The sequence below is a fragment of the Hyphococcus aureus genome (genome assembly GCF_042643165.1).
Classification (GTDB): Bacteria; Pseudomonadota; Alphaproteobacteria; order Caulobacterales; family Parvularculaceae; genus Hyphococcus; species Hyphococcus aureus.
In genome coordinates this window covers 2,202,222-2,317,564 of record NZ_JBHRSH010000001.1, presented here as the reverse complement: position 1 = coordinate 2,317,564, position 115,343 = coordinate 2,202,222, and the positions used below count along the sequence as shown (strand labels likewise).

Below are 115,343 nucleotides of genomic sequence, written 5' to 3'. Positions count from 1 at the left end.
CGAAGCCCACGCAAAGCGCGAATGTGATCGCGAAAAAAAGACTCAAACTGAGGCCAAATCCGAATATTGAGATTCGATGTCTTGTCCGATCGTTCGCCATGAGGGTCTCCCTTCTTTTTCATCGCCGGCCTTATTGGCCACCCTGTCAAACGCCGACTCGCTGTCATTGCTCACAAAACACAAAGCGGTTTCATCGATCGGCTTTCAATTTCAGATCGCGTCCGCCTCTATTTCTGTCCCGTCGGCGATGCGTAAAACCGCATCTATGGGGCTAACGGCGATGACGCCGTCATCCTCAACGCCGGCGGCGCCTGTTTCAAGGATGGCGTCGACAATCTCTTCAATACGCGATTCCGGCGCATAGATCTAAATGCGCGCATGGGTCGACATCATGTCCCGCTGAAAAAAATTCTTATAGGCGCCATAGCCTTTGGTTTCGGAAACACTTAATCCGGGTACGGCGATTTCCGCGAGCCGTTGCTCGACTTTATCGAGCACCAGAATGTTGAGCGTCGCCGTTATAAGTTTAAAGCCCATGGGGCAACCTCGCCTGTCGCGATATAGGGGCAATTCCGTCAGTCATCTTCTGGCGATTATACGGCTCAACGGCCGCTATCCCTCGCATGGGTTTTTTGACCTGCCCGCGGTTCAGCCGTCTTCCCTTGTTCCCTTTTGACCGCACACGGCGCGAGGTTTGGGCCACACGCGCAGCACGATGACCGCGCACAGTGTCGCGAGGGCCGAAGCGATCAGAACCGCCAGGCGCGCGACGTCAAGCAGTGCGCCCGCTTCAAAGGCGAGGGCTGCGAAGAACAGGCTCATCGTAAAGCCGGCGCCGGCGATGACGGCCGCCAGATAAACGCCGCGCCAGTCCAGCGGTGCCGGCAATTTGGCGAGGCGCAGCTTCACTGCGAGCCAGATCGCCCCCAAAACACCTAGCTGCTTGCCGAGAAGAAGGCCGAGAATGATCCCGAGCGCCAGCGGCATGCTTTCGCGTGAAACGCCATTCGCCGTCAGCGCGAGTCCGGCGTTGAAAAACGCAAATAGCGGCACGACGAAAAAAAGAACGAACGGCGTGATGTCATGATCAAGGCGCGCCAGGGGCGAGGCGCGCGCGTCGTCACCGCCGGACGGGATCAAAAACCCCGCGGCAACGCCAGCAAGCGTCGCATGAAGACCGGCGGCAAGCAGCACAGCCCAAAGCACCAACGTTAAAAATATATAAGGGCTAAGCCGCTTGAGGCCGCCGCGGCTTAGGCTGAACATCAGAGCGACGATCAAAATGGCCGCGATTAACATTTCAAGATTGACGCTGCCGCTGTGAAAAAAAACGATGATGAGAATGGCGCCGAGATCGTCGAAGACCGCAACGCCAGCGAGCAGCGCTTTGGCGCCCGCCGGCGCTGCGCTTCCCATGAGCGCCAGGATTCCCATGGCGAGCACAATGTCCGTGGAGATCGGAATCGCCCAACCGCTTCGCATCGCCGCAAACTCATAAGTTGCGATGAGGAATATCGCCGCCGGCGCAACCATGCCGCCGATAGCGCCGATCGCCGGCAACAGCCGCGCCCGGCGATCCGACAACAGCCCGTGCAACAATTCTACCTTGGTCTCGGCTGCGACTTTCAGAAAAAAGAGCGCTAGAAGCCCCTCATTGACCCAGAGATAAAAGGGCCGGTCGTAACTGATTTCACCGATATGAAACCCGACCCGCGTGTGATGAAGCAGATAATAAATCCCGTTCGCCGGCGAATTCGCCATCGCAAGCGCCAACAAAATCGCAACAACCATCAGGATCGCGCTGATCTTGTGGCCGCGCGCATTATCATTTTGCGTCAGGAGCTGCATTGCGCCCCGCGCCGGTTGATCGGCGCAACAAAGATCATCTCACCCGATCCTCAGTCGCGCAGCGTCAAGGAACGCATAGTCCGGCACTTCGAGATTGAGAGGCGCCGGCCCGCGACGGATGCGACCGGACGTATCATAGTGCGATCCGTGGCAGGGGCAGAACCAGCCGTTCCAGCCGCCGCGGTCGCTTTGCGGCGCCTGGCCCAATGGCACGCAGCCGAGATGCGTGCAAATGCCGATGACGACCAGCCATTCAGGATCGACGACGCGCTCGGCGTCCGCTTGCGGGTCTTTCAGGTTCGCGCGATCATCGGCGCGGGCGATCTCGATTTCCTGCGCCGTCCGGCGCGATATGAACACCGGCTTGCCGCGCCATTTGACGGTAATGCGCTGGCCCGGCTCAATCGGCGCCAGGTCCACCTCGACGCTCGACATGGCGCGGACGTCCGCTGACGGATTAAAACTGTCGACCAGCGGCCATAGTGAGGCGCCGGCGCCGACCGCGGCGACGGAGGCGCCCATAATATGGATAAAATCGCGACGTGGAACGGCGGTCTCGTCGCCCTCATGCGCCGGCGCCGGACCATCGGACGCGCGATCGCCATTGCCGCGGTCCTCGCTCACGCCGCCTTTCTCTCAATATTGAGCTTTGGGAAAAAGCGCGGCGTTCGCTCAGCATATCGACGGTATTCTTCCCCGAACGAGGCTTCGGCCTCCCGTTCCTCGCGCAGCGACAAACGCCAATACATGAACAAGAGGACGGGGAACATGGCGAGGGTCAAAAGCGTCGGCCACTGAAAGAGAAAGCCGACCATGATGAGAATAAACGCCACATATTGCGGATGGCGCATGCGCGCATAAGGGCCGGCCGTCGCGAGCGTTCCGGCGCGCTGCGCGCGGTAGAGCACCGGCCAGGACGCAGACAGCAGCCAGAACCCGCCGATGATCAGCACCATGCTGATGAGATGAAACGGCCCGAAATGCGGATTGGCGCGCCAGCCGAAAATCATTTCGAGCAAATGGCCGGAATCATGGGCCAACCAGTCGACTTCCGGGAAATTCGTTTCGAGCCAGCCGGAAAGAAAGAAAATCGTCAGCGGAAAGCCGTACATTTCGGTGAAGAGCGCGACAATGAACGCGCTGTAAGCGCCGAAGGACCGCCAGTCGCGGGCATTCAAGGGTTTTGCGAAACTGAAGGCGAACAGAATAAAGATCGCCGAGTTGAAAATCACCAGCAGCCAGAGGCCGTAGCTGGCGTGATGCGCTTCGTCTCCGGTCATTTCTCGTCCCCCTTGCCGCCGCCGTGACCGCCATGTCCTCCGCCCCCATGGCCCCCATGCATGAACAGATGCACAGCAATGCAACCGCCGAGCAGAACGAAGAGCAACGCATTTCCATTCAAAAGGTGCGCCCGATGTTCGTAAGCCAGCAAGATCGCGATAGCAGCGATGAAAACGCCAAATGTTATCCAGACCCTTGACGGCTTAGCTTTATGATCGTGGTGATAATCTTCGGACATCGCCCGCGTCTCCTCTTCTTTTTTCCTGATCTTTTGCCGCGATCCGCGCCAGAACGAACCGGACGGGGACGCCGGCTTCGCCGAGCAGCACTGCGACGCGTGCAAATTTCTTCATATCCAATTTATCCTGCGTGATCTTCATAGAGCGATCCCTCAGCGACGTCTTTGCGTTCCTTGAGGCGCAACAACTGGGCGTTGATCGCGCAGATAATCGTGCTCGACGACATGAAGACGGCGCCGATGGCGGGGCTGAGGATGATGCCAAGCGGAAAAAACGCGCCTGCGGCGGCGGGTATCGCGATAGTGTTGTACCCCGTCGCCCAGAAGAGGTTTTGAATCATCTTGCCGTAGGTTGCGCGGGCGAGACCGAGAATGGCAGCGACGTCAAGCGGATTGCTCTTGACCAGGATGATGTCCGCCGTTTCGATCGCGACGTCGGTGCCGGCGCCGATGGCGATGCCGACATTCGCCTGCGCCAGGGCCGGCGCGTCATTAACGCCGTCGCCGGTCATCGCGACGACGAGGCCGCGGGCCTGCACCTCTTTTACTTTTGCAGCTTTTTCATCCGGCAGGACTTCGGCGATCACTTCATCGAGACCGATTTCCTCGCCCACCCATTTGGCGACTTCCTTATTGTCGCCGGTGAGCATGATGCATTGAACGCCCATGCGGCGAAGCTGTGCGATCGCCTGTTTCGATTCCGGCCGGATAATGTCTGCAAGCGCAATCGCGCCGGCAAGCACGTTATCGATCAGGACGAAGATGACCGTTTTGCCCTGACGGCTCAGCTCCTCGATGCGCGGATCGTCCGCGGAAAATCCGTTGCTGCGGATATAACCGGGACTGACCGCTTTTACGTCCTTTCCCTTCACGACGCCTTCCGCGCCCTTGCCGGGGATCGCCCGGAAATTCTCAACGTCCCATTTTTCCTTCGCGTCCTTGACGATGCCCTTTGCGATGGGATGTTCCGAATGAGCCTCGATCGAGGCCGCATAGGCTACGACTTCATGCGGGGTATAGCTGTCGGAAAAGACCAGCGTGTCGGTAATGCCGAACGCGCCTTGCGTCAACGTGCCCGTCTTGTCGAAGATGATGGCGTCGATATTGCGCGCTTCTTCGAAGGCGGTGCGGTCTCTAATGAGAAGCCCGTTGGTGGCAGCGATCGCCGTCGAGCGCGCGACAACGAGCGGCACGGCGAGGCCAAGCGCATGCGGACAGGCGATGACCATCACCGTTACGGCGCGCTCCATGGCGAAGGCGAAGCCCTGCCCGGTCAGCGCCGTCCAGCCGAAGGCGGTGAAAAAACCGCCGAAGAGCGCGATATAAGTCAGCCATTTTGCCGCAGTGTTCGCAAGGTCTTGGGTTTTCGACTTGCTGGCCTGCGCCTCTTCGACAAGCCGGATGACGCTTGACAGAAAGGTTTCATCGCCGGTCTTTGCCACCGCGACGGTAATCGAGCCCTCGCCGTTGATCGATCCGCCGATCACTTGCGCGCCCTCAATTTTTGCAACCGGTTTCGACTCGCCTGTCAGCATCGATTCGTTAACGGAGGTTTCTCCTTTCACGATCACTCCGTCCGCCGGTACTTTTTCGCCCGGCTTGATCAGCAAATTATCGCCATTTTTGAGCTGTGAAACGGGAACATCGGTGACAGAACCGTCTTCATTCACGAGATGGGCCGTATCCGGCATCAGGCGCGCCAACTTTTCGAGCGCCTTTCCCGCGCCCATGACCGATTTCATCTCGATCCAGTGACCGAACAGCATGATCGCAATTAGGGTCGCGAGCTCCCAGAAGAATGTTTCCTGAGCGCCGGTGACGGTCACGGCCATCGAGTAGATATACGCCGCCGAGATTGCGACCCCAATGAGGGTCATCATGCCGATATTGCGCGCCGAGACTTCCGTCCACAGACCTTTCAGGAACGGCCAGCCGCCATAGAAATAGACAATGCTTGACAGGAGCGCGAGCACGTAACTGTCGCCCGGGAACGCCAATATTTCTTCAAGGCCCAAAAAGCCCTGGATCATCGGCGCGAGCGCCAAGATCGGAATCGTCAGGACAAGCGTCACCCAAAACCGCTTGCGATAATCGGCGACCATGGCCTCGTGATCATGGCCGCCGGCGCTCGCGCCATGACCGCCCTGATGGCCGTGATGCTCATGGCCGGAGTGTTTTTTGTGAGCGTGATGAGCGTGTGTCGTATGGTCCATAAAAGAGACCCCCTTGGTCTTTATTGTGAAAAATAAACTATGGCTGGCCGGCCTTGCTCCGAGCGCGCGACCGGCGCGTTTTATGTGCAATAATGGTCGGCTTACTGGCGAACTTTGCAGGCTGACGAATAAATTTTTGGCGGCATTCAATCGAACAGAAGAAATACGCCCAGCCCTCATGCTCCTCCTGGGCCGCAGCGTCGGCGACGTCGAAGGTTGTCCTGCAGACAGGGTCCTCCACGCTCGTTTTCATGTCGCTTGCACTCATCAATGGAACACCATCCCTTCGATGTGATAACCAGCGTCCACATGCATGGTTTCGCCGGTAATGCCGCTCGCATAGTCGCTCGCCAGAAAGAGCGCCGCGCGGCCGACTTCGTCGGCGTCGATCGTGCGGCGCAACGGCGCCTTGGCGCTCGTCTCGTCCAACAGCTCGTCGAAATGCTCGATCCCGGACGCCGCGCGCGTCGCAACGGCGCCCGCCGATAGTGCATTGACGCGGATCGATTTGGGCCCGAGCTCATGGGCGAGATAGCGTACAGAGCTTTCAAGCGCGGCTTTCACCGGGCCCATCACGTTATAATGATCCACGACCCGTTCCGCGCCGAAAAAACTCAATGTCGTCAGGCTGCCCCCGTCCCGCATCAAGGGCTCGGCGAGATGGGCCATCCGGATAAAGGAATGGCAGGAGACAAGCATCGATTCCGCGAAACCTTCCGCCGAGCAGTCCGTCAGCCGTCCGTGGAGGTCTTCCTTCCGCGCCCAGGCGATCGAGTGAAAACAGAAATCAAGGCGGTCCCATTGCCTAGCGATTTTTTCAAACACCGCTTCGAGGGAGCCCTCTTCATTAACATTACAGGGTTCAAAAATCTCCGCGCCAAGATCCCGAGCCAGCGGCTCGACGAACGGCCTCGCCTTGTCGTTGAGATAGGTCATTGCGAGATCGGCGCCCGCATTGCGCAGACGTTTCGCCGCCGCCCAGGCGAGACTGCTCTGATTGGCGACGCCGACCACAAGACCTGTCTTGCCGGTGAGATTCATGTTTTCCGAGCACAATTGCTTTGATCCTTCCAGTTAGTACGAACGCCCCCGCTCTTCCCCTCAAAGCTGCAAATCGGGCAGTCGATCGCGCTTTTCGGTCATGCGGCACCACGGGCAGTCGCAATCCACATGGCGGCAGCCGGGATGATTAAGCCGGTCGCCAAATCCGGCCGCCGCGATGGGGAAAAGCGCGCGATGAACGAGCGAGCCGCGATAAAGCCGCCGTAAACCGCGCCGTCCGACGCGCTCGGACAATCGGGCAAGCGCCCAGGCGCGCCCCTTATCCCCGACGACTTGAAAGACCAGGCGGTTGACCACGCCGGCGCCATGAATGGATCCGAGGCGGCGGCGCAATAGTTTCTCGTAGGATGCGCCGCCTAAAAAGCTCTGCGCCGCAAGCGCGCCGGATGTGATAGCGTAACGAAGCCCGAAACCGGCGAGACCGTCCTGCAACCCGGCGCGTTCGCCAACCAGCCGGCGCCCCTTTCGCTCGACCCGCGTGATGCGTGAGAGCATGCCGTAGCCGCCGAACGGCTTCGGATCGCACATCACCAGGCCCGAATGTTGTTGGAAAAACGCTTTCGCCGCTTCAAGACATTCGCGATGCCGTTTGAAATCGCGAAACATGCAGACCGCCAGCGTGCCGCGGCCATCCGCAATAAGAAGATAGGCGTAGCCCCACGGCGCCAGCCTGTCGTCGAAACAGACATGCTGGGCGTCATCCATCTTTGTACGGAACGTATAGCCGGAAGCGATAACGTCGGCCCGCCGGGGACCGGTCGCGATCACCGCGTTTTTTGGCGCGCGCTTGACTTCGTCGCCAAACCTGATTTCGGCGCCTGCCGCGCGCGCTTCTTTAAGCAGCGCTTCGTCTAGCGTGCCGCCGCCCGGCCCGCGGCGCAGAAGATAATAAAGCGGCTTGTCGTCCGAAACCGGGAAGCGCCGGCCCATAAAATCATAAGCCTCGCCGCGATAGACCGGATGCAGCGGCGCCTCTACAGGTACGCCGAGATCTCTGAATTCATCGAGGACATCGCGTTCCGCGCTCCAGTTTTCCAGACCCTGAAAGTCGCCATGGAAACGCGCGCCGACATTGCGGCGGCGCTCGCGCACAATGACGCGGCGGCCGCCACGCGCCAGAACTATGGCGCTTGCGAGCCCCGAAGGCCCGGCGCCGATCACCGTTATGGGCGCATCGATTCCCGCCGCCATCGCCTAGCGCTCCAACACATAAGCGCCGGGCGTCGGCGCGATCGACGGCGCTGTTTTCGGCGCCGCTACTGGCGCCGAGGAACATTCCTCAAGCCACTCAAGCCAGCACGGCCACCAGGAGCCTTCGTGGTGCGCCGCGGCGGCGCGCCATGCGTCGGGATCGACATACGCCTGAAGATCGTCGTGAGTCGCGATCTGGTGGCGCCTTTTTTTCGGGCCCGGCGGATTGACGACACCGGCGTTATGCCCGCCGCTCGTCAAAACAAAGGTGACGTCCGCGCTCGCCTGCGCGTGAATTTTGTAAACCGACCGCCAGGGCGCCACGTGATCGCGTTCCGTGCCGACAGCGAAGATCGGCGCGCGCACGTCCCGTAAGGCGACAGGCCTGCCCTCGACAAAATACTTCTCTTGTGCAAACTCATTATTCAGGAAAAGCTTTCGAAGATATTCCGCATGCATCTTATATGGCATGCGGGTCGCATCCGCGTTCCAGGCCATGAGATCGAACATCGCGGGCGGCTCGCCGAGCCAATAGCTGCGCACCATTTTCGACCAGATGAGATCGCTTGAGCGCAGCAACTGAAAGGCGCCGGCCATCTGCCAGGCGTCCAGATAGCCTTGCTCGGCCATGACGTTTTCCAAAAACGTCACTTGCGCTTCATCGACAAAAAGCGTCAACTCCCCGGCTTCGGTGAAATCTGTTTGCGCAGCGAGCAAGGTCAGCGATTGAAGCCGGTCGTCCCTGTCCCGCGCCATGGCGGCTGCAGCGATCGCGGCGAGCGTGCCGCCAAGACAATAGCCGACGAGATGAAGCTTGCCGGGCGCAATCGACGCAACTTGGCTGACCGCGGCGTCGACGCCGAGCCGCCGATAGTCTTCAAGGGACAGATCGCGGTCGGCGGCCGTCGGATTCTTCCAGGAAATCATGAAGACGGTGAAGCCGTTCTCCACAAGATAGCGGACCAGAGAGTTCTCCGGCGACAGATCGAGGATGTAGTATTTCATGATCCAGGCCGGCGTGATCAGGATCGGCTCGGGATGGGTTTTCTCCGTCTGCGGTGCATATTGAATGAGTTCGATCAACTCGTTTCGAAAGACGACCTCGCCCGGCGTCGTCGCGAGATCGCGGCCGAGAACATAGTCGCTGATGTCAGCACTCGGCGCGCCGTCGAGCGCGCGGGTCCAGTCGTTGAGCCATAGCCAAAACCCGCGCTGAAGATTGCGCCCGCCCTCTTTAAGGGTCTGGGCGATGATCGCCGGGTTGGTCGCCGGAAAATTCGCAGGCGAGGCCACGTCAAGAAGCTGCCGGGCGACGAAGGTGACAACGTCTTGGTGATGTTTGTCGACGCCTGGCGGCGCCGTCATCGCGCGGGCCCACCAGTCCTGGGCCAGCAAAAAGCCTTGCGCATAAGCGCGGAAAGGCTGCGTTTGCCAGAGATTATCTGCAAACCGCTTGTCGCGCGCTTCTGGCTCAATGCAGGTTTCACAATCGGGATCGGCGCAGGCGCGCAGGCAATAATCGACAAAGCGCCAATAAGCGCTTGCAGCGGAGGTAATGAGATCGGCTTGCGTGTCGATAGATTTCGAGACATGCAGCGCACAGTCCAGATAAGCGAGCGCCAGCGCCGTCGGCGACACTCCACCCGTGACCTTCCCGATTGCGGCGTCCATGGCGCGGTCGAAGGACGGCGGCTCCGATAGAGACGGCGAAGCGACGTTTATGATCTCCGTCCGTTGTTCCATCATGCGCCGGTCTTCGGAAAACACGCATCTTCCGGCATCGGCGCGCAACAATCGTCCGGCTCGTCGTCGAAATCGTCAGGCGCAGGGCGCAACACGGATTGAGGTTTTGGCGGCGCCAGCATTCGGGCGAGCGCCAGCGCCGCCAGACGCGCCGGCGGGGGATCGGCGCGCGAAGATAAGACAACCGGGGCCTTCAAACCGACGACCAGTCCCGCCAATGTGGCGCCAGCGAGATATTCGAGATTCTTGGCGAGGATATTGCCGGAAACGAGATCAGGGGTGAGGACAATGTCGGCGACGCCCGCGACCGGCGAGACAAGGCCTTTGACTTCGGCGGCTTTGATGGAGACCGCGTTGTCAAAAGCGAGCGGCCCGTCAACATCGGCGCCTTTGATCTGGCCGCGCCGCGCCATCACCGCCAGCGCCGCCGCGTCGGTCGTCGACTCGATCAGCACATTGACGGTTTCGATGGCGGACAGGACAGCGGCCTTCGGGCGGTCAACGCCAATCCCGTGCATGACATCAATAGCGTTTTGCAAGATCTGCATCTTGCCCGTGAGATCCGGGGCGATATTCACCGCAGCGTCCGTGACGGCGAGGAGACGCGGATAGGCGGGGATATCGGCGATAAAGACATGACTGACGCGGCGGCCGGGAAGGCGCAAATTGGCGCTCGTGCTCAAGAGCGCTTTCATGAAAACATCCGTGTGGATATAGCCCTTCATCAGCGCGTCAACGCCGCCGCCGCCGAGCAAACCCGAGCCGGTTGCGGCCGCTTGCTCTTCCGACCAGGCCGCCGCGACAGTGTCCGGGTCAACCGCAAAACCGATACGATCCGCCTTTTCCGCAATCTTATCCGGATCGCCGATCAGGAGCGGCTTGATCAACCTGCGCGCCTTGGCGTCGCGCACAGTTTCGAGCACCGCCTCCTGCTCGGCGCAAACAATGCCGACGCGCAGGGGCGGCAAATTCTCTGTCATTGCGAAGAGATCGTCCAGCGTTTCCAGTGTCATTGATGAATTCGCGCGAGGGCGCCCTCTCCGCGCGCGAACGCCGCCGTATGGCGCGCGATCACAAGTTCTTCATCCGTATTAAGAGCATTAAGCTTGATGAGCGAGCCATCGCTTGAGATCAGCGGATCATTGTCGGCGTTGCGGGCATTGTCGAGCCGCAGCGGCAGCAGCGCTTCGAGGGGCCTTAAGATTTGCGCCCGAATCTCCGGCGCGTGCGCGCCGATCCCGCCGGTGAAGACGATGCGGCTGATGCGCCCCATGGCGGCGGCAAGCGCCCCGATGTGCTTTCGTGCCTGAAAACAGAAAAAATCGATCGCCTCGCGCGCATCGGCGTCCACCGGCGTCGCCATCAGGGCCTGCATGTCGCCGCTGCGTCCGGAAAGCCCCAAAATCCCTGATTGTTCATAGAGCAGCGTTTGAAGATCGCTCGCCGACCAGCCCTTCTCCTGCAAGAGATACAATATAAGTCCGGGATCAATGTCGCCGCATCTTGTCGCCATGGGAAGACCGGAGAGCGTTGAGAATCCCATGGTCGTATCGACGCTTTGTCCGTTTGAGATCGCCGCCATCGAGGCGCCGGCGCCAAGATGCGCCACGATCAACGGCGCGTTGGCGGCGTCTTCGCCCTCGTTCCGACGAAGATGGTCTACGATAAATTCATAGGATAATCCGTGATACCCATATCGACGGATTTCATTTTGTTCGACAGCGCGCGGCAAGCCCGTTCGGCGCGCAAGCATCGATGAGGACTGATGAAACGCCGTATCGAAACAGGCAAGGTGGCGCGCCCTGGGCAGTCGCAATCTGGCTGCAACGATCCCTTCAAGATTCGCCGGCAGATGCAGCGGCGCCAGGGGGATCAGCCGGCGCAGACGCGCTTCAAGCTGTGCGGTCACCGGTTTCGGACAATCGCAATCGGGACCGCCATGGACGACCCGATGACCGACATAAAGAATATCGCTGACATTGACGACCGCTTCGAGCCGCGTCATCGCCCAGTCGAGCGCCGCCGGATGATTAACGCATGGCGCCGCCTCATCAATGATCGCATCGCCCGTCTCATTGACGACGCGCAAGGCGCTGTCATCGGCGCCGATCCGGACGACAGCGCCATGGAGCAACCGGCGCGGCTCGGCGATGAGCGAAAAAACAGCAAATTTAAGGCTCGACGATCCACAATTGAGCGTCAGGATCATTTCATCATTCATCGCCAGAACAGGCGCGCCGTTTCCCATCGGTGCGGGATCCGCCGCAGCAACATGATCTTGGGCCGCCGACACCGTCATCGCCGCCATTCTCCTCACGTTTTATCCGAACGGGTTTGCGCCGCGGGCAGAAACGGTTGCAGCATGGTCGGGGCCGCCCAGTTATAAAGCCCGTCAAACGCCTGTTCGCCGGCCGCATCCCGCGCCATGCGCCAGCGTTTGATGCTCGCCTCGATGTCATCGGCGCCGCGGCGTTCCGCCTGCCGGTAAGGATTATTCGCATCAAGCCGCCAACGGGACTTTTCCGCCAGTTCCGCCGCAGTCGCGACGACCGATATGAAAGGATTGAGCTTTTCCGAATAGAGATAGCGCGACACCCGCATCGGATGCGCCCATTTAAGCGCCTCGGCGGTCATCGGGCTCGCCCAGGCGCGTATGAACGGGCTCATAAACTTGGCGTAGAAACCCTCCATCGTTTCTGATACGGCGTGGACCTTTTCAAACGCTTCATTCGGCGTCTCAAAATGCAGGTCCTCGACCCGGCGCGGCTCAAAGCGCACCGTATACTGATCGCGCTCGCAATCGGGGTCGCCGGTCGGATTGTCGATCCGCATTTCGTAAAGGCCGGGTTCAAGATTTTCGACATCGTTCATATTTTCAAGGATCGCCCGGTGTTCAAAGCGCGCGACCTTGGCGGAAACGAAAATCCCGAGATGGCCCACATGGCGATTGATCAAATAGACAATGCGCTGCCCGGCCGTTTTCAGGTCTTCCGTTGTCGGATAAACGGTTGGAATCCAGCCGAGCGCCTGATGCGGCGGCGTAATGTTGTCGCCATAGGAGGCGAACACGACAAGCGGGCTTGATATGTTCTTAAGATCGACCGCGCATCCTTCGCAAAGCTCGACTTCGCCTTTTTCGAGGCGGTTGCCAATGAAAAGATTTTCAACGATGGCCAGCATCTCTTCGCGGCTGAGGCGATAAAATCCGCTCCACCAGCGTTCGAAGTCGAGAAACCGGTCCCGCTCGGTGTCGATATTGAGATAAAGATCGGCGTATTTGCGCCAGATTGCGCCTTCGGGTTTCAAATTTTCAAAATTCTGGACAAGCCAGGCGCCGTCAAAAACGCCGGCGCCGAGATCGCCGATAAAATGCGTCAGCCACGATCCGCCAAGAAACCCGGCAGCGAGACGCATGGGATTGGCGCCGGCCTCGCCGGCCCAGTAAGAGAGCGGCGAGCCATTCATCACCACCGGCCCCGCCTCATTGCCGCAATCCGCTGCAAGGAGCGCCGCCGCCCAACCGCCCTGGCAATTGCCATAGAGGATCGGCGCGCGATCGCCATGCAGCGCTTTCAGCATTTCCACGAACCGCCGCAGCGTATGCAATACGTCGGCGAGCGTCTGGCCCGGCTTGGGATCAGGGTCGAAGACAACAAAATAGACCGGGTAGCCTTCGTGCAGCGCGATCCCGACTTCGGAGTCGCGCTTGAACCCGCCAATGCCGGGCCCGTGGCCGGCGCGCGGCTCGATGATCATGACCGGCGGCTTTTCCGGATCGAGACAATCATCGAGGCAAATGTCATCGACCTCGATGATCTTCAGGAGTTTGTAGTTCGAGGGCGGCTTGAACTCCGCGCCGTCGGCGACCTCTTCATATTTGAACTTCAACAGCGGCGGCAGGCCTTCGTGCTCATGCTCGAGCATATTGTTGGCGCGCCGGCGCAACGCGTCCCAGAAAAGAATATTGCGCTGCGCGGCGTCGACCACGTAATCGGCGAACGCCGTCATTTGCGCGGGCGCGACGCCGCTCTCGGCGCCCGCATCCGATTCCGGCGCCGGCGTTGTCTCCGCCTTGTCGCCAACGCTCGCCTTGCGCGCGCTGTTTCCTAAAGCGCCCTTGTCCGGTTCGCCTTTGCTTATGACGCCTTTGGCGGGGCTTGGCGCACTAACGGTGTCTGTCGCTACATCCGGCATTTGTTTTTGTTCCTTCGATACGGGTATCGCCGCATTTTCAGCTGCGGCCATTGACGCTGCGTCAGTCGGCGGGCTTCGCGGCTGTTTTCTCCGCTATGCGCGCGCCGGCTTCGGTAATGTGATCGACCGCATCGCAGCAGCAGCTTGCGACCGTTTCGGCGACATCCGAGACATGCTGGGCCGACGCTTCCATCAATTCGCGATAGCTGTCGCTCTGATGGGCAAGACGCGCGACGATGTTCGGTTCGCTTGCGCCGGCGGCGGCTTTCTGGATGGTCTCCATGGTTGACTTGACAAAGGCGGTCTGACGCGAAGCCAGGTCCTGGGCCGTACTCGCCAGCATGGACGAGACTTCGCCCATCACTTTGGCGCCATCCATCTGGGCGCCGACCACTGCTGCGAAGTTAGGGGCCGCAAAGTCGGGCGTTGCAAATTCCGGCGGCAACCCGGATGTTGTTTCGCCTGATTTCGTCGAAGCGGCGGATTTCGCCGCGCCGCCGCGCGGGGGTGTTTTCTGAGCGGTTTTTACAGTCATTGATATCTCCTGAGCGGCCGGTCCTCTTAAGACGCGGCGCGGTTGAACACATAAAAACTAAGGCCAGTGATAAATACGGAACGCAGCGCCTCGGCGGCCCGCGGATTAATAGACGCTAACGGGGCCGCTGCATTACAGTCGAAGACTGGCGTATGCAGCCAAAAGGGTTCAGGCATTGTCGCCTCCCGAAGCCTCGCGCGCCGCGGCGACGCGGTTGCGCAACGCTTGCGACGTCGAGCAACCGCATTTGAAAAACCCATGCATCGGGCAGGTCTCGCAGGTTTGTTCAAGCCGCTTTCTCAATGCTTGACGCGCCCGGTGAAGTTTCACGCGGAAGGCGTTTTCATTGAGTCCAAGATCGGCGGCGATCGTCTCGCGCGCCTCGCCGACGAGATCGGTGCGCCATAGGATCGCGGCGTATTCGTCCTTCAAGGTCGGCAGAAGTTTGTAAAGACAGGCGCAGATAACAAGATCGATTTCCTCGTCATCGAAAGCCGGAAACAAAGCTGCGTCCGCCCGATAGGCCTCCGCCAATCGCGCCCGGCGCCCGCGGGCGCGATAATGATCTGCAATAACGCTTCGCAACACGCTGGCCATCCAACCGCGTAATTTGTCGGCGTCGCGCAAATCGGAAAATCGCGTCAGGATTTTGACGTAGAATTCCTGCAAGACATCGGCGGCCTCGTGTTCGTCGCCGAGACGGCGGACGAGAAATCGAAACATATCGCGATGGACTTCTGTCAGAACTGCTTCAACCGCAGCCTTCCCGTCGCTGGAAGCAACCGTTTTATCGACTTCGTTTGACGTCATGCCAAGCCTCGCAATGGGCCGATCTCGTCCACAATAACGGATACGGATAGTGTGATGCGCTGCGTTCTAGAAAAAAGGGACGCAGTTTCTCATACGCGGCGGCGACCGCTTCCCCTCGCACCATCGCCCGGATTTCTGCACCGGATCGCCGGAAATCAAAATCACTGGCAAAACCGTAATGCGCGAGGGGCGCGCGCGTCATAAACGTAAAAGCCGTTGAGTCCGTTCCGACCTCTTTGCGCCGGGATTCCCCCGGCGCGCGTCACGAACGGAGAATGGCTTATGACTTTTTGGCAAGCACAGTTGCACCGGCGGCTCCGCGAGACCGTTCGCAAAGGCGGCATCGACGTCGCTTATCCCGACGGCTCGACAGAGCGCTATGGCGAGGCCTTCGCGGCGCCGCTCGGCGTTCGCGTCAAAAGCCGCGCCTGGCTGCGACGGCTCGCGCTCGATCCCGAACTGGCGCTGGGCGAAGCCTATATGGACGGCGGTCTTCAAATCGTGCACGGCGATCTTTACACGCTGCTCGATCTCGTCTGGCGCAACATTTTGTCGAACGGCGGCGCTCCGGGACCGGCGATCCCTGCTTTCGGGCGGCGTCTATTGCGTCGGCTGGCGCAATTCAATCCGGCGCGGCGCGCACAAAAGAACGCCGCCCATCATTATGATCTCGGCAATGACTTTTATCGCCTCTTTCTAGACGACGATATGCAGTATTCCTGCGCTTATTTCGAGCAGCCTGATCTGACGCTTGAAGAGGCGCAACAGTCAAAGAAAAATCTGATCGCCAAAAAACTTTTAATCGAACCGGATCATTCGGTGCTCGAAATCGGATGCGGCTGGGGCGGTCTCGGAATTTTTCTCGCCAAGGAAACCGGCGCGACTGTCAACGGCGTGACGCTTGCAAAAGAACAATTACGCGTCGCAACCGATCGCGCGGGCGCAAACAGTTTATCCAAACACGCATTATTTCGCCTGAAGGATTATCGCGCGGTTGACGGCCGATTTGACCGTATTGTTTCCGTCGGCATGTTCGAACATGTCGGCCTGCCCCATTTTCAGGAATATTTCGATCAGGTCGCAAAACTGCTGAACGATAACGGCGTTGCGCTTATCCACACGATCGGCAGGCCTGACGGGCCCGGCGTCACCAATCCCTGGATTGCGCGGCATATCTTTCCTGGCGGCTACATCCCCTCTCTGTCGGAAATCGTGCCGGCGATCGAGCGCGCCGGCCTCTTCATCACCGATCTCGAAGTCTGGCGCCTTCACTACGCCGAAACGCTGAAAGAATGGCGGCGGCGTTTCCTTGACAATGCCGACGAGGTGAAACGCATGTATGATGTGCGGTTTGTTCGCATGTGGGAATTCTATCTCGTCTCCAGCGAGCTTTCCTTCCGCCACGGCGCTCATGTTGTCTTTCAATTACAGCTAGCCAAACGTCAGGACGCCGTTCCACTCACGCGCCGCTACTTGCTCAAAGAACCGGCGGCAAGGCCGTTCCAGGCGGAAAAACCGCGCGTCGTCGCATAACTCGTAAAAAGGACGTTGAATGACAAAAAACAAAAACAAAAAGGAGCCGCCGACCGGACACGACGCCTACAAGCAGGCCTTGCGCGATTTGCAGGTAGAACTCGTGAAAGTGCAGCGTCATCTCATCGCCCATGATCACCGCGTGCTCATCATCTTCGAAGGCCGCGACGCCTCCGGCAAGGACGGCGTCATCAAGCGCATCGTCGAACATTTGAGCCCGCGCGAAACGCGCGTCGTCGCGCTTGGCAAACCCTCCGATCATGATCGCCGGTCCTGGTACTTTCAACGCTTCACGCCGCATTTGCCGGCGAACCAGGAACTCGCGCTTTTTAACCGCTCCTGGTACAACCGCGCCGGCGTTGAGCGCGTCATGGGTTTTTGCACCGAAGGAGAACTGAACGCGTTCATAACGGACGTCGTCCCGTTCGAAGAAATGCTCATCAATTCCGGAGCGCAGATTCTCAAATACTATCTCGATATAGACCGGAAAGAACAGGCCCGTCGGCTTGAGGACCGTCGGGTCAATCCGCTGAAACAATGGAAGATCAGCCCCATCGACGACGTCGCCGTTGAAAAATGGGACGCTTACACCGAGGCGCGCAACGATATGCTCGTCCGCACGAGCTTTGACGAGGCGCCCTGGCATGTGGTGCGGACCAACAACAAAAAAGCGGCGCGCCTCAATGTTATTCGCCATATTCTTTCAAAACTCGATTGTCCGGATAAGGATGTTCATATGGCGCGTCCGGATGAAGATGTCATCTTCGCCTTTTCGAAGGACCGCCTGATCGATCTCGCCGCATAACGCCTGCATGTGCGGCTCTATTGTCGCCAGAGCCAGATCAACCTTCCAATGTCAACGCCTTTAAGGAAATCTGTATATGAAAAAAGCGATGCAACCGGACGAGGCCGCAGCGCTCATCCCCGACGGCGCCGTCCTTTTAATCGGCGGTTTTATGGGGGTCGGCTCGCCGCACCGCCTGATCGACGCCTTGGTCGAACGCGGCGCGAAAGATCTAACGATCGTCAATAACGATACGGCGACGCCTGAGAAAGGCGTCGGCAAGCTGGTGGTCGCCGGCGCCGCGCGAAAGGTCGTCACCTCGCATATCGGCCTTAATCCGGTCACCCAAAAGAAGATGTTCGACGGCGCGCTTGAGGTGGAGCTCGTTCCGCAAGGAACGCTTGTCGAACGCATCCGCGCCGGCGGCGTCGGGCTTGGCGGCGTGCTGACCAAAACCGGGCTCGGCACGCTTGCAGCCGACGGCAAACCCACGGTCGACATCGACGGCGAAACCTGGCTGCTCGAAAAGCCGATCCGCGGCGATTTCGCGCTGCTCGCCGCGCATCAGGCGGACTATGTCGGCAATCTCGAATACTCTCTGACCGCGCATAATTTCAATCCGGTGATGGCGATGGCCGCCGGCGTCGTCATCGCGGAACCTGAAAATATCGTGCCCGTCGGGGTGATCTCTCCTGATTGCGTCAAGACGCCTGGCGTTCTCGTCGATCATCTCCTCGCAAGGGCCGCCTGATGGACGCAAAAGAAATCATCGCCCGCCGCGTCGCCGCGGAAATCGAACCGGGGACCCTCGTCAATCTCGGCATCGGTCTGCCGAGCATGGTCGCCAATTATCTGCCCGAGAACGCCCATGTATTTTTCCAGGCCGAAAACGGCGTCGTCGGGCTTGGCGCCCGGCCGCCAGAGGGCATGGAGGATCCTAACCTGACCGACGCCGGCGGCGGGTTCGTGACCGCCGTTCCAGGCGCAGCATCGATCGACAGCGCCATGAGCTTCGGGCTCATCCGCGGCGGTCATCTCGACATGACGGTGCTCGGCGGCCTTCAGGTCGACGCAAAAGGCCGGCTCGCCAACTGGATCATTCCCGGCAAGATGGCGCCCGGCATGGGCGGTGCAATGGATCTCGTTACCGGGGCGCGGCGCGTCATCGTCGCGATGCTCCATACGCAGAAAGGAAGCCCGAAAATTGTCCCCGACTGCACATTGCCTGTGACGGCCCTGCGCCGGGTCGATCTTGTCGTCACGGAACTGGCGGTCATTGAACCGACCGACGCCGGGCTCGTGCTGCGCGAGCGCGGACCGGGCGTTACCGTCGAAGACATCAAAAACGCCACGGCGGCGCCCCTGATCGCCGAGCACGTCCCCCCGGAAATGCGCCATCTAATATAGGGTCGGGCGCCAAACGGAGCGTACTAGTTAGTCTTGCCGATTCTAACAGACGGCGACGGCGCAAAAGCCGGCATCAGTGACGACATTATTGGGTGAAGAATATGAAACATAAACGCTTAATCGCCGGGGCGGGCCTTTTGGGTCTCGTCATCCTGATCGCCGGATGGACCCTCTACGGAAGGAATGGCCATTTCAACACAGAAATCCTTCTACTCGGCAACATCGATGTGCGCCAAGTGGATCTTGCGTTCAAGGCGCCCGGCCGGCTCGCCGCCGTGAACTTTGAGGAAGGCGACGCCGTAAAGGCCGGCGACATCGTCGCGTCGCTCGAAAAGCCCGACTTCGAAGACGAACGCGCGCTCGCGGCGGCGAATGTCGCTGCGCAATCGAACCTCGTTAAAAAACTGGAAAGCGGCGCGCGACCGGAAGAGATCGAACAGGCGCGCGCCGCCGTGGCATCACGCCAGGCCGCCCTTACCCTTGCGCAATCGACGCTCACGCGCATGGAACGGCTCGCCGAGACTGACGCCGCGTCTCATCAGCTGCATGAAGAAGCGCAGGCCAAACGGGACGAAGCCGCCGCCGCGCTCAGAACCGCAGAGGAAGGCCTCACTATCGCCGAGACCGGCGGTCGCGTCGAAGACATCGAGGCGGCGCGCGCGGCGCTGAGCGCAAGCGAAGCGACCCATCGACTCGCCGAACGCCGCCTTGCCGACGCCGACCTCAAGGCGCCGAGCGACGGCATCATCCTGACCCGCGTGCGCGAGCCCGGCGCGATCGTCAATGCCGGCGAGACCATCTACACCCTGTCGCTCAATTCGCCGATATGGGTTCGAACTTATGTGTCGGAACCCGACCTCGGCCGAATCAGGCCCGGCATGACGGCGGAGGTCCGGACCGATTCCGGCGGCGTCTATAAAGGACAGGTCGGGTTTATTTCTCCCGTCGCCGAATTCACGCCGAAAACCGTCGAAACCCGCGAATTGCGCACGGCGCTCGTCTACCGCCTTCGGATTATTGTCGACAATCCCGATGGCGGGCTGCGACAAGGGATGCCCGTCACGGTGACGCTCGAAGCGGCGCATTCCTCATGAGCGAAGAGCTTGTCCGCATCGACGCCGTTTCGAAACGCTTCGGAAAGAACGGGCCGATTGCGCTTACACGACTGTCGGCAAGCTTTTTTGGCGGTCATGTCACCGGTCTCGCGGGGCCCGACGGCGCCGGCAAAACAACGCTGTTGCGGCTCATCGCCGGACTCCTCAAAGCCGATGAAGGCGCGCTTGACGTCTGCGGTCATGATACGCTGCGCGCACAGGGCGACATCAAGCGCGACGTCGCCTATATGCCGCAGCGCTTCGGTCTTTATGAAGACCTCACCGTCATCGAAAATCTTCATCTTTATGCAGATTTAAGGTCTGTGACCGGCGGCGCGCGAACCGACACGATCGAGCGCCTGCTTCGATTCACTGCGCTTGAACCCTTCACGGCGCGTCTTGCGGGCGCGCTTTCGGGCGGCATGAAACAAAAACTCGGGCTGGCCTGCGCGCTCATCAAAAAGCCGCGCCTTTTGCTGCTCGACGAGCCAAGCGTCGGCGTCGATCCGATTTCGCGCCGTGAACTCTGGCGCATGGTTTACGAACTCGTCGATCAGGGGATCGGCGTTATCTGGAGCACCGCCTATCTCGACGAGGCGGAACGCTGTAAAACAGTTTTGCTTTTGAGTGAAGGCAAGCTCATCTATCAAGGCGCGCCCGAAACCCTTACGCAAAGCGTCGCCGAACGCACCTTTCTGGTCGCAGACATTACGGGCGACAAACGCGCGGTTCTGACGCGCGCCCTCGACGCGCCGCAAGTGCTCGACGGCGTTATTCAGGGCGACGCCGTGCGTCTTGTCCTCAAGGAAGGCGAAAAAGCGCCGAATGCAGACGTCCTGCAAGCGGGGCCAGCCGCTAACGTTATCTCGACGCCGCCGAGATTTGAAGATGCGTTCATGGCGCGGGTCGGCGGCGGGGCCAAAGGCGCCTCCCCATTCGCCGGCGCGCCAAAGCACGGTGCGGATAATGACGAGATCGTCGTTGAAGCCGACGCCCTGACGAAACGCTTTGGCGACTTCACCGCGGCGGATCGGATCAGCTTCGCCGTTCGGCGCGGCGAGATCTTCGGCCTTATCGGTCCCAACGGCGCTGGCAAGTCAACGACATTCAAGATGCTTTGCGGGCTCTTGAAGCCTTCCGCCGGCGCCGCGCGAGTCGCCGGGCTCGACCTTGCCAAGGCGCCCGGCAAGGCGCGCGCGCGGCTCGGCTATATGGCGCAAAAATTTTCGCTCTATGGCGACCTTAGCGTCCGGCAAAACCTCAACTTCTTCGCCGGCGTCTATGGGCTTTCGAATGCGGCGCGCAAAGGCGCCATCGCCCGCATGATCGAGACCTTCGATCTCGAAAGCTATCTCAACACAAACGCCGGCAGCTTGCCCCTCGGTTACAAGCAGCGTCTCGCGCTCGCCTGCGCCGTCATGCACGACCCGGATGTCTTGTTTCTCGATGAGCCCACATCCGGCGTCGATCCGCGCACCCGCCGTGAGTTCTGGGGACATATCAACGCCATGGTGTCGCGCGGCGTCACCATCATGGTGACGACGCATTTTCTCGACGAGGCCGAATATTGCGACCGCATGGCGTTGATCTATCGCGGCCGGGCCATTACGTCCGGCGCGCCGGACGCCCTCAAACGACGCGCGGCAAGCTCCAAAAACCAGAACCCGACCCTTGAGGACGCGTTCATCGCCCTCGTTGAAGACTTCGACAGGAAAGAGGCGGCGTGAACGAAAGAAAAAATATCCCTCGCGACGGCTGGCGGCGCATTCGCGGCTTGACGCGGAAAGAAACACTGCAGGTTCTGCGCGACCCGAGCAATCTCGTCGTCGCTGTCGTGCTGCCACTGATTCTTCTGTTCCTGTTCGGCTACGGCGTCACCTTCGACCCCCGCCGCTTCGACATCGGCCTCGTCGTCGAACAGCCAACGCCGGAATCGGGAAGCTTCTCCGCAGCCCTCGCCAACTCGCCCTTCTTCGGCATCGAGACCGCGCGCGACCGGCGCGCCTTCGAAGCCGACCTCATCGCCGGCGATATCAAGGGTATCGTCGTCCTGCCGGCGGATTTTGCAGACCGCGCCTATCGCGGCAACACGGCGCCGATCCAGGTGATCGTCGACGGCGGCGATCCGAACACGGCGGAACTCATTCGCACTTACGTCCAGCTGCTCTGGGCGAACTGGCTGCAGCAGGAATCGATCAGCCGCAGCCTGCCGCTTCTTCCCGCGCTCGTGAATGTCGAACCGCGGATTTGGTTCAATCCAGAAGTCTCAAGCCGCAATTATCTGGTGCCCGGATCCGTCGCGATCATCCTGATGCTGATCGGCGCGCTTCTAACGGCGCTTGTCGTCGCCCGCGAATGGGAGCGCGGCACCATGGAAGCATTGCTTGCAACGCCGATCGGCATCGTTGAATTATTGATCGGCAAGCTCGCGCCCTATTTCGCGCTTGGCATGATCTCGATGCTGATTTCGGTGGCGACCGCCGTCTTTCTGTTCGGCGTGCCGTTTCGCGGCTCTGTCATCCTGCTCGGCCTCGTCTCGGCGCTTTTTATGCTCGCGGCGCTAGGGCAAGGCCTTTTCATCTCGACATTGGCGCGAAACCAGCTCGTCGCGGCGCAGGTCTCGATCATGTCGGCGTTCCTGCCGGCTTTTTACTTTTCAAATTTCGTTTTTGAAATCGACAGCATGCCCTTCGCTTTGCAGCTCGTCAGCTACGCCGTACCGGCTCGCTACTATGTCTCCTCGCTGCAAACGCTGTTCCTCGCCGGCGACGTGCCGAGCGTCATTCTCACTGACATCGCCGGTCTCATCGCCATTGCCGGCGGATTTATTCTCTTAACCGCGCTCGCGACGCGCACCAGACTGGATTAAGCCATGTGGGGACGCCTTAAAGCCCTAATCGTCAAGGAGCTGCTCGCGAGCGCGCGCGACCCGCAGACCCGATGGGTGGTTCTGTTTTCGCCGCCTTTTCTGCTTCTTATTTACGCCTTCGCCATCACCCAGGAAGTCAAAAACGTCTCGATCGCCGTCTACAATCAAGATGTCGGCATCGAGGCGCGCGAACTGATCTCTCGTTTTGAAGGCTCGCCGACATTTGAAAACATCGTCTATCTCGACAGCACGCAGGCGATTAGCCGCGCCATCGATTCAAAGCAGGCGATCATGGCGATACAAATCGGCGCCGACTTCTCACGGCTTCTCGCCGCCGGAAAGCCTGCGGACGTTCAGCTCGTCCTCGACGGGCGCAGGTCCAACGCCGCGCAGATCGTGCAAGGTTACGCGGTGCAAATCGTCGCCAACTTTAATGCGGAGCTTGCGCGCGAAAAATTGCCGCCGCCGACGGCGGTGATCGCGCGCGCCTGGTTCAATCCGAATTTCGAACCTTTGTGGTTCGCGGTTCCCGCTCTCTTCGCGGTTCTCACCGCCGTCGTGGGTTTTATGGTGTCGGCGCTGACCGTCGCGCGCGAGCGCGAACTTGGGACCTTTGAACAGCTCCTGGTTTCGCCGCTGCAGCCAGTCGAAATCATGGTCGGCAAAACCGTTCCGGCGCTGATCATTGCGCTTGCCAGCGCGACGGCGATGTTGGCGCTTGGATGGCTCGTCCTCGGCGTACCATTCCGCGGCTCTCTTATTCTTCTTTATGGTTCAATGACCGTCTTTCTCACTTCGATCATCGGAATCGGGCTTTTTATTTCATCCCTCGCCTCAAACCAGCAGCAAGCCGTCATCGGACTGTTCATCTACATGATGCCGGCGGTCTTATTGTCAGGTTATGCGACGCCGATTGAAAACATGCCGGACTGGCTGCAATGGCTGACGGAAACCAATCCGATCACGCATTTCATATTCATCTGCAAGGGGGTCTTCATGAAGGACATCCCCGCGTCGGTCATCTTCGCGCACACCTGGCCGATGGCCCTGATCGCCGCTTTCACCCTTTCTGCCGGCGCATGGCTGTTTCGCAGGCGACTGGCCTAGACGAAACAGCCGCACATTGATGAAGGCGGCAGCTATTCAGCAATTCGCTCTAGCGCCAGCGCGACGCCTTGGCCGCCGCCGATGCAGAGCGTTACAAGACCTTTGCCGACATCATCGCGCTCCATCGCGTGCAACAACCGCGTCGTTAAGACGGCACCGGTCGCGCCGATCGGATGGCCATGGGCGATGGCGCCTCCTTCGACATTGACAATGTCTTCGTTCAGCCCCAACGCGCCGACAAGCGCAACCGCGATTGCCGCGAACGCCTCGTTGATTTCAACGCGGCCCAAATCGGCGGCCGTCCAGCCGGCGCGCTCCAACGCCTCGCGCACCGCCGGCACGGGACCGAGGCCGAACATCTCCGGTTCGACGGCGCCGACGCCGTAAGAGACAAGGCGCGCGACCGGCTTTAACCCATTTTCGGCGGCCCATGACGCTTCGGCGACAATCATCGCCGCCGCGCCGCTATTGAGACCCGGCGCGTTGCCGGCGGTAATCGTTCCATCCTCGCGAAACGCCGGGCGAAGTTTCGCCAGGGTTTCGATCGTGGTGTCAGGCCGGTTTTGTTCATCCCGGTCGAAAGTTACAGCGCCTTTGCGGGTTTTCATCTCCACCGGGACGATTTCACTCTCAAACTTTCCGGCCGCCTGAGCTTCGGAGAAGCGCTGGTGCGAGCGCGCGGCCCAGCGGTCCTGCTCTTCTCGCGAGATATCGAATTTTTTGACCAGATCTTCCGTGTGCCAGCCCGAATGCTCACCGGAAAAGGCGTCGTTAAGGCCGTCATGGAGCATGGCGTCATGAAGAACGCCGTCGCCCATGCGATGACCCCAGCGGCCGCGCGGCAGAAGATAGGGCACCTGGTCCATGTTCTCCATGCCGCCAGCGACGGCGCAATTGATATGACCGAGCATCACCTCCTGCGCCGCTGTTGCAATCGCCTGCGCGCCGGAACCGCAAACTCTATTGACGGTAAGCGCGGGAACCTTGACAGGGAGCCCGGCGCCGATTGCGGCCTGCCGCGCCGGGTTCATTTTCGCGCCGGCCTGAATGACCTGTCCCATCACCACCGTTTCGGCGCGCTCGGGATCGAGACCCGCCCGCGCCAGACATTCGCTGATCGCTACGCGGCCGAGATCCGGCGCCGACATATCCTTTAGTGATCCGCCATAGGCGCCGATGGGCGTGCGAACCGGAGAACACAGTACGACTTCCTTATCTGTCATGAGATCATCATCCTTTCTCATTCATATGCATTCGCTGCGTCTTTGCTGAGTAACATGCCTGTTCTGGCCATATTCAGTATTCGCATAGGCTTATGCCGGGGTAGCGGTGCGGCGCTATGGACTTTACGAGCGATCTCCACCGATCACTGGTCGGGGCCCTTAAATTTTCGATGGCGTTGAGAACCCACCGCGTAATGCTCGTACAAAAGACGGATGTGCGCTTCATGCATTACGCATCGCGCGGGGTCGCCAGTCTCTTTTTGGCGTAACATTCAAATCATCGGCGCCCTCAGCAATAGTTCTCTTCTCTCCCGCGCGCCAGCCCAACCCTGGCGGCAGGCGGCCCATCGCGATCGTTTTTGCCGCAAGCGCACCTCACAAGACATCAGCTATGTGTTGACGCGTCATGGCGTTGCCGCAGGCGCGCTTTAGTCGCTCTGCCTCATTGCCGGTCATGTCGGAAGCCGCGCCGCATAACGCCCTGAACTGCGACCGAGTTCGCTTGACACCGGACCATTGGATGTTCATTCGCGGCATCGGTTCATTGCTCTCCGCGCAATGCGCCGCAACAACAGCGAATACTTCAATGGCTCTTGCATAAGTTAGGTCTGCTAACGCCACGCGCTCGGGTAACAGCGGCATGGGAAACCTGCAAACAGCGACGATCGGTCCGTCGTCAACGCGCGGCGTCATCTCATGCGCCGTGACGCCGAATGTTTCGGCCATTTCCCAGATCGCAAAACTCTCCGGATGCGACCCCGGATATTCAGGCGGGCCCGGATGAATATTATAAGGGGTGAAGTTGAGCCGCGTCAGCAGCCGCGTTGGAACAATCACATCTGTCACAAACGCGATCAGCCGCGCTGCGCCGCCAGTTCTGTCGATTGCCGACGCTAAATCTTCCCTGTCGTGGACAGCAAAAATCTTCAGACGCGGATTTCGAGCCAAAAGAAACTCCTTAAAGAAAGGCGCCTCGCGGCGGCCTGACAATGTAATGATCGACCGTTCCATGCCCCTCAGCGAAATTCGCGCTCCTGGTGGCGCGCAAGCGTTTCCTTCGCCGGAAACGAGCAACGCCCGGCGTCGACGCGCCGATGGCGCATCTGCAAATGGTTTTCCGGCTATACGCACCAGTCGGCGCAATCCCGCGAATTTTTTGCGGTCTTCTGGAGCGGGACTTAAACGATAAATTCGCTTAGGCTTGCGAAAACAAGGTATGCCGCCAGAACGGCGCTTCACAAAGGGTCCGTTTCGAACGAGAGGAGGCGGAACCTCAGGAACGACTGACAATGACCGAAGCTGACAACCCGGAATCGACGCTGAGAACAAGACGTCGCCGCGCGGCGTTCCACCTTGGCGTCATTGCGATCGTTTTCGCGATCATCGCGCTGGCGCTCAGTGCTCTGCTCAATCGGAACGCACCGCGTCACGACGCGACCCTGACCGTCGCGGCGCCAACCGACACGTACGACCCGGCCGGCCTTCCGAGAACGATCGAGCGCCGATGCGTCGTATGCCACGGATGTTACGACGCGCCCTGTCAGTTCCGGATGACCTCGGATGAAGGCGTTGCGCGGGGCGCAACGAAACTGCCTGTTTATGATTCATCGCGTCTATCCGAAGCGCCGCTGACGAGACTCGGAATCGACGCGTCTTCTATCGATGAATGGCGCAAGCTTGATTTTTTTGATGTCGCGGCCTCTGCGACTGACGCCGACCGGACACAGTCTATATTGTACAGAATGCTGGCGCTGGGACGAGCGCATCCGGTATCCGCAAACGCGCCGCTGCCGGACTCCATTGATCTCGGCATCACAAGAGACCTTACATGCCCCGCACCAACGGAAATAGATCGTTATGAGCGTGACAACCCATTCGGCGGCATGCCTTATGGCGTGGCGCCCCTCGCCGACGAGGAATGGTCGGCGCTAGCCGCCTGGGTCGGCGCCGGCGCGCCTGCCCTGCTACGCCAGCAGGCGACGCCAAATATCGCCCAAGCTGAAATCAGCGAATGGGAGAAATTTCTAAACGGACAATCACCGAAAGAACGTCTCATCGCCCGATATTTTTATGAGCATCTGTTTCTCGCCCATCTCTACTTTCCACAACGCGAAGACGCCGGATACTTCAACCTGGTGCGTTCGAGAACGCCGCCGAACGAGCCCGTCGATATTATTGCAACGCGCCGTCCCTATGACGATCCCGGTACAGATGACTTTTACTACCGGCTGGCGCCGATTGAAGAGACGATCCTGCACAAGACCCACATCACCTATGCGCTAGGGCCCGACCGCCTTGCCCGCTATCGCGTACTGTTTTTCAATGAAGAATGGAACATCGACGCTACGCCCTCTTATGAGCCTTCTGTCGCCTCGAACCCTTTCGCCGCCTTCGCCGCGATACCTGCCCGGGCGCGTTATGAATTCCTGCTTGACGACGCGGAATATTTTATCCGCACTTTCATTCGCGGCCCGGTCTGCCGCGGTCAGGTGGCTGTCAACGTCATCGAGGACCGCTTCTGGGTCATGTTTCTCGATCCGGACGCGGATCCCGCCGTGACGGACGCCGATTATCTGGCGGCGGCGACACCCTTTCTTGGACTTCCCGCAGCGCTTGCCGACGCCCCGCTACCAGAGCGTTTGTTTCCAAGCTACCTTGAGCATCACAAGACATATGAGGAGCTACGCGACAGCCGATATCGCGAAGCAGATCCCGAGAACAAAGGTCCTGCCGTCGACGACATATGGCTCGGCGAAACCGGCAGGGGGCCGGCGCTCCTTACCATCTTTCGTCATTTCGACAACGCCACCGTCGTCGGCGGTTTTGTCGGCGCTGCGCCGGAAACCGCATGGGTTATCGATTTCCCGACGCTTGAACGGATTTACTACAATCTCGTCGCCGGTTTCGACGTATTCGGCGCCGTCGAACACCAGATTGCGACGCGTGTTTATATGGATCTCCTGCGCATGGAAAGCGAAAGCCTGTTTCTGTCTTTCCTGCCTCCTGACATCAGGCGGCCGCTTCATGATTCCTGGTACCGGGGCGGGCATGCGAAAATCCGGACGCTTTATCACAAGCCGCCCATCGACATCGGTCGCGCGACGCAAGTTCCATATGCGACCGACGATCCGAAAAACGAATTCCTCATGAGCGCCCTGACGCGCGACCGAAGCGGCGTTGTAAAATCGGACGAAATCAATCGACACCGGAACGAAGGCTCAGGCGGCGCGCAGCACCGCGCACCTCTCGCGGCGCTATCATCGACGCAAGGTCCATGGGTTCGCTTTCTGCCGGACCTGGCTTACGTGCGGATCGTCCGCGCGGATGCCACAGACCGCATGGTTTCGCTCATCCATGACAAGGAACACACAAATGTCGCGTTTCTTTTTGGCGAAAACCTGCGGCGCGAACCGGAAAAGGATGCGGTCACAGTCGTCGACGGGCATATCGGCAGCTACCCGAATCTGTTTTTCGTGATCAGCGAATATGAAGAGGACGAATTCATTCAAAATCTGAAAGCCGTTCGTAACGAGAAAGCGTGGCTCGATTTTGTCGACGCCTATGGCGTCAGACGGTCAAGCCCAGTGTTTTGGGCGACTGCCGATTTTTTTCAGGATGTCGTTATGCGCGGGCCGGCGTCGTCCGGCGGTCTTTTAGACCTCAATCGTTACGCTGATCCGTAATGTTCAGCGCGCATCGTAAATTCATCGTTGAGACAAGCGATTATTCGGTCGCGCCCTCAACACGCGAGCCGTCCTCTTTAAACGATGCCAAGTAGGCGATCAGCGCCGCGCGTTCTTCCGCCTTCGGAATGCCTGCAAATCCCATAGTCGTGCCCGGCACGACCTCGCGCGGCGCTTTCAGGTACGCATCGAGATTTTCCACAGTCCAAACAAGGCCTTCAGCAGCCACCGTGTTCATGCCTGGGGAATATCGAAACTCTTCATTCTTCCCCGCGGCGCGCCCGACAACGCCATTCAGAGGCGGACCGGCGCGACGCTGAAAATTTTCGCCGACCATATGGCAAGCCTGGCATTTGACGAACGACCGTTTGCCGGCGGGAATGATGCTCATATCAGTGAGGGCCTTGGCGACTTCCTGTTCCGAAACCGCTTCTGGCGCAGCCGCCTCTTGCGCGGCTGCCGCTGTAAAAACCAACGCGGCGGCGCCAGCTGCGATCATTTTCAGCGTCAGGGTTCTTTGTTCCGTCATCAGCGTCTCCCAAATTATTGCATGCGCGAAATCGGCTGACGCCGGAGACATCAGCAGCGAACCGCTCATACGCGCCAAGCGCAACATTCCCTCACCATCATCTTGAGGAATTCTCAGCGCGCCATGAGACCGCCGCGCCGAAACGCGCGACCGGCCCGAAACTCTCCCGTCACAATGTCGCATTTCAAATCTGAGGGAGCAGCGGCGCTCATCCGTAAAGGAAGTCGTTCAGGCGCGGACCCAATGAAACCGCATCGAACGTCACGAGAAGGGGGCGACAATGCGCCATAATCAAAACTCCAATCATAGATCTCAGCTTCTTTTCGGCTCTTCGGCAATTATGTTTGTAATGATGACGACAACAGCGGCGGCGCAATCAAGCCACGTTTGTTCGGCCTGGAATGTCGACCGCAGCATCGAAGTGATCGCGCCTGCGTCGGGAATACCGGTCTGCGAAGTTCATTATCGCAAGCCCGATGAAAATGTTCCCGATCAAATGCTCTGGCGGTCGAGCAATTCCATGGCGTTCTGCGCCGACAAAGCGCAATCACTCATCGACAAATTGACAAATGCAGGATTTGATTGCCGCGAGGGCGCTTTGGCTGCGACAACCGCAACCCTGCAGCCGGTGACGGCGATCGACACGCCAACCCAAGTCGCCATGGCCAATCAGGACGCCGGACAAGCGCCAGCGGCGCAAAATCAATCCGCTCCGGATGACCGTCAACCGATGCCCATGGGCGGCGTTCCCTATCAACGGATCCCCGGTTGGGCGGACACCAGCTGGCACCTCGCCGGTTATGCCGACGCGACGTTTATCGTCTCCGACTTTGACGGCGAAACGACCGCCGACTTCTCTGCTGCGCGTTTCAACCCGGCGTTCCATTTCCAGTACAAGGATCTGATCCTGATTGAGGCCGAAGCCGAAATATCTGTCGACGGCGACGGCGAGACGGAATTCGAGTTGGAATACGCCCAAGCCGATATCTTTCTTCACGACAGCGCGACGCTGGTGCTTGGTCAGTTCTTAAGCCCTGTCGGTCAGTTTCAGGAAAGACTGCACCCGACCTGGATCAATCGCCTCGCCGACCCGCCTCCGGGCTTCGGCCATGACGGCGTTCAGCCGGCGAGCGACACCGGCGCGATGCTGCGCGGCGGCTTCTTGATTGGCGACGAAATGATCGCGACTTACTCTGTCGCGATCGGCAACGGCCCGCGTCTCAGCCATGAAGGCGGCGTCGAATTCGAAGCCAAAGGCGCCGACGATAACTCCAACAAGGCCGTCAGTGGACGGATTGGTTTTTTGCCGCTTCCTTATCTTGAATTTGGAGGTTCGTTTTTAGTTGGCGACGTCTCAGGATCGGCGGAATCCGAAGGGGGCGACGATCACGACGATGAAGCGCCGGTGGACGATCATGATGATGACGCCCCACTGCTGGACGATTTGGATGACCTCATGCCCACTAGTGCGAATGTCACTTTATGGGGCGCAGACGCCGCTTATACCCGCGGTCCCTGGGATATTCGCGGCGAATATCTCAACGCCAAGCGCGACCCGATGAACACGGCGTTTGAAGGGTCAACGGGCGTCACTGCCCTGCCCGAACTTGAGCTTGAGGCCTGGTATGCACAAATCGCCTATAGCCTGTCAGGCCTCACCGATCACAAAGTGCTGCAGCGCTTTGAACCGGTCGTTCGCTATGGTGAGTTCCGCATCACGGGTCTTGACGAACTCGCCGAAGAAGCGGCGGAAGAACGGCTCGATATCGGCCTCAACTACTGGATCGCGCCGTCGATCGTCGCCCGGGGCGTCGCGCAGCTGCGCGATTTCACGGCCCGGCACGATGATGAGCCGGATTCCGAAACCCGGTTTTTACTGCAGCTCGCCTACGGTTTTTAGCGCCCTTAAGGAAAGGCTTAAGTCATGAAGAAACCACTATTGATCCTCGGCGCCGCCCTTCCAATCATTGGCGGACTGCTCATAGTACAGACGACCGCACAGACAACGTCGCCTGCGCAGGAACAACCACAGATCGACGTCGGCGATTCGGCGGCGATCGCCCGCGGCGCGCAGGCCTGGGCCAATCACTGCTCCAGATGCCACAATCTTCGTTCGCCGAGCGAGCTCAACGCCGAATTATGGAGTGTTTCCGTGCAGCATATGCGTGTTCGCGCCAATCTCCCCGGCTCCGTCGCCGACGACATCAAGGCGTTCCTGATTTCGAGCGCCAGCGACGGCAGCGCCTACTCCGCAGCGCCTATACCGGGCGCATCGCTTTCCTCTTATGCGCATCTTAATCCGGGCGATCCGGTGCGCGGACTTGAAGTCTATTCGCAAACCTGCATCGCCTGCCACGGCGCTGACGGCAAGGGAGCGATCGAAGGCGTACCGGACCTGACATTGGCGGACGGCCGCCTCACCATTTCCAACGACGTCGTTCTCACAAACATCATCAACGGCTATCAAAGCGAGGGCTCGCTGATGGCGATGCCGGCCATGGGCGGCAATCCCGAACTTTCAGAACAGGACATGGCCGACGTACTGGCCTATATGCGAAAAGAATATAAAATTGAGGTGAATGACGAGAACTAAAGGCCGTTGCTACCGATGAAATGGACTGGCGGACTGGCGCTCGGCGACGGCTGGGCTTTTTACCGCGGGCTCGCCGGCGATAACGCCTTACACGCGCATTACGCCGTTCAACTAGTCGTCGGCGGCGCAACCCTTGCGTCCGCCCTCATCGACGGCGACTGTGTCATTGATGAGATAATCTTTATACCGTCAAATACGCGCCACCAGCTGGCGCCGCGGCCAGAACCGCTCGACATTTTATATGTGGAACCCGCCCTATTGGAAATCGGCGCCGGGGGTGAAATCCCGATAGACAGCGACTGCGCGGTCTTACTCTATCGAAAACTTGAGCAGGAATTGCATAGCGGCGCCAATGATATCAAACCTGCGCTTTTCGGCGCATACAAAGAAGCAAGAATTGTCGCTGCAATCGACATGATTGAGCAACGCCTTGACGCTTCGATCCGTCTTGAAGAGATTGCGTCCGCCTGCAACTTGTCGAAGAGCCGCTTTGCGGAACTCTTTCGGATGACAACAAGCCTTTCCTTGTGGCAGTTTGTTTTATGGCGCCGCCTGCGTCGCGCGATGCTCGCAATCGGCGGCGGTGACAGCGCCACCCGCGCGGCGCATTCGGCCGGCTTTTCCGACGCCGCGCATTTTTCGCGGACATTACGCACCATGTTCGGCGTAACCCCGCGCGACGTCATGTCGACTGTTGCCATCGATGATCCCGTTATTTCGTGAAAGCGCTCTAGGGCTGACGCAGAAAAGGCTGTATGAGCTGACGCAAATAGCCGGTCGGGTAATCCGGCTGCGCGCCAATGCCGAGCTCATCGGATGAAAATCTCTTGTCACGATCGTAATAGGCCGTGCCCAGCATTCTATCCCAAATGGTGGTAAACAATCCAAAATTAACATCGCCATCGCCTGCTTCTTTTAGATGATGAAAGCGATGTACGGGCGCGAGCGCCAGGAAATATTTAAAGGTGCCGATGCGCATATCGACATTGGAGTGCTGCAGCAGCAGCTGGATCGCAATTGCAAAGCCGAGCAGGAACGCGACGTCCAGCGGCATGCCCGCGAGCACAAGCGGCGTTACGCCGGCGACCAATTCAAACGCCTGGTGAAAGGGGTGTTTCATCAAGCCGTTAAAGCCATACATGCGCTTGACGCTGTGATGGACCGCGTGAAAGCGCCAGAGCAAGCGGTATTTGTGACTGTAGTAGTGCGCAAGGGTGACGCCAAAGTCCGCGACAATGACGGCGAGCAACACTTGGCCCCATAGCGGCCAGTGATGGGGCCATATGCCGGACCATGGAATGATCGCCGCGATAACCGGCAGGGATAAGACTGACGTCACATTGGCGCTTTCATTGACGACAAAATGGGCGACGTCGCGCGCCTTGTCGTTATGAGGTCGGTTCCAGTCGATCACGTAAGGCGCCCATCGCTCCAGTGTAAACGAAGACCATAAGGCGGCAACGAATAGAGGCGCCAGCGTCCAATGCGGCGCGCCGTTCGATATCAACCAGATCGCCGCCCCATTGAAGCCCAACAGCATGAAAGGTGCGTATAAGATTTTGACGATCCACATGGGCGTTCGGTCCTTTTGAAGCCTTTTCGAAAAACTAGGACAGGCCGACGGCGGCGGCTTGAATAAATGACCGGAAAGCGGCGGCGCCATGAAATTCCCGCCCCGCTGGCGCGCCTGAGGGATTGCTGAGTTTGATGCGTATTGAGCAATTGTCCTGCCTCCACGGTCGGGGCCAATAACGCCGATTCAATGGGGGTCGAAGGAACGTGCAGCACGCAATGAGCCATGGACCCGCGCACAGCGCGGAGAATGATCGCGCGCTCAAGATTTCCGGCTGGCTCACCGGCGTCTATTTCCTTATCGAACTCGCCATCGGACTCGCGACCGGATCCATCGCCGTTATCTCCGACGCGTTTCATACCTTCTCGGCGGTTGGCGGCGTCATTCTCGCCTGGGTCGCGGCGCGCATCGCGCGGCGTCCCGCGACGCTTGAACACACTTTCGGCTACGCCCGCGCAGAAATTATCGGCGCGATGCTGAACGGGTTTTTCCTCTTGGCGATGGCGCTCCTCGTCATCGTCATGGGATTGATGCGGCTGCGTGCGCCGATCGACCTGCCGACAACGCCGATGCTGCTTGCCGCCGCCGGCGGCATTACAACGGAAGTCATTTCGCTCGCCGTCCTTTTTCGCGGGCAGAAAGAAAATCTCAATATGAAGGGCGCGTTCTGGCATGTCATTCAGACGTTCATTGGCAGTATACTGATTGTTATCACCGCGCTGTTCATTCAGTTCACCGGATTTATGGCGATCGATCCGATTCTCGGGACTGCCTTCGGCGTTGTTTTGTTGCTCGCATCCGTCGGGATCATTCGCGAGTCGTTTGCGATCCTGATGGAGACCTCGCCCAGGGGTGTTGATATCGGCGCTGTGGTCGAAACCCTGCGCACCGTCTGGGACGTCGAGGACGTCCACCACGTTCATGCCTGGGTGCTAACCTCGAACCGGAATGTTTTTTCAGCCCATCTTCGCGTCAGTGACAATGACGCTGCCCCTGGCGTGCTCAAAAAAGCGCACAAGATCCTGCGCGAAAAGCACGGGTTTTACTTCTCCACCCTTCAGATCGAGACGGCCTGTCTCGACGAGAAAGGCGCCGAGGCCATTGATCCGCAAACCCCGCAATAAGGAGATCTTTGATCATGCGAAACTCTATCACAACGACTCTTTTCCCAGCCCTGGCGGCGGTCGCGCTTGCGATCTCGCCCGCCGCCGCGCAACACCAGCACGGCGAGGGCGAACACCAGCATAAAGGATCTGAAAAATCTGACGCCTCCATGGACATGCCTGGCCACCATATGAAAGACGGCATGCCGCATTTCATGAATGAAGGCGAGCACGCAACAGCGGTTGAGGCCGCGCTCACCTCTTATGCGGCGGCCGCCGCCGAAAACAGCGTCGAGGGCATGGCGGCGCACGTTCTGCAAACCGACGATTTTACGATCATTGAAGGATCCCATCCAAATTGGGGCTGGGTCGATTATCGCGACAACCACCTCGTTCCCGAATTTGAATCCGAAGACATCACGATCAATGCCTACGCCTATGATGACTTCCGAATTTCGGCGACGCCGATGATCGCTTATGCTACATTCAAGATTGCCCTTGAAGCGACCGTGCGGGGCGAGGATGTTGAGCGCAAGCGAATGGGTACGGCGATTTTAATCCGTACGCCCGAGGGCTGGAAAATCCGTCATCTCCATACCTCCTAACAGGCGAGACTGCGACGATGCGCACAAGCGAAACAAACATTGATGAATCCTGATACGACGCGCGTCGTCGCGGTCATGGCGCTGTGGGCGTCATGCTACCCTCTAATCACTCTCGGGCTCGATGATGCGCCGCATTTGACCTTCGCCGCCATGCGCGCCGTCCTTGCGAGCGGCGTGCTGCTCAGTGTCGCATTCTATCTGCGTCTGCCCATTCCACGCGAACCGCGGCTTTGGATGTGGCTCGCTATCGCCGGATTTGGCACGACAACGCTCGGTTACCTTGGCATGTTCCATGCCGCAGAATATGTCGCGCCGGGTTTTGCGACCATCATCACCAACACCCAGCCTTTGCTCGCCGCCATCCTCGCCTATTTCGTTCTGCAGGAACATTTGGGGACGAGAGCCCGTATCGGACTTCTTATCGGGTTTCTCGGCGTCGTCGTCGCGGCGGCCCCGCAGCTTACCGGCGGCGATGCTGGCGCGACGGTCAAAGGCATCGCCTTTATCTTGCTCGCAGCGATCGGAGTCAGTATCGGCAATGTTGCGATCAAGCGCATTGCGAGCGCGATCGCGCCGACATCCGCGATGGGATGGCAACTCCTGATCGGCGCTGCTCCCCTCGTGGTATTCGCCGCCGCGACCGAAGACCCCGGCGCCATAAGCTGGACGCCGGACTTTCTCTTCAGTCTTATCGGCCTCAGCCTTTTCGGCACAGCACTCGCGTTCTGGCTCTGGCAAACGGCGCTTACAAAAATGGATTTGTCACGCGCCAATGCGTTCAGCTTCCTTGTGCCATTCCTCGGGATATCGTTCGGCGCGATGTTCTTTGGCGAGCCCGTCACACTGAACGCCCTCGGCGGCGCCGCACTCGCCGTCATTGGCGTTCGCCTGGTCCTGGCGCGCTCTTCAAAAATTGGCCCTCAACATGAACCATAAACAACCACGCCGAGGAAAGCCCAACTACAAGCCGCCTTTGTCATACAAAGTTCTGACGCCGCTTTACGATCTTGTGATCGCTGCGCTGACGCGTGAGCGCGTGTGGCGCAAGGCGTTCATCCATGAGATTTCGCCGCAAACCAGTGATCATATTCTTGATATAGGGTCAGGGACGGGCAGCCTCGCGCTTGCGCTTCACAAGGCCGCACCGGGGATCCGCTATGTCGGCGTTGACCCGGATGAAGACGCAGTGCGCCGGGCGCGAAAGAAAACGGCGAAATTGAAATCGTCAATCCGCTTTGAAGTCGCATTTTTTTCCGCATCCCAAGCATATTTCGATGAACCGCCGCGCAAAATCGTCACAAGCCTGGTCCTGCACCAGGTTCCGGTGACGGAAAAGCAAAGAATTATCCAAGAGGTTTTCCAATTGCTGCCTGTTGGCGGCGCCATTTACATCGCTGATTATGGCCGGCAATCATCATGGCTTATGCGCTTGTTGTTTCGTTTGACAGTTCAATTGCTTGACGGCGTTGAAGATACCCAGCCAAACGCCGACGGGATCATTCCCGTCCTTTTGGAACAATCAGGCTTTCGTCATGTTGGCGAACCCGACAGGATCGCGTCGGCGACCGGCGTGATATCAATCTATGCCGGCGAGAAACTCGAACAAGCAGAAGAGGGATCATGAAGGACAATTACCAGAAAAACAGCCTCACTCTCGCGGGCGCCGTCGCCATGGGCACCGGCGTGATGATCGGCGCCGGCATCTTCGCGCTCACCGGTCAGGTCGCGCAATTTTCAGGACCCGCCTTTCCGCTGGCCTTCCTGATTGCGGCCTTCATCAGCGGATTTAGCGCCTACACCTATATCAAGATGTCGAACAAATACCCTTCAGCGGGCGGCATCGCTATGATCCTGCAAAAGGCGTATGGGCCAACCACGATTGCGGCGGCCAGCGCACTGTTGATGACCATGTCGATGGTCATCAATGAGAGCTTGGTTGCACGCACCTTCGGCGCTTACACGCTTCAACTGTTCGATGTCGAAAAGAACAGCGTGCTCGTCCCTATCCTCGCTGTGGGGCTGATCGCCTTTGCATTTGTTATCAATATTTCCGGCAACAAGATTATTGGCGGCGTGTCGAAAGTCGCCGCCGTTTTGAAAGTTGGCGGCATCCTGATCTTTGCTGGCGCAGCGCTGTGGGCCTCGGGTCTCTCCTTTGAAGCGGCAAGCAGCGCGCCCAGCAATGAGACGACGCCGGCCGGGTTTCTGGCAGGCGTTGCTCTGGCGATTCTCGCCTTCAAGGGATTTACGACCATCACCAACAGCGGTGACGAGGTGCAGAGCCCGAATAAGAATGTCGGGCGCGCGATTATGTGGTCGCTCGGAGTTTGTCTCATTGTCTATATGGCCGTCGCCCTGGCTGTCGGGTCGTCCCTCACCCTCGAGGAAATCATCGCCGCCAAGGACTTCTCGCTGGCCGAAGCGTCACGACCGGCCTTTGGCGATCTCGGCGTCGCGTTCACAGTCATCATTGCAATCATCGCGACAGCCTCCGGATTGTTGGCCAGCGTGTTCGCGGTCTCGCGAATGTTGGCAATGCTGACGGAAATGAACCTTATACCGCACAAGCATTTCGGCATGCCAGGCGGCATCCAGAAACACACTCTTGTCTATACAGTCTTCCTGGCGGCGTTTCTGGCGGCATTTTTCGATCTAGGCCGAATCGCCTCCCTGGGCGCCATCTATTATCTCGTGATGGATGTAATCATCCATTATGGCGTGCTGCGTTATTTGCGCGAAGATGTCGGCGCCCGCGCTTGGATCCTCATCTCTGCAATACTGTTCGATCTCTTGGCGCTCGGCGCATTTCTCTTTATCAAGGCCAGCGCTGATCCGGTGATCGTGGTGATCGCGATAGGCTCCATGGCTGCGATTTTTGCCTTCGAAGCCCTCTATCTTGGAAAAATTCGTGACAAGGAGGCGCCGGATCATGCGCACTCCCATTCCTGACAATAAGCGCACACGGGGTTCGTTATGATCTTCGCTATTGTGATCGTCGCTTTGACATTCGTTCTATCCGGCGCCTTGCATTACACAATTGTCTCCGGCGCCATTCGGCATCTTAGCGCAGTGAGCTATCATCGCGGACGAAAACTCGTTCTGGCGCTTTGCGTGTCAGGGATTGCCCATATCGCAGCTGTTGTGCTCTATGCCGCAGCGTATGGCATAGGCCGGGCTTTGAACATTGGCGAGCTGAGCGGCGGCGCATCCGGCTCGGCAATGGATGTGTTCTACTTTTCACTCGTCACATACACCTCACTCGGCCTTGGCGACATCGTACCAATGGGGCATCTACGCCTTATTGCAGGCATCGAGGCGCTGAATGGGTTTTTATTGATCAGCTGTTCGGCCGCCATGCTCTTCCTGTTCATGAGCGGTCAGTACAAGGCGGAAGAACAATGACCTAGCTGACGTATTTCTCGCGGCGCGCCGCACAGAAACGATGCGCGACGCTTCCCATTCATGATGAAATAATCATCGCATTGTCCATCGTCTGGAAGAAGACGATTTGATGACAGACTATTTGAAGCCCTATGGGCTGATCGGCAACGGCAGCGTCTTCCTAGCAGGGGCGATCGCGGGTTGAGCGCGACTGAAAAGCCGCCGCTCAACTCAAAACAAGACCGCTTTCATCCTCAGAAATGAAGCCAACGCCGAAAACCGTGAGAAAGCGAGCGACCTGATCGACCGCGAGATGTCGGTTAGCTGTGAGACGGCAGCAAATGGCGAGAGGGACAAACGCCTCAGGCCCGTAAGCATAGGTTTGAGAGGTTCCGCGCCCGCCGCAACGGACCGCGAACCGTCGCGCGTCGGAGACTTATGATATGCCGTTCTTGAAATTCGTTTTTTCGTCGGCCGGCGCTCTCATCCTCGCGGCCTGCGCAACGGTCGGGCCCGACTATGCCGCGCCGGATCCGGCCGGCCTTGCGACGTCCGACTTACAGGTCGATGGAGCGGCCAACAGCATTGATCGCGAGCCGGCGCAACGCTGGTGGGCAGCGCTTGAAGACGAAACCCTCAACAGGCTGATTGAAACCGCCTTCAATGAAAATCGGGACTTGCGTCGGGCGGCCGCGAATGTCGAAGCGGCGCGGTCGCTCCTAAATCTCGAACGCGTCAATTTGCGGCCGACCGGCGAAGCGCGCGCCGCCTATCAACGCCGAAGGCTCACTGGCGCCGCCTTCGGCCTTGACGAACTTGACTTCGACGACGCCGAGTTTTTCGACATCGGCGTTAACGCGGCGTGGGAGCTCGATTTTTTCGGGCGCGTACGGCGCGCGACCGAGGCTGCTCTCGCGGGCGCGCAGGCCGCAGAATATCTCCGCCGGGACGCGCAGGTGCTGATCGCCGCGGAGACCGCCCGCGCCTATATTGAGTATCGCGGCGCCGCGCTTCAACTCGACGTCGCCAAACGAAACTTGAGCGTTCAGCGCAATTCAGCGCGGCTGACGCAACGGCGTCTCGACGAAGGCCTCGGCTCGCGTCTCGACGTCGCTCGGGCCGAAGCCCAGGCGAAAACAACCGAGGCCTCCATTCCGCCCCTGGAAGCGGTGCAAATCGCCGCCGCCAACAGGCTTGCGACGCTCACCGGCGCAAATGTCAACGATGTGTTATCGGCATTAGCCAAGGGCGAACAAGCGCTGCCGACGCCGCCTGACGCGCTGCCCATCGGGGATATCGAGGCCCTCCTTCAGCGCCGCGCAGACATCCGCGCCGCCGAGCGCACCCTTGCCGCGGCGACAGCCCGCATCGGCATCGCGAAGGCTGAATTCTTCCCGCGCGTCACGCTCGCCGGCGGCGTTAGCCTCGCAGCCCAGGATCTCGCAGGTGTCGGCGGCGACGGATCGATCGGCTATGGCGTCGGCCCGACGATCACATGGTCCGGCTTCGATGTTCCGCGCGTCAGAGCACAAGTTAAAGCGGCTGGCGCCAATGCTGAAGCGGCGCTCGCCGCCTACGAACAATCCGCATTGGTTGCGCTTGAGGAAACCCAAACGTCGCTCGCAGCATATGGCCGCGAACGCGTACGGTATGACGCGCTTGCGTCCGCAGCTGCGAAAGCGCGCGAGGCGGCGGCGCTCGCCCGGCAACGCTACGATGTGGGTGCGGATGATTTTCTGACGGTGCTCGACGCCGAAGGGCGATTGCTTGCGGCAGATGCGGCGCTGGCCGCCAGTCAGACGACAGTGACGGCGAATTTCGTCCGTGTCTACCAAGCGCTCGGCACCGGGTGGAGCGCCGAATGACAGCGTTCATCACCGTATTTTTGACAGTATTTCTTGCTGAACTGGGCGACAAAACGCAACTTGCAACGCTTATCTACGCGACCGACGCCGATCGTCCCCGCTGGCTTGTTTTTACTGCAGCCAGCCTCGCGCTCGTCGTCTCCTCGGCCCTTGCCGTCGCCCTTGGCGGCGCAGCGGAACGATGGATGACCTTTTTGCCGCTGAAACTGATCGCTGGCGTCGGATTTCTCCTCATCGGCGGATGGATGATTTTTGACCACGTTCTGGCTGCCCGCTAGCCGTAAGCCAAACGTTTGCGACGACAGGCTTCATTCGTGTTTCAAGCGCGTGGCGCCGGGTGGCGAACCATCAATTCGTCGTAATCATTTTCCTCAGCCTCGGGAAAAGCGCTGGCTGTTAGGTCTTTGCGCGCGCCCGTGGATGGCGCGCCACCGAAGGGTCGTTTTACAGCCGGTTGCCTTCTTATTGCGCAGCATCGGCGTTAGCCGCGGTTCAGGATATTTTTTAGCAATCAGCGATTGCTGACTATTTTTTGCTGTCAAAGAAAAGGTATTTCACAAACGCCGCGATCCCTAGGATCAGGAACGCCAGCACCAACAGTGAGACGACACCGCCGAAGGGTCCCATCATCATCCACCCATCTGTCATTATGTGGTTGCGATCCATGTCGCGCCTCCTTTGTAGATATTCCCGCATTACTCGCACAGCGGTTTTTCGAAGAGCCTGCGCGGTAGGGCAAGGCTTCCGACCTTTGGGCCTGACTCTAATCCCTACAGTCGCTAGAGGGTCAAATGGCTATCCTCGAGCGCGGTCAAACTCATGATCGGCAAGCGACGCCAGGATCGTGCAGGACGCGACCTTCTCGCCGTCGCAGGCGGCGATCATTTGCTTCAGCTCGGATTCCAAAGCCCTCAGCCGTTTCAGACGTTGACGCACTTCGCCGAGTTGGCGTCGCGCAATGACGTCGACCGCGGCGCAATCGTCGCCGGGCGCAACCTGAAGAGCAACAAGTTCTCGAATGGCGTTGACGGGAAAGCCAAGCTCTCTGGCGTGGCGAATGAAGATCAAGCGCTCAACACCTGAGTGATCATAGACCCTTTGACCGCTCTCCGTGCGGTCCGGCGGCGCCATCAGACCGATCGATTCATAATAACGAATTGTCGTAACCTTGACGCCAGCGGCCTTGGACAAACCGCCTATGGTCATCGCCTTCACGGGCATATCCGGATCCTCTTGCCTCTATAGTCGCTGTAGACTGTAGGATGTCGGTCAGACATTGCAAACCGATGAAGGAACCTCCAATGGCCGATGACTGCGGCTGCACCGCCGACGAAACCCTCGTGGTGAAGTCGCCGGGATATCGCCGGGCGTTGTGGACCGTTGTCGCCCTCAATATCGGCTATGGGGTGGTCGAACTGGCCGGCGGGTTTCTGTCAAACTCGCAAGCGCTCAAAGCCGACGCCCTCGACTTCATTGGCGACGGATCGATCACCTTCATCGCGATACTGGCGATAGGCTGGGCGCTCGTCTGGCGCGCCCGCGCCGCGCTGTTACAAGGCTTGTTCCTGCTTGGCATGGCCGTCTGGATTGTCATTGAGACGGTGATCCGCATCTTCAATCAGGCGACGGTCGAGCCAGGCATGATGGGCGCCTTCGCGCTCGGCGCCTTGATCGTCAATGTCGTAGCGGTCCTGCCGCTTCTGCAATATCGCAAGGGCGACGCAAACATGCGCGCCGTCTGGTTGTTCTCGCGCAATGACGCGATCGGCAATGTTGCGGTCCTGATCGCGGCGGGACTGGTCGCGGTGACCGCAACGCCGTGGCCCGATCTAATCGTCGCGCTCATGATCGCCGGCATTTTCTTGCATTCCGCCTGGGGGATCATGACGCAGGCGCGCTCGGACCTGCGTCAGGCTGCGCGGCAGGGCTTCGCAGTGAAAGAAGGTCCGGAGACGGAGAAACCCTGATGATCTCTCCTGGTTTGAAAGAACCGTCCGTTATCAGACGCGTTGGACTGTCCTGCGCGGCATTGGTTTTGGTCGTTGATATCGTCACAAAACGCATGGCGGAGGGGCTTTCGCCGGATGCATTGCCCATTGCAATCACCCCGTTTCTCAACGTCGTTCTGGTGGGTAATCGCGGCGTCAGTTTCGGCTTACTGACCTCCGACAACAAGTTTGCCCCTTTTGTGCTTGCTGGTTTAGCGATCTTGATCATCGCCTTTGTTCTTCGCCAGCTTTGGAAGGTTCAAAGCCGCACAGAGGCGTCGGCGCTTGGATTAATCATTGGCGGCGCCATCGCGAACGCGATCGACAGGATAGGTGACGGCACGGTTACGGATTTCATCGATTTATATGTTGGCGGATATCACTGGCCGTCATTCAATTTTGCGGATGCCGCCATTACTGGCGGCGTTTTGATCTGGGTTTTGTTTAGCCGAGCAACCGGACTGGTTCGCCAAACCAAGGCCTCAAACTGATCGAATGAAACACCCAGACCGTCCCCGCTTCCGCCTACAGATCAGCGCTTTGGCATAAAAGGCGGGCGCGCCGCTGGCTCAATGATCGATATGGCGAGAGCCGAAGCCCGGCTAAGAACGAAACCGCTGACGGAGGCGGATGCGTTCGCCCGCAAGCCGGCAGCCATCGACTATCTATGATCGTTATGGTCCGGCTCAACAGCGGTCTGTTGATCATCCGCGTCACTACGAATTGCGGCGTCTGTCGATTCCATACTATCCATGGAGCATTGGTCGATATCGGCGGCGGCGAGTTTCATGGCTTCAACATGTAATTTCGCCATGCATGCCTTGTGGGTGTCTTCATCTTTTTCCAGCGAGCACATCCACGCAATTTTGTCGCTCTTTCCTCTTTCGATCTTCAGCAAAAAATGAACACGCTCGCCAAAGGAAAATTCTTCGAGATTAACGGAAGCCAATACATCAAATGTCATGACCATCTCGTCAAAGCCGACTGAATGGGCTGGCCTATGCATAATGTCGACTGTTGAATGTTTGATATTGACCGCCCTGACGACGCCTTCGCCGATTGGAATATCGCAATGGATAGACGTGTCCAATTGCGGATCCGCATGCGGATCAGGGGTCGATTGCACCAAGCCTGCCCGGGCCGGAGAAACCGCTGCGACGACGGCGATAATCACGGCGATAACGAAGCGCTGTTGTTTCATTTCACCTCCCAAAAACCAGCGAAGAAAATCGCACCTGCGGAAAAAGAGGGCCTTCCCTTCCTACAGACGCGATGCAACGATATCCAAACTCCTTACGTCATCAGAACCAAAGTCTCAGCCCGGCGACGAACGACACCGCTGACGGATCCTCTCCGTCCGCGCGGACGAAATCCGCCGTCTCGCCGACAGCACGCTCCCAGGAGACGCCAATATAGGGGGCGAACTCGCGTTTGATTTCGTAGCGCAACCGCATGCCGGCTTCCGCCGTTGAAAGTCCCGAACCGACGCCGTTCTCAGGGACGTCCTGTATGGCGAAGTTAAGCTCCGTTCGCGGCTGGAGAATAAGCCGCTGGGTGAGCAAGAGTTCATATTCTAGTTCGATCCGCGCAGAGACGTCGCCCTCGCCGCTGACAAACGCCGCCGCGTCGACCTCAAACAAATAAGGCGCGAGCCCCTGCACGCCGAAGACGCCGAAGGTCCGGTCATCGCCCGGCGCAAAGTCATGCCGTACGCCCGCTTGCACATCGAAATAACGGGAGATGCCGCGGGACCATAACGCCTGCACTTCCGCGTCTTCGAATTCGTCGGCGTCGAACGAATATTCACCCTCGGATTTGATCCAGAGCTTGTTCTTGTCGCCGCCATACCAGCCTTGGGCGTCCCACAAAAACTGGGGCTCGCCTTCATTCGTTCTGTATTCGAAGCGGTCCGCCTGAACAAAGTATGTGGTGTACGCGCCGTGTTCTTCCTGAACCGCCGCGCGCGACGCCGCCATTTCTTCGCGGCCCCAATATTCGTCCGCCTGCGACCAGCCGCGCTCAGACGTCTGCCCTTCTTCTTTTTGCGTTTCCTGCGCGAAGCCCTGCGGCGCGGCGGCGAGAAGCGCCGCGAGCCCAAGACCCGTACGGATCATGTTCTTTGAGAAAGCCATTAGTGCTTGCCTCCATGACCCATCTTGGAGTGGTCCATGTCTTCATGGCCCCCTTTATCATGATCCATGGCGTCATGGTCCATTGAACCATGGTCCATTTTCTCATGATCCATAGCGTCATTCATCGCCATCCGTGGGCGGATGGAAACGACCTGCATCATCCCGGCATGCATGTGCATCAAAAGATGGCAGTGGAACGCCCAATCCCCAACATGGTTTGCCGTGACATCGTAAGAAAGCTTTTCGCCCGGCTTGACGATGACCGTGTGCTTTCGAGGTCGGTGATCGCCGCCGCCATTCGCAAGGTCGAAAAACATGCCGTGCAAGTGAATCGGATGCGACATCATGGTGTCGTTGACGAGGGTCATGCGCACGCGCTCACCTTCGTGAAAAACGATAGGATCGACGACTTCGGAAAACTTCACGCCGTCGAAGGACCACATATAGCGCTCCATATTGCCGGTGAGGTGCAATTCGACCTCGCGGCCCGGCGGACGCGTATCCGGGTTAGGCTCAAGACTGCGAAGATCGGCGTAGGTCAGCGCCCTGTGCGGCACGTTTTCGAGGCCCAGGCCCGGCTCATTGAGGCGATAGACCGGCGCCATCGCGACCATATCGACGCCGACGCCGCGTTTATGATCGTGACGCTGCTCCGTTGAGGTGGTCCCTTGACCGCCCATATCGTGGCCGGCGTGTTCGTCTTCCTGCTTCGGCTCGTGTCCCATTGCGCCATGATCCATAGATCCGTGATCCATTTCACCGTGGTCCATCTCGCCATGATCCATCCCCGACGACACTTGTTGATCATCGGCCATGGAGCCATGATTTCCATGATACGCCATGCCCATATCACGCATGGTCAACGTCGGACGTTCGCGCAGGGGCGGCGCCTCGGCGCGCATGCCTGGACGCGGGCCCAAGGTCGCGACGCCCATGCCGGACCGGTCGATCGACTCCGCGACGAGCGCGAAGGCGCGTTCCTCCTTCGGCTCGACAATGACGTCATAGGTCTCGGCAACGCCGATCTGGAATTCGTCAGTTTCAACCGGTTGCACATTGAGACCGTCCGAGGCGACCACGGTCATCGGAAGATCCGGGATGCGGAAATTGAATATCGTCATCGCCGAAGCGTTGATGATGCGCAGGCGAACCTTTTCGCCCGTATTGAATACGGCGTTCCAATTGTCCGCTGTCGAATGGCCGTTGATGAGGTAAGTGTAGGTAGCGCCAGTGACGTCCGCGATATCGGTCGGCGACATGCGCATCGCGCCCCACATGGCGCGGTCCTCAAAGGCGGCGCCAAGCCCGCGCTTGTCGGCTGCTTCCAGAAACTCCGGCACGGTGCGTTCCTGAAAGTTATAAACTTCGCTGTTCTTTTTAAGCTTCGCAAAGACCCGGTGCGGGCTTTCAAAACTCCAGTCCGACAGCACGAGCACATATTCCCGGTCATAGGCGACCGGATCGGCGCCTTTCGGATCGATGATCAGCGGACCGTAATGGCCAAGCTGTTCCTGCAGGCCCGAATGGGAATGATACCAATAGGTTCCATTATGGGGCAGCGTGAATTTGTAGGTGAAGGTCTCTCCCGGCTTGATGCCGGGGAACGCGACACCCGGCACGCCGTCCATGTAAAACGGCACCAAGAGCCCATGCCAGTGGATCGACGTATCTTCGTGCAATGTGTTGGTCACATTGATCGTGATGTCGTCGCCTTCGCGAAACCGGACGAGCGGCGCGGGCAACGTGCCGTTCGTCCCGACCGCCTCGCCGGCGCGGCCGTCGATGCGCACCGGGAATTTGCCGATCGTAAGGTCGAAGCGCGTGCCGGTGAGAGCGGGAAGTCCGAGATTGCCGGCGCTTGCCGGTTTGGCCCAGGCAGGCAAAAGCCCGGCGCCGCCTAACGCAAGGCCGCCTAAACCAGCGGTTTGAATGAGTTTTCGTCTGCTAAACATGCTTACTGTTTCCGAATTCAGGGTCATTTAAGTGGAACGGTCTGGTGTGACGACGCGCGCAACAGGACGGAGGGAGTCCGTTCGCGCGTCGCCCGGGTCACTGGTCGTCAATGCGTATACGCGCATAACGACAAGAACCCTCTCGCGCCTATTGCCGGCGCAGGGCTGCGACAGCTATCAGGTCAGAAGACGTATTTTGAGCGTGACCGGCGTTTCGCCCGGCGGGCCGCGTCGTCGAAAGGCGACCGGCTTGGCGTTTGGAACACCGATTGCCGGCGCAAACTGGTTCGCCACTGCGGCAATCGCTTTGGCGCCCGGCTTGGGGGCCGGCGATGCGATAAACTGGACTTTCGCTGACCCCTTGAAAGCCGCCGACGCGGCGCAGTGTTCACAGCCACTGTGGGCGTCGTCATGTGGTTGCGGATTTTGGTCCGGCACGTGACGTTCGCCTAAAGCGCCATGGCCCGCATGCGCCATCTCAGCATGTGAAAGGTGGGGTTGTTGACCATCTCCGTGGCCGGCCGCCGCGATTTGTGAAAGGCAAGCGCAAGCAACATGACCCGCGCTTAGCACAAGCGCGAAGAATGCGATAAAAACCGTCCTTACAGCCGCATATGTCATGCGTTCAGTGTCACAAGCTTGACCAATCTTTCATATGCTCTCATCTATACTCTATACAGGTATAAATCAATGAATGGTCAAGCAGCGACAATCAGACGTTTGAAACGCATCGAGGGCCAGGTGCGCGGGATCATGCGCATGCTCGAAGATGAGCGCGATCTAGTCGATACCCTTCATCAAATGCAGGCGATCAAATCAGCGCTCGCCCGCGCGGAAAGTGAAATCCTCAACGTTCACGCCGCTAACAGCGTGGAAGCGGCAATCGCTGCACGGAGCTCCAAGGCTCAAAAGGAAACCGTCTCGGATCTTGTCGATTTGTTCGATAAGTTGAAGCGTTAAGCTTGCTCCGCCCGAGCGGCGCGCTCGTCACAATCTTGTTATCTCTTTTTCCAGACCCGGCGTTCGCTTTGGTCAGCCGAGCCGCAGCGGCGGCGGCGCAAAGCCCGTGCGGGGCGTCCTGAATGCCTGTCGCACAGCGATTAGGACCGGCGCCGAGATCAGCGAGATCCACGGCCGCCAAGGGATTTTACAATCTCATGCGTATTTGCGTCATATGCCTCGCCCGAATCCGGATTGAGGCGGCGAAAGCCTCGGAGGATTTTTGAACCATGGCCGATGCAGACTGGCGCGCCGGATTTGGCGTTATCGCTCACTCCGATGAAACGCTGGCGCGGCTCGACGCGCTTTTGGAACGGGCCGCGATGGGCGATCTTGCTGTCAGTGAAAATGAAGCGTGCGAAATTTTCGCGGCTACAGACAGACTCACGAATGCCGCGATGCGAATCGTCGCGCATATGACATACGCTCATCGCGTGGATCAATCGGGCGCGCCTCTGCGGCCCGAGGACTTCAAGCGCGAGCCACAGGGCCACACCGGCGGATCGCTCAATATGGCGATCGGTTTTGCCGGATACCTCGCCGCCAACGCGCTCTCCGGACACACGCGCGCCTGGACGCTGGGCCAAGGCCACTGCGTTGCGGCGATTGAAGCGATCAACACGCTTACCGGCGATCTCTCCAAGTCGCAGCTTGGGCGATACGACCGAAGCGAGGCTGGTCAAAGCACACTCGCCAATGATTTTTATAGTTACGCTATTACGCCGGATGGACAGCCGGCCATCCCGCTTGGCAGCCATGTTAATCCGCATACGGCGGGCGGGCTATCCGAGGGCGGCTATCTTGGTTTTACAAGCCTGCAATATGTCCACATGCCCCTACGAGGCGAACGCCTGGTCGCGTTCCTGAGCGACGGCGCCTTCGAAGAACAGCGCGGAGCCGACTGGGCGCCGCGTTGGTGGCGCGCGGAAGACTGCGGATTCGCGACGCCCGTCATGGTGCTGAATGGCAGACGCATCGAACAGCGCACGCAGATTGGACAGGAAGGCGGCCTTGACTGGCTCGTGCAGCATCTTGAGCTATCGGGATTTAACCCAATCATCGTCGATGGTCATGATCCGCTCTCCTATGCCTGGGGATTGCTGGAAGCCGACGCACGGCTCGCGGCGATCGCTGATAGCGCTCCATCCTACCCCGCACGCCTGCCCTATGTGATCGCGCCGTGCGAAAAAGGATTTGGTTTCCCCGGAGCAGGCGCCAACCGAGCGCACAATCTGCCCCTCGACGGAAATCCGGCCAACAATGAAAAAGCGCGCAACGAGTTCAACGAAGCCGTTCGTGCGTTGTTCGTCGAACCCCACGCTCTGCAACAATCTGCCAACACGCTCGCCACCCATGCCAGCCAATCGCGCCCGCTGGAAAGCCGCAACGCGCTGGCGACACGCCGGGTCACTTCGCCAACACTCCCGCCCTTGCAAGAAATTGAAACGCGCCTCGCGACGGCTCGGTGCGCCATGGACGCTATCGACCAGGAATTTGTGGCGATCGTCAAAAGTAATCCAAAGCTGCGCGCCCGCGTCGCGAACCCGGACGAGTTACGCAGCAACCATATGCCGATCACGCTCGAAACGCTCCGCCATCGGGTAAATGCGCCCGAAGACGGCGCGCCGGAGGCGGTAGACGGCGCCATCATCACCGCCCTTAATGAAGAAGCGGTCATCGCCGCCGCCCTTGGCAACAAGGGCGGGCTCAATCTCGCCGTCAGCTATGAAGCCTTCGCCATGAAAATGCTTGGCGCGCTGCGACAAGAAATCATTTTTGCGCGCCGGCAAAAAGAGCTGGGCCGCGATCCTGGCTGGATCAGCATTCCGTTAATCGCGACATCGCACACATGGGAGAACGCAAAAAATGAGCAATCCCATCAGGATCCCACTCTGCCAGAAGCCTTGCTGGGAGAAATGTCGGACACCTCGCGCGTAATCTTTCCCATCGACACGGCGAGCGCGGTTATAGCGCTGCGCGAAGTCTACAGCGGCCATGGCGAGATCGCTTGTCTGGTGACGCCTAAAGGTCAGACTCCAAACCGACTAAGCCATGAAGGGGCGGTTTTTGGCGTGCAGACCGGCGCCGTCCATCTTGCCGGCAATCCGGCCAACGCGCATATGCAACTTGCAGCGCTTGGCGCCTACCAGGTGAGCGAAGCGATAGCTGCATGCAACCGCCTCACCTCCCGCGATGTGCCGACATGCGTCACCGCCATCCTCGAGCCCGGTCGCTTGCGGACGCCGCGCGATCCGCTGGAGGCGGCGTTCGTCCTCGATGACGATCTCTTGGCGGCCCTTTTTCCCGCCGATATCGCTCGTGTGCTGATCACTCACACCCGGCCCGAACCGGTGGCAGGCCTGCTTCGGCGTCTGGACGCCGGTCCGACTCGTTTGCGTACGCTGGGCTATCTCTCCCGCGGGGGCACCTTCGACGTCTTTGGCATGTTGTTCGCGAACCGCTGCACCTGGGCGCATATCGTCGAAAGCGCCGCCGCACTATTGAAACTTCCGCTTTCGAATTTCCTCAGCGTCGAAGAACAAGACGCCCTCCACGGCCGCGGCGATCCCCGACTGCTCGAATTTGAAAGCGCGCAAGAACAACGGCGAGACTGACGGTGAGACGCTGCAGCCTCACAATTCAGGGGCGTAACTCTGGCCGCCCGTCAACGAACCGGCCGTCCGCTATGCGCGTGAGCGCTAAAACGAACCACTATTAGACGCAAAATGCTCGATATTTTCACCGAACCGAAACATCGCGCAGAAAACGCACCGGCAATCCATCTCCATACAGAAGTTATGGGCGATGGCGACGAAACGCTTGTCTTTCTCGCCGGGCTCGGTGGAACGACGCGTTATTGGTCGCCAAGGATCGCGCGTCTTGCCGACAAGTACACAATTGTACTCGTCGATTTGTTAGGCTTCGGCGACTCGCCAAAACCCTGGATCCGCTACAGCGTGGAGCGCCACGTCGATGCGCTTCACAATACGCTTGCGCCCTTGGGCCCAATCACGCTCATAGGGCATTCGCTAGGCGCGTTGTTGACGCTTGCCTATGCGGCGCGGTTTCCGCCCCAGGTCAATGGCATGGTCTTGATGAGCCTGCCTTACTTCGGCTCCAAAGCATCCGCCTACGACTATTTCAAAAAAAGAGACGCCGGCGGCGAAGTGCGCGCCCTGATAACGACCAATATGGCGTTGACCATCGTTACTTGCATTCTCACGCGCCGCGTATTCGGTAAGATTTTGCCGTATCTCATTCGCGACATGCCGAAAGAAATTGTCGCCGATTTGGTTAAACACACCTGGCGTTCGTCGACATCATCGCTTTGGGAGGTCGTTTATCGCTATGACGCGCTTGACGACATTCGCAAAATCCCGTCGCGCATAAAGGTGGTGTGTATTCATGGAGGCGCTGATACGACCGCGCCGCCTTCTTCTCTTGATATCATCAGCAGACATCAACCGGAGTGGAATATTGAGATGATGCAGGACGTTGATCATCATCCGTTTCTCCGAAACACGCAACAATGCATAGATTTAATCGAAGCCGTCGCCACACGGAGTGGAACGACATGACGACTGCCGTCAGCGCTTCCATTCCGCGGCGAGAGCCGAACCCATCAACGCGCTTCTAAGCCTTTAAAAGGAAACGCACACTCTCCGCAAGAAGCGGACTAACATCGGGAGCATTGCTTTCGTGAGCGATCGTGTTCGTTGTTACAATTTGCCCGGCCCCCGCAGCAATAAGATCATCAAAGGCATTGCCCGCGAAGACAGCATGGACGCCGATACAGATCGGCGGCGCCATGCCCGCCGCCCTCAGATGACCGACCGTCTCGATCATCGTGCGCGCCGTTGAAATAATGTCGTCGACCAGGACCGGCGTGTGTGAGCGCCATTGCTCCACATTGGGCACGCTCACTTCAACATCGCGATCGCCGCGCCGGGTCTTTTCAAGTACGAGAAAGGGCGCATCCGCGGTTTTTGCCGTTTCTGAAACCCACTGCTCGCTCTCGCTGTCGGGACCGACAAGAACGGGATTTTTGACATGCTCCTTAATCCACGCCGAAACGACGGGCGCCGCATGCGCAACGAAGGCGGGAACGGAATAAACGTCAGACAATGACGTAATCCGGTGCAAATGAGGGTCAATGGTCACGATCCAGTCGATCCAGGGGCTAAGCGCCGCAGCGAAATGTTTCGCGGTTACGCCCTCTCCCGCCTGAAACCGCTGATCCTGCCGCATATAGGCAAGATAGGGCGCAACCAGCCCTACTGTCTTCGCACCATTTTCACGCGCCGCCGCAGCGGCGAAAATCAACGGCAAGAATTTGTCGTCGGGCCGGTCAAGCGCACAAATCAGGACAACATCGCGCGCCTCTACGCTGGTCTCATATCGAACGTAACTCTCACCGTCAGGAAAACGCCGTATATGGATCGTTCCGACCTCGCCGCGGAGCGTTTCGGCGAGCGGGTCCGCAATCCGCTCACTACTGAACAATGGAACAAGAAGAGGGCGCATCGCTAAGCCTCAATTTCAAAAATCGGTGGGTGACTGTTTATAAACTCAAGTGCGTAGTCCATTTCTCCTCGCGTCTGCGCATGCAGAATAAAGAGCGGCTCTGACACCTCGACGCGCTGACCGAGAACCCCGTGCAATTCAATGCCGGCCGCTTTCGCATCCGGCGCGCCTGCAAGTTTCGCCGCTTTTGAAAGGCGCCGGTTATCAATCGCCGAGACCATTCCTCCCCGTTCGGCCAGAATCGGATGCTGATAGGTTGAACTGGGCGGCTCCCGCATGCCGCCTTGCGCGTCGCAAATCGCCTGGAACTTCGACCATGCGCGACCGTCCGCAAGCGTCGCTCTCGCCGCGCGCGCGCCGTCGCCGCTCGATACGGCGCCGCTGAGCTCTAATAACGCGCCGGCAAGTGCGACCGCTCGTTGTTTGAGGTCGTCAGGCGCGTCCGCTTCCTGGCGCAACACTTTCAGGACATCTTGCGCCTCTAGTGCGGGGCCAATGCCGCGCCCGACCGGTTGACGGCCGTCGCTTTCGACGACCCGCGTTTTTATCCCAAGCGCCTCGGCCGTTTTCAACAGACTGGTCTTGAGAGAAACCGCGTCGTCGTCGGTTCTCACTTATGCCGTCAAGCCTACGGGCATATCGATCACCAGATGCGTTGCGCCCGCCGCCGCTTTCTTTGACAGAACGGAGGCGACGAGTTGTCCCTCGCTATCGATATCGAGCGCGCGCTCAACGCGGATCAGCGTGTCGTCGGCGGGGCTCAGATCAACCGCCCCGCCCCACACGATGCAGCCGCCTTCCTTCTCCACTACCCGTCGCATCGCGTTCAGATCAAGGTCGACAGGCGCGAGCGTTTCCATCGTGTCCGCAGTACCGGCCGGCGAGGTGATTGCGCGGGACGACGTCTTCGGCATCGTCAGGCCGCACGCGGCAGCAATCGCCACAATGATCGGCGTCGTTCGATTGCCCGGAAGACCGCCGACACAATGTTTGTCGACGATTAGGGGCGCGCTCCAATCAAGACGCTTGCCGGCCGCGACCATGGCGTGGGTCAGGTCGATGACCTCGCGCTCGTTCAGGCCGCGCGCCGCACACGCCGTGATAAACGATGACAGATGAATATCGGAATAGCGTCCTTCGATAATGTCGGCCATGATCTCGCCAAGCGCGGCGTCACCAAGCTCGCGACCATAGACTTTCGCGCGAAGATCGCTCAATGAATCGAGCGTGCGCGCGTGAGAAACGCGCAGCGAAGCGCCCTCCCCGCAATCAAGCCGCCGCCAAGCCGCCTCCGACAATCCGGCCTCGCCGGGCGCCAGAAGATCTCCCGTGACGAAATTAACGGTCGCGATCACAAACGCATTGTCGGTTGCGACGCGAATCCTCGCTTGCGCGGAGAACCCCTCCGCGCGGCAGACATGGCAATCTTTGCGCATGTAAATGACGGCTTCCTGATGCGTTTCGATGCCGAGGCGCCTGGCGTGTAAAATATTCGATGCTTCGGACGTCACAGGCGCTTCCCCTTGTCTTGCGTTCATTAAATCACCCTGGTCCCTACTCAAGATCAGCCCGGTCGTTCATCGCTGGCGCGATACAATCCCAACCGAGTTCTTCGCTGATGCGCCGCCGCAATGCATCCGAAGCAAACGGCTCGCCATGGGTGACGAAGGTCCGCCGCGGCGGCGTTTCGATGTTCTTTACCCAATCGAGAATCTGTTCGGCGTCCGCATGGGCCGACAACATATGGAGATTGTGAACCTCCGCGCGGATGTTGACATAGGCGCCATGAATCTTGACCGCCTGAGCGCCGCCGACAATCGCCGAGCCCCGGGTTCCTCCCGCTTGAAAGCCGGTGAACACCAAGGCGTTGCGCTCATCGACCGCGTAATATTTGAGGTGGTGCAGGATCCTGCCGCCGGTCGCCATGCCGCTCGCCGAGATGATGACTTTCGGCATTTTATTCGCGTCGAGCGCCTTTGATTTTTCCGCCTCGCGAACATACTCCGCAACGCCGCATGAGGTCCGGCATTGATCTTCTGTCAACCGATGATCGCCTAAATGCGCGCAAAAGATCTCCCCCGCATCAATCGCCATCGGGCTGTCGAGGAAGACCGGCAAATCAGGAATGCGGTTTTCCTGCTTTAAACGGTCGAGGTGAAACAATATCGTCTGAGCGCGCCCCACGGCGAAGGCGGGGATGAGCACAGTCCCGCCGTGGGCGGCGGTTCGAGTAATGACCTCCGCCAACTGGTCTTCAGGATCTTCTTTATCGTGAATGCGATTCCCGTAAGTCGACTCGACGACCAGATAATCCGTATGGCGAACAGGCGCCGGATCAAGCATCGTCGCGGAGTTTGGCGGCCCGAGATCGCCGGAAAAGAGAATAGACGTTCCCCCGATCGTCAGTTGAACGGTTGCGGCGCCGAGAATATGGCCCGCCGGTCGAAACCGCGCGGTGATGTCATGCGAAATCGCAATATCTTCCCCGAACTTGGCGGGCTTGAAAGATTCAAGGCACGCCTCGGCGTCGCGCTGTGTGTAAAGCGGGCGGGCAGGACGATGCTTGGAAAACCCGTGTTTATTCGCGAACTCCGCGTCCCGCTCTTGCAGATGCCCGCTGTCCGGCAACAGAATGGAGCAGAAATCGCGCGTCGCGGGGGTGGAATAGACCGGGCCCTTGAAGCCGTTTCGCACAAGCAGCGGAATGTAGCCGGAATGATCAAGATGCGCGTGCGTCAGTACGACGGCATCGATGGTCGCCGGGGCTACCGGCAGCGGCGACCAGTTTTTCAGCCGCAACTGTTTGAAGCCCTGGAACAGTCCGCAATCGACCAGGATGCGTTTATCATGCGCTTCGATAAGATATTTCGAGCCGGTGACTGTGCCAGTTCCGCCAAGAAAAGTGAGCGAAAAACCCATCCACACGATCCCTTCATTTATAGAGCTTTCCTGGCTGCAGAATGGCAATGGCGTCCGTTAGCCAAGAAAGCATTGAGGGGGTGGCCGCATGACCACCCTTCCTGTTTTGAATAAATCGGTTGTTATACGTCTGAAATCCGCTGATCACTCGGATCCACCGTGGGAATTAGATCTTCCAGAATTTCTGGTTCAAGACGATTATGATCTTTGTTGAAGAGATCGGTCCGAATGCTTTCCACAACATGAAAGCGCTCATTTCCATGGTGACTCGCAATGCCAGGACAAACCATTGGCCTTGGACTGCGAGCCGTTGAACCGGTTGGAATGGATTTCAAAACTGCAGGAATCTCGTTGCCTGGATAGCTCCTTGAAACCGGATAAATATTTTCGTCCGAACCTGGATCAAAAAATTATAGCAAAATCGTTGGATTATGGTGGGCGGTAAGAGGTTCCGACTCGCGATTCAATGGTTGTTAGTAGTCCTCCCCAGAGACACCGAGTTTGGTTTCATTTCGAGCAATCTTAATCAAACCGACCGCTTCGAAAAATTGCCCCGAACAAAACGGAAAAATTGTCCCCAGTTTGTTGGGCGAAAGTTTGGTACCCCAGTGGTACCCCGAGGAGTTTTGCCCAAATTCAAAACGAACTGAAGAAAGATAGTGCGTTCATTTTCTTGAAGAAAATGGCGCGAGTGACGGGACTCGAACCCGCGACCTCCGGCGTGACAGAAATTGAACGGATTTGGTCCGACTTCGTCGGCAGGAATGACATTTCCTACACCTTTCAGACCACCTTTCGAGGATCGAACCCTGGGAAAATTCCATCTGGATGAGTTCTACCAAAGACGTTGAACAAGGCAAACAACGCAACTGACTGATTTATCTGTATTTTTTCAGCTCCACTAACGTCCTATTTCCTGCAAAAGCGCCCGGAATTCAGCCTTGGGAGCCCGACATAAAGTTCGATACGCATTCACGAAGGGGAGCCACAAATTTTTCGCAACATATTCAATGGAATAGCGAGCAAAAATCGTAACCCCATTTTTTAGTTTCGAACTATCAACGCGCGCGCGTGATCGAAACCTTCGGCCCGGCGGCGGGCCGCCCGCGTGTCGATACGGTGAAAGGCTCGAAGCACGCCAATATGAAGGAGCTGCGATTTGAAGCTGATGACGGCGTGTGGCGGGCGGCGTTCGCCTTCGATCCGAAACGCGAGGCCGTCATTCTCGTGGCGGCGGACAAGTCCGGCGGAAACGAAAAGAAGTTTTACAAAAGGCTGATCAAAACCGCTGACGAAAGATTTGATCAGCATCTGGGAGCGTTGAAAGAGAACAAGGAGGGTTGATCCGATGGCCCGCTCATTGAATGAGGTGATGAAATCCCTGCCGAAAGCGCGCCGGGCGAAAATCGAGGCGCGCGCCACAGAACTCATCGCCGAGGAAGCCTCGCTTCAGGATCTGCGCAAGGCCTTTGGTGACCCAACCCCTTTGAACGCAGCCGGTTTGAGGTAGTACAAATTGGCAAAGGAGACGTTCAAAGGGGTTGGGCCACCATCGGGGTTTTGTCAATAGCGCGTTGACGATAACAACCTCTCTCAATCTGTGCGCGGTATGTTTCTGTCGTCGCGCTGTCCGGATTGACTTTGCAAATTCGAAAAGCCCGCGCGAGTCTTATTGTGAGACGTTTACAGGTCGTCTATATTGCCAACCGCATGCTGTTCTTTGCGGATAAATGGGGGGCAGAAGGGGAATACCTGAGGGGGATCAAGTGAGTAATTACGATCGACGCATCCGTTTGGCTGAATTGTCGGACGGTCATGGGGAAACACGCACGCTTCTCGCACGGCGCCGCAAATCGTTGCGCTGGTGTTGCACCATTGCACATTGCGGTCTTGTCTTATGTTGCGGCTTTTCCTCAATCGCACCTGCACTCGCGAACTCCGAGGAAAGTCAATCGACCGAGAGGGACGAGGGCGCTTCGCCCGAGACGATTATCGTTATCGGCAAACGCGAAAGCAAATCCACAGACGGCTACAAGCCCGAAACCGTCGCCACCACCGGCCCCTGGGGCGGGCGGTCGATCCAGGACGTTCCCTATTCCATCACCGTATTGCCGAGCGAATTCATCGAAAACACCGTCGCGCGCAATCTCGATTCCCTGTTCACTGCGAGCCCTCTTGTCCAGGCAGGCCAGTCCCAGGACGTCAACAACATTGCACAGGCGACGCTGCGCGGCTTCAATGTCGCCAGAGCCTATGTCAACGGCGTGCAAAACAACAATCTCGGCATGGGCGTGTTCGTCGAGGAGATCGGGCAGCTGGAACTGCTCAACGGGCTGTCCGGCTTTCTGTATGGAGCAAGCCCCGTCGGCGGCGTCATCAACTACCAGCTTAAACGGCCGACCGAATATGATTTGCGCAACATCACCCTCGGCAATTACGGCGGCGAACAGTTTTACGCCCATGCGGATTTCGGCGGCGCGCTTGGCGCCGAGGGCCGTTTTGGCTACCGGCTCAACTTGCTCTATCAGGACGGCGACACGCCAATCGACCATCAGTCGCTTCAGCGCGGCATGGTCAGCATTGCGGCGGACTGGCGGCCCACCGATGATATGGCGCTTGAGTTTTTTCTATCGACGAAAGATTACGAACTCAATGGGCGTCAGTTTCAGTTTTTCCTGAACGGCAACGTCCCGCCCGCCATCGACGGATCGAAACTTTACGCGCCGAAAGACACCTATCTCGACGTCGAGTCGAGGGACGCCGGCGCAACTTTCGCCTATGCCCCCTCCGACGACTGGGCGATCCGCGCCGCCTATGCCTTCAAGAAGGATACGCGCTCGCTGGTCTATCCCCTTGGCAGCCTCCTGCCAGGCGATACGGAATTCCAGTTCACCCTCTATGGCGGACGCAACGGGGCGAAAACCAACGGCGGATATTTCTATGTCGACCGCGCCTTCTCCACGGGACCGGTAAAACACCGGCTCACCATAGGCGCCAACGGGCATTTCTTCGTCAACAGCCTCGCGATCCAGTCAAACGGCTTTCCCTCTTTCTTCTCCGATCCTTACGTCTACGCGCTTTCCGACCGCTCTGTCGTTGACTTGCCGGTCCCGGACTGGGATATCGACGACTCCTACACGATCGTGAATGCAAGAAGCCGCAATCTTAACGGGATTATTGGCGACGACATTGCGTTCGGCGAAAAATGGTCGATGCTGCTCGGGCTCAATCTCAGCAACATTCGCTCGGAAAGTTTCGACTTCGCGACCGGCGCGGCGCTGCCCGGCACGCTGTACGACGAAACGGCGCTCACCCCCACGGCCTCGCTGCTGTTCAAGCCCCATGATAATTTTACCGCCTATGCGAGCTACATGGAGTCGATCGAACAAGGCGCCATCGTCGGCCCCACATACGCCAACGCCAACCAGATCCTGGAGCCCTTGACGAGTCAGCAGTTCGAGATCGGCGCCAAGGCGAATCTCAAGGGCGTTCTTCTCACCGGCGCGCTCTTCCAGATCGAAAAGGCGAGCGAGCGTTCCGACGACGGAACGATGATGGGCCTTTATGTCCAGGACGGACTTCAAGTTCACAGGGGCCTCGAACTCAGCGCGAGCGGCAAACCTTTCAGGGAACTCAGCGTCATCGCAGGGCTGACCCTGCTGGACGCTGAAATACGCGAAAGCGCCGATCCCGCGCTCAACGGGCGGCGGCCGAACTGGGTCGCGCAGGAAATCTTCAAGGTCTATGCGGAATATTTCCCCGATATCCTGCCCGGCGTGACCTTCACAGGCGGTCTCTACTATACAGGAGAACAATATCAGGATCCGCTCAACACCCGCACGATTCCCGATTACATGCTTGTCGACGTCGGGGCGCGCTATAAAACGGAGCTGTTCGGGCAGACTGTCGTGATGCGCGTGAACGTGACCAATGTCGGCGACAAGCGTTATTGGGCCGCCACCTCGCCCGGCGCGCCGCGAACGGCGGCGTTCTCAATTACCGGCGAGTTTTGACCTCGTCCGGCATGGGGGGCGCTTCGCTCATCCCGCCGCGATCCGCGACTGTGTTGCGCAAGGACGCAGGCCGGAAAAGTGAAATGCACAAGCGGGGCATGAACCTCACGCGCCGGGCAGTGTTGCAGGGGATGAGCCTGCCTGCGCTCGCTGCCTGCGCTCCCGCTCCGGCTGGATTGTCCCGCGGCGGCGTCGCCGCGCTCGACTGGGCGCTCGCTGAAACCATGATCGCCCTCGGCGAGCCGCCCGCCGGCGTCGTCGCCGCCGCCGACTGGCGCCGCTTTGTCGTCGAGCCTGCCTTGCCAGATGGCGTCACCGATCTCGGCCTGCAACAGGAACTGAATTTCGAGCTCATTGCCGCGTTGCGCCCGCGGCTCATTCTCATATCGCCGTTTCTGGAGCGCTTCAAACCGAAGCTTGACCGCATCGCGCCATCGGTCAATCTCTCGGTCTATGAACACGCAGACACGCCGCTGGCCAACCGCATCAGGATTACCCGGAAGCTGGCCTCGCATATCGACGCCGAGCACGCGGCTGACGCGTATATTTCCGCGCTCGACGCGTTGCGCGATGAGGCGGAAGCGCGTCTTTCCAGGCTGAAGCGACGGCCGGTGCTGCTTGTCAGCTTCATCGACAATCGCCATGCGCGCGTTTACGGCGGAAGCAGTCTTTACGCCGATACGCTCGCCTGGCTCGGCCTCCAAAACGGCTGGAGAAAACCTGTGGGCTATTTCGGCTTCGCAACTGTAGGTCTGGAAGACCTCGCCACGGCAGCCGATGTCGAACTGATTGCGGTCGAACCCGTTCCGCCGGATATTTCACGAGCGTTGTCGTCAAGTCCGCTATGGACCGAACTGCCCTTCGTCAAGGCCGGGCGCGAAGGACGCATTCCCCCGGTGTTCATGTTCGGCGCCCTGCCCTCCGCACAACGCTTCGCCAAGCTGCTGCTCGCCTATCTGGAAACAAAATGGGACAGAGCTTGAAACGGACGCTTGATCCAGGATTGTTGTCCGGCGCCTTATCGGCCGCCGCGGTGATATTCGGCGCCATTCTCTTGCGCGAGCCTTTGCAAACAAGCCTCGCTGCAGATTCGGTTGAGGAGCAATTCGAGCGCCTCATCTTGCTGCACGCGACTTTGCCGCGGATAACGATGGCGATTCTCTGCGGCGCCGGGCTCGCCTTGTCGGGGACGATCCTTCAGCAAGTGCTTCGCAATCCTCTGGTCGCTCCCGACACGGTGGCGGTGAACGCCGGGGCAAGGCTCGCCCTCGCCCTTGCCGCCGTCCTGGCGCCAGGCCTGCTCGGCTTTGGCCGGGATCTCGTCGCGATCGCCGGCGCAGCCGTCTCAACCCTTCTCGTCCTCGCGATTGCAGGCTCGCGGCGATATTCCCCGCTATCGATGATCCTCGCCGGTCTCGTGGTCAGTCTCTATTGCGGGGCCGCGTCAACCGTCCTTGTGCTGCTCAAGGACCGGTATCTGGTCGGTCTTTTCATCTGGGGCTCCGGCTCCCTGAGCCAGCAAAGCTGGGAGCCCGCCATTCAACTGGCGCTGCGCCTGCTGGCTTGCGGGCTCCCTCTCGCGATGCTGATGCGCCCCCTGTCAGTCATGGACGCCGGTGAAGAGGCGGCGCGCGCCGTCGGCGTGCCGGTCGAGCGGGTCCGGATATTCGCGGTTGGGCTCGCCGTGCTGATGGCGGCGTTCGTCACCAGTGCGGTCGGCGTGATCGGTTTCATCGGCCTTGCCGCGCCCGCCCTCGCAACTCTGTGCGGCGCTGAGCGATTTGTCGCGCGGTGCTTTTGGTCGACTATATTTGGCGCCCTGCTGCTTGTGGTCACAGACCTGGCGGTTCAGGTGACAGGCGGGGACGGCGGCGCCTTCATCCCCACCGGCGCGGTGACGGCGGTGATCGGTTCGCCTCTGCTGCTTGTCTTCCTTTCGCGGCTACGCTCGCGCGAGCCGCAACTTCTTGCGGTCGATGCGAGCATGCCAGTGCGTACGCCGCATCCGGCCCGAAACGCGCCTGTATGGGCCTTTCTTGCGGCGGGGGCCCTGCTTTGTCTGTGCTTCCTTCCGCTCATCGGCCGCGCGCCGGACGGAAGCTGGTTCATTCTGCCTGCCAACATGTTCGGCGAAATCATGCCCTGGCGTTTGCCGCGCACGCTTGGCGCGGCGGGCGCCGGCGGCCTTCTCGCGATTGGCGGATACATCCTCCAGCGGGTGACGCAGAACCCGATGGCCAGCCCCGAAATCATCGGCGTGAGCGCCGGCGCGATCATGGGCGCGGCCATCGTTCTCGCTCTGGGCGGCGCAGCCTCCGAAATCAGTCTCGGCCTTGCGGCTGCGGCAGGATCGTTCGCGGCGCTAGTATTCGTTCTCAACATTGCGTTTCGCGGACCGGCGGCGCCCGAACGGATGCTGCTGGCGGGCGTCGCCCTGACGGCGCTCGTCGACGCCGCCGTCGGCGTGTTTTCCGCCAGCGGCAGTCCGTCCGCCGTTCTCTTACTCGCCTGGATGGCCGGCTCCGCCGGCGGCGTCGACATGACGATGGCGGCGAGCGCGTGCGCGGCGGCGCTGATCTTTCTCTGCGTCGCATTGCTCGGTTCGCGCTGGCTAGCCGTCCTGCCCCTGGGAACGCCCGTCGCCGCCGGGGTCGGCGTGCGGGTTCCGCTCGCGCTTTCCTCTCTCTTCGCACTTGTCGCGGTGATGACAGCCATCGCCACCCCGGTGATCGGACCATTGACCTTTGTCGGGCTGATGGCGCCCCATATGGTTCGCCTGCTTGGCGTCAGAAGCGCGCCGGCGGGTCTTGTCGCGAGCGCGCTGACGGGCGCCGCGCTGATGACGATCGCCGACAGCCTTGCGAGGACCATTGCGTTCCCGCTTCAACTGCCGACCGGCGTGCTGGCAAGCCTGATCTCCGGTCCCGTTCTTCTTCTGCTGATCGCAAAGGGAAGGAAGCAATGAACGAAATCCAGACTGGAGCACCGGCGTCGACGAGCGATACGCCAGAGAAAGCCGATGGCGCCGCTGTCGAGATCAAGGCCGCCTCCGTGTCGATTGGCGATGTCAACCTGCTCAACAATATCGACATCCGATTGGCGCCGTTATGCGTCACCGGCCTGATCGGCCCCAACGGCGCCGGCAAGTCCACTCTCGCAAAAGTCGTCGCGCGCCAGCTGTCGCTTTCTTCCGGCGAATGCAGGCTCGATGAAAAACCCTATGACGCCTTCGGCGCGCGCGATTTCGCCCGCCGCATCGCATATCTTCCCCAATCCATCCCCGTCGCCACCGGCCTGACCGTGCATGAGTTGGTCCGCACCGGGCGATATCCGTGGCACGGCGCCCTTGGACAATTCTCCGCCGATGACCGCGCGGCGGTCGACGAGGCTCTGGCCATCACCGGCATGGACAAGCTTGCAGACCGCTCGACGGACACTCTTTCCGGCGGAGAACGCCAACGCTGCTGGATCGCAATGCTTCTGGCGCAGCAGGCAAGCGTCCTGATTCTGGATGAGCCAATTTCCGCGCTCGACATACGCTTTCAGATTGAAACGATGAATCTTGTGCGCAGCATCTCTCGCATGCGTGCAGTCTCAATTCTGATTATCCTGCACGACATCAATCTCGCGGCGCGCTATTGCGATGAAATTGTAGCTCTTAAGGAAGGTCGCATCGCCTGGCGGGGACCGGCGGCCTCTCTCATCGACCCGGCTGTCCTGGAGCCTATCTACGACGTCCGGATGACCGTCCACACCGCCGGGGTTGTGAAACTCGCGTTTCCAAAGCTCGCTGATTAAACGCAAACCGGATCCTGGTCACTTCCAGAACGGGCGATTGACGGTCATCAACACAATCCCCTTTTCCATAATATGTTTTTCACAGTCGATCAGGGCGTCATTGTCCGCCATCAGCTTCCTACGCCAATCAGCCGCTGAGGTCTCCCATCGGGCGGGCAAGTCCTCGGCATCGTAAAACCTGTCGACCAACTCTGTCAGATAACCGGCGATATCGTGTCCATGCCGAATAGCATACATGCACATTTTTGCGAAATAGGTTTGACTGAGCAGCGTCCAGTCCGATTGCGCAAGGGCGTCCCATCGTTCCGGCGACCGGGCCAAAGCCTCGCCGGAAATTCGTTGCGCATCAATCGCATCGGCCTGAAAGCGCGGAATTTCGATGCTGCCGGCGCGTGACTTCAGTATGCCGATTGTATGCTGATACCCTGCGAGCTTCGCCGAAAGAATGGAAATCTCCTGCACGAGCGATGGCGTCAACGCATTCAAATGAACCATGATTTGATCGTTTACATTGTCGATAGCCGTTTCGATCTGCGCCAATTGCTCGACGAAATCTGCATTCAAAATGATTTCATCGTCCTCTGACGAAAACAACCGCAGCGTGGATTTTGCAAGCTGCACTCCCGAAACAAGCAAAGCCGTCGCAAGTTGTTTTCTGGTGTCAAGCCATTTTCTCTCCGTGTTCTTATAGTCGATATGTTGCAGCAGACGCGTCAGCAGGACGGTGACCAGGATCACTTCGAGCGCCATAACATGGAGACCCGCCGTGATGTTATCCAGATAACCGGGATGGTTGTAGATATCGCCTATGTTCTTGAAGAACGCCGCCGCCCATTCCATGTTTCCGCCCCCGCTAAAGTGCATGGATATTGAAGGCTTGTAACACAAGGGCTTGCAGATTGCATCTCACTGGCGGCATTCGACGAAACCAGGCCGATGACTTCCATCACGAATGAAACAACAGGCGCTTTCGAAGCACCCAAGCTGTGTCCGATCAGTACGGGAGGCGGAAACCGCCAGGTTAGGCCCATATAGCTCTCGCTCAGCCAACGGTTTCAATGCGTGCATCACATTGATCCGGCCAAAACCAAAAACAGATTATGGCTTCCGCTCGCACTTGATAGTGTCTCCCCACTTGATCCGGCTCCCGCTATCCGGGCGCGCCAAACAGATAGAGCTTCGATTAGGTACAAAATTATGGATATACACAAGCAACAGCGCTAATAGCCATTCGCCAATTAGCGGTTTGGAAACAATATTGTAATGCCAACGGCCCAAAATCGACTGTCGAGTCCCCGAACTCGTGTCGCACGGTAAATTTTTCGAACAGGCGCGGCCTGTTAATTTCAGCCTAGAGGTCTAAAGCAAGAAAGGGTGTTTTTGCTCGAGAACAACATGGAAGAAAAAGCTTGCCCTCTTCTTGCTCTTCCGGTGTGAGATAATTGTCCCTGTGATCCGGCGTCCCCTCCAGAACGCCTGTCAGGCAAGTCCCGCAAACCCCCTGCGAACAGGACGTCGGAACTTTAATCCCATGTTCCTCGAGAACCTCCGTCACTCTCTTTCCTGCGGGGATCGTGATGGTCTGCCCGGAGCTTGCGATCTTCACATCGAAACTACTGCTGTCCTCTTCAACCAACTCCTCCGCCTCGAAACACTCGTAATGGATTTGGCTCTCCGGCCAACCGCTATCTCGTGCAAATCCAAGAACAGCGTCCATAAATCCCTTTGGTCCGCAGACATATAAACGGGTATCAAGCTGCGGTTCGCCGAGTACAGATTCGAAATCGAGCTTTTGGTTGACGTCTTGATCGTCGAAATGAAAGTGGACGGCGTCCGCATATGACGATTCCGCTAAGCGTGAACGGAACGCGACCCGGTCTTCGGATCGCGCGCAATAGTGCATCTCGAAGTCACCGCTCTCCTGCGAGAGTTGCTCCGCCATGCACAGGATCGGCGTGATGCCGATTCCGCCCGCGAAAAGCAGACTTTTTCTCGCGCGCGGCGCTAATCTAAAAAGATTTCTAGGCTGACTGATTTCCAGAACATCGCCCCAATCGCGAAAAATTCGAAGGTGCGTCCTTCGCACGCTTCAGGCGGCGAAGAAGCCGGTGAGCGCGGCGAGCAGCGCCTCCGGTTGCTCCTCCGGTGGAAAGTGACCGCATTCGGATATGACTAGCGCCTCAACATTGTCGGCCAGTGTTCGGAACTCAGCCTCCACCATATCTCCGCACGCCAGAGCGCCGGCGAACGTGAAGACCGGCACGGTGACTTTTGCAGCCATGTGGCGGCGCAGCTGCGGGATCGTTTCATCCAGCGCGCGGTAATGATCGAAGCTCGCTTTTAGCGTTCCCGGAACGCGGCGCATCAGTTCGATGTAGAAGTCGCGCGCATATTTCGGCACCGCCTCTTCCGACGCGGCCTTGGTGGCGAACTGATAATTGAAGAACAGATCCTCGCGGCCTTCCACCAGCCGTTCGTTGATATCGAGCGCGCGATTGAAGCCGAAATGCCACAGGAAGTCGTTCATTTGCCGATGTTCCGGAATCAATGGCGGTGAAGGCGAAGCGCCCACGATCAGACCTTCGCCCAGAGCGATGCGTCTGATTCGTTCCGGCCGGCTCGCGGCCATTACATAGCCGACGATGAGGCCTATGTCGTGTCCCGCCATAAGAAAGCGGTCATAGCCAAGCGCATCCATCAAGCCGAACATGTCATTGGCCAGGGTGTCCACATCATAGCCGTCAGCCGGCTTGGCGGAAATGCCGAGCCCTCGCGGGTCCACCGCGATCACTGTGTAATGTTTGCTGAGCGGCAGCATGAGGTAACGCCAGGCAAACCAGCATTGCGGCCATCCGATATGGAGAAGCAGCGGCTCGCCGGAGCCGCCGATCACCGCATGCAATCTTACATTGCCAGTATCGACGCTGTAGCTCTGGAACGTGTCGGCGAACCCGTCGGGAAGCCGCGGCACATCTGTAACCGAGCCAAAGCCGGAAAGGAATGAGACTTTTTGGGAAGTAGCAAGGGTCATTTGATTGCGCTCCTTCATGGCAAGAGATTTTGTCAGCGGTTCCGGATCTTAACCGGATTGTATTTTAGCGCCTATTGCGACCTGAAAGATTGAACCGGCGCGCTCAACCAGTCCGCCCAAACAGCCCATATTGACGGCGGCCTGCGGGAAAGACTCAAAACATTTGCCCTAAAAAGGGGGTAGACGGAACATAACCGAAAATCGCCTCGTCCTTTTCTGCGAGCGAGCCAATCTCAACTTCGCGCTCGGGCTCGGGAATATAAGCTCCTCCTGCTTCGCCGATTGTCACCATCTCGCTGGCGCGCCACCCGGCGTTTCTCACACGGTCGACGGCCTTTTTAACGACCGCAAGATCGCGAGATACGATCGCCACATTCAAAATGCCCTGATCCGCCACGGTATAGTCATCGGCTTTCGGACGACCGACCGGATCGAGATACTGAACGATCTCAAGCAGGAACCCGCCGCCCTTTACAACGAAGCTCTCGCTTCTGGCGCCATCAAGACTCCACAAGGCCTCATGTTCAGGTCCATGGATCGCCAAGTCGTCGGTTACATCGAGCTCGAGGACATTCGAATAATAGTCGCGCGCAGCAGCGAGGTCCGAAACCGAACTAGTGGCGTAAACCACCGCCGGCCCGGCGTCATGAAAATGCGGCGCGCGCCCGCCGGGAATGACATCGCTATCTTCCATGATTTCAACGAAGCAGCCGCTGAAAGGATCGCGAAACGCCAGCCGCCGCGGCTCTCCCGCTTGCGCCATTTCTCCCGTGATCGGGATGTCCCATCTCGCCAACACAGCTTTCGCCGCATCGAGATCCGGCGCCGCAATGCCGAAGCGGATCCACCCCAGATCGCAGCACCGCCAATCGTCGCGAAGCGGTCGCTGGGCGGGGTTGGTCAGGTGAAAGAATTCAAGCTGCACGCGCCGTTGCCGACCGATCAGCCACCACAACTGACCGCGCGCAGAAGGCGGCAGCCCCTGTATCGCCATGGGCTGCCCCCAGATCATGTGTCCTCCGGCATTCTGAAAGCCTAGCTCCACGAAAAGCCGCAACGAACCTGCGAGATCAGAGCTGTTAATTCCGATCTGTGCGATCTCCAATGGTGATTGCGCGTTATTCAAACCATCCTCCTTTAAGCCGGCGACTCAGTCTTGGCCTTGTTTTTTAAATCCTGCGATTGCGCCGCGCCGCCTTGAACGGCTGCATCCGTGACCTTGAAGTCCAACTGCGCCAGGCCGAAATCCAGAACAATTGTTTCACGGGCGGGGACCGACGCCCGGAACGCCACCACGTCCGTCGCCGACCGCCACATCTCTACAAGCAGCCTCTCGCCCGGAAATACGGGCGCGGTGAATCGGCAATCCAGACCGCGCAGCAAGGCCGGGTCATTATCGCAAGCCCAGCCGAGGATCGCCTTTCCGGCTATCGCGTATGTGCAAAGGCCGTGCAGAATTGGCGCAGGAAAACCGGCGTCGGCAGCAACCTGCGGGTCGGCGTGAAGCGGATTGTAGTCGCCCGATAGACGATAAAGCAGCGCCTGTTCAGGCCTCGTCTCAATCTCCATGCGAGCGTCGGGACCGCGGTCGGGCACGGGCTTTGAAGGGGGAAGCGTCTCGCCATACGAACCGCACCCGCCATCGCCTCGCAGCAGAGAAGTCTGGCGCACAGTTGCAATCAGAGCGTTGTCGCTTGCATCGAAAATCTGTCGAACAGCCCGGAGCAGGCACCCCTGCCCGGCTCCCTTGTCGACGATGGCGTCAATCCCCAACTCACCCCGTCCATGCTCTGGCACGATCATGGCAATGAAACCGACACGCCGATGATCTGGCTTGATGGGCTGGATATTCCGCTTGTGCAGATGCTGGACGGCAGCTTTGCGGAACATCGCGAGGATCGCGGCGCCATGCCCGCCACGCGTGAAGCGGGCGATTCCAATTTCCGCTGGGGCCGCAATCTCCGCCCTGCGCGAGTGGAAGCCTCTTCTGTCCGCGCCAATCCGCTTTTCATCTATCCTTTTGAGGAGTGGCGTGAATCCCTGGAAGTGATGCGCCGCTCGGATGACCCGCATCCGCACGACGCCTATCTGATGGAGTTCGTCAATCCGGTCGACGGCGGCTCCGTCATGTCGACAATTTCCGCCTTCGCCCGCCTGGCCCCGGCTGGTTTCCGTACGCAGCCAATGCGCAGCACCGACGGGATGGTTCATGTCGTTGTCGAGGGCGAAGGGACGATGTCAATCGACGGTAAAGACTATGATCTCAAACCGGGTGAAATCGTCGTCAGCCCCTGCTGGTCGGAAAGGATCATTGCAGCGCAAAGCGATCTCTTGCTGTTCAGCTTCTCCGACAAGGCGACCCAGGAAAAATTGTCGCTCTGGCGCGAACACCTGTCCTGAAAAGGTCCATTGTTAGATTCGAATACGCAGAAACCTCCGGCGTGACAGAAATTGAACGGATTTGGTGAGAGTTCGTCCGCAGGAATGACAATTCGTACGCCTTTCGAGAACCGGCCCCTGAGAACATTCCAGCTGGACGGGCTCTACCAAAAACGAAAACAGATGCACACCTTACAAAACATTGATTTATCTATATTTTTCTGTGTTTTTAACGACCTATCTCCTGTAAGAGCGCTCGAAAGTCCGCCTTTGGCGCCTGACATAAAGTTCGATACGCATTCACGAAGGGGAGCCATTAATTTTACAAGCAAAATCAATTCACTAGCTCCAATATTGTTTGCGACCCCAATTTAATTCTCGAACATGATTAGCTGGCATGCGCGTTTACACGGTTTCGAATTAGCCGGCCTTGTGTCGTTAGAAGCAGGCTGATTGCACATGTTAGAAGTTCCGATCTCTTCTGTATCGCCTTTACGCGGGATCGGGATTTCGGATTTATCTGGCTTTGAACGCGAGTCAAGCGTCAGGATCATCCCAAAAGCGGTCTTTGAGTTGCTCGATACAAAGTTCCGTTTCAGACACGAAGCGGACGTTGCGACAGGCGAATTGTTCGCGCCGTGTGTGAAATTGATCGCCGGATTTGACGAGAAACCACTTTGCCTTGCCCCCGACATGCGCCCGTTCGAATTTAGAGTGATACCCCCAATCCGGTGCTTCAGCTATTCAAATTGAGTTGCAAGAGTAGTCCGGAGTATCGCACATCCTCGCGGAGCGGATCGTATAGAGGATTGATCTTGAGGAAGATCACGCCCCGCGCGCCATCTTCGATTCCTTTTTCCAACCAGTCGAATGCGGAATCCGAATCGCCGATATTGGCGTATACTTGTGCAATCAGCGGCGCCGGCACGTATGTGTCGAGCGCAAGAAGGTTGTTGAGGATCGTGCGCGCTTCTTCCTCGCGCCCGGCGCGCGCGAGCGCGACCGCGAGATCGGATTGCGCCGTCGGCGCCTCGTTCATGAGCCTTGCGGCCTCAGAAAAGGCCGCAATTGCTTCATCGGTCTGTCCCAGGAGCAGTTGGGCGCGCCCGAGAACCCTGTAGCCGTCGGCGTAGGCGGCGTCTTCGGAAAGGACCGCGCCGGCTTCGCGCAGCGCGTCCTCATAGCGGCGGGCATTGAAATACGCCCAGGCGAGATTGTTCCGGACGCTGGCATCGCCGTTGATTCCAATGCTCCCCGCGCCGTCGTCCAGTAATTTCCTGAATATGCCGACGGCGGCGTCGTGATTGCCGACGATCGAGTTCGTCAAACCGTATCCTAGCGGAGGCGTTCCGGACAGCTCGTAAGCGCGTTCATAGGCGGCGATAGCGCCGCGCCAATCCTGATCGCTCCAGGCTAGAACATCGCCATAGATGGAGAGGGCTGCTGAGCGTGTTGCGCTATTTTCCGAGGAGACGCCGTGAATGAGCGACGCCTTCACTTTTGGAATTGCTTCCGCAGGATCCATCCAACCGTAATGCGTGCCGGCGAAATAATAAGCGCGCCCGAGCGCCAGTTGGGCTTCTGCGAATTCCGGGTCTCGTTCGATGGATTGTTTCAAATGGCGAACTGCGCGCCGGTTGCCGTCCGGCGTCCATTTTCGCAATTCGTGTTTTCCGATAAGGTAATGTTCGTAAGCTTCGGCGTCAGTCGTGGGCAGGCTTGCGAGTTGTTCGCGTTCCGGTTCGCTGATTTCGCGGGCCAACGCATTCGCGATGTTGATAGCGATATCCTGCTGAATTGCCAGGACGTCGTCGACCGTTCGATCATACGTTGACGACCACAAATGCGTGCTGCTGTTGGCGGCGATAAGCTGCACAGTTACGCGCAATCGGTCCCCGTCGCGACGGACGCTGCCCTCCAGGACATTGGCGACGCCAAGCCGCTGCGCAATTTCTCCGACAGGCGTATTTGAATCGCGAAATTGAAAGGAATCGGTTCGAGAGGCGACGCTCAGCGTTTCGATTTGCGCAAGAGCGTGAAGAATTTCTTCGGCGAGACCATCGGCGAAATAGGCGCTTTCCTGATCGGCGCCGAAGTTCGCGAATGGCAGAACTGCGATCGAACCGGGCGCGGCGATGTCTGCGGTGGATAAAGCCATTTTTGTCGACGTTGAAGGATCGTCTGCAAAGCGCAGCGTCGAAAATGTAAAGGCGCCTATCAGCGCGACGAAGGTGATCGCAAAAATAGCAGCCCTTCGCCGGCTGCCGAAACTATGTTGCGGAACGATTAGCGGCGCTGACGGCGATTGCGGCAACGCATTCTCTTCGCCGCCATGAATTGGATGCATGTAGGCGCAAAGCTGATAGCCCTGTTTCGGCACAGTCTTAATGAGACGCTGATCCATGTCTGCGTCGTGTAACGCTCGCCGCAGTAGCGAGATTGCATTGTTCAGTGACTGGTCCGCGCCTGGCGCGCCGTTCCAGACAAGATCGATCAACTCCTGGCGGCGAACCGTTTCGCCAGCGCGTTGCGCCAGCGCCAAAAGAACCGCCATAACGCGCGGCTCGATTTCCGTTGTGCCGCCGTCATATGAAATCCGGCGGAACGCAGGCACGACGCGCCGCCCGGCCAGGTCGAAAGGCTGGTCTTGATCCTCATTCCAGAGTCGAACATTCGACATCCGGATCTCTCCCGAACAAGAGTTCTATCACGGATCGCCCATCATTCCGTGAGAATCGGGCCATTGGCGCCGTTGTTCATCGGCGCCGACATGGCGAAACTACTTGTTTGATTATAGACGCCTGCCACCGCCGGGCAATCCGCTATATCGCGAAGGAAAACCTCTGGGCTGCCTCGGCTTAAGTTCTTCTTAAGCTTTATTACGCGGAAAATACTATTTTTTTCAGGACTTTGCGCCGGGCGGGCAAATAATCTCCCTTCATGAGGCCAGCTTCGTGCTGCGCCTCATCATGCTGAATAGAGAGTGGGGAGCATCCTGTGACAGCCGAAATATTCAGATCACGCCTTTTTTTATTGAGTTCAGTCGTCGCAGCATTTGCGTTCACGCCGGCGGCGGCCGCGCCTGTGGCGCTCGCGACAGAACTGGTGTTTGACGGTGCGGCGTCCGGCGATGGGGTGTCTGCGCCCCGCCTCGGGTCCGACGGCTCGGGAAATTACGTCGTTTTCCAGCTCAACGATATTGGCCCTTTTGGCGTAGGGCCTGGCGCTGTCGTCTTTCAGCGATTGACAAGCGCTGGCGCTTCGTCAGGCGCGCCTCAAGTAATCTCGCGCAATGTCAGCAACGAAACGGCGCCAGACGGGTCAGGGCAATATGTCGTTTATGTAAGCGATGATGATTTCGACGGCCAGGGAGATGCCGTTCGCCTGATTGACCTCAGCACCAGCAGTGATTTTCTGGTTGCTGATGGCCTCAGCGGCGCCGGACCGATTAGCGATGTGCGCATATCGGGAGAAAGGATCGCATGGAACCAGGGCGATATTATTTTCTTCACGCAAGTCACTACCATCGGTACTGGCGTTCCGCCGACCGTAGTGCGGGGCCCTGTCCCCGCTTCTAGCGCTACGGAAATCGATTCGCGCTTCATTGTCTGGACCGAGCAGGTTGCGGGATTCGACATGGAAACCCGCGCACAGGAAATCGGCGGCGCGTCGTTTTTTGTTACGTCAGACGACTTATCCGACGGCTTCAATGAAATCACGCCGGCGACATTTGGCGATTTGATCGCTTTCGGGCTCGTCGATAATGCGACCGGTCTGGCTGATATTGTCTTGCGCGATATCGCCGCCGCCACGATGACCACATTTTTGCTCGGCCTTGAAGGCTTAAGCGCGCTGTCGCTGAGCCAGGATTTTCTCGCCTTTAACGCGCTCGACGCCGGCGGCGTCAGCCAGGCGTTCATCCTGAGCTTGCTGGACGGCGGTGTGCTGCAACTTACGAACGGACAGAATGGCGGCGGCGTCTCCGATGTCTTCGGCGACTTCGTCGCCTATACGTCAGGAGACCAGCTTTTTGTCGCTGAATTGGGCGAAGGCGTTGCGGAAATTCCCGTGCCGCCGGCCTTTGCGTTGTTCGGGCTTGGGTTGGCTGGGCTAGCCGCATCCCGGCGGCGCCGCGCCGCATCCGGTTTGGAGAAAGGGATATGAAACGAGTATCTCTCTTTCTGTTTACCGTGCTCCTTACTTCAGGCTGCACTACTTATCGCGCCGTCACAGCAAAAAAAGCGATCGCCATACAAGATTTAGGCGCTTGCAGTGGTCGAACAGAATTCTCCAAGAACGTTGGCGCCGCCGATAAGACGCTGTCTATTCCCGGCGGCGGCTATATCGATGTTCACGATACGCTGATAAAGCCAAACGGGGCTGGTAAATATAATGCCGCCCTTTCAATTCTTAGCCTCGGCGCGTGGGATGCGGTCGGCGGCGGTATGAATGCGCTATCAGATTGCAGTAAATCTGGCGGCGCGGGGCCCGGAACCGGTGGGGCTACGAGGTGTGATTACAAGAAACTACGTTTTTTTGTTCACTACGCGGACGCCGGTTCCGAACAAATTGCCTGCTGGGAGATGAAGGAAGTTTGGGTGGGGTCGCAATTTCGCGCGATGGGCGACGAGTCCAAATGTCCTATAGAGTATAAAGCATCCCTTTCGAAGATTATTGATACATCGGACTTACCATCCGCAACCGTTTCCTGGGTGAGAACCGATGCGCCTGCGGCGCAGCGACAGGCGCTCTTGGCGAACCTCGAAGAGATGCCTGTCCACGAACAGCTTCAATTGATGGCGGCGGATCATCGGGTCAATTGTTCGAAGTGATCGAACGGCTCGCTCGACAGCGGCAAGGAGAACGGCGTATGAGAAAAACCCTGTTTGCGTCCCTTGGCATGGTCGCGGCACGCGCATCGATGATGTGTTTGGCTGCGGTGGTTATGATCACCGCTCCCGCTGCGGCTTGGCGGGAATGGCTGGGGCAAGACGATATCGCTGCGCTGTTCCCGGCGCCGCTCGATGGGTGGACGGTTGAGGATGTCGCTATCGAAAAGCGCGACACCGTCACAAGCGGTTTCGAAGCTTTTGCGGTCGCCCCTCTGGCCGAGACCGCGACTGCCGGCGTCAGCGTCCGTTTGAAAGTCACGCGTATCTATTCGCAGCCGGAAAAAAGCATCACCATCTCGATCGACACGGAAGACATCGAGTCAGCAGTTAGCGTCGACGGCATGTCGGCGGCTTATACGTCCGACGCGGATGCGCGCGCGCGACTCGAGCACGCCGGAATTATCCCTTTCGAGCGTGACGGTTACCCAGGTCTCAAGCTCGCTGTGGCAAACGAGGCGGGACGCGTTTTTAAAGTCGGCTCGGCGGGCGTCCTGTCTCTGCAATGCGCGTATCCCGATTGCGGCGCCGACCTCGACGCCATGACCGCGCGGCTCGATTTTTCCGCTATCGCCGAATTCGTCGCCTTCGATCACAGACGATGAACGTGCGGCAAGGGGAAGAGGCATTGCAGGGCGCGCTGGCGCAATGCGTCGCTTCGCCTGCCTGCCGGTTTTGAATGGGATCAGGCAGGAATGAAAGGAGAGAACGCAATGACTTCCGTACACAATGCTTTCATGGGGATGATCTGCCTCATCGTGCTCTCGGGCTGCGCCAGTGAGGATTTGGACGCCTTCGCCGCTTGCGGGCCTACTGGCTCTTATACCGCCGGCGACTATCGCTACACATACACAACTTCCGCTGACGCGGGAAATTGTGCGTACGCACAAGAACGCGCGCACGAAGCGAGGGAAGAGCGGCGTGAAGGCCGTGAGCGCCGCAAGAAGGCCGAAGAACGCGCGCGGCATTACGTGTCCGGCGCTGCGCAAGGCGACGCGAATATGAAATATACTGCCGGAACATATTATGAGAAGGGATCATACGGAATCGGGAAAGACATGCAGACCGCGATCCAATGGTACCGCTTTGCGGCAATCGAAAACAGCAAGCCTGCGCGTGCGGCGCTCTCCCGGCTGGGCCAGCCGGTCCCCCCGATTGCCGACGCTTACAAAACGGACATAGATCGCGCGGCCGAAGCGTTTGACAGCGGCCGCGAGAAGGAAGCGTTTCGCTACTGGCTGGCCGCAGCGAATAAAGGGACGATTGAAGCCTATGACAAATTGGCGTGGATGTATCTAAATGGCCGCGGAGTAGCGCAAAACGACAGGGAAGCTCTGAAATGGTATACAGAAGCGGCCAAATCCACGGCGTCTGCAGATCACATGATTATGGTCGGCGCGATGTATCTGGACGGCCGCGGCGCCCCGCCCGGTCAAGCCAGCGATAGACAGGCGCTTGGCTGGTTCAAGAAGGCTGCCGAAAAAAAATCCGCCGTGGCGCAGACTGAAATTGGCTGGATGTATGAACATGGCCGCGGCGTCAAACGCAATTATCAAATTGCCGCGGTCTGGTATCGAAGAGGCGCGAATGGGGGCGATCCCGGCGGCCAATTCCGGCTGGGCAGGCTTTATGAAATGGGTCTTGGCCTGCCGAAAGATTCGGTTGAAGCGGTCAAATGGTATCGTGAGGCCGCGAAAAACGGATCGAATGAGGCGGCTGACGCGCTGACCCGTCTTGGCCAGACGTCATGAGTGCGGAAGTTCGAGGAAAGGCCGTGGCCTGGGCGCGGCGCTTCCCAGTTTATGCTGCGGCCTTTTTCGTGCTTACGCTGATGATTCCGCTGAATGCGCATGCGGGCGACTTTGAGCGCTGCACTGCCCCCGAAAAGCAGCCCAATCAATACAAGCCTACTTATGCAGAGCGTCTTCTCGGCTACTGCGAAAAGGCGCTAAGAAAAGAACGTGATGCTGAGCGAATCGCCGCCGTTCAAAGCTGGCGCCACTACGCCCTTGGCGTCGGCTCCTGGGCAAAGGGTCTTCAATATTCCAGCACAAAAGATCCGGAACAACGGCGCTCCTTCATGAGAAAGGCGATTGATGAATTTGATATCGCCCTCGACCATGAGCCGCTCAACCAGACTGCGCGCCTTAAAAAGCTGTACATTCTTGAAAACGAGGAAGAACGTTACGTCTATCGATCGACAAATGACTGGTTGAGTGCGAGGGGCCGGGCGCCGCGGCTGAGTATTGTCAGTTCGTCCGAGGCGTTTGAGTTCACGCTCGAGAACATGTTGCTGGCGGCTTCCGGCGCCTTTGGACGGTCGGAACAGGAGTACGATCTTCAACTCATCCGGCTTTACAAGCTTCTCATCACCTTCGAAGAATCGCCGCCTGATGCTGATCAATGGCAACGTTTAATTGATGGACTTACCAAGCTGATTGATTATCCGCCTTCTGATCGGGCCGATCTGATTCCCGAGCTCTTTGCCCGAAGAGGCGAAGTGTATCTGCTGGCGGGGCGAAACAAACTTGCGCAGGCCGACCTAGCCACCGCGCGCGAGGTTTTGGAGAACAGCAAGGTGACCATGACACTCACCAATGTCACCGGGAACAATTCGTACTCAATCCCGTTCGAGAACGCCGCTCCGCTTGCCGCCCGCATCCGCCTGCTGGCTGGTATTGCAGCTTTTCGTTTGGGAGAACGCGACGCCGCGCAAACGCACTTCGATTGGGTCGACTGGAATATGAAGGAAAACTATCTGGAATTGGGGCAAAAATTTAGCTGGAACAGCCCTGCACTGTACCTGATGGAATCTATGGTGAGGGATCTGATCCGGCAGGGCCATCTGCCGGAAAAGCCGAATTGGGAAGACTATTTTTTGAGAGACTCAGTTACGGAGCGCAGAGAAAGAATTTCGGCGTTCTTTAGCGCCCTCGTCGATTGCCTCGCAGCGCCCGCCTGCCGGTTATGATGCAGCGCAAACGGTCTCGACAAATAGATCGACGATAAGCCGGAACGGAGCATGTCTTTGTCATGAATTCAGACGAGCACTTGGCCTTCGTCGATGGCGCCGCCATTCCGCTCGAGGAAATCGGCCCGCCGGCGACGAATTACGGCCAGCTTAGGCGATGGAGCAAATTCAAACGCGTGCACTATGAATATCGCATGGCGGCGCCGGTTTTTCTGCAACGCGCGGCGCCATGGTTCGATCGGTATCGCGCAGAGTTGCGCGCCGATGATTGTGCGCATCCTCCTGAAACCGGAACGGACGCCGGCGCCTTCGCGGCGCTCGACTATCCGGCGCTGCCGGAATTGCTGGCGGCGTATCCAGACCTTGCCGGACGCCTGCTTGTCGATCTGTCCCTCGAACTGAACAATCTGTTCGCCCCGGCGCGGTCAGACCGCATTCGCTATGCGGCGAACACAGTCGACCGGTTTTCGATTTATGACGGCGGCGTGCGTTTCGACGGCGTCGCATTCGATCTGCTTTCAAAATTGGCTCCATAAAGAAATGAGCGGCCTTAATGACATGGGCTGATTCTACGGTTTTGGCGCTTGCGGCGCTGCCGCCGCTGATGTTGTTTCTCCGGTTTCCCCGCCGCGGGTCGTGGCGGGCCGTTATCGGTCGCATAGTCTTATCCGGCCTGGCGTATCCAGCAATACTGGCCGCCCTCAGCGGCGCGATCGTTCTCGATGTCGAATGCAGTATATCGTCCTCCTTTGTTGTGGACTACTGGCAATCCGTAGCCATGCCCGCAGTAGTTCAACGAAAAAGTCGGTCCCTGAGCGGGAATGTCCGATGTCGGCTCAACAACGGAGGTTGGGATATGCTTCGCCTATGTCGGAAAATGCCAAAAGCGGACCTGCCGCTGTTAACTGCTTTCGGAAAGCTGAGAATTTAGAAGGCGAATTCAACCAGTATTTCAAGGCCTGATAGCCAGCAAGGGATTCAGAGCTGAGGAGCCAACTTCCTGCAAGACCGCCCGAAATTCAGCCTTTGGCGCCTGGCAAAGAGTTCGATACGCATTGACGAAGGGGAGCCACAACAGTCTCGCAATAGATTCAATAGTTTAGCGGCCAAAAAAAATCGGCCCCATTGTTACTTTCAAACTTTTTATACGCTCCGTTTGGACCAAGGGTATTAGCGGGACTTCGAGTAAATAATTGAAGGCATTATAAGTTTGCCATTTTGTTGGCTATAAACCTCCTAAAAGCTAATTCTGTAAACTACTGATCGCGCCTAACTACCAATCGAAGATCACACGACATCATTGACTGCCATCGAGGCTGCGTTCGACCGATACGTCAAACATTGATGTCGATTTCTTGAAACCTTTAAACACCTAATGCCGACGAGAAAAAATCCACCCTTTTACTTCTTCGGACCAAAAAGCATCGGACCGTATCGCAAAGCAAACAATATAAAGGCGCCGCTCCAAACGAGCGCCGACAATAACATTGCCTCGATATGAAATCGGCCAAGCATGGTTGGTCCCACGATACGCAGCAACGCGCCAGCGACCACAAGACCGTAGATCGCAATTGTCCATGCGTCCGCTGTCAGTTTTCTTCCTGTATGACCGAGCGTTGCGCGCGTCATCACGGCGAGCGTCATCGTTCCCATCGCACCAGCAGTAAGGCCATGAAGCGCAGCGTGAGGAGGAACAATAGCCGGCGCAAATGCGGAGACACCCATCAGCAGAAACGACAAAGGCAGCCACGCATATCCGACATGGAGAATAAGAACGAGCGGCTCGGCGCCAGTTTTCCATCCCCGCCAACGCGCAAGTCGAACCATGTGCGTAACGCCGGCGACAAGCAAAAGTACGCCGGTTACAGGATTTCCTGCATCAATTGTCCAGCCGATCAGCGCAAGTCCGGCAAAGCCCAACGCCGCCTTGTCGATCACGCCGAACTGGGCCGGAAGCGGGGATATTTTTTGTTGATTTAACCAGTTGCGCGTAAAGCTCGGCACGATGCGCCCGCCGATCAGAGCAACCATCAATGCGATGACACCGATCGCAAAGTGTTCCGAGAATTCATGAACTTCATAATTCAGCGCGCCCGCATGAAACCCGATATTCGACAAGGCAAGCAATGTCACGAGTACGCAGACCGGCACGTTCTTGATATTTTTTCCCGCAATGATCTCGCGCCATATCATCGCGGCGAGCACAACTAAAAACAGGCAATCAGTGGATGCCGTCGCAACGGGCCCAATCTGCCCGGGAGCCAGCATCGCAATGCGCCCGGCTCCCCACAACGCAAAGAGAAACATCAGCCGGCCGCCCAGAACTGGCAGGCGGCCCGTCCAGTTCGGCACGGCCGTCAGCAGAAAGCCGGAGATCACCGCCGCGAGATAGCCATAAAGCATCTCGTGAACATGCCATTCCTGTGCAGGCATACCGCCGATAAGCCCAGCGCCGTTTGCATAAGCGTATATCCAAAGCGGCACGGAAAGCGCCGCCCATATGGCGCCGAACAGGAAGAACGGCCGAAATCCGTAACTGAAGAGCGCCGGTCCATCATAGCCCCGGCGTGCATTGAGCAGATCTCTTGGCGCACTCCTGGAGAATAACGATTTGAAACTACGAAGCACGACGCACCTCAAACTCCTCGAACATGGCGGCTGTCCCAGAAATAAACGCCGCGTCGTCGAGCGCCTCTCCGCCCGGACAACGCTTCCGACCCGGCGTGCGCGCTTCCTGAAGCGCATATCGGCGCACGCCCATTTCTCGCAACATCGACGTGATCATGCAAATTTCGCTCTTACCGATCCGTTCCGGCCATACCGTCGTGCGGACCTCAAAAGGCACGCCTGACTTCACGAGGATTTCCAGCGACCGGCGCGCTTTTGCACCGGCGTCTACGCCAGTCACTCCATGATAGCCGTCGAAAGGCGCCTTGACGTCAAACCCGACCCAACTGACGAGGGGAAGCGTCGCCTCAAGCATGGCCGGATTGGTTCCCGCGGTATGCAGGCCGAGTTCAAATCCATGCCGCCGAATCGCCGTCATTGCCGGAATGACCGCGCCTTGCGCCAAAGGCTCGCCGCCGCTGAACACCACGGCGTCAAGAAAACCCTTGCGAAGGTCAATTGCGGAAAGAACGTCTTCAAAGGACAACGATCCTGTTGGTCTCACCGGAATCAAGTCCGGGTTATGGCAATAGCCGCAACGCAAGGGGCAACCCTGGCAAAAGATTACGGCCGCGAGCCTGCCCGGATAATCGACCGTGCTGAATGGCTCGAAGCCGCCAATCCGCAAGCCGCATGCGCTTGTCTCACGCCGCGGCGAGCTGGACGCGGCATTCCTCGAAATGAGTGCGTTCTTCATGTTCGCTTTTCTTGCCGGGATTGAAGGCGGAAACAGGCCGGTGATAGCCCATGACGCGGGTCCATACCTCGCATGCCTGCGCTTCGCCGCCAGCGGCTTCGCATTTCGGACACAACGCATGTTCGCCCGAAAGATAGCCGTGAACCGGGCAGATAGAGAATGTCGGCGTCACCGTGACGTAAGGAAGACGAAATCCAGAAAGCGCACGGCGAACCAGCGCCGCGCACGCCTCAGCGCTCGAAATCCGCTCGCTCATATATAGATGCAGCACGGTGCCGCCCGTGTATTTCGTTTGCAGCGGGTCCTGACGGGAAAGTGCTTCGAACGGGTCGTCCGTAAAGCCCACGGGCAGTTGAGACGAATTCGTGTAATAAGGCGCGCAGGAGGATCCCGCTTGTAGAATGTCCGGAAAGCGTTTCAGATCTTCCTTCGCGAAGCGGTAAGTCGTCCCCTCTGCAGGCGTCGCTTCAAGATTATACATATGCCCCGTTTCCTCCTGAAACTGGAGCATCCGGCAGCGGACATGATCGAGAAGGTCTATCGCCATCGCCTCGCCTTCTCGCGCCGTGATGTCATGCGCGCCGCCGGTGAAATTGCGTACCATTTCGTTGAGGCCGTTAACGCCCAAGGTCGAAAAATGGTTGCGCAATGTGCCGAGATAACGCTTGGTGTAAGGGAAAAGGCCGCCATCCATCAGCTTCTGTATCTCCCGGCGCTTGATTTCGAGACTGTCGCGGCCCATCGCCAGTAATTCGTCGAGCCGCGCCAGAAGCCCGCCCCAGTCGCCGCGATAGAGATAACCGAGCCGCGCGCAGTTCACGGTGACGACGCCGATGGAGCCTGTCTGCTCAGCTGAGCCGAACAGGCCGTTGCCGCGCTTTAACAGCTCGCGCAGATCAAGCTGCAATCTGCAACACATGGAGCGCACCTGCCCCGGCTCCATGTCGGAATTAATGAAGTTCTGAAAATATGGGAGTCCGTATTTCGCGGTCATGGCGAAAAGCGCTTTCGCGTTTTCGCTCTCCCATGGAAAGTCCTTCGTGATGTTGTAGGTTGGTATGGGAAAAGTGAATACACGTCCCTTTGCATCGCCGGCGCACATCACTTCAATAAATGCGCGGTTGATGAGATCCATCTCCGCCTGAAGGTCGCCGTAGCGGAAATCTGCTTCCTTACCGCCGATGAGCGGAACCTGCTCACGCAAATCCTCGGGGCAGGTCCAATCGAAGGTGAGATTCGTAAAAGGGGTCTGCGTTCCCCAGCGCGACGGCACATTGAGGCTGTGAACGAATTCCTGGAGACCTTGCCGCACGTCTTCATAATCAAGTCCGTCAACCCGCACGAACGGCGCCATGTAAGTGTCGAAAGAACTAAACGCCTGTGCGCCCGCCCATTCGTTCTGCAATGCGCCAAGAAAGTTCACCGCCTGCCCTAGCGCGGCTGAGAAATGTCGCGGCGGGCCGGCTTCGGCCTTTTCCGGTATGCCGTTGAGACCTTCATTGAGCAACGTACGGAGCGACCAGCCGGCGCAATATCCCGACAGCATGTCGAGATCATGGATGTGAATGTCGGCTTCCCGATGGGCGCGGCCGATTTCCGGCGGATAGATATGATCGAGCCAATAATTAGCGATGACTTTGCCGGAAACATTGAGGATCAACCCGCCAAGCGAATAGCCCTGATTGGCGTTCGCCTTGATGCGCCAATCCGCCCTGCCGACATATTCTTCAACAGCGGCGGCGACGTTGACCGCCGTTGCATGCTTCCGGTTGCCGTCTGGATAGTCGTAGTAACCAGGTTGGGCTTGGGGCGCGTCGAACATTTGGAGACCTCCTCGAATCAACATGCAGTGCCTTGATACATAAGATGCACAATATATACATCTTTACAAGACGCCTCGCCAACCCATGGCGGTTCAAAGGCTTTTGCGCTAACGAAACCATTACTTGCCGTGAAAAACAGCAACTGGAACGAATCATGCGGCTGACCACTCACACTGACTACGCCTTACGCGTGCTGATTTACGCCGCAGTCGAGCCGGAGTCGCTGTGCACGATCGAACGCATTTCCGGGGCGTATGGAATTTCACGGAACCACCTCATGAAAGTCGTGCAACGCCTCAGCGATTATGGGTTTCTCGAGACCGTTCGCGGCCGCGGCGGCGGACTGAAGCTCGCCATGCCGGCGAGCAAAATTTGCGTTGGAGACGTTGTGCGGAAAATGGAGGATGATCTCGCCCAAGCCGAATGCTTCCGGCAGGATCAAAATTCCTGCGTGATTACATCTGCCTGCGGTCTCAAACATGCCCTTTCTAAAGCGCTGGACGCCTATCTGGACACGCTGGATCAATTCACCCTTGCCGATGTCACGCGAAAGCGAAAAGCATTATCCACGCTCCTCGACTTTAAAACCGTGGCATAGATGTTAACTGTTCGGGCGCGTGGCGACAAAAACGGCCGCGCCAGCCATAATCGATACTGCCGCCGCTTTTGCCATATCTGGCGCATTTCCGGCTGTAACAATCCATATAGAAGCCGCCATAGCTGCAAGCGCAATAATCTTGGCGCGTAAGGGTATTGCGCCCGTTTCTCTCCAAGCCCTTATTGGCGCGCCCAGCCGGGGGTGATTGACGAGGTAACTTTCAAACCGGGGTGATGAACGCGCAAAGCATGCTGCGGCCGCAATTAACAATGGCGTTCCGGGAAGTAAGGGCAAGACCAGTCCTGCGACGCCCAATGGGACAAGCGCTAGCCCGAGAATTGCGAACGCGGTTCTCATAAAAGCCAAACCATAATTCGTATCACAACTCCCGAGAAGGACAGTTCAAAACAACATTCCTTGCGCGCCCAGCACCGCCGCGCCGATTGTGACAAGGCTGACGCTCAATAGCACCCAATGAAAGCGCTGAACCAGCGCAATGGCGCCGTCAGGGGAAGTCTTCGCCTCGCGAAGAAACCATGCATGGAGAAAGAGCGGCTCGGCGACGAATAAGACAAACGTGAAGACGGCCCAGACCAACACCATCGCATGCATCCACCAGTAGCCGGAATCCAAAAAGCGGTCCCAGGCGCCAAGACGGTGGGTTATATAAAAACCTGTGATCCCGGCCAGCGTAACTGAAACCTTCGCCTGCGCGCCAAACCGCGCTTCGACCTTTTCGAAGAGCTTCATGCGTCTCAGCGGCTCCTCCAGCCGCGCCACGGCGGGAAGAATCACCGCTGTAACCATGAAAACACCGCCGATCCAGTGGACGACAGCGAGAACATGCAAAGCTCGGGCGATGGTGACGTCTAACATCCGATAACGGGGCCCCAGGCCAGTTCAAATTGTCAACTTTCTCACTCGCTGGAGAACGATCATGAATCCTCCTACAGACGGCGAGCCTTGAGCATCTCAGCGAGAACGCCAAGCTCATTTCCTCTCAGCCGAACGCGCGCAATCGGCAGCAAGACGCCGTTTTCGAGCGCCAGATGCTGGCGAATATGTTCCGCGAACATCCGCAACCGGCGTTTGTCATTTTCACCGATCTGTTGGCGAGAAGCGCTTTTTACAAGAATCGCCGTCGCCGTTTCCAGACTGGCCTCATCTTCGCGGTGCTCATCTTCCAGCCGCGCGAGAATGCGCTCGACGTTATCTTCCGGCAGGCAGTGCTCACGCAACATCGGGAATAGCGCCAGCTCTTCGTCCCCAATATGACGCGCAAAGTCTGTCTCAAGAAAGGCGATAAGCGCTCTGACGCCTTCCCCATCAAACTCGCCATCGGCAAGCATGGTCAATATCGACGCAGCCTCCCGTTGGCGGTGATGTTCTGCGAAAATAAAGTCCAGCGGACTGTCGATCAGGTCCGCCGGCATCGGCTCAATGTCCCAAGGATTATCGGCGCGTCTACTATCGCCCCTGCTGGGGGAAGAATGGACGTCAGTGGTGTTTGGAGCCGTCATACCCTAACTCCTGTCGCTAATACTGAAACCGCAAGGAAGCCCAGATAAGGCTGCGATCGGCGAAGGCGCCGGCGCCGTCATAGACCGCGCCTTTCACCTCGGCGGACCAATGCTTCCTGAACGCAACCGCGAGACCGACGTCGAACTCAGCGCCGAAATCCGTATCGCCAAGACCGCTTTCGAACTCATGATATGTGGCGAACAACCGCATGCTGTCGGTTTTTAACAGGCCGTTCCAGCCAAAGCTGATTGTTCCGTAGAGGTCCTCAAGACCGGCAGCCGGCGTCGTCAAAAAGACATCGGCGAAACCCTGGAATTTATGAAGCGTCGCCAGCGGCGTTGAAAACCCGGCGACGCCGTCACCGCCAAGAGATTCATAACCAAGCTGCGCCATGAACGGCGCGACGGATAGAGAGACTTCCCCGTGAATATAATCTTCCCTGTAATCGATCGGGTTAGCCGCGTAATCTTTTTGCGAAGCATATTCGCCGACAACGCCAATCTTGATCCCGGCCTCTTCATCTAACGCGACCGAGTTCTGATAGCGCAGCCCCCATGTCGCCGAGGAAAGCCCGGGCGCCTCTTCAAGATCGAGCAACAGGCCGTAGCCATTGAAGGTCCCCAGCACGCCGGCGTCATAGGCGACAGAAATGACATGACTGTCGCTGTCGAACTCGCCCGCTGGGTGATCGTCTCCGAACACCCTGTGTACACGGGAGATATAAAGGTAATCCACAGTCATATTGCCGATGAGCGTCGATGAGAGCCGGGCGGCATCGAATGTCTGCTGGTTCTGGCGGAAGTCGACGGCCCCGACAAAGCGGTGATTGTTGAGATTGAACCGCTGACGGCCAATGGTGACTGGCGTTTTTTTAAGTCCGGTGAAAGTCACTTGAGCGCGGTTCAGCTCCGTCGCGTCAGGGTCGGCGATCACTGGGAACTGCACACGCCCGTTGGTCGTCGAATTGAAATGGTCGTCCCCTAGTGCAGCGACGTTTTCGAACTCGACCAGAAACTTGAAATTATAGATTTCCGCCGTTTCGAAACCGAGCCGGGTTCTTATGGTGTTGGCGTAGGCGTCCTCGGAAAAGCCGTCCTGGGTCTTGAATTCGAAGCGATAACGAACATCAAGCAGGAGCTTGCCGTCTTTGATCGCCGCGATGATCGGACTTTGCTCCGCTTGGGGCGCCTCGTCTTCGGCAAGAACCGGAGAAGCGACTGAAGCCGACAGCACCAAGCACAAAACCGCTTCACGAACCGACATTGCTCCTGCTCCTCTTATTTGGCCGCCGTTGCGCGAGTGTTTCGCGTTCTCACCAGCTGGTATCCGCGCCGGCCGAGATACCAGACCGGCGCCGACAACATGTGGACGAGGCGCGTGAACGGAAAAACGAGGAAGATCGTTAGTCCCAAGAAGAGGTGCGCTTTAAAAATGGGGTGCACATCGGAGACTAATTGAGCCGCTCCGCCGCGGAACGTTAAAATCCGCTGAGCCCATTCCATGAACTTCACCATTTCATGGCCATCAAGATGTTGAAGCGAAACAAAGATCGTCGAGAGGCCTAAAAGAAGCTGCGCGAACAAAATCAGCAGGATCGATGTATCGCCGAAACTGGACGTCGCCCGGATGCGCGCATCGAACAGCCGCCTGTGTATGAGCAGCAACATGCCTATGAGGCACATAAGCCCTGCAAGCCCGCCCGCGACAATCGCCAGCAACTGCTTGGCGCCATGGGAAATCCCGATCGCATCGAAAACCCAGATCGGCGTCAGGAGTCCGACAAAATGGCCGGCAAAGATTATCAAAATGCCGACATGAAAAAGAATGCTCCCGAGAACGAGCTGCTTGCGGCGCAATAGCTGGCTCGACCCCGACCGCCAGGAATATTGTCCATGGTCGAAGCGCAGGATATTGCCGACGATAAAGACGGCGAGACAGATATAAGGATAAATCCCGAAAACGAACTGATTGAGATAATCCGCCATGGTCAGCTCCTTGCGATTCTGGCGATGTCGCCGGGCGCCTCGCCAGCGTTCATCCGGTCAAGCATCTGGGTGACTTTCGGACAGCCCGCATCTTCAGGCCCGAACGTGACCGGCTGGTCTTCCCAGGCGGCATCCAGCGCTTCGAGGTCATGCGGGTCGTCATCCGGCGCCTTACGCAGATCATTGAGTTCGCGCACAGATGGCGTCTCGCCCGCGATCGCTTCGAGCGCGCGAAACACAGCCGTGTAAGGCGTATTGCGTTTTTCGAGCCGCTCCTTCAGCGCCGCGATGACGCTCAAAGGCTCGTTCAACAATGTTTTCGCTTCTTCTGCTGACCGGGTCGAAAGATATTCAAGAAACAGTGGGAGGAAATCCGGCAGTTCGTTAGAGCCAATCTCGAGCCCGCCTTGCGCATACAGCGTTTTCAAATCGACCATGGCCTGTCCACGATCGCGGGACTCGCCATGAACATGCTCAAACAGATGCAACGAAAGCGAACGCGTGCGGTCGAACAGAAAAACGTAGCGTTCCTGCAACTCATAAAGGTCGAGCGCTTCGTAATCGTCAATAAGCCGGTCGACCTGCCGCAGCGCCCAGCCCGGCGCCAGGTTTTCATCATGCATCGCCTTGCGGATATCCACTGCAGCATCCTTGATCTCTTGCGTCGGGTAAGACAGAAGCGCACTCATGGCCTTGTATGTGTTTGACATGCAGTCCTCCTACGCTTTTTCTTTTGCTGCGCTTTTGGCGAATAACCCCGTCCATTCGATGGCGCGTTTTGGCTCGCCACAGCCATCGCCGAAACTGAATCCGCATTCACCGCGCAGGTCGTAGGCGTCTTCAGCATATTCACGGTGCGTTGTCGGGATGACAAAACGGTCTTCGTAATTGGCAATCGCCATCAGGCGGTACATCTCGTCAATCTGGCCACCCGTCATGCCGACTTTGCCGGGGAGCGTTTTGTCCGCTTCGCCTTCATAATGCTTCGATCGCATGTAAGCGCGCATGGCGATCAGCTTTTCGAGCGCTTTTGCGACCGGCTCTTCATCGCCAGCCGTCAAAAGATTGGCGAGATACTGCATGGGAATGCGAAGATCGCGAACATTTGGCATCGCGCCTTTTTCGCCGAAGGCGCCGGCCTCGGCCATCGACTGGATGGGCGACAAGGGCGGCACATACCAGACCATGGGAAGCGTGCGATATTCCGGATGCAAGGGAAACGCGATCTTCCACTCCATCGCCATTTTCCAGATCGGCGATTTTTTCGCCGCATCGAGCCAGGCTTCAGGAACCCCATCCTTACGGGCCTGGGCCTGCACTTCCGGATCGTTAGGGTCGAGGAAAAGGTCGAGATGGCTTTGATAAAGGTCTGTTTCCTTCTCGACGCTCGCTGCTTCTTCAATCCGGTCGGCGTCGTACAGAACCACGCCGAGGTAACGGATGCGGCCCACGCATGTCTCAGAACATACGGTCGGCTGTCCGGCTTCGAGGCGAGGGTAACACAGCGTACACTTTTCCGATTTTCCGGTGTTCCAGTTGTAATAGATCTTCTTGTAGGGGCAGCCCGACACACACATACGCCAGCCGCGGCACTTGTTCTGGTCGATCAGGACGACCCCGTCTTCTTCGCGTTTATAGATGGCGCCCGAAGGACATACCGCCACGCATGCCGGATTAAGGCAATGCTCGCAAAGCCGCGGCAGATACATCATGAAGGTGTTTTCGAACTGGCCGTAAATTTCCTTTTCGACCTTGTCGAAATTGTAGTCCGCCGAACGCTTGGAAAATTCGCCGCCGAGTATCTCTTCCCAGTTCGGTCCCTTATTGATCTTTTCAATCCGCTCGCCGGTAATCAGCGATCGCGGCCGCGCCGTCGGCGCCGTTTTCATTTTCGGCGCCTTTTGAAGATGCTCGTAATCAAAGGTGAACGGCTCGTAATAGTCGTCGATCTCCGGCAAATCCGGATTTGCGAAGATTTTCGAGAGTACGCCAAGCTTGCTTCCCATTTTCGGCTGGATCTTGCCGTTCTTCTTGCGCTCCCAGCCGCCATTCCAGCGGGCCTGATTCTCCCAGTCATCGGGATAGCCAATGCCCGGTTTCGTTTCGACATTGTTGAACCACGCATATTCAACGCCTTCGCGGCTCGTCCAGACGTTCTTGCACGTCACCGAGCATGTATGGCATCCGATGCATTTATCGAGATTGAGCACCATGGAGATTTGGGCGCGGACTTTCATTCTGCAGCCTCCAGATTCTTCTCGACCGGCTCATCCATCCAGTCGACCTTGTTCATTTTTCGAACGATGACGAATTCGTCCCGATTGGAGCCAACGGTTCCGTAGTAGTTGAAACCGTATGATTGCTGGGCGTAGCCGCCGATCATGTGTGTCGGCTTCAAGACGGTGCGCGTGACCGAGTTGTGAATGCCACCGCGCTGGCCGGTGATTTCCGATCCTGGCACATTCACGATTTTTTCCTGAGCATGATACATCATCACCATGCCCGGCTTGACGCGCTGCGAGACTACCGCCCGCGCCGTTAATGCGCCGTTGGTGTTGTAGGCTTCGATCCAGTCGTTATCCTCGATGCCGGCTTCCTTCGCGTCGTCTTCTGAAAGCCAGACGATCGGCCCGCCCCGCGACAGAGTCAGCATCAAAAGGTTGTCTGTGTAGGTTGAGTGGATGCCCCATTTCTGATGCGGCGTAATAAAGTTCAGCACCACCTGCTTATTGCCGTTGTCCTTGGCGTTGATGACAGGGGCGATGGTTTTTGTGTCCACCGGCGGGCGGTAAACGCAAAGCGTTTCGCCAAATGCGCGCATCCACAGATGATCCTGATAAAGCTGCTGGCGGCCGGTGAGCGTCCTCCAAGGAATCAGTTCGTGTACGTTGGTGTAGCCGGCATTGTAACACACCTTTTCCGACTCAATGCCGGACCAGGTAGGTGAGGAAATAATCTTGCGCGGTTGCGCCACCACGTCACGGAAGCGAATTTTTTCATCTTCTTTCGGCCGCGCCAAGTGCGCATGTTCACGACCGGTAAATTTGGTCAGCGCGTCCCAAGCTTTCACCGCAACTTCGCCATTGGTTTCCGGCGCAAGCATCAAGATCACTTCCGCCGCATCTATAGCGCTGCCGATGCGCGGCAGGCCTTTGGTCGGTCCCTCTTCCGTCACTTCGCCGTTTAGTGCTTTTAAGAGCTCCACCTCGTGTTCGGTTTTCCACGCAATGCCCTTGCCGCCATTGCCAATACTGCTCATCAGCGGCCCGAGCGCCGTAAAGCGCTTGTAGAGATTTGGGTAATCGCGTTCGACCACCATCACCGACGGCATGGTCTTGCCTGGAATAGGATCGACGTCGCCCCGCTTCCAGTCCTTGACGTCGAAAGGCTGCGCTAGCTCTCCTGCGGTGTCGTGCTGCGCCGGCGTCAGCACGACGTCCTTTTCAACGCCCAATGCTTCAGGAGCGATTTCGGAAAACGACTTCGCGATGCCTTTGAAAATATCCCAGTCGCTTCTGCTTTCCCACAGCGGATCGACCGCGCTCGACAGCGGGTGGATAAAAGGATGCATGTCCGATGTATTGAGGTCGTTCTTTTCGTACCAAGTCGCCGTCGGCAGCGCGATGTCGGAATAAACGCATGTGGTCGACATGCGGAAATCGATCGTCACCAGAAGGTCAAGCTTTCCTTCCGGCGCCTCGTCGCGCCACACTACTTCTTCCGGTTTTTGACCGCCGGTCTCTCCGAGGTCCTTGCCCTGAACGCCGTGATTGGTCCCGAGCAGGTGCTTCAGGAAATACTCATGACCCTTTCCGGAAGACCCCAAAAGATTCGAGCGCCAGACGAAAAGATTGCGCGGCCAGTTCTCCGGCTTGTCAGGATCTTCGCACGACATTTTCAAGGCGCCGGATTTCAGGGACTGCGCAACATAGTCTTTGACGTCGAGCCCCGCGGCCTCGGCCTCTTTCGCAACCTCCAGCGGATTTCGCTCCAGTTGCGGCGCAGACGGAAGCCAGCCCATGCGTTCGGCGCGCGCATTGAAATCGAGGAAGGAACCGTTCCAATGCCCCTCAGGCGCCAGCGGCGACAAAATGTCATTGATCCCCAACGTCTCATAGCGCCATTGGTCCGTATGCGCATAGAAAAACGACGTTGAATTCATGTGACGCGGCGGCCGCGCCCAGTCGAGCGCGAACGCCAGCGGCTGCCACCCGGTTTGCGGACGCAGCTTTTCCTGCCCCACATAATGCGACCAGCCGCCGCCCGACTGCCCGACACACCCGCACATCACCAGCATGTTGATGATGCCGCGATAGTTCATGTCCATGTGGTACCAGTGGTTGAGCCCTGCGCCGAGGATCACCATGGATTTGCCGCGCGTCTTCTCGGCGTTGTCTGCAAATCCGCGCGCGACGGCGATGACCTTGTCACGGGCGACGCCCGTGATTTTTTCCTGCCAGGCCGGCGTATAGGGAGTGTCGTCGTCGTAGGAACTGGCGGCCCAGTCGCCGCCAAGCCCGCGGTCGACGCCGTAATTCGCGGCCAAGAGGTCGAAAACTGTTGCGACCAGCGATTCACCGTCTTTCAGCACCAGGCGTTTGACGGGTACGCGGCGTTCGAGAATATCCGGATGATCTGTTCCATGAAAATGGTCATGCTCGCGATTTCCGAAATACGGGAACGCGACCTCCGCGACGTCATCACGCGCATCGATCAGCGAGATCTCAAGGTCCGTTTCATCGCCCTTGCCGGATTTTTCTTCGAGATTCCACTTGCCCTGCTCGCCCCAGCGAAAACCGATTGCCCCCCGCGGACAGACAATACCGTTCGCACGCTTGTCGTAGGCGACGGTTTTCCAATCAGGGTTGTTGGCCTCATCAAGCGAGCCGTCAAAATCCGAGGCTCGCAACAGACGGTCAGGAACAAGCCGGCCGTCTTTCTTTACAAGACGCACCAGCATCGGCATGTCGGTATATTGTTTGGCGTATTCCTGAAAATACGCGACCTGCCGGTCGATATAATACTCCTTCAGGATGACATGGCCGAACGCCATGGCGAGCGCCGCATCAGTGCCCTGTTTTGGAGAAAGCCACATGTCCCCGAATTTCGAAGCCTCGGAATAGTCCGGCGAAATCACGACGCTCTTGGCGCCCTTGTAGCGAACTTCCGTATAGAAATGCGCGTCCGGCGTTCGCGTCTGGGGAACATTCGACCCCCACAGCATCAAGAATCCGGAATTATACCAGTCGGCGCTTTCGGGAACGTCCGTCTGCTCGCCCCAAGTCATCGGGCTCGCCGGCGGCAAGTCGCAATACCAGTCGTAAAAACTCATGCAGGTCCCGCCGAGAAGCGACAGGTAACGCGAACCCGCTGCATAGGAGACCATCGACATGGCGGGGATTGGCGAGAAACCGATCACCCGGTCGGGACCGTATTTTTTCGCTGTGTATGCGTTTGACGCTGCAATGATCTCGTTCACTTCGTTCCATTCGGCGCGAATGAAACCGCCGAGGCCCCGCTGGCGCACATAAGATGCGCGTGTTGCGGGATCCTCGACGATCGACGCCCAGGCCGCGACGGGGGAGAGAGTAACGCGCGCCTTGCGCCACGCCTTCATGAGCGCGCTGCGAATGAGCGGGTGCTTCAGGCGATTACCGCTATAGAGATACCAGCTGTAGCTGGCGCCGCGCGAACAGCCGCGCGGTTCGTGATTGGGCAGATCGGGCCTGGTGCGGGGGTAATCCGTCTGCTGGGTCTCCCAGGTGACGATGCCGCCTTTGACGTAGATCTTCCAGCTGCACGATCCGGTGCAATTGACCCCATGCGTGGACCTGACGATTTTGTCATGCTGCCAGCGCTTGCGGTAAGCGTCTTCCCAGGTGCGATCTTCTTTCGTCAGTACGCCATGGCCGTTCGAATAGTCGCTGACCCGGTTCTTGAAATAGGTGAGTCTGTTCAGAACGTGGCTCATGCCGCGCCTCCTTGAGCGAGTGTTGACGGTTGAGCAGGCGGCGGCGTCTCGCGGCGGCCCCGCTCGATATCGTGGAGAAGTCCGCCTTTGCGCGAATAGACGGCCCAGGTCACGACGGCGCACAAAACATAGAACATCAGGAAGCCGACCAGCGCTGCTTCCGGTCCGCCAGTCGCTGAAATAGACGTGCCGTAGGATTTCGGGATGAAGAAGGCGCCGTAGGCTGCGATGGCTGACGTAAATCCAATGATGGCGGCTGATTCTTTTTCCGCCTGACGCAGGCGCGCATTGGCGTCGAGCTGCGGCATCAGGCGCGGCATCTCCTCACGCATCATGATCGGAATCATCTGGAAGGTGGATGCATTGCCGACGCCGGTCGCGAAGAACAGCACCATGAACATTGCGAAGAATCCCCAGAACGCGCCCGGCTGGTCTTTGATGCCTAGAAAATAGAGAACGCCGGCGACAGCGACGATCATCAGGAGAAACACCCAGAAGGTGACGCGCGCGCCGCCCCATTTGTCAGAAATCCATCCCGTCATGGAGCGCGACAGCGCGCCGACAAGCGGTCCGAGAAAAGCGTACTGGAGCGCATTGACCTCTGGAAACTGGGTTTTCATCAACAACGGAAAGCCAGCGGAATACCCGATGAAAGAGCCGAACGTGCCCGTATAAAGAAGGCACATGATCCAGTTGTGCTTGCGCGAGAAGATGACGGCTTGTTCAGCAAAAGAAGCACGGGCCGACGCAATATCGTTCATTCCGAACCATGCCGCAGCAGTCGCGATCAACAGGAACGGCACCCAAATGAAACCAGCGTTTTGCAGCCACAAGCGCTGGCCTTCCTGCGTGACTTGCCCATCGCCGCCAACAGCCCCGAATACGCTCGCGGTGATGACAAGCGGCACGGCAAACTGCATGACACTGACGCCCAGATTGCCAAGTCCGGCGTTAAGCGCTAGCGCATTGCCCTTTTCCTTTTTCGGAAAGAAGAAACTGATATTGGCCATAGATGATGCAAAGTTGCCGCCGCCAAAACCGCACAGCAGCGCCAGTACCAGGAATAGGAAATAAGGCGTTTCAGGATCCTGTACGGCGTAGCCAATGCCGAAGGCAGGTATGAGTAAAGTCGCCGTCGTTAATGTCGTCCACAAGCGCCCGCCGAAGATTGGCACCATGAAGGAATAAAAAATTCTCAAAGTCGCGCCGGATAAACCCGGCAACGCAGCAAGCCAGAACAGTTGATCGGTCGAATAGTCAAATCCGACTGTCGGCAGCTTTGCGACGACAACAGACCAGACCATCCAGACGGCAAATGCCAACAGCAGCGCAGGAATTGAAATCCACAAGTTCCGGTTGGCGATCCGTTTGCCCTTTTCATTCCAGAAAGTTTCGTCGTCTGGGCACCAATCCTCCAGAACGGGGCTGGTTTTTTCGCCATGCTCGGCCGTGTGGATTTCCTGCAATTCGGGAAACTGCGGCAACGCCTCCAGTTCCGCGCCCAGGGATTTTTCTTCCATGCGGCGGATCGCGAAATGCATCCACGCCAACGATACGGCGACGATAGCGAAAAGCAGCATGAAACAGCTTGTCCAAATCCCGGTGAGATCGTTCATGACGCCAAAAGCGATTGGCAATATGAATCCGCCCAACCCGCCAATCATGCCGACAAGACCGCCGACGGCGCCCACATGGTCCGGATAATAAACAGGTATATGCTTGTAGACGGCGGCTTTGCCGAGAGACATGAAAAAGCCGAGAATGAAAATAAGGATGACGAACGGGACAAGCCCCATCTGGGTCGAAAATTCAATCGGCCCGTCAATCCCGTGTATGGTGTAGTCCGTGTGCGGATATGACAGCATGAATACGCAGATGAGGGAAACCAGGAACGTCCAATACATGACCTTTCGGGCGCCGATTTTGTCGGACAAAAACCCGCCATAGGCGCGGAAGATACTGGCTGGAACAGCGTAAAACGCCGCCAGCATGCCCGCCGCCTTGATATCAAGACCATAAACGCCGATCAGATAACGCGGCAGCCACAGCGCAAGCGCTACAAACGCTCCAAAGACAAAGAAGTAATACAGCGCGAACCGCCAGACCTGGAGTTTTCGCAGCGGCTCCAGTTCCATCAACGCTGATCTTGGTTTTTCACCGCGCGCCTTGCGTGCAAGCGTCGCCGGGTCTTCTTTTGTGGTGACAAAAAACGCCACGGCCATGACCATCAGAACGACGGCGTAGATTTGCGCCGTCTGTTCCCAGCCGACAGCGACCAGAATGAATGGCGCGGCAAAGTTTGTGATTGCGGCGCCGACATTGCCCATGCCGAAGACGCCGAGCGCTGTTCCCTGCCGGTCGCTTGGGAACCATTTTGAAGTATAGGCGACGCCCACCGCAAACGAGCCGCCCGCAAAACCAACGCCAAGGGCCGCAACGAGAAACATTGGATAGGTCGAAACGGTGGAGAGCAACCAGACGGAAACTGCCGCGATAAGCATAACGGCGGCGAAAACCCTTCGTCCGCCGAACTGATCAGTCCAGATGCCCAAAAATATCCGGCTGATGGAGCCGGTAAGTATCGGCGTCGCAACCAGAAGACCAAACTGTGTTTCGTTAAGCCCGAGCTCCTCCTTGATCTGAACGCCAAGAATCGAAAAAATGGTCCAGACGGCGAAACACGCTGTGAACGCGAGCGTGCTTGCTCCAAGCGCTCTGTTTTGCTGACCGCTCGTCACGCCTGCCAAATATTCCATCGCTCCGCCTCTAGGCTGATCAGAATGTTGGTGGCTTTTCTGCGCCGAATATCTCCCTTTCGGAATTTGACGTCTCGTCACGGATCGCCCATTTGGCATCCGGTGATCGTTGAATTGATTGTCCCGTTCCGCCGATTGGCGGAACACTCGGAACGACTTGAAACCCGGCCCGGATGGGCTTGACATTTATCAAGACACGTTGAAAACAATGTCAATCTAAGGCAACCAACGATTGGACCGGCCATTTTGCGCGACGAAGACAAGCAGATCGTTCGTAACTTAAACCTCTTCCGCGACATGAACGCGGAACGATTCGACAAGTTGTTGAATGCTGCTTTTCTTCAACGATTTCCCGAGCGCGTCATCCTGATCAATGAAGGTGAGCCTTCCGACTTCCTGCATATCGTGATCGACGGCTGCGTGGAACTGTTCGCGACGTTAGACGGGCGCGAAAGCACCATGACGGTGCTATCGCCGGTTTCCACATTTATACTCGCCGCCGCTTTAAAGGACGCCGTTTATCTGATGTCCGCACGCACTCGCACCGCATCGCGCGTACTCATGATTCCCGCAATAAACGTACGCCAAGCCATGGTCGATGATGATGCATTTGCCCGGTCTATCGTTGCTGAACTTGCTAACTGTTACCGCGGTGTCGTGCGGAACCAGAAAAACCTCAAACTGCGTACCGGCGTTGAACGCCTCGCAAGCTACCTTGCACACCAACACGTTCGACAAGGCGCAAAGGGCAAACTTACTTTGCCAATAGACAAAAAAACACTCGCCTCAATGCTAGGCATGACGCCTGAAAACCTGTCGCGCTCATTCTCAACGTTACGGCGCGCCGGCGTCAAAGTCACAGGCCCTGAGGTCGCCGTTCAATCACACGATGAGCTTATTGAAATCGCCAGGCACGCTCCGCTCATTGATAACTTTCCGGACAAGCCTGCAGAATAGCGAAGAAAGGGTCGTAAATGTCGGAAAAACTGCCATCAGCCGCCGGACACATCGCCAAAAGCTACCCAGACATTTGGAAAAACTATTCCGCATTCGGCAAGGCGATTTCAGAAGCCGGACCGCTCGACGTCAAATCCAAACGATTAGTGAACTTGGCGCTGGCGATCGGCGGTCGGTCCGAAGGCGCTGTGCATTCTCATGTAAGGCAAGCTTTGGAGGAAGGGCTGACCAAGGCGGAAGTTGAACATGTCGCATTGTTGGCCATGACAACCCTCGGCTTTCCGCAAGGTGTCGCCGGCCTCAGCTGGGTCAAAGATATTACGGACGAAGCCAACCGCGATTAGAGCCTGACACTGCATATTATCCACCAATTCTTCCTTTGGTTGGCTGCTCCGTATTGCCTGACTTCAAGCTCCCCTCACTCTGCGACGAATTGCGACCTGTTAGGGTTGGCGAAAAGGGTCTACTCTGCCGGTTGAGAGGAGTTGTCGATGACGGCTTTGATCGAAAACCTTGAAGCAGACCACAAGCGATTTAGGCGTTACCTGGTTGTATTCAACGAGGAAGTCCGGAACCTCGCCCAAAGCGACGGGTCAGATTACGTCCTGCTTAATCAGATCGCGACGTATTTCGCCGGTTATCCAGATGAATTGCATCATAAAGAAGAAGACATCATCTATGCGCGCCTCGCCACAAAAGCACGCAGCAGACGCGTCGAACTGCGTAATCTGCAACAGCAACATGTAGAACTATCGCAACGCGCCAATCATTTTTCGGATATCGTATCGATGATCCTCAATAACGAGCAACTTCCCATCGACAAAGTCGTTGAAGAATCTGTCGCTTATCGAAATATCCTCACGGCGCACATGTCTGGAGAAGAGGAAACACTGTTCAGACCGGCTCGATCGCTGTTAAACCAAGATGATTGGTGGGATATCGAACAAGCAATCAGCAACCTTTATGCCGAAGAAATAAACTACGAAAAAGCCCGGTCTGTTTTGGCAATTGAAACGTCGTTGGACAAATATCTAAAAACATAGATGGCAAGTCTTTGCCTGCCTTGGTATTTTCCGAAGGCTTGCGTCCTTCCAACGTCCTTCACCACTTTCTGAGGTATTGTTAAAGCGCGACAAAGCCTCAGTCCCTGAAACTATAGCGCTGGCAAGCGTATGGAGTGCACCTAAGATGTTCGGCGTGAATGAAGAATTAGAGTTTAGGCCAGTTAAAGTTGCTCTATTGACCGTGTCTGACACCCGGACATTTGAGAATGATTCATCCGGAGATATTCTCGAGGATCGAATTAAAGGCGCCGGGCACGACCTGACTAGACGTGTTCTACTTCGCGATGAAATCGCGAAGATTCGGCAGCAAGTGGAAGAGTGGATTGAAGACCCGGACGTAGATATTGTTATTACGACCGGCGGCACGGGGCTTACAGGTAGGGATGTGACGGTCGAAGCTCTGCGTCCGTTATTCGAGAAAGAGATTGAGGGATTTTCAGTAATTTTTCATCAAGTCAGTTTCAACTCGGTCGGATTGTCAACACTTCAGTCGCGCGCCTGCGCGGGATTGGCGCGCGGCACCTTTCTATTTTTATTGCCAGGGTCGCGCGGCGCCGTGGCGGATGCGTGGGATAAGATCATTTGCTTTGAGATCGATTCTCGTTATCGCCCCTGCAATCTCGTTGAAATCATGCCTAGATTGTCGGAAAGGTAGTTTGATTGAGAATTACACCAATGGCGCGCGCCCTATCATCATCAAATGGAGAGTTCCAACGCTTGTTCCGCATATAGATTCAGGCGCGCGATAAATTTCGGCAAGAAACTTTCTAAAACATGGTTCTTTGGCAAAAAGGGATTCATAAACACGCATCTGATCAAGCTGAGCTGGTTGTCATCCAAAGTCATCCTGTGACGATTGGCATGCGCCTCAATTAGGCGGCGATAGTTTTCCGAATCAAAAACTGTTTTTGACACAGAAAAACTCGGATCTTTCTGGAAAAGGCGAAAAACATGGTTGGTGCGCATATTACTGTTTGAAAGACTATCGCCTTTCTTAATCACTGAAAAACACAAAATATTAGTGTCGGCTGGCGCCAGCACCGCAATGTTTTTGCACTGCGAGGCAATCGTTTCTTCGAATTTGCGGCGCGCATTGATAGTAGACGCCATAAACGCACCAAAGCGATCCGGACCAAATCCCATGGTCCGCCCAGTTAGCCACGTAGCGGACGCGCCCGCAGCTGTGCGTGAACCTTCGATGGTGCTCTGCCATTTGTCCCCAGTTTCGGCCCGGTCTATATAGGGGGCGTGAAAGGACGACGCTGTGTATGAGCTTGCGTCGCGCGTAAGGAATGCGCCACAGGCATACGGTACATAACCAAGTTTATGGGGATCAATTGTAACTGAGTCAGCAAGCCTGACTGATTTCAGCGCAGACCTTCTTGCTTCGTCTAATATTTCCTCTTGCTCGCCGCCCAGCATAGAGCAAAAATAACCGCCATAAGCCGCGTCCACATGATGCCAGATATGGATTCCTTTTAATCTGTACTCGTTCAGAAGACAGACGACACCATCGATTGGGTCAATCTCCCCCGCCTCAGTCGTTCCTGCTACGCTCACAACGGCTATCACCGGCCTGTCCTGATGACGCGCCTTATCTATCAATGTCTCGAGTTCCTTAATATCCAGCCGCCCCTGTTCATCCAGCGGGGCATTCCAAAGCGACTCCTCGCCGAGATGGAAAATATTGGCGGCTTTCCTCCATGAAAAGTGCTTATTCCCTGGAGTAATCAATACCGAACCGCGATAGGAGCGGCGTGAACTTTTCGAAAGACGTTCGGCGATTTCAAGGGGATTGCATAGAACGCTGCTTGCAGACCGCATTTCCTGTTCTGATATTGCATCGTGTATGCGAATTTGATCGAATTTCTCCCAGCCCACATGCGCCGATTCAAATGCGCTAAAGGGCCCACCGGATTTCTCTGCAGCGACAAGCCCGAGAGCAAGCGCGTGATCAACCCGATACCGCGCCCGCCATACGGCTTCAAAATTCGCGATGGTGCCGCCACAGGTGAAGTGGCCCTGAGCGATCATCGGGTCAAAACCGATCATTTCCGCGAGCATGGTGATGGCTTCGATCTCCACACGCGCACCAACGCGCGAGACCTCGCGTGAGGTATTGTTTGGATTGTGAAGCAAGGCTGCAAGATGCCCAAAGATGGCCGGGAGAGACGCTTCTGACACCATATGGCTCAAATAGCGCGGCGTGAAAGTCGGCGTCTCTGCAAGCAACATGTCGCATAGCGTTTTTAGTGCAGCATGAAGCCGTTCCTCCTCGACACAAAATTTTTCCGATTGTCGTTCATCGTTGGTGATGACTTCTGCATCATCTGGAAAAAGCTCGGAACGCCAATCAAACCAGTGTTTCAAAATCTCACCGAAAGCGCGATTGACGCTATCGGAGTTTTCGGACCTCGCCCCAAGGAAGTATGCGTCTGTAGAAATTACCGCCATAATTGATGACACTCCAATGTTTGGATGAATCTACTTACGCTCCGCCATTCATCCGCACTTGATACAAATCAATTATCTAGCTACAGGCATAGACAACAACGTTCCCATGAGTGGGACAGCTGTTTAGTTCGGGCCCAACATTCCGGGACTGCGGTAGAGTTGTCCGCTCCATAACGCAGGCCAGCGCTGTCAATTTGGCGGGCACGCATAAACAATTAAACAAAGTCGAAAAGCATATTCACCACTCGACAGTCAAAGTCCAAACACTGGTGTCAGCCAAGGCCGAGGCACGCAATGTGCCATATAATTGATTGATAAAATTGAGTGCTTCAAATTACCTTGATGGCTCTATCGTCTGTAGAACAACCCGAAATTCAGCCTTTGGCGCCTGGCATAAAGTTCGATATGTGTTCACGAAGGGGAGCCACAAAATTTATCAGCAGATTCAATAGTTTAATCGCCAAAATTATCGGCCCCATTTTTCCTTTCGAACTTTTTGACCTGTGATTGACGTTGAAAGCGAATATTCTGAGCATTTCACTTTACGGCATGCGTTGCAGAAGAGATTTGGCGCGCACGCTTATCAAGTCGGAAATATCTTGAACGGTTTTTCCGTCAGACGCGCTTTCCATTATCTCGGCTTTTGTTTCGCCGATTGATTCGCTCACGGCGTTAGTCAATTCCTTCGCTCGCGCTCTGATGAACCGCAACGCCAGCGCCGTCTCGTCAGCAAATTTGTCCCAGTCGCCCGGTTTCAATTCTTCCAGCGTATGGCGCTTGGCGATCTTCATCGCTAGACGCGGCGACAATTCCGGATAATAGACAGTGGACAGAAGATCATAGAGCGGCGCCAGTTCAATGGCGCCGTTTTCACGATTTAGCAGGCTGAAATTTTTTGCATGGGCGTCGGCGTTGCCGATAATCAGGTTAAAAACCGCCGCATCGAATAGTTTCAAGACCTCAACGGCGGGCCGCGTCGCCGCACGACGCAGCAGATCGAAACAGTCGCGAAAGACCGGGCCGCCGTCGGCGGCATACTTTCGGTCCGAAGTGTAGCCAAGCGCCTGACAAAAATCTTCCTGATGCAAGCGACGCAAAACGCCGTCATCGCCGCGAACGCGGTCATATCGCACGACAAGCAGAAAGGAGCGGTCGCCGGCGCGTCTGATTTCAACTTCGGCGACGGACAGCCCAATCTTTTTTGCAAGTCTCATGGCAAAGGCTTCGTTCTCTGTCGTTCCGGAGAACCGTTCAATCGGCGGCTTCAGGATATGGCTTGTCGCTTCCCCTGACGCTGGCAATGCGATTTCGCCATTGACGAGGACAACTGGAATTTTCGATTGCGCCCCGGCAAGCGACAGGCGCAGGCCCTCGCGACCGGCGAGGAAGGGACGCGCCGGCAACTCGTCAAGCAAGTTGACGAGTGCGTTTTCTCTTAGTGGTTCGTTTTGCGCAGCGGCAGTCGCAGCCGGCGGCGTCTCCCCTTCCGGCCACAGCGATATGGCGCCGGCGACTTCGCCGCCGAGTTCGTTCAAGAGTTTGAACTCGTTTCCATGGGATACGCCGAGGGCGCCGGCGACGGCGATGCGCTGGCTCTCCTCCGGCAAAAGGCCTTCGAAGAATGGGCGGCATTCGCGCCGGCTGAACGACTCTTGCTGCTTGGGCAAGGAAAATGACAAAGCCGGCTTGTCATCGTCCGCGAGCCATTCAAGGGCGTAATCGAATCCCATCTCGCCGTGACCATCGATGGTCAAGGCGCCGACGATTTCGCCAGACCACCAGACGTTCATGGTTTTCGTCATGCCTCTTCCCTACCGGGACCGATAAGTTCGATCTTGCAGCCGAGAGCGTTCAAGACCGCCAGCGTTTTGCCGAGTTGGGCAGTCTCTTTGCCGGCCTCCAATTCGATGAGAAAGCGCAAGCCGACGCCGGCGGCGCCGGCGAGCTGGTCCTGACGCAAGCCTTGGCTTTTGCGCAATTCGCGTATCGTTATGCCGATCTGCTTTGGCGTCATCATTAATTCCCGAACGGGAATATATAAGCTATAATCTCGAAAATCAAGACAAATATTCCCGAAAAGGAATAATAACTCCAGAACCAGGCTAAAACCTGTAAAATATTACCGAGCGGGAATACACTACCCTCGCCGCTTACGACAGCCAACCCTGCGACCGGCTTTCATCTAGATCGCACGAAACATGAAAACTGGGCGGCTTAAGAAGCGCCGATTTCCTGCAAAAGCGCCCGAAATTCAGGCTTCGGCGCCCGACACAAAGTTCGATACGCATTCACGAAGGGGAGCCATTTTCCAGGCGATAGAGATATAGATACCTCGCGAGCAGCCACTCGCGTTCAGAGCCTTGATACCGGCGGCCGGGTTTTATCGGAGCGGTTTCAACTCAACCGCAGGCGATGACCCGCCGCAGGACTGAGGCTGGTCCTGCAAGATCAGGTCAGGCTTTTGCCTTCCGTCTCCGGCAGGAAAAGCGACGCGACTGCGGTGACGGCTAGAAACACGGAGATGAAGGCGACGGTGCCGGTGAAGGTTCCCGAGACGAGAATCGCACCGATAGCAACCGGCGCAATCGTGTTCGCCACACGTTGCAACATGACGCCCCACGCCACACCGGCGCCGCGATTGGCGGTGTCATAGATTTCACCCATCCATGTGTTCCAGACGCCCCAGGCGCCGAGACTGAAGAAGGACAGCATGAAATTCCAAGCGTAAAGCTGAACCATGGAATTGGCGCTGGCGAAACCGGACCCGGCTATGGTTGCAAGGCCGACATAGGCGGCCATTATTTTTTTGCGCCCGTAAATTCCGGTCAAATAACTTGCGGATATATAGCCGGGGAACATGAAAAGCGCGGAGAGCGCAATAAATCCGAGCCCTTCCGGCGCGCTCAATCCTTTTCTTGCAAGCAGCGACGGCAACCAGGAGGTCATGCCCCAATAGCCCCAGGAGAAACAAAAATTGATCACCGTATTGAGGATCGTAATGCGCATGACGCCGCGGCGGAAAATGCCGATAAAGGGTGTTTGAACACCGCTCGCTGACGAGGTCGTCAGCGCATCGGCTGCGAAGCTTTTTCCCGAAAGCTTCTCAAGGACGCGGGCCGCATCGACCTTGCGCCCGCGCTCGACAAGCCAATAGGCGGATTCGGGAACGAAAAAATAAATCGGGATCACCCAGAGCGACACGATCGCACTGAAGCCAAGCGTCCAGCGCCAGCCGGCGTCGGTGAAAAGCGCGGTGACGCCGATCGCCAGTAAGGTGCCCACCGGCCATCCGGCGGACAGGAAGACCGTACCGCGCCCGCGGGTTTTCACCGGCAGCAATTCCGTAAACAGAGGAAAGGTAACGACCAGCGCCCCGGACAGGACAAACCCGGCGAGAAACCGGACCCACCACAATATTTCGATCGACGGCGCCAGCGCGCTCAATATGGGGAATATTCCATAAAGGCCGATGCTGACCAGCAGGCTCTTTTTGCGGCCTAGCGTGTTCGCCAGTTTGCCCCAGACCAGAGAGCCCGGAATCATGCCCAGAAAAATCGCGCTGATCAGGCCGCCAACCGCTTTTGCGTCTGCATTGAACCCGGCCCCTATCGCGCCCGACGAGAGAATGATGATCATCATCTCCCAGGCTTCAATGGCGAAGGCGAAAAACAGGACAAGCCCCGCTGCCCAGTGGGCGCGCGTCACCGGCATATCCTCGAACCATTCGCCGACCGGACGCGTCGTCACTGTTTCTTTCGCATCCGCGCCGTACATGGCCTGCCCTGTTACTGAAGCGTATTTTTGTAAACCTGGCCGCGCTTCATGATCAGCGGCATATGCGCACCCTGATCCTGCAACACGCCAAGATCGTCGAACGGGTTGCGCTCGAGAAGAAGGATATCCGCAATCGCTCCCGCCGAGATTTCGCCAAGCTGGCCGGTCCTGTTGAGAATTTCCGCATTGATACGGGTGGCCGAATGTAGGACTTCGCGCGGCGTTTCGATTTCTGCGCGAATCAAAAACTCCCGTGACTGATGGTCAAATGAATCGCCCAACAGGTCAGTGCCAAGACCCAGCTTCACACCGGCTTTTTTACAGATATCGACGCTGGCGAGGCCCGCCTCTTTCACAACCGCAAGCTTGTCCAGCATGGCGCTGCTCCAGCCATGTTTGCGGCCTTCTTCTTCCAACACCGTATAGGTGACGAGGGTCGGCACAACATAAGCGCCCTTTTGCGCAGCCAGCGCGGCGGCCTCCTCATCAATAAGGTTGCCGTGCTCGATGGTGCGAACGCCCTGCTCCAACGCAATTTTAATGGCGCTAGCGCCATAAGCGTGCGCCATCACATAGGTGTTCCGGCGAGTCGCTTCCTCAACGATCACGCGGATTTCTTCCGGAGAATATTGATCGCATTCCAGCGGATCATGCGGCGAGGAGACACCGCCTGAAACGAAAATCTTGATTTGGTCTGCGCCCAGACGAAGTTCTTCGCGAACCGCCTTTCTGACTTCATCCAGACCATCGGCGATCACGCCGGTTATTGCGAGCGCATCAGCGCAGCGGCAGGGATGCGAATCTTCGGTTTTACGTCGGCTGTCGCCATGCCCGCCTGTTTGAGACAGGGCCCGCCCGGCAATAAACATCCGCGGGCCGATGACCTCATCTTCTTCTACGGCCTGTTTAATTCCCCAATCGCCGCCCGCGGCGTCGCGGATTGTGGTGAACCCGCGCATCAACATATTGCGCAGGATGTTACCCGCGCGCGCCGTCATCAGCGTCAGTGGAACTTCGTTAAGGCGTGCAAGATTTGTATCGGCGAGAAATGGATGCGCATGACAATCGATCAGACCGGGTAGAGCAAACCGGCCGCCCGCATCGATCACAACATCGCTTGATACGCTGACGCCGCCGGCGCGGGTGATTTCGCGTATCTGTCCGGTCTCGACGTAGATGTCAGATGGATCGCTCGCATCCTCCTTAGACGTGTCGAGGATTCGCGCATTTTTGATCAGCGCAGTCGCCATGGCTATTGTTCCCGTTTCAGGTTCACGGCCTTTCAGCCGTCAACACCGTAAATTTCTTTTGCTCGCTCTTTGGAAACATACCCGTTCTTGATGTCTTCAAGAACCTTTTCCCGAGACCGTTTTTTCGGATCGCCATAGCCTCCGCCCGTCGCAGTGTAAACTTTCACCACATCATTGACGCCCAGCGGTATCGCCGTGCAGGCCGAATAGCGCACGGGCTCGCTATTCGCCTTGACGACTTCCACATAATTGGTTGAGCCTTGCAAGCCGCCTTCCAGTCCCCATGGTCCGGTCTCGGAGCGCGTATAGGCCATGGTCAGCCACCAGTCTTCGGCGAGAATTCGATAATCCAGCAGGATGCCCTTGCCGCCGATACGCTCGCCCTCTCCCCCGCTCGCTTCATTCAGGGCGAGACGGTCGACCATCAACCCGTTGCGCTGCTCGGTCACTTCGACCGGCACGTTGAACGTATCACCGTGATAGCCGGTATAAAGCGCATTAACGCCGTCATGCTCCTTCGACGCGCCCCATCCGCCGAGTTGCGGCTCAACAATGCCATGTACATGACCAGTTTCCGGATGGGGCCCGCCCATAAAGGTGCCGCAGATCGAAGCATAATGCCCGGCCGTCAATCGATTGGGCATGGCTTGCGCGAGCGCTTTCCACAAAAGATCGAAAAGCAGCATGCTTGTTTCGTAATAGATGCTCATCGCCGCCGGATATTTGGCGTCGAAGATCGACCCTTCATCCGTCAGCAGCTCGATCGGACGAAAGGAGCCGGCATTGCCAAAGGTTTCCGGGCTTGTGATCGCCTTGAAAATCATCTGGCAGTCGACAAAGGTCGCATCCCGTGACGAGTTCAGCGATGTCTTGGTTTGTGCGGGATTGCCGCGAAGATCAACGCTGAACGTATCGTCGGTGATGGTGATCGCCGCCTTGATCACCCGGCCGTCTTCCAGGGTTTCTTCAGCGGTGAAGGCGCCTTTTGGTAAGTCAGCCATGGCGGCGCGGGCGATTTTCTCGCCAAGCGCAAGATAGTCCGTCATGGCGTAACGCACCGCGTCATCGCCATATTTTTCGGCAAGGCTGAGAAACCGCTTCTGGCCCGCACGCATGGAGGCGACGCCGGCCCAGAAATCACCCTTAGTGGTTTCCGGAACGCGGGAGTTTATTAGAATAATGTCCAGCACCGCCTGATTGACCTCGCCGCGATCAATGACCTTGATCCCGGGAAGCTGGAGGCCTTCCTGATAGATTTCCGTGGCGTCCGGACTAATGCCGCCTGGGAACGCCCCCCCCAGATCGACCCAGTGGGCCTTGTTGGCGAGCCAGCCAATCAGCGCCCCATGGGAGAACACAGGCAAGATCATCACAACATCATTGATGTGACTGACGCCGCCATGATGGGGAATGTTCAACATGAAGATATCGCCGTCGCGAATATCGTCAGCGTCAAATTTTTTGGTGATCGCCGCGACGCCCGGCTCCAGCATGCCGATAAACCCCGGAATGCCCGATCCTGAACTCGCCAACTCGCCACGTTCATTGAACAGAGCGACGCCAAAATCGAGCACTTCGTAAATGATCGAACTCATGGCGGTGCGCCGCATGGTGGCGAACATCTCATCCGTGATCGCCGATAGCGAGCTCTGAATGATTTCGATCGTGATCGGATCAAACTCGGCGGACAGTTTTTCTGCGGCTGAAGACATAATCATTCGCCCTAAATATCTATATGTAAATTGCCGTAATCATCGACAGTGACGCGCTGGCCCGGGAACACCACGGTCGTGGAGCCGGCTTCCTCAATAATCGCCGGACCGGAAATGTCGGCGCCGCGCCCAAGCAGCTTGCGGTCATAGATCGCCGTATCGAGCGTGCCTTCCTTGTCAAAATCGACCCTGCGGCTGCCTTTAAGGGCCTTTTCCGCATCCGGCCCCTCTTCGATAACAGCAAGCGCCGGACGGTCGACATTCGCATAGGCCACAATAGAAAAATTGACGACCTCAACAGCGTTATCGAGCCTGTAGGTGTATTCGCGCTCATAGGCGGCCTTAAAGTCTTCGATAATGGACGCGATATCGTTTTCCGTCAGCGCGCTCGCGCCTACCGGCACACGAACCGAATGCTCCTGCCCCTGATAGCGCATGGATAGGGCGCGTTCGAGAAGGATGCGGTCATCGGCGATGCCTTCCGCCTTGTAGGCTGCGATCGCTTCACGCTCCATCTCTGCAAAAGTGTCGCTGACCAGCGGCGCCGTCGACGGAACAAAAAGGCATGGCAGCGTGCGTATATAATCTCGGCGCAGATCAGACATCAGCATGCCCCAGGCGGAAAACACGGCGGAATGGGCAGGTATGATGACCTTTGGAATGTTCAGCTCCGCTGCAAGCGCCGTCGCATGCATGGCGCCGCCCCCGCCAAACGCCACCATGGTGAAATCGCGCGGATCATAGCCGCGGTTGATCGACACCAGCTTCAGCGCATTCGTCATATTGTTATTGGCGATCCGGACCACACCGCGCGCCGCTTCCTGTGCGGACAAACCAAGCCTGGCGCCCAGCTTCGCAAAGGCCGCTTCAACCGAAGCCATGTCCGCCTCAATTTCACCGCCGATAAAGTAATTCGGATTTATCCGGCGCATCATGAGATTTGCGTCAGTAGTAGTGGGCTCGACGCCGCCCTTGCCGTAGGCGACCGGCCCCGGCGCCGCGCCAGCGCTTTGGGGGCCCACATGCATTTTTCCGTGCTCGTCTACCCAACCGATCGAGCCGCCGCCATTGCCGATCTCAACGATATCCACCACTGGCGTCATGATCGGATAGCCTGCGGATTTTTCGCTGCGCTCGATCATGTACTGGCTCGTGACCGACACTTCGCCATTATCGATGAGCGAACATTTCGCCGTCGTCCCGCCGATATCGAATGCAATGATATTTTTAATGCCCAACGCTTCGCCGAGCGCCGCAGCGCCAAGCACCCCGCTCGCCGGTCCGGATTCAACGATGGAAATTGGCGTTTTCTTTGTCGCGGCTACCGTATCAATACCGCCATTGGACTGCATCACATAGAACACGCCCTTGAACGCGTCTTCCTGCAAACGTTTTTCGAGCTTGCCGAGATATTGCTCCGTGGTTGGTTGCACATAGGCGCACACAGCAGCGGTATTCGTGCGTTCATATTCCCGCCACTCCCGCGAAATCTCATGCGAGGCGACGACGGATACGTCCGGCCAGAGCTTTCGAATATGTTGGGCTATTTCAATCTCGTGAACCGGATTGGCGTAGCTGTGCAGCAGGCAGACAGCGATCGCCTCAACGCCTTCTTTCTTGAACTCGTCAATGATCGGATCGATCCCGGACAGGTCCAGCGGCGTCAGGATATCGCCCTTGTAATTCATACGCTCAACAACTTCACGGCGCAGATAACGCGGAATAAACGGTTCCGGTTTCTGATATTTCAAATTGAAAAAGTCGGGCCTATTGCCGCGGGCGATTTCGAGAATATCGCGAAAGCCTTCTGTCGTAATCAGGGCGGTTTTCACGCCCTTGCGCTCCATCAGCGCATTGATGACCACCGTGGTGCCATGGGCGAAGAATTCAACATCCTCCAGCGACACCCCGGCCTTGGTGAAGGCGTCGGCCACCCCTTTTTCAAAATTGGGAGGGGTTGTGTGCGCTTTTTCCGTTTCAACGGAGCGGACTTCGCCGGTCTGCTCGTCGATATTGAAATAAACGAGATCGGTGAAAGTCCCGCCGACATCCGAGGCCGCTCGAATCTTGGTCATGCCCGCAAATACCTTCCCTACTCAGCCGCGTATGGACGTTTGTAAAAACGCGCCGCTTGTTCTTTTGTAATGAAATCGTTTTTGAGATCGTCTGCGATCTCTGCTTCGGAACGCTCATGGGGATCGCCCCAACCACCGCCCGTCGCAGTGACGCAGCGAACGATGTCGCCTTTCCTCATCTGTACGCGGGAAGGCTTGCCATAGACTTCTCTTGTATCCTTTGAGCCGTCTTTGCGGATCAATTCGACATAGTTGGAGGAGCCTTTGGCGCCGCCTGCCGCGCCCCAGGGCGGAAATTTGAAGCGGCCGAAACTGCCGCTGAAATGCGCCTGATCGCACAGGATTTCGTAGTCCAGATAGACGCCTTTTCCGCCGCGGAATTTGCCTTCTCCGCCATCTTCATTGTGAAGCGCATATTGGTTGATGCGAACGCCGTAACGGGCTTCCTGGATCTCAACTGGAATATTGTAGGTCTCACCGTCAGCGATGGAAAACTGGCCGTTCAGTCCATCGCGGTCGCTCATGGCGCCCCAGCCGCCAACCAATGGCTGCACCAGGATAACATCTTCATCTGTTTCCGGATGCTTGGCCGAAAGAATAAACGCACAGACCGACAAAACATGCCCCGCGCTTAAGCGATCGGGTAAATGCTCCGCCATCGCTTTCCAGATCAAATCCTCGGCGTAAAGCATCGTCTCCCAATAGGTGGAGACAGGCGCCGGGCGCTCTGCGGTGAAAACCGTCCGGTCGGGACAGATAATTTCGAGCGCGCGAAAGCAGCCACCGTTCGACGGGATTTGCGGATTGGTCAGCGCCTTGAAAATGGTGCGAACCGCAGCGACGAGCGCGGTGCGGCCGTGATTGATCGGCCCCAGCGCCTGCGGCGCTGACCCGGTGAAATCAACCTTGAAGGTCTCGTCACTGATCTCGATGCGCACGCAAACCCGCAGGGGGTCTTCGCCCTGACCATCGTCGTCAATCCAGTCTTCCGCTTCGAAAACGCCTTTCGGAAGTTTTGTCAGCTCCTCTGCAATCATGGCCTCGCCATAATCGAGCAGCCCCTCCATCGCCGTCGTCATCGCCTCGGCGCCATATTTTTCATAGAGCATGACGAGGCGTTCCGCACCGACATTGTTGGCCGCAACACCCGCCCAGAAGTCGCCAAGCGACTCTTTCGGCATGCGGATATTCGCGGAAATCAGATCGAGGATCGGCTGCAGAACCTTACCCTCATCCACGACCTTCATGGTCGGGATCTGCAGACCCTCCTGATAGATCTCGGTTGAGGCGGGCGTGAAACTCCCGGGCGCCATGCCGCCGACATCGACCCAGTGCGCCTTATTGACAGCAAAACCCACAAGCGCGCCTTGATGGAAAATCGGCTTGGCGAGCGCCACATCGGAAAGATGCGTGCCGTAATAAGGATCGTTGCTGATAAAAACGTCGCCCGGTTTGATGTCACCCTTGGCGCCAAACTTCTCAATGATTTCTTTCACCAGCGCATCGATCATGCCGAGGAAAACGGTGGTTCCATTGCCCTGTGCGATCAGGTCGCCGTCTTTCGTCGTCAGTCCGACTGAATAATCCAGCACTTCATAGATGATGGGACTCATGCTGGAGCGCGCCATGGCCTCAAACATCTCATCGCCGATAGCCACCAACGCGTTCTTGATGATCTCCTGGCTAAACTTGTCCGTCTTGTGATCGTTCATGACGTCCTCATCTGGATATGGATGTTGCCATAAGCGTCCATTTCCGCGCGTTTACCCGGAGAGATGACAATGGTGGCTGTCGGGTCTTCCAGCACAGCGGGGCCGGCAATCGCCATGCCCGGCTCGATCAGAGACAAGGCGTATTCGTTCGTGTCGTGAACGCCGTCGGCATCGAAGTCTATTTTGCGGACGCCTTTTAGAGCCTCGGACACATTACGCCCCGTCACGGGAAGCGCCGGCAGCGGCTTTTTGTCGATATCGGCAAAGACGACAACGTGAAAATTCACAAGTTCAACATCGCTATCGAGCTGAAATGTGTATTCTCGCATGTGTTCCTGATGAAACGCCGAAATGAGTTCAGTCAAAGCCGCAGGATCGAGCCGCTCATGCGGCGCCGGCACTTTGACAGTATGTTCCTGGCCTGCATACCGCATGTCTGCAAAGCGCTCGACACGCATGGCTTCGGCGGGCATGCCTTCGGCGAGACAGGTTTCGCGAGCCTGCGCCTCCATCGCTTCATAAGTGGCTTCAATCGCTTCAGCTGCACTCGAAGTAACGCTTTTCACGTCGGTCTTCAGAAAGTCCCGGCGCAGGTCGCACATCAACATTCCCCATGCAGAAAAAACAGAGGAATTGACGGGAATGATGACTTTTGGTGTCATGAGTTCTTCGGCAAGCGCAACCGCATGCATCGCGCCGCCGCCGCCAAACGCGATTAGCGCAAAATCTCTCGGATCATATCCCCGGTTGAGCGATACGAGCTTGAGCGCATTGACCATATTGGCGTTGGCGATGCCAATAACACCGCGCGCGATGTCCTCCTTGGTCTCACCAAGCGCTTCCATAAGCGGCTCAAAGGCGCGATCGATACTGTCCCAGTCGGGCTCCTGCTCACCGCCAAGAAACAGTTTTGGATTGATCCGCCCCAGGACGAGATTCGCGTCAGTCGTCGTTACATGCTTGCCGCCCCGGCCATAAGCTGCGGGACCGGGCTGCGAGCCGACGCTTTGCGGCCCGACATGCATGCGCCCTCCCTTGTCGACCCAGGCGATAGAGCCGCCGCCATTGCCAATTTCAACGAGATCGACCACCGGCGTGCGGATCGGATAACCGGGATTGGTGCGGTCCCATTCGATTTTGTAGGACGTTGTAATTTTCGCCGCGCCGCTTTCTATCAACGCGGTCTTCGCCGTGGTCCCGCCGATATCAAGCGCGATGAGGTTCGGCTCACCGATCTGTTTGCCCAGCGCCGCGGCGCCGAGAACGCCGCTGGCCGGGCCCGACTCCACCATCGAAATCGGATCGTTGCGCGCGCCTTCAACTGTCGCGACGCCGCCATTGGAGCGCATGATCAATGGTTTTCCGGAAAGTCCGCGCGCACTCAGCTTTTCGTCCAGCGACGCAAGGTAGCCTTTTGCAATCGGATGGACATAAGCTGACAGCACCGCCGTGCTGGTGCGCTCATATTCACGCCATTCGCCGCATACCTTATGCGACGCAATCACTGACACCTCCGGCCATAATTCGCGGATGCGCGCTTCAATCGCCAGCTCATGCTCAGGATTGACATAGGCGTGGAGGCAACAAATGGCGACGGCCTGAACGCCTTCGGATTTCAGCGCCTCCAGAATGGGTTCAATTTCATCGAGCTGTAGCGGCTCAACAACACGGCCCAGATAATCCAGCCGTTCGGTTATTTCATGGCGCAGATAACGCGGCACGAAGGGCGCAGGTTTTTTGAATGCGAAATTGAAGAGATCGGGCCGGTTGCCGCGCGCTATTTCCAAGATATCGCGAAACCCGCGCGTGGTGATCAGACCGGTTTTGGCGCCGCGCCGGGACAATAACGCGTTGATGACGACAGTGGTGCCATGCACAAAATCGTCAATCTGACCCGGATCTATTTCGCCTTTTTCCAAGACATTAATGACGCCCTCTTCGAAATTGGGCGGCGTTGTATCTGATTTTGTGATCCGAATGCCGTCATCATCAATGCAGACAAGATCTGTAAATGTGCCGCCGACATCCGTTGCAACGCGCATCGTCATCCAGGCCTTTCATTCATTTTATAGCGTCGGTGCTCCTCCCAAAATGTTTGGCGCTCCACGTTCACATAAAACGCAGAGCGCCCGGGGGGAGTGTTAAAAGTTGACCCGCAGATCAACACGCCACAAGCGAGGCACGCCAGCATTGGCGAAGCCGCCAAGAACCCATTCAGAGTTGTAGACTTCGTCGGTCAGATTATCGACGGACGCCGTCAGCGCCCAGGAGCCGTCATTCGCCTCGAAACCGCCGCGAATATTGACAAGATCCAGCGCCGAGCGGGCTGTAGTGTTTTCAGGATCCCAGAACTGTTCGCCGCGACGCTCGTAATCTACGCGGCCGAAAATCCCGATCATATTTGTAATCGGCGTACGATATTGCAATCCGGTGTTGAACGTCGTTTTCGCAACGTAGGGAGCGTAATTGCCAACGGCCGCCGGATTGACCGTGTAGGCGTTGATCTCGCTGTCCGCCAGTCCGAAGCCAGCGTAGAAATCGAGGCCGTCATAAAGATTAGCCGTCAGTTCAACTTCGCCGCCCCAGATCTCGATCTCATCGACCGGAACCAGAACCTGCGCGCTGACGGCGCCGATGAACACGAAATACGGCGCGTTCTCGACCTTGGTGCGGTAACCGGAAGCGTTCAGCGTCACACCGTCCGCCAGTGTTGACTTAAAGCCGACCTCATAGGTGGAGGTTTCTTCCTGTGGCAGAAGGTCGGACACACCCATGACGCCCGCACCTGCAGCAACGGCGCCGACGCCGTTCTGGTTAAACTGGCCCGAACGGAAGCCTTTGCCCCAGGATGCGTAAAGGTTGAGATTATCCAGCGCGGCGTAGCGCGCCGTGACTTTCGGTTGAAACAGGTCGAATTCCGCTGTGTTGAGAGAGCCAGGCACACCTGTCGGAGACACGAAGACGCCGTTCACATAATTGCCCTGCAAAGGGGACACCTGCTGCTCGCGCGAGTCCTTGTCGTAACGACCCGCAAAAGCCAGCTCGAGACGATCGGTAACGTCATAGGCCGCGTTGAAGAACAGCGCCCAGGCCTCATTGTCATTGTCATCCGCAATGAAACTGGTTTGCGGCGCCAAAGGATCGAAAACCGGCATGCGCTTCGAGACAGTCGGTAATCCGTTCTCAAGATCGTCATAGATGGACGAGTTGATGAAACGATCTGTGGCGACGTAATACGCCCCAACCATCCAGCGAAATGCCTGATCGTCAGGCGATGTCAGGCGCAATTCCTGGCTGATCGCCTCAACCTCGATATGTTGTGACTGGATGCCGTCACCCAGTGGAAATGGCGGCGCCGGCGTGACGGTGCTCGCAGCGGTATAGGGAAACTGATCGCTGAATGTCGTCTCTTCGATGTGATCATAAGCGGTCACCGAGCGGAGTGTGGCAAAACCCAGATCCGCATTGATGCGCAATGAAACCTGCTCTGAATCACGCTTATCAACGCCAAGATTGTTGGCCGTGAACTCGCGTTCAACCAGATCGGCGTCGGCGATAGTGAAATCAAAAGCGGTCGGAAGACCTGTTGTTTTCTCAACAACCGCTGGCTGATAGGTGTAGTTCAGCGCGCCGCCTTCGGTACGGACGAGTGAGCCGCGCAAATCCGCCGTCACCGCATCGCTGGCGATGAACCGAAGATGGCCGCGAAGGGAAATGTCTTCGCTGTAATCGACTTTTTCATCGAGAATAACATTGTCGAGGACGCCATCCCGATCGGAATAGCGTGCGGAAATGCGGCCCAGCAGGCGACCCGGCACGATCGGTCCCGAAACCGATCCCTCCACCTGAAAGTCATTCCCGCGGCCGTAACTCACCTGACCGTAGCCTTCAAATTCATCGGTCGGCATCGCCGTGTTGATGATAATGGCGCCGCCTGTGGCGTTCCGGCCATAAAGCGCGCCCTGGGGACCGCGCAGAACTTCAATGCTGTCGACATCGAACAGAGGCTGGTCAAATGACCTTGAATTGATCTGCAGCACATCATCGACGACAACCGCAACGGGCGCTTCGCCGTTGCGGACCTGTGAAATGCCGCGGATGGTGATAAAGCTCGTTCCTGAATCCTGGGCGTTTGCAAAGGTGACACCGGGCGTCAGCGCAAAGAAGTCGTCAACTTGGTCGATGCGCGCATCCTTGATCGACTGCGCCGTGAAAACTGTTTCCGAAATAGGAACATCCTGAACATTTTCTTCCCGGCCGCGGCCAATCACCACGATGACGTCTTCGCCAACGATAGGCTCGCTTTGCGCCATCACGGGCGCGCTCGCTATCGCCGACAAAGACGAACCGCCCAATAAGGCGGCAAGAAAAATTCGATTGGCTCTGGTCATTGGGAACCCCTCCCGTTGGTGTAATACTGATCCGAAGGTGTCAGCATTCTGAGGGTTCACACAAATGTAAAAAAGAGTTGCAGACCCTTGTAAATCGGGTGAGCCGCCGAAGACACACTACCCATTCAGGTAGGGACGACATGGCTCACGCAAACTCTCAAATCAATTCGCAACGCGTAATAAGTATTTGTTTTTCCAAGTATTCGTCAGATTCACGCCGCGCAAAAATATCCTTCACCGTTTCAAACCCGCTCACCACCTCGCCAAAGGCCGCAAACCCCAACCCATCGGGATGGCGCTTCCCGCCAAAATCAAGCTCCGGTTCATCGCGCATGCAAATGAAGAAACTTCCAAATGTTTCTCCCGCGTTGTGGCGCGCTGTCGACAGGGTCCATTTCTTGTGGGTCAACCCTGTTTCCGACGTGGGTTCATGCGCAATGGGAGCCACAGGCTGCGCATCATCCTCACGCAATCCCCCCTGGATCACCTCGATGGGATTGTCTTTCCTCAGGGTCGCGTTTTCGGCGCCCACAATCCGAAAAAAGGTTGAGCCATTCAGCGCGCCTTTTGAAATGAGGTCGCGAAAGTAGCCCGCCGTCCTCGGAGCTTCTTCGAGAAAAAAGCGAATTTCGAATTCGCCGCATTCAGTTTGAAACCTGGCTTTCAACGATGCCTCCCTGTTCTTTAAAAAGGGAAGCCTTGGCGAGAAAGTTTTCGTTAGTCAACCAGCCCCAAACGCTGCGCTTCAATGACCGCCTGCGTTCGTTTGTTTACAGACAGCTTTGAGAAAAGGCTTTTGAGATGAAACTTTACAGTATTTTCTGTAAGCTCCAGCGCTCGCGCAATTTCTTTATTGGACATTCCGTTCGCCAGTTTTTGGAGCACTTCATATTCCCGCTCGCTCAGCAAACCTGTGTCACGTACAGGATTCAATGTTTTCGCGCGCTCAAGAATCTCATGGATAAATTGCAGCGTAATCAGCTCTTCTTCTCTTTGATGCAGATCAGAACGAAGGCCCGGCAGCAATTTTAAAACCTCTGCAGTACCGAGAAATGGCCCCATCACACGCCCCGGGAGCGCAGCTTTCAATAAGCGAATGAGCTCTGGCTTAGCCTCTTCCGTTACGCCTTGCCTGATATGGCGAACGCATTGCGCCAATTGCAGATAGAGCGCCCACCCGCCGGATCCGACATGTTCAGCCAACGCCGCAGCCCGGGCGAGATGGTCCGGCTCGTCATCGCTGCCTGCCGCTGCGATAACGCTCGCAGCCAACAGATAGGACTGCCAGTCTCTCTTGTTGTCCTCATAACGATAGTCTTGCAGGAAACGCTTTGCAGCGTTGGTTGCTGCAGCGCTCAAAATATTCCCATCGCCATGATGCGCCGCCAGGGCGAATTCATGCATGGCGCAAAACTTCAGCAACCGGTCGAGATTTCTTTGTTGTGCGAAGGCGCGCATATTTGAAAGGATGCGATATGGCGCCTGACCGTCCCCGCACTGGCGCGCAAACAGGATCGCGGCATTCAATCCCGTGATGTAAATATCCACCCATCCGTCATTCTCGACCGTATGGAAAAGCGTTTCCTCGAAAGCCGGCCATTCACTGCGGTCGCATTCGCCTTTCCAGATACGAAGGGTGTATCCTAACACCGAAGCGAGCGCCTTCAGCCCGCTATCGGACCCGAAATTTTCATCCGCCATTTTGCCGGCGCGCTCAACATTCGCTGCGGCCGTCGCCAGATCGCCCCTGTAAAAAGCCGTATGCGCGGCATGGATATAGCAATAATTCAGCCCCAGAACCGACGCGCTTTGCCGCATAAAAGAAAATGCTTCCCGCAGGCGGGCGCTGACCAGATCAAACTCTGCACAGGATAGAT

101 protein-coding genes and 2 pseudogenes (2 of these 103 cut by a window edge) are annotated in these 115,343 nt (G+C 57.6%); 43 read left to right on the top strand and 60 right to left on the bottom strand.

Annotated features, from left to right (window positions below):
* The 17 genes from ACFOOP_RS11305 to ACFOOP_RS11225 form a co-directional block, all read right to left on the bottom strand.
* Positions 1-100: the beginning of a DUF5676 family membrane protein gene (locus ACFOOP_RS11305; protein WP_379881062.1), read on the bottom strand. The gene continues 173 nt to the left of window position 1, outside the view; the window shows 100 of its 273 coding nt (coding positions 1-100); the start codon lies at positions 98-100; the stop codon falls past the left edge of the window.
* Between the two features lie 266 nt (positions 101-366).
* Complete coding sequence (locus ACFOOP_RS11300; RefSeq protein WP_379881061.1) at positions 367-537, bottom strand: hypothetical protein; 171 nt, start codon at positions 535-537, stop codon at positions 367-369.
* A gap of 111 nt (positions 538-648) precedes the next feature.
* Complete coding sequence (nhaA, locus tag ACFOOP_RS11295; protein WP_379881060.1) at positions 649-1,848, bottom strand: Na+/H+ antiporter NhaA; 1,200 nt, start codon at positions 1,846-1,848, stop codon at positions 649-651.
* Between the two features lie 39 nt (positions 1,849-1,887).
* Positions 1,888-2,472: a ubiquinol-cytochrome c reductase iron-sulfur subunit gene (petA, locus tag ACFOOP_RS11290; protein WP_379881059.1), complete on the bottom strand. Its 585-nt coding sequence runs from the start codon at positions 2,470-2,472 to the stop codon at positions 1,888-1,890.
* Positions 2,469-3,128: a methyltransferase family protein gene (locus tag ACFOOP_RS11285; protein WP_379881058.1), complete on the bottom strand. Its 660-nt coding sequence runs from the start codon at positions 3,126-3,128 to the stop codon at positions 2,469-2,471. The genes petA and ACFOOP_RS11285 overlap by 4 nt, the downstream gene beginning before the upstream one ends.
* Positions 3,125-3,367 (bottom strand): DUF2933 domain-containing protein, encoded by a 243-nt coding sequence (locus ACFOOP_RS11280; RefSeq protein WP_379881057.1) that lies wholly within the window; start codon positions 3,365-3,367, stop codon positions 3,125-3,127. The genes ACFOOP_RS11285 and ACFOOP_RS11280 overlap by 4 nt, the downstream gene beginning before the upstream one ends.
* Positions 3,339-3,509, bottom strand: coding sequence for a hypothetical protein (locus ACFOOP_RS11275; RefSeq protein WP_379881056.1), 171 nt, complete (start codon positions 3,507-3,509; stop codon positions 3,339-3,341). Before ACFOOP_RS11275 ends, ACFOOP_RS11280 begins: the two co-directional genes overlap by 29 nt.
* Positions 3,490-5,580, bottom strand: coding sequence for a copper-translocating P-type ATPase (locus tag ACFOOP_RS11270; protein WP_379881055.1), 2,091 nt, complete (start codon positions 5,578-5,580; stop codon positions 3,490-3,492). Before ACFOOP_RS11270 ends, ACFOOP_RS11275 begins: the two co-directional genes overlap by 20 nt.
* 37 nt (positions 5,581-5,617) lie before the next feature.
* Entirely contained in the window at positions 5,618-5,833 is a 216-nt protein-coding gene (locus ACFOOP_RS11265; RefSeq protein WP_379881558.1) for a YHS domain-containing protein, read from the bottom strand.
* Positions 5,834-5,847: 14 nt separating this feature from the next.
* A complete protein-coding gene (gene fabI / locus ACFOOP_RS11260; RefSeq protein ID WP_379881054.1) occupies positions 5,848-6,621 on the bottom strand; it encodes an enoyl-ACP reductase FabI in 774 nt (257 codons plus the stop codon).
* 60 nt (positions 6,622-6,681) lie between these two features.
* A complete protein-coding gene (locus ACFOOP_RS11255; RefSeq protein WP_379881053.1) occupies positions 6,682-7,833 on the bottom strand; it encodes an NAD(P)/FAD-dependent oxidoreductase in 1,152 nt (383 codons plus the stop codon).
* Positions 7,834-7,836: 3 nt separating this feature from the next.
* Positions 7,837-9,579, bottom strand: a complete 1,743-nt coding sequence (locus ACFOOP_RS11250) for a PHA/PHB synthase family protein (RefSeq protein ID WP_379881052.1) — start codon at positions 9,577-9,579, stop codon at positions 7,837-7,839.
* Positions 9,576-10,589 carry a bifunctional enoyl-CoA hydratase/phosphate acetyltransferase gene (locus tag ACFOOP_RS11245; protein WP_379881051.1) on the bottom strand — a complete coding sequence of 338 codons (1,014 nt, stop codon included), beginning with the start codon at positions 10,587-10,589 and terminating at the stop codon, positions 9,576-9,578. Before ACFOOP_RS11245 ends, ACFOOP_RS11250 begins: the two co-directional genes overlap by 4 nt.
* The gene (locus tag ACFOOP_RS11240) at positions 10,586-11,884 is read right to left on the bottom strand and encodes an acetate/propionate family kinase (protein ID WP_379881050.1); all 1,299 of its coding nucleotides are present in this window, start codon (positions 11,882-11,884) and stop codon (positions 10,586-10,588) included. The genes ACFOOP_RS11245 and ACFOOP_RS11240 overlap by 4 nt, the downstream gene beginning before the upstream one ends.
* A gap of 5 nt (positions 11,885-11,889) precedes the next feature.
* Positions 11,890-13,584, bottom strand: a complete 1,695-nt coding sequence (locus ACFOOP_RS11235; protein WP_379881557.1) for a DUF3141 domain-containing protein — start codon at positions 13,582-13,584, stop codon at positions 11,890-11,892.
* Positions 13,585-13,831: 247 nt separating this feature from the next.
* Positions 13,832-14,305: a phasin family protein gene (locus ACFOOP_RS11230; protein ID WP_379881049.1), complete on the bottom strand. Its 474-nt coding sequence runs from the start codon at positions 14,303-14,305 to the stop codon at positions 13,832-13,834.
* A 168-nt stretch (positions 14,306-14,473) separates the two neighbouring features.
* Positions 14,474-15,115 (bottom strand): RNA polymerase sigma factor, encoded by a 642-nt coding sequence (locus ACFOOP_RS11225; RefSeq protein WP_379881048.1) that lies wholly within the window; start codon positions 15,113-15,115, stop codon positions 14,474-14,476.
* 282 nt (positions 15,116-15,397) lie between these two features.
* On the opposite strand from ACFOOP_RS11225, the gene ACFOOP_RS11220 reads away from it, so the two are divergent.
* From ACFOOP_RS11220 to ACFOOP_RS11185, 8 genes are all read left to right on the top strand, one after another.
* On the top strand, positions 15,398-16,648 hold the full coding sequence (locus tag ACFOOP_RS11220) for a class I SAM-dependent methyltransferase (RefSeq protein WP_379881046.1): 1,251 nt from the start codon (positions 15,398-15,400) through the stop codon (positions 16,646-16,648).
* Between the two features lie 19 nt (positions 16,649-16,667).
* Complete coding sequence (ppk2, locus tag ACFOOP_RS11215) at positions 16,668-17,453, top strand: polyphosphate kinase 2 (RefSeq protein WP_379881045.1); 786 nt, start codon at positions 16,668-16,670, stop codon at positions 17,451-17,453.
* 76 nt (positions 17,454-17,529) lie between these two features.
* Complete coding sequence (locus ACFOOP_RS11210) at positions 17,530-18,183, top strand: CoA transferase subunit A (protein ID WP_379881044.1); 654 nt, start codon at positions 17,530-17,532, stop codon at positions 18,181-18,183.
* A complete protein-coding gene (locus ACFOOP_RS11205) occupies positions 18,183-18,839 on the top strand; it encodes a 3-oxoacid CoA-transferase subunit B (protein WP_379881043.1) in 657 nt (218 codons plus the stop codon). Before ACFOOP_RS11210 ends, ACFOOP_RS11205 begins: the two co-directional genes overlap by 1 nt.
* Before the next feature lie 101 nt (positions 18,840-18,940).
* Positions 18,941-19,933: an HlyD family secretion protein gene (locus tag ACFOOP_RS11200; protein WP_379881042.1), complete on the top strand. Its 993-nt coding sequence runs from the start codon at positions 18,941-18,943 to the stop codon at positions 19,931-19,933.
* Entirely contained in the window at positions 19,930-21,660 is a 1,731-nt protein-coding gene (locus ACFOOP_RS11195) for an ATP-binding cassette domain-containing protein (RefSeq protein ID WP_379881041.1), read from the top strand. The genes ACFOOP_RS11200 and ACFOOP_RS11195 overlap by 4 nt, the downstream gene beginning before the upstream one ends.
* Positions 21,657-22,802: an ABC transporter permease gene (locus ACFOOP_RS11190; RefSeq protein WP_379881040.1), complete on the top strand. Its 1,146-nt coding sequence runs from the start codon at positions 21,657-21,659 to the stop codon at positions 22,800-22,802. Before ACFOOP_RS11195 ends, ACFOOP_RS11190 begins: the two co-directional genes overlap by 4 nt.
* Before the next feature lie 3 nt (positions 22,803-22,805).
* On the top strand, positions 22,806-23,909 hold the full coding sequence (locus ACFOOP_RS11185) for an ABC transporter permease (protein ID WP_379881038.1): 1,104 nt from the start codon (positions 22,806-22,808) through the stop codon (positions 23,907-23,909).
* 32 nt (positions 23,910-23,941) lie between these two features.
* Here ACFOOP_RS11185 and ACFOOP_RS11180 read toward each other — a convergent pair whose 3' ends face one another.
* Together ACFOOP_RS11180 and ACFOOP_RS11175 are read right to left on the bottom strand one after the other, a co-directional pair.
* Positions 23,942-25,132 carry a thiolase family protein gene (locus ACFOOP_RS11180; protein WP_379881037.1) on the bottom strand — a complete coding sequence of 397 codons (1,191 nt, stop codon included), beginning with the start codon at positions 25,130-25,132 and terminating at the stop codon, positions 23,942-23,944.
* A gap of 375 nt (positions 25,133-25,507) precedes the next feature.
* Positions 25,508-26,080 (bottom strand): formyltransferase family protein, encoded by a 573-nt coding sequence (locus ACFOOP_RS11175; protein ID WP_379881036.1) that lies wholly within the window; start codon positions 26,078-26,080, stop codon positions 25,508-25,510.
* Positions 26,081-26,421: 341 nt separating this feature from the next.
* Between ACFOOP_RS11175 and ACFOOP_RS11170 the strand changes: the two genes are divergently transcribed.
* On the top strand, positions 26,422-28,815 hold the full coding sequence (locus ACFOOP_RS11170) for a fatty acid cis/trans isomerase (protein ID WP_379881034.1): 2,394 nt from the start codon (positions 26,422-26,424) through the stop codon (positions 28,813-28,815).
* Positions 28,816-28,855: 40 nt separating this feature from the next.
* Here the strand turns inward: ACFOOP_RS11170 and ACFOOP_RS11165 are convergent, their stop codons facing one another.
* Positions 28,856-29,344 (bottom strand): c-type cytochrome, encoded by a 489-nt coding sequence (locus ACFOOP_RS11165; RefSeq protein WP_379881033.1) that lies wholly within the window; start codon positions 29,342-29,344, stop codon positions 28,856-28,858.
* Positions 29,345-29,693: 349 nt separating this feature from the next.
* Between ACFOOP_RS11165 and ACFOOP_RS11160 the strand changes: the two genes are divergently transcribed.
* The 3 genes from ACFOOP_RS11160 to ACFOOP_RS11150 are packed head-to-tail and all read left to right on the top strand — an operon-like array spanning position 29,694 to position 32,660.
* Complete coding sequence (locus ACFOOP_RS11160) at positions 29,694-31,244, top strand: hypothetical protein (RefSeq protein ID WP_379881032.1); 1,551 nt, start codon at positions 29,694-29,696, stop codon at positions 31,242-31,244.
* Between the two features lie 24 nt (positions 31,245-31,268).
* Positions 31,269-31,937 (top strand): c-type cytochrome, encoded by a 669-nt coding sequence (locus tag ACFOOP_RS11155; protein ID WP_379881031.1) that lies wholly within the window; start codon positions 31,269-31,271, stop codon positions 31,935-31,937.
* Positions 31,938-31,952: 15 nt separating this feature from the next.
* Positions 31,953-32,660 (top strand): helix-turn-helix domain-containing protein, encoded by a 708-nt coding sequence (locus ACFOOP_RS11150; protein ID WP_379881029.1) that lies wholly within the window; start codon positions 31,953-31,955, stop codon positions 32,658-32,660.
* 7 nt (positions 32,661-32,667) lie between these two features.
* On the opposite strand, the gene ACFOOP_RS11145 is transcribed toward ACFOOP_RS11150, so the two are convergent.
* Complete coding sequence (locus ACFOOP_RS11145; RefSeq protein ID WP_379881028.1) at positions 32,668-33,510, bottom strand: sterol desaturase family protein; 843 nt, start codon at positions 33,508-33,510, stop codon at positions 32,668-32,670.
* Positions 33,511-33,728: 218 nt separating this feature from the next.
* Here ACFOOP_RS11145 and ACFOOP_RS11140 point away from each other — a divergent pair, with 218 nt between their 5' ends.
* The 8 genes from ACFOOP_RS11140 to ACFOOP_RS11105 all read left to right on the top strand — a co-directional run bounded on the left by ACFOOP_RS11140 (position 33,729) and on the right by ACFOOP_RS11105 (position 40,742).
* On the top strand, positions 33,729-34,634 hold the full coding sequence (locus tag ACFOOP_RS11140; protein WP_379881027.1) for a cation diffusion facilitator family transporter: 906 nt from the start codon (positions 33,729-33,731) through the stop codon (positions 34,632-34,634).
* 14 nt (positions 34,635-34,648) lie between these two features.
* Positions 34,649-35,218, top strand: coding sequence for a nuclear transport factor 2 family protein (locus tag ACFOOP_RS11135; protein ID WP_379881026.1), 570 nt, complete (start codon positions 34,649-34,651; stop codon positions 35,216-35,218).
* Between the two features lie 42 nt (positions 35,219-35,260).
* The gene (locus tag ACFOOP_RS11130; RefSeq protein WP_379881556.1) at positions 35,261-36,154 is read left to right on the top strand and encodes a DMT family transporter; all 894 of its coding nucleotides are present in this window, start codon (positions 35,261-35,263) and stop codon (positions 36,152-36,154) included.
* Positions 36,144-36,842 (top strand): class I SAM-dependent methyltransferase, encoded by a 699-nt coding sequence (locus ACFOOP_RS11125; RefSeq protein WP_379881025.1) that lies wholly within the window; start codon positions 36,144-36,146, stop codon positions 36,840-36,842. The genes ACFOOP_RS11130 and ACFOOP_RS11125 overlap by 11 nt, the downstream gene beginning before the upstream one ends.
* Entirely contained in the window at positions 36,839-38,167 is a 1,329-nt protein-coding gene (locus ACFOOP_RS11120; RefSeq protein ID WP_379881024.1) for an APC family permease, read from the top strand. The genes ACFOOP_RS11125 and ACFOOP_RS11120 overlap by 4 nt, the downstream gene beginning before the upstream one ends.
* A 24-nt stretch (positions 38,168-38,191) precedes the next feature.
* Positions 38,192-38,620, top strand: coding sequence for an ion channel (locus tag ACFOOP_RS11115; protein ID WP_379881023.1), 429 nt, complete (start codon positions 38,192-38,194; stop codon positions 38,618-38,620).
* 422 nt (positions 38,621-39,042) lie between these two features.
* Positions 39,043-40,464 (top strand): efflux transporter outer membrane subunit, encoded by a 1,422-nt coding sequence (locus ACFOOP_RS11110; protein ID WP_379881021.1) that lies wholly within the window; start codon positions 39,043-39,045, stop codon positions 40,462-40,464.
* Positions 40,461-40,742: a TMEM165/GDT1 family protein gene (locus ACFOOP_RS11105; protein WP_379881020.1), complete on the top strand. Its 282-nt coding sequence runs from the start codon at positions 40,461-40,463 to the stop codon at positions 40,740-40,742. Before ACFOOP_RS11110 ends, ACFOOP_RS11105 begins: the two co-directional genes overlap by 4 nt.
* A gap of 247 nt (positions 40,743-40,989) precedes the next feature.
* On the opposite strand, the gene ACFOOP_RS11100 is transcribed toward ACFOOP_RS11105, so the two are convergent.
* Positions 40,990-41,130 (bottom strand): hypothetical protein, encoded by a 141-nt coding sequence (locus ACFOOP_RS11100; protein ID WP_379881019.1) that lies wholly within the window; start codon positions 41,128-41,130, stop codon positions 40,990-40,992.
* A gap of 129 nt (positions 41,131-41,259) precedes the next feature.
* Positions 41,260-41,685, bottom strand: a complete 426-nt coding sequence (locus ACFOOP_RS11095; RefSeq protein WP_379881018.1) for a MerR family transcriptional regulator — start codon at positions 41,683-41,685, stop codon at positions 41,260-41,262.
* A gap of 80 nt (positions 41,686-41,765) precedes the next feature.
* Between ACFOOP_RS11095 and ACFOOP_RS11090 the strand changes: the two genes are divergently transcribed.
* Positions 41,766-42,431 carry a cation diffusion facilitator family transporter gene (locus ACFOOP_RS11090; RefSeq protein WP_379881017.1) on the top strand — a complete coding sequence of 222 codons (666 nt, stop codon included), beginning with the start codon at positions 41,766-41,768 and terminating at the stop codon, positions 42,429-42,431.
* Positions 42,431-42,943 (top strand): signal peptidase II, encoded by a 513-nt coding sequence (gene lspA / locus ACFOOP_RS11085; RefSeq protein WP_379881016.1) that lies wholly within the window; start codon positions 42,431-42,433, stop codon positions 42,941-42,943. Before ACFOOP_RS11090 ends, lspA begins: the two co-directional genes overlap by 1 nt.
* Before the next feature lie 170 nt (positions 42,944-43,113).
* Here lspA and ACFOOP_RS11080 read toward each other — a convergent pair whose 3' ends face one another.
* From ACFOOP_RS11080 to ACFOOP_RS11065, 4 genes are all read right to left on the bottom strand, one after another.
* A complete protein-coding gene (locus ACFOOP_RS11080) occupies positions 43,114-43,653 on the bottom strand; it encodes a copper-binding protein (RefSeq protein ID WP_379881015.1) in 540 nt (179 codons plus the stop codon).
* 100 nt (positions 43,654-43,753) lie between these two features.
* Entirely contained in the window at positions 43,754-44,584 is an 831-nt protein-coding gene (locus tag ACFOOP_RS11075) for a copper resistance protein B (RefSeq protein ID WP_379881014.1), read from the bottom strand.
* Entirely contained in the window at positions 44,584-46,536 is a 1,953-nt protein-coding gene (locus ACFOOP_RS11070) for a copper resistance system multicopper oxidase (protein WP_379881013.1), read from the bottom strand. Before ACFOOP_RS11070 ends, ACFOOP_RS11075 begins: the two co-directional genes overlap by 1 nt.
* Before the next feature lie 177 nt (positions 46,537-46,713).
* Positions 46,714-46,974, bottom strand: coding sequence for a hypothetical protein (locus ACFOOP_RS11065; RefSeq protein ID WP_379881012.1), 261 nt, complete (start codon positions 46,972-46,974; stop codon positions 46,714-46,716).
* A 252-nt stretch (positions 46,975-47,226) separates the two neighbouring features.
* On the opposite strand from ACFOOP_RS11065, the gene ACFOOP_RS11060 reads away from it, so the two are divergent.
* The 3 genes from ACFOOP_RS11060 (at position 47,227) to ACFOOP_RS11050 (ending at position 51,113) form a co-directional block, all read left to right on the top strand.
* Positions 47,227-47,496 (top strand): metal-sensitive transcriptional regulator, encoded by a 270-nt coding sequence (locus tag ACFOOP_RS11060; protein ID WP_379881555.1) that lies wholly within the window; start codon positions 47,227-47,229, stop codon positions 47,494-47,496.
* Positions 47,497-47,765: 269 nt separating this feature from the next.
* Positions 47,766-50,150 carry a phosphoketolase family protein gene (locus tag ACFOOP_RS11055; protein ID WP_379881011.1) on the top strand — a complete coding sequence of 795 codons (2,385 nt, stop codon included), beginning with the start codon at positions 47,766-47,768 and terminating at the stop codon, positions 50,148-50,150.
* Positions 50,151-50,261: 111 nt separating this feature from the next.
* Entirely contained in the window at positions 50,262-51,113 is an 852-nt protein-coding gene (locus ACFOOP_RS11050) for an alpha/beta fold hydrolase (protein WP_379881010.1), read from the top strand.
* 55 nt (positions 51,114-51,168) lie between these two features.
* Here ACFOOP_RS11050 and ACFOOP_RS11045 read toward each other — a convergent pair whose 3' ends face one another.
* The 3 genes and pseudogenes from ACFOOP_RS11045 to ACFOOP_RS11035 all read right to left on the bottom strand — a co-directional run bounded on the left by ACFOOP_RS11045 (position 51,169) and on the right by ACFOOP_RS11035 (position 54,978).
* A complete protein-coding gene (locus tag ACFOOP_RS11045; RefSeq protein WP_379881009.1) occupies positions 51,169-52,059 on the bottom strand; it encodes a ribose-phosphate pyrophosphokinase in 891 nt (296 codons plus the stop codon).
* A gap of 2 nt (positions 52,060-52,061) precedes the next feature.
* Positions 52,062-53,597, bottom strand: a pseudogene (locus tag ACFOOP_RS11040) (thymidine phosphorylase family protein).
* Between the two features lie 16 nt (positions 53,598-53,613).
* Positions 53,614-54,978 (bottom strand): MBL fold metallo-hydrolase RNA specificity domain-containing protein, encoded by a 1,365-nt coding sequence (locus ACFOOP_RS11035; RefSeq protein WP_379881008.1) that lies wholly within the window; start codon positions 54,976-54,978, stop codon positions 53,614-53,616.
* 1,068 nt (positions 54,979-56,046) lie between these two features.
* Here ACFOOP_RS11035 and ACFOOP_RS11030 point away from each other — a divergent pair.
* The 6 genes and pseudogenes from ACFOOP_RS11030 to ACFOOP_RS11005 form a co-directional block, all read left to right on the top strand.
* Positions 56,047-56,322: pseudogene (locus ACFOOP_RS11030) on the top strand (type II toxin-antitoxin system RelE/ParE family toxin); the annotation flags it as partial.
* A 4-nt stretch (positions 56,323-56,326) separates the two neighbouring features.
* Positions 56,327-56,488 (top strand): hypothetical protein, encoded by a 162-nt coding sequence (locus ACFOOP_RS11025; RefSeq protein WP_165793814.1) that lies wholly within the window; start codon positions 56,327-56,329, stop codon positions 56,486-56,488.
* Positions 56,489-56,744: 256 nt separating this feature from the next.
* Positions 56,745-58,991, top strand: a complete 2,247-nt coding sequence (locus ACFOOP_RS11020) for a TonB-dependent siderophore receptor (protein ID WP_379881007.1) — start codon at positions 56,745-56,747, stop codon at positions 58,989-58,991.
* Between the two features lie 98 nt (positions 58,992-59,089).
* On the top strand, positions 59,090-59,974 hold the full coding sequence (locus ACFOOP_RS11015; RefSeq protein ID WP_379881006.1) for an ABC transporter substrate-binding protein: 885 nt from the start codon (positions 59,090-59,092) through the stop codon (positions 59,972-59,974).
* Entirely contained in the window at positions 59,971-61,956 is a 1,986-nt protein-coding gene (fhuB, locus tag ACFOOP_RS11010) for a Fe(3+)-hydroxamate ABC transporter permease FhuB (protein WP_165793816.1), read from the top strand. Before ACFOOP_RS11015 ends, fhuB begins: the two co-directional genes overlap by 4 nt.
* Positions 61,953-62,789: an ABC transporter ATP-binding protein gene (locus ACFOOP_RS11005; protein ID WP_104831523.1), complete on the top strand. Its 837-nt coding sequence runs from the start codon at positions 61,953-61,955 to the stop codon at positions 62,787-62,789. Before fhuB ends, ACFOOP_RS11005 begins: the two co-directional genes overlap by 4 nt.
* 18 nt (positions 62,790-62,807) lie before the next feature.
* Here the strand turns inward: ACFOOP_RS11005 and ACFOOP_RS11000 are convergent, their stop codons facing one another.
* The 5 genes from ACFOOP_RS11000 to ACFOOP_RS10980 all read right to left on the bottom strand — a co-directional run bounded on the left by ACFOOP_RS11000 (position 62,808) and on the right by ACFOOP_RS10980 (position 67,623).
* Positions 62,808-63,629 carry a hypothetical protein gene (locus ACFOOP_RS11000; RefSeq protein ID WP_379881005.1) on the bottom strand — a complete coding sequence of 274 codons (822 nt, stop codon included), beginning with the start codon at positions 63,627-63,629 and terminating at the stop codon, positions 62,808-62,810.
* Positions 63,630-64,140: 511 nt separating this feature from the next.
* Positions 64,141-64,875, bottom strand: coding sequence for a PDR/VanB family oxidoreductase (locus ACFOOP_RS10995; protein ID WP_104831525.1), 735 nt, complete (start codon positions 64,873-64,875; stop codon positions 64,141-64,143).
* A 3-nt stretch (positions 64,876-64,878) separates the two neighbouring features.
* Entirely contained in the window at positions 64,879-65,820 is a 942-nt protein-coding gene (locus ACFOOP_RS10990; protein ID WP_104831823.1) for an alpha/beta fold hydrolase, read from the bottom strand.
* A 154-nt stretch (positions 65,821-65,974) separates the two neighbouring features.
* A complete protein-coding gene (locus ACFOOP_RS10985; protein WP_379881004.1) occupies positions 65,975-66,946 on the bottom strand; it encodes a hypothetical protein in 972 nt (323 codons plus the stop codon).
* A gap of 11 nt (positions 66,947-66,957) precedes the next feature.
* Positions 66,958-67,623 (bottom strand): MaoC family dehydratase, encoded by a 666-nt coding sequence (locus ACFOOP_RS10980; RefSeq protein WP_379881003.1) that lies wholly within the window; start codon positions 67,621-67,623, stop codon positions 66,958-66,960.
* Here ACFOOP_RS10980 and ACFOOP_RS10975 point away from each other — a divergent pair.
* Entirely contained in the window at positions 67,606-68,220 is a 615-nt protein-coding gene (locus ACFOOP_RS10975) for a hypothetical protein (protein ID WP_379881001.1), read from the top strand. The two genes, ACFOOP_RS10980 and ACFOOP_RS10975, sit on opposite strands and share 18 nt — an antisense overlap.
* A 715-nt stretch (positions 68,221-68,935) precedes the next feature.
* Here the strand turns inward: ACFOOP_RS10975 and ACFOOP_RS10970 are convergent.
* Complete coding sequence (locus ACFOOP_RS10970; RefSeq protein WP_379881000.1) at positions 68,936-70,879, bottom strand: tetratricopeptide repeat protein; 1,944 nt, start codon at positions 70,877-70,879, stop codon at positions 68,936-68,938.
* A gap of 317 nt (positions 70,880-71,196) precedes the next feature.
* On the opposite strand from ACFOOP_RS10970, the gene ACFOOP_RS10965 reads away from it, so the two are divergent.
* The 6 genes from ACFOOP_RS10965 to ACFOOP_RS10940 all read left to right on the top strand — a co-directional run bounded on the left by ACFOOP_RS10965 (position 71,197) and on the right by ACFOOP_RS10940 (position 76,595).
* On the top strand, positions 71,197-72,363 hold the full coding sequence (locus tag ACFOOP_RS10965; protein ID WP_379880999.1) for a hypothetical protein: 1,167 nt from the start codon (positions 71,197-71,199) through the stop codon (positions 72,361-72,363).
* Positions 72,360-73,031, top strand: a complete 672-nt coding sequence (locus ACFOOP_RS10960; RefSeq protein ID WP_379880998.1) for a hypothetical protein — start codon at positions 72,360-72,362, stop codon at positions 73,029-73,031. Before ACFOOP_RS10965 ends, ACFOOP_RS10960 begins: the two co-directional genes overlap by 4 nt.
* A 38-nt stretch (positions 73,032-73,069) precedes the next feature.
* Positions 73,070-73,693, top strand: coding sequence for a hypothetical protein (locus ACFOOP_RS10955; RefSeq protein ID WP_379880997.1), 624 nt, complete (start codon positions 73,070-73,072; stop codon positions 73,691-73,693).
* Between the two features lie 108 nt (positions 73,694-73,801).
* Positions 73,802-74,839: a tetratricopeptide repeat protein gene (locus ACFOOP_RS10950; protein WP_379880996.1), complete on the top strand. Its 1,038-nt coding sequence runs from the start codon at positions 73,802-73,804 to the stop codon at positions 74,837-74,839.
* A complete protein-coding gene (locus tag ACFOOP_RS10945; protein WP_379880995.1) occupies positions 74,836-76,059 on the top strand; it encodes a hypothetical protein in 1,224 nt (407 codons plus the stop codon). The genes ACFOOP_RS10950 and ACFOOP_RS10945 overlap by 4 nt, the downstream gene beginning before the upstream one ends.
* 62 nt (positions 76,060-76,121) lie before the next feature.
* Entirely contained in the window at positions 76,122-76,595 is a 474-nt protein-coding gene (locus tag ACFOOP_RS10940; protein ID WP_379880994.1) for a hypothetical protein, read from the top strand.
* An 865-nt stretch (positions 76,596-77,460) separates the two neighbouring features.
* On the opposite strand, the gene ACFOOP_RS10935 is transcribed toward ACFOOP_RS10940, so the two are convergent.
* Genes ACFOOP_RS10935 through ACFOOP_RS10925 form a run of 3 tightly spaced genes read right to left on the bottom strand, consistent with a single transcriptional unit; the run spans position 77,461 to position 81,245 of the window.
* Positions 77,461-78,687 carry an NnrS family protein gene (locus ACFOOP_RS10935; RefSeq protein ID WP_379880993.1) on the bottom strand — a complete coding sequence of 409 codons (1,227 nt, stop codon included), beginning with the start codon at positions 78,685-78,687 and terminating at the stop codon, positions 77,461-77,463.
* The gene (locus ACFOOP_RS10930; RefSeq protein WP_379880992.1) at positions 78,677-79,423 is read right to left on the bottom strand and encodes an anaerobic ribonucleoside-triphosphate reductase activating protein; all 747 of its coding nucleotides are present in this window, start codon (positions 79,421-79,423) and stop codon (positions 78,677-78,679) included. Before ACFOOP_RS10930 ends, ACFOOP_RS10935 begins: the two co-directional genes overlap by 11 nt.
* Complete coding sequence (locus ACFOOP_RS10925) at positions 79,371-81,245, bottom strand: ribonucleoside triphosphate reductase (protein ID WP_379880991.1); 1,875 nt, start codon at positions 81,243-81,245, stop codon at positions 79,371-79,373. Before ACFOOP_RS10925 ends, ACFOOP_RS10930 begins: the two co-directional genes overlap by 53 nt.
* Positions 81,246-81,400: 155 nt before the next feature.
* Here ACFOOP_RS10925 and ACFOOP_RS10920 point away from each other — a divergent pair, with 155 nt between their 5' ends.
* Positions 81,401-81,844 carry an RrF2 family transcriptional regulator gene (locus ACFOOP_RS10920; protein ID WP_379880989.1) on the top strand — a complete coding sequence of 148 codons (444 nt, stop codon included), beginning with the start codon at positions 81,401-81,403 and terminating at the stop codon, positions 81,842-81,844.
* 3 nt (positions 81,845-81,847) lie between these two features.
* On the opposite strand, the gene ACFOOP_RS10915 is transcribed toward ACFOOP_RS10920, so the two are convergent.
* The 9 genes from ACFOOP_RS10915 to ACFOOP_RS10875 all read right to left on the bottom strand — a co-directional run bounded on the left by ACFOOP_RS10915 (position 81,848) and on the right by ACFOOP_RS10875 (position 94,077).
* The gene (locus ACFOOP_RS10915; RefSeq protein ID WP_379880988.1) at positions 81,848-82,201 is read right to left on the bottom strand and encodes a YbaN family protein; all 354 of its coding nucleotides are present in this window, start codon (positions 82,199-82,201) and stop codon (positions 81,848-81,850) included.
* A gap of 45 nt (positions 82,202-82,246) precedes the next feature.
* Positions 82,247-82,720: a hypothetical protein gene (locus tag ACFOOP_RS10910; protein ID WP_379880987.1), complete on the bottom strand. Its 474-nt coding sequence runs from the start codon at positions 82,718-82,720 to the stop codon at positions 82,247-82,249.
* Positions 82,721-82,791: 71 nt separating this feature from the next.
* Positions 82,792-83,364 (bottom strand): hemerythrin domain-containing protein, encoded by a 573-nt coding sequence (locus ACFOOP_RS10905; protein WP_379880986.1) that lies wholly within the window; start codon positions 83,362-83,364, stop codon positions 82,792-82,794.
* Positions 83,365-83,380: 16 nt separating this feature from the next.
* Positions 83,381-84,628, bottom strand: coding sequence for an alginate export family protein (locus ACFOOP_RS10900; RefSeq protein ID WP_379880985.1), 1,248 nt, complete (start codon positions 84,626-84,628; stop codon positions 83,381-83,383).
* 14 nt (positions 84,629-84,642) lie between these two features.
* Complete coding sequence (gene narI / locus ACFOOP_RS10895) at positions 84,643-85,350, bottom strand: respiratory nitrate reductase subunit gamma (protein WP_379880984.1); 708 nt, start codon at positions 85,348-85,350, stop codon at positions 84,643-84,645.
* A gap of 2 nt (positions 85,351-85,352) precedes the next feature.
* Positions 85,353-86,060, bottom strand: coding sequence for a nitrate reductase molybdenum cofactor assembly chaperone (gene narJ / locus ACFOOP_RS10890; protein ID WP_379880983.1), 708 nt, complete (start codon positions 86,058-86,060; stop codon positions 85,353-85,355).
* A gap of 9 nt (positions 86,061-86,069) precedes the next feature.
* Positions 86,070-87,587, bottom strand: coding sequence for a nitrate reductase subunit beta (gene narH / locus ACFOOP_RS10885; RefSeq protein WP_379880982.1), 1,518 nt, complete (start codon positions 87,585-87,587; stop codon positions 86,070-86,072).
* A complete protein-coding gene (locus tag ACFOOP_RS10880; protein WP_379880981.1) occupies positions 87,584-91,321 on the bottom strand; it encodes a nitrate reductase subunit alpha in 3,738 nt (1,245 codons plus the stop codon). Before ACFOOP_RS10880 ends, narH begins: the two co-directional genes overlap by 4 nt.
* Positions 91,318-94,077: a nitrate/nitrite transporter gene (locus ACFOOP_RS10875; RefSeq protein ID WP_379880980.1), complete on the bottom strand. Its 2,760-nt coding sequence runs from the start codon at positions 94,075-94,077 to the stop codon at positions 91,318-91,320. The genes ACFOOP_RS10880 and ACFOOP_RS10875 overlap by 4 nt, the downstream gene beginning before the upstream one ends.
* Positions 94,078-94,323: 246 nt before the next feature.
* Between ACFOOP_RS10875 and ACFOOP_RS10870 the strand changes: the two genes are divergently transcribed.
* The 4 genes from ACFOOP_RS10870 to moaB all read left to right on the top strand — a co-directional run bounded on the left by ACFOOP_RS10870 (position 94,324) and on the right by moaB (position 96,753).
* A complete protein-coding gene (locus ACFOOP_RS10870; protein ID WP_379880979.1) occupies positions 94,324-95,034 on the top strand; it encodes a cyclic nucleotide-binding domain-containing protein in 711 nt (236 codons plus the stop codon).
* A gap of 17 nt (positions 95,035-95,051) precedes the next feature.
* Entirely contained in the window at positions 95,052-95,378 is a 327-nt protein-coding gene (locus ACFOOP_RS10865; RefSeq protein WP_379880978.1) for a carboxymuconolactone decarboxylase family protein, read from the top strand.
* Between the two features lie 147 nt (positions 95,379-95,525).
* Positions 95,526-96,077 (top strand): hemerythrin domain-containing protein, encoded by a 552-nt coding sequence (locus ACFOOP_RS10860; RefSeq protein ID WP_379880977.1) that lies wholly within the window; start codon positions 95,526-95,528, stop codon positions 96,075-96,077.
* 145 nt (positions 96,078-96,222) lie between these two features.
* A complete protein-coding gene (gene moaB / locus ACFOOP_RS10855) occupies positions 96,223-96,753 on the top strand; it encodes a molybdenum cofactor biosynthesis protein B (RefSeq protein ID WP_379880976.1) in 531 nt (176 codons plus the stop codon).
* Between the two features lie 41 nt (positions 96,754-96,794).
* Here the strand turns inward: moaB and ACFOOP_RS10850 are convergent, their stop codons facing one another.
* From ACFOOP_RS10850 to ACFOOP_RS10795, 12 genes are all read right to left on the bottom strand, one after another.
* Positions 96,795-98,552: a pyridoxal phosphate-dependent decarboxylase family protein gene (locus ACFOOP_RS10850; RefSeq protein WP_379880975.1), complete on the bottom strand. Its 1,758-nt coding sequence runs from the start codon at positions 98,550-98,552 to the stop codon at positions 96,795-96,797.
* A gap of 542 nt (positions 98,553-99,094) precedes the next feature.
* The gene (locus tag ACFOOP_RS10845; RefSeq protein WP_379880974.1) at positions 99,095-100,354 is read right to left on the bottom strand and encodes a type II toxin-antitoxin system HipA family toxin; all 1,260 of its coding nucleotides are present in this window, start codon (positions 100,352-100,354) and stop codon (positions 99,095-99,097) included.
* A complete protein-coding gene (locus tag ACFOOP_RS10840) occupies positions 100,351-100,569 on the bottom strand; it encodes a type II toxin-antitoxin system Y4mF family antitoxin (RefSeq protein ID WP_379880973.1) in 219 nt (72 codons plus the stop codon). Before ACFOOP_RS10840 ends, ACFOOP_RS10845 begins: the two co-directional genes overlap by 4 nt.
* Before the next feature lie 431 nt (positions 100,570-101,000).
* Complete coding sequence (locus tag ACFOOP_RS10835) at positions 101,001-102,326, bottom strand: MFS transporter (RefSeq protein ID WP_379880972.1); 1,326 nt, start codon at positions 102,324-102,326, stop codon at positions 101,001-101,003.
* 11 nt (positions 102,327-102,337) lie between these two features.
* The gene (locus ACFOOP_RS10830) at positions 102,338-103,576 is read right to left on the bottom strand and encodes a metal-dependent hydrolase family protein (RefSeq protein ID WP_379880971.1); all 1,239 of its coding nucleotides are present in this window, start codon (positions 103,574-103,576) and stop codon (positions 102,338-102,340) included.
* Positions 103,577-103,608: 32 nt separating this feature from the next.
* Positions 103,609-105,288, bottom strand: coding sequence for a hydantoinase B/oxoprolinase family protein (locus ACFOOP_RS10825; RefSeq protein WP_379880970.1), 1,680 nt, complete (start codon positions 105,286-105,288; stop codon positions 103,609-103,611).
* Between the two features lie 11 nt (positions 105,289-105,299).
* Positions 105,300-107,363 carry a hydantoinase/oxoprolinase family protein gene (locus tag ACFOOP_RS10820; RefSeq protein WP_379880969.1) on the bottom strand — a complete coding sequence of 688 codons (2,064 nt, stop codon included), beginning with the start codon at positions 107,361-107,363 and terminating at the stop codon, positions 105,300-105,302.
* Positions 107,364-107,380: 17 nt separating this feature from the next.
* Entirely contained in the window at positions 107,381-109,075 is a 1,695-nt protein-coding gene (locus tag ACFOOP_RS10815; protein ID WP_379880968.1) for a hydantoinase B/oxoprolinase family protein, read from the bottom strand.
* Positions 109,072-111,123, bottom strand: coding sequence for a hydantoinase/oxoprolinase family protein (locus ACFOOP_RS10810; protein WP_379880967.1), 2,052 nt, complete (start codon positions 111,121-111,123; stop codon positions 109,072-109,074). Before ACFOOP_RS10810 ends, ACFOOP_RS10815 begins: the two co-directional genes overlap by 4 nt.
* A gap of 93 nt (positions 111,124-111,216) precedes the next feature.
* Complete coding sequence (locus ACFOOP_RS10805; RefSeq protein WP_379880966.1) at positions 111,217-113,466, bottom strand: TonB-dependent receptor; 2,250 nt, start codon at positions 113,464-113,466, stop codon at positions 111,217-111,219.
* A 157-nt stretch (positions 113,467-113,623) separates the two neighbouring features.
* Positions 113,624-114,133 (bottom strand): peptidylprolyl isomerase, encoded by a 510-nt coding sequence (locus ACFOOP_RS10800; RefSeq protein WP_379880965.1) that lies wholly within the window; start codon positions 114,131-114,133, stop codon positions 113,624-113,626.
* Positions 114,134-114,183: 50 nt separating this feature from the next.
* Positions 114,184-115,343 carry the 3' end of a winged helix-turn-helix domain-containing protein gene (locus ACFOOP_RS10795; RefSeq protein ID WP_379880964.1) on the bottom strand. Its footprint extends 1,438 nt past the window's final position, so the window shows 1,160 of its 2,598 coding nt (coding positions 1,439-2,598); its start codon lies beyond the right edge, outside the window; its stop codon occupies positions 114,184-114,186.

Bases quoted from the DNA above. Each gene is read 5' to 3' on its own strand.
- ACFOOP_RS11300 (WP_379881061.1), bottom strand. From the start codon at position 537: ATGGGCTTTAAACTTATAACGGCGACGCTCAACATTCTGGTGCTCGAT.
- nhaA (WP_379881060.1), bottom strand. From the start codon at position 1,848: ATGCAGCTCCTGACGCAAAATGATAATGCGCGCGGCCACAAGATCAGC.
- ACFOOP_RS11285 (WP_379881058.1), bottom strand. From the start codon at position 3,128: ATGACCGGAGACGAAGCGCATCACGCCAGCTACGGCCTCTGGCTGCTG.
- ACFOOP_RS11280 (WP_379881057.1), bottom strand. From the start codon at position 3,367: ATGTCCGAAGATTATCACCACGATCATAAAGCTAAGCCGTCAAGGGTC.
- ACFOOP_RS11275 (WP_379881056.1), bottom strand. From the start codon at position 3,509: ATGAAGATCACGCAGGATAAATTGGATATGAAGAAATTTGCACGCGTC.
- ACFOOP_RS11270 (WP_379881055.1), bottom strand. From the start codon at position 5,580: ATGGACCATACGACACACGCTCATCACGCTCACAAAAAACACTCCGGC.
- ACFOOP_RS11265 (WP_379881558.1), bottom strand. From the start codon at position 5,833: ATGAAAACGAGCGTGGAGGACCCTGTCTGCAGGACAACCTTCGACGTC.
- fabI (WP_379881054.1), bottom strand. From the start codon at position 6,621: ATGAATCTCACCGGCAAGACAGGTCTTGTGGTCGGCGTCGCCAATCAG.
- ACFOOP_RS11255 (WP_379881053.1), bottom strand. From the start codon at position 7,833: ATGGCGGCGGGAATCGATGCGCCCATAACGGTGATCGGCGCCGGGCCT.
- ACFOOP_RS11250 (WP_379881052.1), bottom strand. From the start codon at position 9,579: ATGATGGAACAACGGACGGAGATCATAAACGTCGCTTCGCCGTCTCTA.
- ACFOOP_RS11245 (WP_379881051.1), bottom strand. From the start codon at position 10,589: ATGACACTGGAAACGCTGGACGATCTCTTCGCAATGACAGAGAATTTG.
- ACFOOP_RS11240 (WP_379881050.1), bottom strand. From the start codon at position 11,884: ATGGCGGCGATGACGGTGTCGGCGGCCCAAGATCATGTTGCTGCGGCG.
- ACFOOP_RS11235 (WP_379881557.1), bottom strand. From the start codon at position 13,584: ATGACGGCGTTCGCCGATTACGTGGTCGACGCCGCGCAGCGCAATATT.
- ACFOOP_RS11230 (WP_379881049.1), bottom strand. From the start codon at position 14,305: ATGACTGTAAAAACCGCTCAGAAAACACCCCCGCGCGGCGGCGCGGCG.
- ACFOOP_RS11225 (WP_379881048.1), bottom strand. From the start codon at position 15,115: ATGACGTCAAACGAAGTCGATAAAACGGTTGCTTCCAGCGACGGGAAG.
- ACFOOP_RS11220 (WP_379881046.1), top strand. From the start codon at position 15,398: ATGACTTTTTGGCAAGCACAGTTGCACCGGCGGCTCCGCGAGACCGTT.
- ppk2 (WP_379881045.1), top strand. From the start codon at position 16,668: ATGACAAAAAACAAAAACAAAAAGGAGCCGCCGACCGGACACGACGCC.
- ACFOOP_RS11210 (WP_379881044.1), top strand. From the start codon at position 17,530: ATGAAAAAAGCGATGCAACCGGACGAGGCCGCAGCGCTCATCCCCGAC.
- ACFOOP_RS11205 (WP_379881043.1), top strand. From the start codon at position 18,183: ATGGACGCAAAAGAAATCATCGCCCGCCGCGTCGCCGCGGAAATCGAA.
- ACFOOP_RS11200 (WP_379881042.1), top strand. From the start codon at position 18,941: ATGAAACATAAACGCTTAATCGCCGGGGCGGGCCTTTTGGGTCTCGTC.
- ACFOOP_RS11195 (WP_379881041.1), top strand. From the start codon at position 19,930: ATGAGCGAAGAGCTTGTCCGCATCGACGCCGTTTCGAAACGCTTCGGA.
- ACFOOP_RS11185 (WP_379881038.1), top strand. From the start codon at position 22,806: ATGTGGGGACGCCTTAAAGCCCTAATCGTCAAGGAGCTGCTCGCGAGC.
- ACFOOP_RS11180 (WP_379881037.1), bottom strand. From the start codon at position 25,132: ATGACAGATAAGGAAGTCGTACTGTGTTCTCCGGTTCGCACGCCCATC.
- ACFOOP_RS11170 (WP_379881034.1), top strand. From the start codon at position 26,422: ATGACCGAAGCTGACAACCCGGAATCGACGCTGAGAACAAGACGTCGC.
- ACFOOP_RS11165 (WP_379881033.1), bottom strand. From the start codon at position 29,344: ATGACGGAACAAAGAACCCTGACGCTGAAAATGATCGCAGCTGGCGCC.
- ACFOOP_RS11160 (WP_379881032.1), top strand. From the start codon at position 29,694: ATGATGACGACAACAGCGGCGGCGCAATCAAGCCACGTTTGTTCGGCC.
- ACFOOP_RS11155 (WP_379881031.1), top strand. From the start codon at position 31,269: ATGAAGAAACCACTATTGATCCTCGGCGCCGCCCTTCCAATCATTGGC.
- ACFOOP_RS11150 (WP_379881029.1), top strand. From the start codon at position 31,953: ATGAAATGGACTGGCGGACTGGCGCTCGGCGACGGCTGGGCTTTTTAC.
- ACFOOP_RS11145 (WP_379881028.1), bottom strand. From the start codon at position 33,510: ATGTGGATCGTCAAAATCTTATACGCACCTTTCATGCTGTTGGGCTTC.
- ACFOOP_RS11140 (WP_379881027.1), top strand. From the start codon at position 33,729: ATGAGCCATGGACCCGCGCACAGCGCGGAGAATGATCGCGCGCTCAAG.
- ACFOOP_RS11135 (WP_379881026.1), top strand. From the start codon at position 34,649: ATGCGAAACTCTATCACAACGACTCTTTTCCCAGCCCTGGCGGCGGTC.
- ACFOOP_RS11130 (WP_379881556.1), top strand. From the start codon at position 35,261: ATGAATCCTGATACGACGCGCGTCGTCGCGGTCATGGCGCTGTGGGCG.
- ACFOOP_RS11125 (WP_379881025.1), top strand. From the start codon at position 36,144: ATGAACCATAAACAACCACGCCGAGGAAAGCCCAACTACAAGCCGCCT.
- ACFOOP_RS11120 (WP_379881024.1), top strand. From the start codon at position 36,839: ATGAAGGACAATTACCAGAAAAACAGCCTCACTCTCGCGGGCGCCGTC.
- ACFOOP_RS11115 (WP_379881023.1), top strand. From the start codon at position 38,192: ATGATCTTCGCTATTGTGATCGTCGCTTTGACATTCGTTCTATCCGGC.
- ACFOOP_RS11110 (WP_379881021.1), top strand. From the start codon at position 39,043: ATGCCGTTCTTGAAATTCGTTTTTTCGTCGGCCGGCGCTCTCATCCTC.
- ACFOOP_RS11105 (WP_379881020.1), top strand. From the start codon at position 40,461: ATGACAGCGTTCATCACCGTATTTTTGACAGTATTTCTTGCTGAACTG.
- ACFOOP_RS11100 (WP_379881019.1), bottom strand. From the start codon at position 41,130: ATGGATCGCAACCACATAATGACAGATGGGTGGATGATGATGGGACCC.
- ACFOOP_RS11095 (WP_379881018.1), bottom strand. From the start codon at position 41,685: ATGCCCGTGAAGGCGATGACCATAGGCGGTTTGTCCAAGGCCGCTGGC.
- ACFOOP_RS11090 (WP_379881017.1), top strand. From the start codon at position 41,766: ATGGCCGATGACTGCGGCTGCACCGCCGACGAAACCCTCGTGGTGAAG.
- lspA (WP_379881016.1), top strand. From the start codon at position 42,431: ATGATCTCTCCTGGTTTGAAAGAACCGTCCGTTATCAGACGCGTTGGA.
- ACFOOP_RS11080 (WP_379881015.1), bottom strand. From the start codon at position 43,653: ATGAAACAACAGCGCTTCGTTATCGCCGTGATTATCGCCGTCGTCGCA.
- ACFOOP_RS11075 (WP_379881014.1), bottom strand. From the start codon at position 44,584: ATGGCTTTCTCAAAGAACATGATCCGTACGGGTCTTGGGCTCGCGGCG.
- ACFOOP_RS11070 (WP_379881013.1), bottom strand. From the start codon at position 46,536: ATGTTTAGCAGACGAAAACTCATTCAAACCGCTGGTTTAGGCGGCCTT.
- ACFOOP_RS11060 (WP_379881555.1), top strand. From the start codon at position 47,227: ATGAATGGTCAAGCAGCGACAATCAGACGTTTGAAACGCATCGAGGGC.
- ACFOOP_RS11055 (WP_379881011.1), top strand. From the start codon at position 47,766: ATGGCCGATGCAGACTGGCGCGCCGGATTTGGCGTTATCGCTCACTCC.
- ACFOOP_RS11050 (WP_379881010.1), top strand. From the start codon at position 50,262: ATGCTCGATATTTTCACCGAACCGAAACATCGCGCAGAAAACGCACCG.
- ACFOOP_RS11045 (WP_379881009.1), bottom strand. From the start codon at position 52,059: ATGCGCCCTCTTCTTGTTCCATTGTTCAGTAGTGAGCGGATTGCGGAC.
- ACFOOP_RS11035 (WP_379881008.1), bottom strand. From the start codon at position 54,978: ATGGGTTTTTCGCTCACTTTTCTTGGCGGAACTGGCACAGTCACCGGC.
- ACFOOP_RS11025 (WP_165793814.1), top strand. From the start codon at position 56,327: ATGGCCCGCTCATTGAATGAGGTGATGAAATCCCTGCCGAAAGCGCGC.
- ACFOOP_RS11015 (WP_379881006.1), top strand. From the start codon at position 59,090: ATGAACCTCACGCGCCGGGCAGTGTTGCAGGGGATGAGCCTGCCTGCG.
- ACFOOP_RS11005 (WP_104831523.1), top strand. From the start codon at position 61,953: ATGAACGAAATCCAGACTGGAGCACCGGCGTCGACGAGCGATACGCCA.
- ACFOOP_RS11000 (WP_379881005.1), bottom strand. From the start codon at position 63,629: ATGGAATGGGCGGCGGCGTTCTTCAAGAACATAGGCGATATCTACAAC.
- ACFOOP_RS10990 (WP_104831823.1), bottom strand. From the start codon at position 65,820: ATGACCCTTGCTACTTCCCAAAAAGTCTCATTCCTTTCCGGCTTTGGC.
- ACFOOP_RS10975 (WP_379881001.1), top strand. From the start codon at position 67,606: ATGCTCTGGCACGATCATGGCAATGAAACCGACACGCCGATGATCTGG.
- ACFOOP_RS10980 (WP_379881003.1), bottom strand. From the start codon at position 67,623: ATGATCGTGCCAGAGCATGGACGGGGTGAGTTGGGGATTGACGCCATC.
- ACFOOP_RS10970 (WP_379881000.1), bottom strand. From the start codon at position 70,879: ATGTCGAATGTTCGACTCTGGAATGAGGATCAAGACCAGCCTTTCGAC.
- ACFOOP_RS10960 (WP_379880998.1), top strand. From the start codon at position 72,360: ATGAAACGAGTATCTCTCTTTCTGTTTACCGTGCTCCTTACTTCAGGC.
- ACFOOP_RS10955 (WP_379880997.1), top strand. From the start codon at position 73,070: ATGAGAAAAACCCTGTTTGCGTCCCTTGGCATGGTCGCGGCACGCGCA.
- ACFOOP_RS10950 (WP_379880996.1), top strand. From the start codon at position 73,802: ATGACTTCCGTACACAATGCTTTCATGGGGATGATCTGCCTCATCGTG.
- ACFOOP_RS10945 (WP_379880995.1), top strand. From the start codon at position 74,836: ATGAGTGCGGAAGTTCGAGGAAAGGCCGTGGCCTGGGCGCGGCGCTTC.
- ACFOOP_RS10940 (WP_379880994.1), top strand. From the start codon at position 76,122: ATGAATTCAGACGAGCACTTGGCCTTCGTCGATGGCGCCGCCATTCCG.
- ACFOOP_RS10930 (WP_379880992.1), bottom strand. From the start codon at position 79,423: ATGAAGAACGCACTCATTTCGAGGAATGCCGCGTCCAGCTCGCCGCGG.
- ACFOOP_RS10925 (WP_379880991.1), bottom strand. From the start codon at position 81,245: ATGTTCGACGCGCCCCAAGCCCAACCTGGTTACTACGACTATCCAGAC.
- ACFOOP_RS10920 (WP_379880989.1), top strand. From the start codon at position 81,401: ATGCGGCTGACCACTCACACTGACTACGCCTTACGCGTGCTGATTTAC.
- ACFOOP_RS10915 (WP_379880988.1), bottom strand. From the start codon at position 82,201: ATGAGAACCGCGTTCGCAATTCTCGGGCTAGCGCTTGTCCCATTGGGC.
- ACFOOP_RS10910 (WP_379880987.1), bottom strand. From the start codon at position 82,720: ATGTTAGACGTCACCATCGCCCGAGCTTTGCATGTTCTCGCTGTCGTC.
- ACFOOP_RS10905 (WP_379880986.1), bottom strand. From the start codon at position 83,364: ATGACGGCTCCAAACACCACTGACGTCCATTCTTCCCCCAGCAGGGGC.
- ACFOOP_RS10900 (WP_379880985.1), bottom strand. From the start codon at position 84,628: ATGTCGGTTCGTGAAGCGGTTTTGTGCTTGGTGCTGTCGGCTTCAGTC.
- narI (WP_379880984.1), bottom strand. From the start codon at position 85,350: ATGGCGGATTATCTCAATCAGTTCGTTTTCGGGATTTATCCTTATATC.
- narJ (WP_379880983.1), bottom strand. From the start codon at position 86,060: ATGTCAAACACATACAAGGCCATGAGTGCGCTTCTGTCTTACCCGACG.
- narH (WP_379880982.1), bottom strand. From the start codon at position 87,587: ATGAAAGTCCGCGCCCAAATCTCCATGGTGCTCAATCTCGATAAATGC.
- ACFOOP_RS10880 (WP_379880981.1), bottom strand. From the start codon at position 91,321: ATGAGCCACGTTCTGAACAGACTCACCTATTTCAAGAACCGGGTCAGC.
- ACFOOP_RS10875 (WP_379880980.1), bottom strand. From the start codon at position 94,077: ATGGAATATTTGGCAGGCGTGACGAGCGGTCAGCAAAACAGAGCGCTT.
- ACFOOP_RS10865 (WP_379880978.1), top strand. From the start codon at position 95,052: ATGTCGGAAAAACTGCCATCAGCCGCCGGACACATCGCCAAAAGCTAC.
- ACFOOP_RS10860 (WP_379880977.1), top strand. From the start codon at position 95,526: ATGACGGCTTTGATCGAAAACCTTGAAGCAGACCACAAGCGATTTAGG.
- moaB (WP_379880976.1), top strand. From the start codon at position 96,223: ATGTTCGGCGTGAATGAAGAATTAGAGTTTAGGCCAGTTAAAGTTGCT.
- ACFOOP_RS10850 (WP_379880975.1), bottom strand. From the start codon at position 98,552: ATGGCGGTAATTTCTACAGACGCATACTTCCTTGGGGCGAGGTCCGAA.
- ACFOOP_RS10845 (WP_379880974.1), bottom strand. From the start codon at position 100,354: ATGACGAAAACCATGAACGTCTGGTGGTCTGGCGAAATCGTCGGCGCC.
- ACFOOP_RS10840 (WP_379880973.1), bottom strand. From the start codon at position 100,569: ATGATGACGCCAAAGCAGATCGGCATAACGATACGCGAATTGCGCAAA.
- ACFOOP_RS10835 (WP_379880972.1), bottom strand. From the start codon at position 102,326: ATGTACGGCGCGGATGCGAAAGAAACAGTGACGACGCGTCCGGTCGGC.
- ACFOOP_RS10830 (WP_379880971.1), bottom strand. From the start codon at position 103,576: ATGGCGACTGCGCTGATCAAAAATGCGCGAATCCTCGACACGTCTAAG.
- ACFOOP_RS10825 (WP_379880970.1), bottom strand. From the start codon at position 105,288: ATGTCTTCAGCCGCAGAAAAACTGTCCGCCGAGTTTGATCCGATCACG.
- ACFOOP_RS10820 (WP_379880969.1), bottom strand. From the start codon at position 107,363: ATGACCAAGATTCGAGCGGCCTCGGATGTCGGCGGGACTTTCACCGAT.
- ACFOOP_RS10815 (WP_379880968.1), bottom strand. From the start codon at position 109,075: ATGAACGATCACAAGACGGACAAGTTTAGCCAGGAGATCATCAAGAAC.
- ACFOOP_RS10810 (WP_379880967.1), bottom strand. From the start codon at position 111,123: ATGACGATGCGCGTTGCAACGGATGTCGGCGGCACATTTACAGATCTT.
- ACFOOP_RS10805 (WP_379880966.1), bottom strand. From the start codon at position 113,466: ATGACCAGAGCCAATCGAATTTTTCTTGCCGCCTTATTGGGCGGTTCG.